Annotated in this window: 94 protein-coding genes and 2 pseudogenes (1 of these 96 running past the window's edge); 49 read left to right on the top strand and 47 right to left on the bottom strand. The window is 75.9% G+C overall.

The window, feature by feature from the left end:
- The 3 genes in view from ACI79R_RS14235 to ACI79R_RS14225 are tightly spaced (each overlapping or abutting the next) and all read left to right on the top strand, a layout consistent with a single transcriptional unit that may run on beyond the window.
- Positions 1–535 carry the 3' portion of an NADP-dependent oxidoreductase gene (locus tag ACI79R_RS14235; RefSeq protein WP_456574287.1) on the top strand. Its footprint begins 389 nt before the window's first position, so the window shows 535 of its 924 coding nt (coding positions 390–924); its start codon lies beyond the left edge, outside the window; it ends in the stop codon at positions 533–535.
- On the top strand, positions 532–1,425 hold the full coding sequence (locus ACI79R_RS14230) for an amidohydrolase family protein (RefSeq protein WP_456574286.1): 894 nt from the start codon (positions 532–534) through the stop codon (positions 1,423–1,425). The genes ACI79R_RS14235 and ACI79R_RS14230 overlap by 4 nt, the downstream gene beginning before the upstream one ends.
- Positions 1,422–1,802, top strand: coding sequence for a VOC family protein (locus ACI79R_RS14225; RefSeq protein ID WP_456574285.1), 381 nt, complete (start codon positions 1,422–1,424; stop codon positions 1,800–1,802). The genes ACI79R_RS14230 and ACI79R_RS14225 overlap by 4 nt, the downstream gene beginning before the upstream one ends.
- A 4-nt stretch (positions 1,803–1,806) precedes the next feature.
- On the opposite strand, the gene ACI79R_RS14220 is transcribed toward ACI79R_RS14225, so the two are convergent.
- The gene (locus tag ACI79R_RS14220; protein ID WP_456574284.1) at positions 1,807–3,111 is read right to left on the bottom strand and encodes an alpha-amylase family glycosyl hydrolase; all 1,305 of its coding nucleotides are present in this window, start codon (positions 3,109–3,111) and stop codon (positions 1,807–1,809) included.
- A gap of 71 nt (positions 3,112–3,182) precedes the next feature.
- On the opposite strand from ACI79R_RS14220, the gene ACI79R_RS14215 reads away from it, so the two are divergent.
- The 4 genes and pseudogenes from ACI79R_RS14215 to ACI79R_RS14200 all read left to right on the top strand — a co-directional run.
- Complete coding sequence (locus tag ACI79R_RS14215; protein ID WP_456574283.1) at positions 3,183–4,058, top strand: SCO6745 family protein; 876 nt, start codon at positions 3,183–3,185, stop codon at positions 4,056–4,058.
- Positions 4,055–4,594, top strand: coding sequence for a carboxymuconolactone decarboxylase family protein (locus ACI79R_RS14210; protein ID WP_456574282.1), 540 nt, complete (start codon positions 4,055–4,057; stop codon positions 4,592–4,594). Before ACI79R_RS14215 ends, ACI79R_RS14210 begins: the two co-directional genes overlap by 4 nt.
- Before the next feature lie 289 nt (positions 4,595–4,883).
- Complete coding sequence (locus ACI79R_RS14205; protein WP_456574281.1) at positions 4,884–6,032, top strand: magnesium and cobalt transport protein CorA; 1,149 nt, start codon at positions 4,884–4,886, stop codon at positions 6,030–6,032.
- Positions 5,942–7,177: pseudogene (locus ACI79R_RS14200) on the top strand (exodeoxyribonuclease V subunit gamma); the annotation flags it as partial. The gene ACI79R_RS14205 and the pseudogene ACI79R_RS14200, both read left to right, overlap by 91 nt.
- A 1,056-nt stretch (positions 7,178–8,233) precedes the next feature.
- Here the strand turns inward: ACI79R_RS14200 and ACI79R_RS14195 are convergent.
- Positions 8,234–8,971, bottom strand: a pseudogene (locus tag ACI79R_RS14195) (dihydroxyacetone kinase subunit DhaK); the annotation flags it as partial.
- A gap of 176 nt (positions 8,972–9,147) precedes the next feature.
- Here ACI79R_RS14195 and ACI79R_RS14190 point away from each other — a divergent pair.
- Both ACI79R_RS14190 and ACI79R_RS14185 read left to right on the top strand, forming a co-directional pair.
- Complete coding sequence (locus ACI79R_RS14190; protein WP_456574280.1) at positions 9,148–11,151, top strand: hypothetical protein; 2,004 nt, start codon at positions 9,148–9,150, stop codon at positions 11,149–11,151.
- Positions 11,148–12,698 (top strand): hypothetical protein, encoded by a 1,551-nt coding sequence (locus ACI79R_RS14185; protein ID WP_456574279.1) that lies wholly within the window; start codon positions 11,148–11,150, stop codon positions 12,696–12,698. Before ACI79R_RS14190 ends, ACI79R_RS14185 begins: the two co-directional genes overlap by 4 nt.
- Here ACI79R_RS14185 and ACI79R_RS14180 read toward each other — a convergent pair.
- The 7 genes from ACI79R_RS14180 to ACI79R_RS14150 form a co-directional block, all read right to left on the bottom strand.
- Positions 12,680–13,621, bottom strand: a complete 942-nt coding sequence (locus tag ACI79R_RS14180; RefSeq protein WP_456574278.1) for a patatin-like phospholipase family protein — start codon at positions 13,619–13,621, stop codon at positions 12,680–12,682. The two genes, ACI79R_RS14185 and ACI79R_RS14180, sit on opposite strands and share 19 nt — an antisense overlap.
- Before the next feature lie 179 nt (positions 13,622–13,800).
- Entirely contained in the window at positions 13,801–14,844 is a 1,044-nt protein-coding gene (locus tag ACI79R_RS14175; protein ID WP_456574277.1) for an ABC transporter ATP-binding protein, read from the bottom strand.
- Complete coding sequence (locus ACI79R_RS14170) at positions 14,841–15,851, bottom strand: ABC transporter ATP-binding protein (RefSeq protein ID WP_456574276.1); 1,011 nt, start codon at positions 15,849–15,851, stop codon at positions 14,841–14,843. The genes ACI79R_RS14175 and ACI79R_RS14170 overlap by 4 nt, the downstream gene beginning before the upstream one ends.
- 74 nt (positions 15,852–15,925) lie before the next feature.
- Entirely contained in the window at positions 15,926–16,879 is a 954-nt protein-coding gene (locus ACI79R_RS14165; protein ID WP_456574275.1) for an ABC transporter permease, read from the bottom strand.
- Positions 16,876–17,808: an ABC transporter permease gene (locus ACI79R_RS14160; protein WP_456574321.1), complete on the bottom strand. Its 933-nt coding sequence runs from the start codon at positions 17,806–17,808 to the stop codon at positions 16,876–16,878. Before ACI79R_RS14160 ends, ACI79R_RS14165 begins: the two co-directional genes overlap by 4 nt.
- Positions 17,809–17,816: 8 nt before the next feature.
- Positions 17,817–19,343 carry an ABC transporter substrate-binding protein gene (locus tag ACI79R_RS14155; protein WP_456574274.1) on the bottom strand — a complete coding sequence of 509 codons (1,527 nt, stop codon included), beginning with the start codon at positions 19,341–19,343 and terminating at the stop codon, positions 17,817–17,819.
- Positions 19,344–19,452: 109 nt separating this feature from the next.
- The gene (locus ACI79R_RS14150; RefSeq protein ID WP_456574273.1) at positions 19,453–20,529 is read right to left on the bottom strand and encodes an ABC transporter ATP-binding protein; all 1,077 of its coding nucleotides are present in this window, start codon (positions 20,527–20,529) and stop codon (positions 19,453–19,455) included.
- A gap of 252 nt (positions 20,530–20,781) precedes the next feature.
- Here ACI79R_RS14150 and ACI79R_RS14145 point away from each other — a divergent pair, with 252 nt between their 5' ends.
- Positions 20,782–22,257: a glycoside hydrolase family 3 protein gene (locus tag ACI79R_RS14145; RefSeq protein ID WP_456574272.1), complete on the top strand. Its 1,476-nt coding sequence runs from the start codon at positions 20,782–20,784 to the stop codon at positions 22,255–22,257.
- A complete protein-coding gene (gene nagA / locus ACI79R_RS14140; RefSeq protein WP_456574271.1) occupies positions 22,254–23,402 on the top strand; it encodes an N-acetylglucosamine-6-phosphate deacetylase in 1,149 nt (382 codons plus the stop codon). Before ACI79R_RS14145 ends, nagA begins: the two co-directional genes overlap by 4 nt.
- Here nagA and nagB read toward each other — a convergent pair.
- The 11 genes from nagB to ACI79R_RS14085 form a co-directional block, all read right to left on the bottom strand.
- On the bottom strand, positions 23,399–24,181 hold the full coding sequence (gene nagB, locus ACI79R_RS14135; RefSeq protein ID WP_456574270.1) for a glucosamine-6-phosphate deaminase: 783 nt from the start codon (positions 24,179–24,181) through the stop codon (positions 23,399–23,401). The genes nagA and nagB overlap by 4 nt on opposite strands.
- Positions 24,182–24,195: 14 nt before the next feature.
- Positions 24,196–25,167, bottom strand: coding sequence for an ROK family protein (locus tag ACI79R_RS14130; protein WP_456574269.1), 972 nt, complete (start codon positions 25,165–25,167; stop codon positions 24,196–24,198).
- Positions 25,164–26,090 carry a carbohydrate ABC transporter permease gene (locus ACI79R_RS14125; RefSeq protein ID WP_456574268.1) on the bottom strand — a complete coding sequence of 309 codons (927 nt, stop codon included), beginning with the start codon at positions 26,088–26,090 and terminating at the stop codon, positions 25,164–25,166. Before ACI79R_RS14125 ends, ACI79R_RS14130 begins: the two co-directional genes overlap by 4 nt.
- Positions 26,087–27,073 (bottom strand): carbohydrate ABC transporter permease, encoded by a 987-nt coding sequence (locus ACI79R_RS14120; RefSeq protein ID WP_456574267.1) that lies wholly within the window; start codon positions 27,071–27,073, stop codon positions 26,087–26,089. Before ACI79R_RS14120 ends, ACI79R_RS14125 begins: the two co-directional genes overlap by 4 nt.
- 74 nt (positions 27,074–27,147) lie before the next feature.
- On the bottom strand, positions 27,148–28,476 hold the full coding sequence (locus tag ACI79R_RS14115; protein WP_456574266.1) for an extracellular solute-binding protein: 1,329 nt from the start codon (positions 28,474–28,476) through the stop codon (positions 27,148–27,150).
- Positions 28,477–28,568: 92 nt separating this feature from the next.
- Positions 28,569–29,747, bottom strand: a complete 1,179-nt coding sequence (locus ACI79R_RS14110) for an ROK family transcriptional regulator (RefSeq protein ID WP_456574265.1) — start codon at positions 29,745–29,747, stop codon at positions 28,569–28,571.
- A 145-nt stretch (positions 29,748–29,892) separates the two neighbouring features.
- Positions 29,893–31,611 carry a hypothetical protein gene (locus ACI79R_RS14105; protein WP_456574264.1) on the bottom strand — a complete coding sequence of 573 codons (1,719 nt, stop codon included), beginning with the start codon at positions 31,609–31,611 and terminating at the stop codon, positions 29,893–29,895.
- Between the two features lie 284 nt (positions 31,612–31,895).
- On the bottom strand, positions 31,896–33,674 hold the full coding sequence (locus ACI79R_RS14100) for a hypothetical protein (protein ID WP_456574263.1): 1,779 nt from the start codon (positions 33,672–33,674) through the stop codon (positions 31,896–31,898).
- A 302-nt stretch (positions 33,675–33,976) separates the two neighbouring features.
- Positions 33,977–34,846, bottom strand: a complete 870-nt coding sequence (locus ACI79R_RS14095; RefSeq protein ID WP_456574320.1) for a MaoC family dehydratase — start codon at positions 34,844–34,846, stop codon at positions 33,977–33,979.
- Entirely contained in the window at positions 34,846–36,201 is a 1,356-nt protein-coding gene (locus ACI79R_RS14090) for a 3-oxoacyl-ACP reductase (protein ID WP_456574262.1), read from the bottom strand. Before ACI79R_RS14090 ends, ACI79R_RS14095 begins: the two co-directional genes overlap by 1 nt.
- Before the next feature lie 85 nt (positions 36,202–36,286).
- Entirely contained in the window at positions 36,287–37,594 is a 1,308-nt protein-coding gene (locus tag ACI79R_RS14085; protein WP_456574261.1) for an acetyl-CoA C-acetyltransferase, read from the bottom strand.
- 61 nt (positions 37,595–37,655) lie between these two features.
- On the opposite strand from ACI79R_RS14085, the gene ACI79R_RS14080 reads away from it, so the two are divergent.
- The 4 genes from ACI79R_RS14080 to ACI79R_RS14065 all read left to right on the top strand — a co-directional run bounded on the left by ACI79R_RS14080 (position 37,656) and on the right by ACI79R_RS14065 (position 42,629).
- Positions 37,656–38,501 carry a TetR family transcriptional regulator gene (locus ACI79R_RS14080; RefSeq protein ID WP_456574260.1) on the top strand — a complete coding sequence of 282 codons (846 nt, stop codon included), beginning with the start codon at positions 37,656–37,658 and terminating at the stop codon, positions 38,499–38,501.
- Positions 38,498–40,549 (top strand): acyl-CoA dehydrogenase family protein, encoded by a 2,052-nt coding sequence (locus tag ACI79R_RS14075; protein ID WP_456574259.1) that lies wholly within the window; start codon positions 38,498–38,500, stop codon positions 40,547–40,549. The genes ACI79R_RS14080 and ACI79R_RS14075 overlap by 4 nt, the downstream gene beginning before the upstream one ends.
- 74 nt (positions 40,550–40,623) lie before the next feature.
- Positions 40,624–41,355: a trimeric intracellular cation channel family protein gene (locus tag ACI79R_RS14070; protein ID WP_456574258.1), complete on the top strand. Its 732-nt coding sequence runs from the start codon at positions 40,624–40,626 to the stop codon at positions 41,353–41,355.
- Positions 41,356–41,399: 44 nt separating this feature from the next.
- Positions 41,400–42,629, top strand: a complete 1,230-nt coding sequence (locus tag ACI79R_RS14065) for a saccharopine dehydrogenase family protein (protein WP_456574257.1) — start codon at positions 41,400–41,402, stop codon at positions 42,627–42,629.
- 4 nt (positions 42,630–42,633) lie between these two features.
- Here the strand turns inward: ACI79R_RS14065 and ACI79R_RS14060 are convergent, their stop codons facing one another.
- Positions 42,634–45,486, bottom strand: coding sequence for a SpoIIE family protein phosphatase (locus ACI79R_RS14060; protein WP_456574256.1), 2,853 nt, complete (start codon positions 45,484–45,486; stop codon positions 42,634–42,636).
- Positions 45,487–45,652: 166 nt separating this feature from the next.
- Between ACI79R_RS14060 and ACI79R_RS14055 the strand changes: the two genes are divergently transcribed.
- Together ACI79R_RS14055 and ACI79R_RS14050 are read left to right on the top strand one after the other, a co-directional pair.
- A complete protein-coding gene (locus ACI79R_RS14055) occupies positions 45,653–46,747 on the top strand; it encodes an EAL domain-containing protein (protein ID WP_456574255.1) in 1,095 nt (364 codons plus the stop codon).
- Positions 46,748–46,803: 56 nt separating this feature from the next.
- The gene (locus tag ACI79R_RS14050; protein ID WP_456574254.1) at positions 46,804–46,977 is read left to right on the top strand and encodes a DUF1059 domain-containing protein; all 174 of its coding nucleotides are present in this window, start codon (positions 46,804–46,806) and stop codon (positions 46,975–46,977) included.
- A gap of 32 nt (positions 46,978–47,009) precedes the next feature.
- Here ACI79R_RS14050 and ACI79R_RS14045 read toward each other — a convergent pair whose 3' ends face one another.
- Positions 47,010–47,933, bottom strand: a complete 924-nt coding sequence (locus ACI79R_RS14045; protein ID WP_456574253.1) for an aldo/keto reductase — start codon at positions 47,931–47,933, stop codon at positions 47,010–47,012.
- 250 nt (positions 47,934–48,183) lie between these two features.
- Between ACI79R_RS14045 and ACI79R_RS14040 the strand changes: the two genes are divergently transcribed.
- Both ACI79R_RS14040 and ACI79R_RS14035 read left to right on the top strand, forming a co-directional pair.
- Positions 48,184–48,468, top strand: a complete 285-nt coding sequence (locus ACI79R_RS14040) for an HU family DNA-binding protein (protein ID WP_456574252.1) — start codon at positions 48,184–48,186, stop codon at positions 48,466–48,468.
- A 117-nt stretch (positions 48,469–48,585) separates the two neighbouring features.
- Positions 48,586–49,839 (top strand): serine hydrolase domain-containing protein, encoded by a 1,254-nt coding sequence (locus tag ACI79R_RS14035; RefSeq protein ID WP_456574251.1) that lies wholly within the window; start codon positions 48,586–48,588, stop codon positions 49,837–49,839.
- Positions 49,840–49,906: 67 nt separating this feature from the next.
- Here ACI79R_RS14035 and ACI79R_RS14030 read toward each other — a convergent pair whose 3' ends face one another.
- Complete coding sequence (locus tag ACI79R_RS14030) at positions 49,907–50,368, bottom strand: MaoC family dehydratase (protein ID WP_456574250.1); 462 nt, start codon at positions 50,366–50,368, stop codon at positions 49,907–49,909.
- Positions 50,369–50,456: 88 nt separating this feature from the next.
- On the opposite strand from ACI79R_RS14030, the gene folP reads away from it, so the two are divergent.
- From folP to ACI79R_RS14015, 3 genes are all read left to right on the top strand, one after another.
- Positions 50,457–51,317 carry a dihydropteroate synthase gene (gene folP / locus ACI79R_RS14025; RefSeq protein ID WP_456574249.1) on the top strand — a complete coding sequence of 287 codons (861 nt, stop codon included), beginning with the start codon at positions 50,457–50,459 and terminating at the stop codon, positions 51,315–51,317.
- A 143-nt stretch (positions 51,318–51,460) separates the two neighbouring features.
- On the top strand, positions 51,461–51,886 hold the full coding sequence (locus ACI79R_RS14020) for a PaaI family thioesterase (protein WP_456574248.1): 426 nt from the start codon (positions 51,461–51,463) through the stop codon (positions 51,884–51,886).
- Positions 51,887–51,964: 78 nt separating this feature from the next.
- Positions 51,965–53,560 (top strand): 4-coumarate--CoA ligase family protein, encoded by a 1,596-nt coding sequence (locus tag ACI79R_RS14015; RefSeq protein ID WP_456574247.1) that lies wholly within the window; start codon positions 51,965–51,967, stop codon positions 53,558–53,560.
- A gap of 43 nt (positions 53,561–53,603) precedes the next feature.
- Here ACI79R_RS14015 and ACI79R_RS14010 read toward each other — a convergent pair whose 3' ends face one another.
- Entirely contained in the window at positions 53,604–54,230 is a 627-nt protein-coding gene (locus ACI79R_RS14010) for a hypothetical protein (protein WP_456574246.1), read from the bottom strand.
- 108 nt (positions 54,231–54,338) lie between these two features.
- Between ACI79R_RS14010 and ACI79R_RS14005 the strand changes: the two genes are divergently transcribed.
- The gene (locus ACI79R_RS14005) at positions 54,339–57,653 is read left to right on the top strand and encodes a BTAD domain-containing putative transcriptional regulator (RefSeq protein WP_456574245.1); all 3,315 of its coding nucleotides are present in this window, start codon (positions 54,339–54,341) and stop codon (positions 57,651–57,653) included.
- Positions 57,654–57,659: 6 nt separating this feature from the next.
- On the opposite strand, the gene ACI79R_RS14000 is transcribed toward ACI79R_RS14005, so the two are convergent.
- Positions 57,660–58,361, bottom strand: a complete 702-nt coding sequence (locus tag ACI79R_RS14000) for a hemerythrin domain-containing protein (RefSeq protein WP_456574244.1) — start codon at positions 58,359–58,361, stop codon at positions 57,660–57,662.
- A 100-nt stretch (positions 58,362–58,461) separates the two neighbouring features.
- On the opposite strand from ACI79R_RS14000, the gene ACI79R_RS13995 reads away from it, so the two are divergent.
- The 3 genes from ACI79R_RS13995 (at position 58,462) to ACI79R_RS13985 (ending at position 60,964) form a co-directional block, all read left to right on the top strand.
- Entirely contained in the window at positions 58,462–59,454 is a 993-nt protein-coding gene (locus ACI79R_RS13995; RefSeq protein WP_456574243.1) for an NAD(P)H-quinone oxidoreductase, read from the top strand.
- Positions 59,455–59,468: 14 nt separating this feature from the next.
- Positions 59,469–60,098 (top strand): TetR/AcrR family transcriptional regulator, encoded by a 630-nt coding sequence (locus tag ACI79R_RS13990; protein ID WP_456574242.1) that lies wholly within the window; start codon positions 59,469–59,471, stop codon positions 60,096–60,098.
- A gap of 71 nt (positions 60,099–60,169) precedes the next feature.
- On the top strand, positions 60,170–60,964 hold the full coding sequence (locus ACI79R_RS13985; RefSeq protein WP_456574241.1) for a class II aldolase/adducin family protein: 795 nt from the start codon (positions 60,170–60,172) through the stop codon (positions 60,962–60,964).
- 46 nt (positions 60,965–61,010) lie between these two features.
- On the opposite strand, the gene ACI79R_RS13980 is transcribed toward ACI79R_RS13985, so the two are convergent.
- The gene (locus tag ACI79R_RS13980) at positions 61,011–62,183 is read right to left on the bottom strand and encodes an aromatic ring-hydroxylating oxygenase subunit alpha (RefSeq protein WP_456574240.1); all 1,173 of its coding nucleotides are present in this window, start codon (positions 62,181–62,183) and stop codon (positions 61,011–61,013) included.
- Between the two features lie 108 nt (positions 62,184–62,291).
- Between ACI79R_RS13980 and ACI79R_RS13975 the strand changes: the two genes are divergently transcribed.
- Positions 62,292–63,152, top strand: a complete 861-nt coding sequence (locus ACI79R_RS13975; protein WP_456574239.1) for a sugar phosphate isomerase/epimerase family protein — start codon at positions 62,292–62,294, stop codon at positions 63,150–63,152.
- Here ACI79R_RS13975 and ACI79R_RS13970 read toward each other — a convergent pair.
- The 6 genes from ACI79R_RS13970 to ACI79R_RS13945 are packed head-to-tail and all read right to left on the bottom strand — an operon-like array spanning position 63,143 to position 68,905.
- Positions 63,143–64,081: an NAD(P)-dependent oxidoreductase gene (locus ACI79R_RS13970; protein WP_456574238.1), complete on the bottom strand. Its 939-nt coding sequence runs from the start codon at positions 64,079–64,081 to the stop codon at positions 63,143–63,145. The genes ACI79R_RS13975 and ACI79R_RS13970 overlap by 10 nt on opposite strands.
- Before the next feature lie 10 nt (positions 64,082–64,091).
- Positions 64,092–65,042 (bottom strand): agmatinase, encoded by a 951-nt coding sequence (gene speB, locus ACI79R_RS13965; protein WP_456574237.1) that lies wholly within the window; start codon positions 65,040–65,042, stop codon positions 64,092–64,094.
- On the bottom strand, positions 65,039–66,094 hold the full coding sequence (locus tag ACI79R_RS13960) for an ABC transporter ATP-binding protein (RefSeq protein WP_456574236.1): 1,056 nt from the start codon (positions 66,092–66,094) through the stop codon (positions 65,039–65,041). Before ACI79R_RS13960 ends, speB begins: the two co-directional genes overlap by 4 nt.
- Positions 66,091–66,900, bottom strand: coding sequence for an ABC transporter permease (locus ACI79R_RS13955; protein WP_456574235.1), 810 nt, complete (start codon positions 66,898–66,900; stop codon positions 66,091–66,093). The genes ACI79R_RS13960 and ACI79R_RS13955 overlap by 4 nt, the downstream gene beginning before the upstream one ends.
- Entirely contained in the window at positions 66,900–67,784 is an 885-nt protein-coding gene (locus tag ACI79R_RS13950) for an ABC transporter permease (RefSeq protein WP_456574234.1), read from the bottom strand. Before ACI79R_RS13950 ends, ACI79R_RS13955 begins: the two co-directional genes overlap by 1 nt.
- A complete protein-coding gene (locus ACI79R_RS13945; protein WP_456574233.1) occupies positions 67,781–68,905 on the bottom strand; it encodes an extracellular solute-binding protein in 1,125 nt (374 codons plus the stop codon). The genes ACI79R_RS13950 and ACI79R_RS13945 overlap by 4 nt, the downstream gene beginning before the upstream one ends.
- A 152-nt stretch (positions 68,906–69,057) precedes the next feature.
- Here ACI79R_RS13945 and ACI79R_RS13940 point away from each other — a divergent pair, with 152 nt between their 5' ends.
- Complete coding sequence (locus tag ACI79R_RS13940) at positions 69,058–70,014, top strand: Lrp/AsnC family transcriptional regulator (protein ID WP_456574232.1); 957 nt, start codon at positions 69,058–69,060, stop codon at positions 70,012–70,014.
- Between the two features lie 9 nt (positions 70,015–70,023).
- Here ACI79R_RS13940 and ACI79R_RS13935 read toward each other — a convergent pair whose 3' ends face one another.
- On the bottom strand, positions 70,024–71,247 hold the full coding sequence (locus ACI79R_RS13935; protein ID WP_456574231.1) for a cysteine desulfurase-like protein: 1,224 nt from the start codon (positions 71,245–71,247) through the stop codon (positions 70,024–70,026).
- Positions 71,248–71,347: 100 nt separating this feature from the next.
- Between ACI79R_RS13935 and ACI79R_RS13930 the strand changes: the two genes are divergently transcribed.
- Together ACI79R_RS13930 and ACI79R_RS13925 are read left to right on the top strand one after the other, a co-directional pair.
- Entirely contained in the window at positions 71,348–71,893 is a 546-nt protein-coding gene (locus ACI79R_RS13930) for a bacterial proteasome activator family protein (protein WP_456574230.1), read from the top strand.
- Positions 71,894–72,010: 117 nt separating this feature from the next.
- Entirely contained in the window at positions 72,011–72,283 is a 273-nt protein-coding gene (locus ACI79R_RS13925; protein WP_456574229.1) for a DUF4190 domain-containing protein, read from the top strand.
- Between the two features lie 69 nt (positions 72,284–72,352).
- On the opposite strand, the gene ACI79R_RS13920 is transcribed toward ACI79R_RS13925, so the two are convergent.
- From ACI79R_RS13920 to serS, 4 genes are all read right to left on the bottom strand, one after another.
- Positions 72,353–73,996: a methyl-accepting chemotaxis protein gene (locus ACI79R_RS13920; protein ID WP_456574228.1), complete on the bottom strand. Its 1,644-nt coding sequence runs from the start codon at positions 73,994–73,996 to the stop codon at positions 72,353–72,355.
- Positions 73,997–74,078: 82 nt separating this feature from the next.
- The gene (locus ACI79R_RS13915; protein WP_456574227.1) at positions 74,079–74,882 is read right to left on the bottom strand and encodes a Cof-type HAD-IIB family hydrolase; all 804 of its coding nucleotides are present in this window, start codon (positions 74,880–74,882) and stop codon (positions 74,079–74,081) included.
- The gene (locus ACI79R_RS13910; RefSeq protein ID WP_456574226.1) at positions 74,875–75,786 is read right to left on the bottom strand and encodes an HAD family hydrolase; all 912 of its coding nucleotides are present in this window, start codon (positions 75,784–75,786) and stop codon (positions 74,875–74,877) included. Before ACI79R_RS13910 ends, ACI79R_RS13915 begins: the two co-directional genes overlap by 8 nt.
- On the bottom strand, positions 75,783–77,084 hold the full coding sequence (gene serS, locus ACI79R_RS13905) for a serine--tRNA ligase (RefSeq protein ID WP_456574225.1): 1,302 nt from the start codon (positions 77,082–77,084) through the stop codon (positions 75,783–75,785). The genes ACI79R_RS13910 and serS overlap by 4 nt, the downstream gene beginning before the upstream one ends.
- A 96-nt stretch (positions 77,085–77,180) precedes the next feature.
- Between serS and ACI79R_RS13900 the strand changes: the two genes are divergently transcribed.
- The 3 genes from ACI79R_RS13900 to ACI79R_RS13890 all read left to right on the top strand — a co-directional run bounded on the left by ACI79R_RS13900 (position 77,181) and on the right by ACI79R_RS13890 (position 79,524).
- Positions 77,181–78,611, top strand: coding sequence for a GuaB1 family IMP dehydrogenase-related protein (locus ACI79R_RS13900; RefSeq protein WP_456574224.1), 1,431 nt, complete (start codon positions 77,181–77,183; stop codon positions 78,609–78,611).
- Complete coding sequence (locus ACI79R_RS13895; RefSeq protein ID WP_456574223.1) at positions 78,608–78,955, top strand: metallopeptidase family protein; 348 nt, start codon at positions 78,608–78,610, stop codon at positions 78,953–78,955. Before ACI79R_RS13900 ends, ACI79R_RS13895 begins: the two co-directional genes overlap by 4 nt.
- A 236-nt stretch (positions 78,956–79,191) precedes the next feature.
- On the top strand, positions 79,192–79,524 hold the full coding sequence (locus tag ACI79R_RS13890; protein ID WP_456574222.1) for a GroES family chaperonin: 333 nt from the start codon (positions 79,192–79,194) through the stop codon (positions 79,522–79,524).
- A 10-nt stretch (positions 79,525–79,534) separates the two neighbouring features.
- Here ACI79R_RS13890 and ACI79R_RS13885 read toward each other — a convergent pair whose 3' ends face one another.
- A complete protein-coding gene (locus tag ACI79R_RS13885) occupies positions 79,535–79,999 on the bottom strand; it encodes a MarR family winged helix-turn-helix transcriptional regulator (protein ID WP_456574221.1) in 465 nt (154 codons plus the stop codon).
- A gap of 85 nt (positions 80,000–80,084) precedes the next feature.
- Between ACI79R_RS13885 and ACI79R_RS13880 the strand changes: the two genes are divergently transcribed.
- Positions 80,085–82,226: an MMPL family transporter gene (locus ACI79R_RS13880; protein ID WP_456574220.1), complete on the top strand. Its 2,142-nt coding sequence runs from the start codon at positions 80,085–80,087 to the stop codon at positions 82,224–82,226.
- Here ACI79R_RS13880 and pheA read toward each other — a convergent pair.
- Positions 82,223–83,164: a prephenate dehydratase gene (gene pheA, locus ACI79R_RS13875; protein WP_456574319.1), complete on the bottom strand. Its 942-nt coding sequence runs from the start codon at positions 83,162–83,164 to the stop codon at positions 82,223–82,225. The genes ACI79R_RS13880 and pheA overlap by 4 nt on opposite strands.
- A gap of 119 nt (positions 83,165–83,283) precedes the next feature.
- Here pheA and ACI79R_RS13870 point away from each other — a divergent pair, with 119 nt between their 5' ends.
- On the top strand, positions 83,284–84,936 hold the full coding sequence (locus ACI79R_RS13870; protein WP_456574219.1) for a diguanylate cyclase: 1,653 nt from the start codon (positions 83,284–83,286) through the stop codon (positions 84,934–84,936).
- Between the two features lie 107 nt (positions 84,937–85,043).
- Complete coding sequence (locus ACI79R_RS13865) at positions 85,044–87,752, top strand: diguanylate cyclase domain-containing protein (protein ID WP_456574218.1); 2,709 nt, start codon at positions 85,044–85,046, stop codon at positions 87,750–87,752.
- On the opposite strand, the gene ACI79R_RS13860 is transcribed toward ACI79R_RS13865, so the two are convergent.
- A complete protein-coding gene (locus ACI79R_RS13860) occupies positions 87,749–88,837 on the bottom strand; it encodes an MFS transporter (protein WP_456574217.1) in 1,089 nt (362 codons plus the stop codon). The two genes, ACI79R_RS13865 and ACI79R_RS13860, sit on opposite strands and share 4 nt — an antisense overlap.
- A 343-nt stretch (positions 88,838–89,180) precedes the next feature.
- Here ACI79R_RS13860 and ACI79R_RS13855 point away from each other — a divergent pair, with 343 nt between their 5' ends.
- The 3 genes from ACI79R_RS13855 to ACI79R_RS13845 all read left to right on the top strand — a co-directional run bounded on the left by ACI79R_RS13855 (position 89,181) and on the right by ACI79R_RS13845 (position 92,926).
- Positions 89,181–89,780: a TMEM165/GDT1 family protein gene (locus ACI79R_RS13855; RefSeq protein WP_456574216.1), complete on the top strand. Its 600-nt coding sequence runs from the start codon at positions 89,181–89,183 to the stop codon at positions 89,778–89,780.
- 117 nt (positions 89,781–89,897) lie between these two features.
- On the top strand, positions 89,898–91,364 hold the full coding sequence (locus ACI79R_RS13850) for a diguanylate cyclase domain-containing protein (RefSeq protein WP_456574215.1): 1,467 nt from the start codon (positions 89,898–89,900) through the stop codon (positions 91,362–91,364).
- Between the two features lie 98 nt (positions 91,365–91,462).
- Positions 91,463–92,926, top strand: a complete 1,464-nt coding sequence (locus ACI79R_RS13845; protein WP_456574214.1) for a diguanylate cyclase domain-containing protein — start codon at positions 91,463–91,465, stop codon at positions 92,924–92,926.
- Here the strand turns inward: ACI79R_RS13845 and ACI79R_RS13840 are convergent.
- Positions 92,907–93,473: a TetR/AcrR family transcriptional regulator gene (locus ACI79R_RS13840; RefSeq protein WP_456574213.1), complete on the bottom strand. Its 567-nt coding sequence runs from the start codon at positions 93,471–93,473 to the stop codon at positions 92,907–92,909. The two genes, ACI79R_RS13845 and ACI79R_RS13840, sit on opposite strands and share 20 nt — an antisense overlap.
- Positions 93,474–93,539: 66 nt before the next feature.
- Here ACI79R_RS13840 and ACI79R_RS13835 point away from each other — a divergent pair, with 66 nt between their 5' ends.
- Positions 93,540–93,917, top strand: coding sequence for an antibiotic biosynthesis monooxygenase family protein (locus ACI79R_RS13835; protein ID WP_456574212.1), 378 nt, complete (start codon positions 93,540–93,542; stop codon positions 93,915–93,917).
- Positions 93,918–93,923: 6 nt separating this feature from the next.
- Here ACI79R_RS13835 and ACI79R_RS13830 read toward each other — a convergent pair whose 3' ends face one another.
- Positions 93,924–94,811, bottom strand: coding sequence for a haloalkane dehalogenase (locus tag ACI79R_RS13830; protein ID WP_456574211.1), 888 nt, complete (start codon positions 94,809–94,811; stop codon positions 93,924–93,926).
- A gap of 105 nt (positions 94,812–94,916) precedes the next feature.
- Between ACI79R_RS13830 and ACI79R_RS13825 the strand changes: the two genes are divergently transcribed.
- Entirely contained in the window at positions 94,917–95,672 is a 756-nt protein-coding gene (locus ACI79R_RS13825) for a MerR family transcriptional regulator (RefSeq protein WP_456574210.1), read from the top strand.
- Between the two features lie 67 nt (positions 95,673–95,739).
- Here the strand turns inward: ACI79R_RS13825 and ACI79R_RS13820 are convergent, their stop codons facing one another.
- Positions 95,740–96,540, bottom strand: a complete 801-nt coding sequence (locus tag ACI79R_RS13820) for a methyltransferase domain-containing protein (RefSeq protein ID WP_456574209.1) — start codon at positions 96,538–96,540, stop codon at positions 95,740–95,742.
- 57 nt (positions 96,541–96,597) lie between these two features.
- Positions 96,598–98,124, bottom strand: coding sequence for a glycerol-3-phosphate dehydrogenase/oxidase (locus tag ACI79R_RS13815; protein WP_456574208.1), 1,527 nt, complete (start codon positions 98,122–98,124; stop codon positions 96,598–96,600).
- Positions 98,125–98,139: 15 nt separating this feature from the next.
- Here ACI79R_RS13815 and ACI79R_RS13810 point away from each other — a divergent pair, with 15 nt between their 5' ends.
- The gene (locus ACI79R_RS13810) at positions 98,140–99,840 is read left to right on the top strand and encodes an FAD-binding oxidoreductase (RefSeq protein WP_456574207.1); all 1,701 of its coding nucleotides are present in this window, start codon (positions 98,140–98,142) and stop codon (positions 99,838–99,840) included.
- Positions 99,841–99,904: 64 nt separating this feature from the next.
- Positions 99,905–101,239: an amidohydrolase family protein gene (locus ACI79R_RS13805; RefSeq protein ID WP_456574206.1), complete on the top strand. Its 1,335-nt coding sequence runs from the start codon at positions 99,905–99,907 to the stop codon at positions 101,237–101,239.
- A 65-nt stretch (positions 101,240–101,304) separates the two neighbouring features.
- Here the strand turns inward: ACI79R_RS13805 and ACI79R_RS13800 are convergent, their stop codons facing one another.
- Complete coding sequence (locus ACI79R_RS13800) at positions 101,305–102,756, bottom strand: FAD-binding oxidoreductase (protein WP_456574205.1); 1,452 nt, start codon at positions 102,754–102,756, stop codon at positions 101,305–101,307.
- A 173-nt stretch (positions 102,757–102,929) separates the two neighbouring features.
- Here ACI79R_RS13800 and ACI79R_RS13795 point away from each other — a divergent pair, with 173 nt between their 5' ends.
- Both ACI79R_RS13795 and ACI79R_RS13790 read left to right on the top strand, forming a co-directional pair.
- Positions 102,930–106,331, top strand: coding sequence for a BTAD domain-containing putative transcriptional regulator (locus ACI79R_RS13795; protein ID WP_456574204.1), 3,402 nt, complete (start codon positions 102,930–102,932; stop codon positions 106,329–106,331).
- A 151-nt stretch (positions 106,332–106,482) separates the two neighbouring features.
- Entirely contained in the window at positions 106,483–107,700 is a 1,218-nt protein-coding gene (locus ACI79R_RS13790; protein ID WP_456574203.1) for an arginine deiminase, read from the top strand.
- A 6-nt stretch (positions 107,701–107,706) separates the two neighbouring features.
- Here ACI79R_RS13790 and ACI79R_RS13785 read toward each other — a convergent pair whose 3' ends face one another.
- Positions 107,707–108,345 carry a hypothetical protein gene (locus tag ACI79R_RS13785; RefSeq protein ID WP_456574202.1) on the bottom strand — a complete coding sequence of 213 codons (639 nt, stop codon included), beginning with the start codon at positions 108,343–108,345 and terminating at the stop codon, positions 107,707–107,709.
- Positions 108,346–108,453: 108 nt separating this feature from the next.
- Here ACI79R_RS13785 and ACI79R_RS13780 point away from each other — a divergent pair, with 108 nt between their 5' ends.
- On the top strand, positions 108,454–109,956 hold the full coding sequence (locus ACI79R_RS13780; RefSeq protein ID WP_456574201.1) for an MFS transporter: 1,503 nt from the start codon (positions 108,454–108,456) through the stop codon (positions 109,954–109,956).
- On the top strand, positions 109,953–111,392 hold the full coding sequence (locus ACI79R_RS13775) for a M20/M25/M40 family metallo-hydrolase (RefSeq protein WP_456574200.1): 1,440 nt from the start codon (positions 109,953–109,955) through the stop codon (positions 111,390–111,392). The genes ACI79R_RS13780 and ACI79R_RS13775 overlap by 4 nt, the downstream gene beginning before the upstream one ends.
- A 48-nt stretch (positions 111,393–111,440) precedes the next feature.
- On the opposite strand, the gene ACI79R_RS13770 is transcribed toward ACI79R_RS13775, so the two are convergent.
- Positions 111,441–112,379 carry a DUF5926 family protein gene (locus tag ACI79R_RS13770; protein ID WP_456574199.1) on the bottom strand — a complete coding sequence of 313 codons (939 nt, stop codon included), beginning with the start codon at positions 112,377–112,379 and terminating at the stop codon, positions 111,441–111,443.
- Between the two features lie 49 nt (positions 112,380–112,428).
- Between ACI79R_RS13770 and ACI79R_RS13765 the strand changes: the two genes are divergently transcribed.
- Complete coding sequence (locus tag ACI79R_RS13765; RefSeq protein WP_456574198.1) at positions 112,429–113,625, top strand: cytochrome P450; 1,197 nt, start codon at positions 112,429–112,431, stop codon at positions 113,623–113,625.
- A gap of 52 nt (positions 113,626–113,677) precedes the next feature.
- Positions 113,678–115,294: a long-chain fatty acid--CoA ligase gene (locus ACI79R_RS13760; RefSeq protein ID WP_456574197.1), complete on the top strand. Its 1,617-nt coding sequence runs from the start codon at positions 113,678–113,680 to the stop codon at positions 115,292–115,294.
- The last annotated feature ends 49 nt before the right edge of the window (positions 115,295–115,343 follow it).

Below are 115,343 nucleotides of genomic sequence, written 5' to 3'. Positions count from 1 at the left end.
GGCCGGGCTGACCGCCTACCAGGCGCTGACCGAGGCGCTGGAGGTCTCCGAGGGCGACCGGGTGCTCGTGCACCGCGCCGCCGGCGGCGTCGGGTTCAACGCCGTCCAGATCGCCGTCGCGCTCGGCGCGCACGTCATCGGCACGGCCAGCCCCCGGAACCACGGCTTCCTGCGCGAGGCCGGGGTCGCCGAGGTCATCGACTACGGCGCCGGGCCGATCAGCGGGCAGCTGTCCGAGCCGGTCGACGCCGTCCTCGACCTGATCGGCGGCGACGCGCTCGCCGACGCCCCGCAGCAGGTGCGCGACGTCGCCCGGATCGCCTCGGTGGTCGACCCCGCGGTCAACGAGATGGGCGGCCGCTACGTGTTCGTCCGGCCCGAGCCGCACGACCTCGAGGAGCTCGCGCGCATGGCCGACGCCGGCCAGCTGCGGGTGCCGATCGCCAAGGCGTTCCCGCTGGAGCAGGTGGCCGACGCCCAGCGGCTGGTCGCCGAGGGGCACGTGCGGGGCAAGGTCGTGGTGCAGGTCAGGTGACCGTGCACCCGCCGGCCGACGACGAGGACGTCCCGCGCTTCTGGCGGGAGCTGGGCCTCCCCGGCCTGGTCGACGTGCACGTGCACTTCCTGCCCGACCGGGTGCAGGCCAAGGTGTGGCGCTACTTCGCCGAGGCCGAGACGCACTACGGCGCGGCCTGGCCGGTCACCTACGCGCTGCCGGTCGCCGACCGGCTGGCGCTGCTCGAGGGGCTCGGCGTCCGCGCCTTTCCCACGCTGCCCTACCCGCACAAGCCGGGCATGGCCGCCTGGCTCAACGACTGGTCGGCGGAGTTCGCGGCGCAGCATCCCCGCGTGCTGCAGTCGGCCACCTTCTTCCCCGAGCCGGAGGCGCCGGCCTGCGTCGCCGAGGCGCTCGACCGCGGTGCCCGGGTGTTCAAGGTGCACGTGCAGGTCGGCGCGTTCGACCCGCGCGATCCGCTGCTCGACCCGGTGTGGGGCCGGCTGGCCGACGAGGGGACACCGGTGGTCATCCACTGCGGCTCCGGGCCGCTGGCCGGCCGGCACACCGGGCCCGAGCCGATGGCCGGGCTGCTCGACCGGCATCCGCGGCTGCGGCTGGTGATCGCCCACCTCGGGATGCCCGAGTACCGCGAGTTCCTCGACCTCGCCGAGCGCTTCGACGGCGTTCACCTGGACACCACGATGTTCGCCACCGACTTCACCGAGCGGCTGATGCCCTTCGACCGCGCCGACCTGCCGCGGCTGGCCGCGCTGGGCGACAAGGTGCTGCTCGGCACGGACTTCCCGGCGATCCCGTACCCCTACGCCCACCAGCTCGAGGCGCTGGCCCGCCTCGACCTCGGGGACGACTGGCTGCGCGCCGTCCTGTGGCACAACGGGGCCCGGCTGTTCACGATCGGGGCGTGACCCCGAGCATCCGGCCGGCCTCCACCGTCCTCGGCACCCCCGATCCGCACGGGCTGGCGCTGTTCTACCAGCGGCTGCTGGGCTGGCCCCTGCGCGACGACGAGCCCGCGTGGGTGACGCTGCGCCCGGACGGCGGCGGCCCGGGGCTGTCCTTCCAGCTCGAGCGCGACCACGTGCCGCCGGTGTGGCCCCCGGAGCCGGGCACCCAGCAGATGCAGCTGCACCTGGACTTCCAGGTCGACGACCTCGACGCGGCCTGCGCGCTGGCCGAGGAGGCCGGCGCCCGGCGGATCGGCGGCTACGACGACCCGCACGAGCAGGTGCGGATCTACGCCGACCCCGCGGGTCACCCGTTCTGCCTGTTCACCAGCGACTGAGGCCTCAGCCGGCCAGCACCGCCCAGCCGTGCGCGGGCAGCCGCACCCGGTCCCCGGCGACCGTCGCCTGCCCGGCCAGCAGCGCGCCGGCGCCGGGCGCGGGCACCTCGACGGCGGCGTCGGCGAGGTTGAGCGCGACCACCAGCCGGCCGACGTCCCCGCGGCTCTCGTAGGCGAACTGCTCGTTGGCCAGGTGCAGCGTCCGGGTGCGCGCCCGGTGCAGCCAGCGGTGCCGGCGGCGCAGGCCGATCAGCTCCTGGTGCAGCCGGAACGTGGTCTCGCCGAAGGGCGCCAGCTCCGCCGGGGTGGCGGGGAAGGGCGGGCGGACGGCGTCGTCCCCACCGGCCCGGTCCTCCTTGACCCCGCGGAAGGCCTGCTCGTCACCGGAGTACAGCGACGGCGTGCCGGCCACCGTCATCAGCACGGTCAGCGCGTGCGCCACGTGCCGCTCGTCGGTCAGCCGGCTGGCCAGCCGGGTGACGTCGTGGTTGCCCAGGAAGGTCATCGGCACGAACGTGCCGAGCAGCCCGTCGTGCCGCTGCAGCGCGTGCGCGAGCTCGAAGAGGTTGCCGTCGTTGAGCGCGCTCCAGACCGCCTTCCACAGCTCGTACTGGGTGACCGCGTCCATGCCCGACGCGCGCACGATGCCGGCGTAGTCGCCGTGGATCACCTCCCCGACGACGTAGGCGTCGGGGTGCGCGGCGCGCACCCGGGGCAGCACCCGGGCCCAGAACGCCGGCGGGACGGCGTAGGCCGCGTCGAGCCGCCACCCGTCGGCGCCGCGGTCCAGCCAGTGCGTCATCACCTCCGCCACCAGGTCCTCGACGGCGGGGGAGGAGTGGTCGAGGGCGACCAGCTGCGCGTGGCCCTCGAAGACGTCGACGGCGGGCTCGGTGCCCGGCTGCCACCGGTCCTGGCGCAGCCGGAACCAGGACGCCGTCGGCGCGGACGGGCCCTGCTCGGCCAGCGCCCGGAAGGCCGGGTGGCCACGCCCGACGTGGTTGAAGACGCCGTCGAGCAGCACCCGCAGGCCGCGGGCGTGCGCGGCGTCGACCAGGGCGCGGAAGTCGTCCTCGTCGCCGAGGCGCGGATCGATGCGGCGGTGGTCGACGGTGTCGTAGCCGTGCGTCTGGCTGGCGAACACCGGGCCGAGCAGCAGGCCGTTGGCCCCGAGCTCCAGCACGTAGTCCAGCCACGCCTCGAGCCGGCCGAGCCGGTGCGTGACCGCCTCGACCGCCTCCTTCTCCGCCTCCACGAACCCGAGCGGGTAGACGTGCCACCAGATCGCGTCCTGCACCCAGTCGGGCATCCACCCCTCCTCGTCCGGCCGCGCCCACCGTCGCACGGGGCCGGGGTGCCCGCCCGCATAGGGTGCGGCCCATGGTCAGCGCCGATCAGCCCCTCCCGCCCGGCACCGTCGCCCGCGCGCACCGCGCCATCGAGCCGCTGCACAACCACCTGTACTTCGCTCCCGAGCACGACCAGCACCTCGCCGCGGCCGGGCTGCGGCCGGGGCGGATGTGCTACTTCGCCGGCCGGGCGGCGGCCATGGGGCCGGTCGGCCCCGGCGTGGTGACGGCGACCTTCTACAACTTCTCCCCGGCGATCGTCGCCCGGCACCTGCCGCGGGCCTGGACCCTCGCCGCGCCGGAGCAGGTGCTGGCGGCCCGGCTCGACGCCGCCCGCGCCTCCCTGGCCCGGCTGCTCGGCGAGGCCGCGGAGTCGCCCGAGGTGGCCGAGCTCGCCGGCCTGCTGCGCGAGGCGTGCACCGCGCTGACCCCCGACGGCCGCCCGCTCTACGCCGGGCACGCCGACCAGCCCTGGCCCGAGGAGCCGCTGCTGCAGGTCTTCTGGGGTGCGACCCTGCTGCGCGAGCACCGCGGCGACGGCCACCTGGCGGTGCTGCTGCGGCACGGGCTGTCGGGCATCGAGGCGCTGCAGACGCACGTGGCCACCGGGCGGGCGTTCACCGCGGAGGCGGCGCAGGCGCTGCGCGGCTGGACCGACGAGGAGTGGGCCGCCGCGGGAGCGGCGCTGGCCGACCGCGGGCTGGTCGCCGACGGCGCGCTCACCGAGGCCGGCACCGCACTGCGTGCGCAGATCGAGGCCGACACCGACGCGCTGGCCGAGGCGCCGTGGCGGCACCTCGGCGCCGAGCGCACCGCGCGGGTGACCGAGGTCGGCCGGGCGCTGTCCGGCCGGCTGGTCGCGGCCGGCGCCTATCCGGCCGGCGTCTTCGCCACCCCGGCCCGATGACCGCCGGCCCGCGGCTGCCCCTGGCCGCCGGCGAGGGGCCGGTCGCCGACCTCGTCCGCGCCCGGCGCGGGGGCACGCTCAGCACGCTCGATCGGCTGCTGCTGCACAGCCCGCCGGTGGCCGAGGGCTGGAACGCGCTGCTCGGCGCGCTGCGCTCGGGCACCACGCTGGCGGCCGACCTGCGCGAGCTGGTGGTGCTGCGGGTCGCCGTCCTCAACGACGCGGCGTTCGAGTGGGCGGCGCACGAACCCATCGCCCGCCGCGCCGGGCTCACCGACCTGCACCTGCGGGTGCTGCGCCGTCCCGACGCGGCGGAGCAGGGCGTGTGGTCGCCGGTCCAGGCCGCCGTCCTGGCCTGGACCGACGCCTCCACGCGCGACGTCGTCGTCCCTGACGCGGTGGTGGCCGCCGCCCGTGCCCACCTCGACGACCGGCAGGTCGTCGAGCTCGCCGCGCTGGCCGCCGGCTACGCGATGGTCAGCCGCTTCCTCGTGGCGCTGGAGGTGCCGCCACCCGACGGCGAGGTGGCCGGCTGACCACGTCCGGGGGAACACCGCGCGATCGCGGTGTCTGAGTGGTCACGTATCGGCGGCGCGGGCGCCCCGGCGTGTCACGATGGACGACGGCCCGCGCGACGGACGCCGGCCACCGACCCGGGAGGAGGGACGCCATGCGCAGCGAGCCGCCCAGTCCCAGTCCCGGGGTCCTCGCCGGGTAGCGCCCCCCGTCCTCCGCCTTTCGCGCGCGAATGGCGGGATCCGGGCCGGCCGGCCGGGCGAGGACCTCCTCCGCTGCGTCCCCACCAGCGTCCTCCGGGAGTCCGTCATGGCCGATCGCCGCCTCGCGCCCCTCTCCGCCCTGCCCACCCTCCGCCGCCGTCCACGGCCGGAGGTCGTCCGCGCGCCGCAGGCGGTGCCGGCCGAGCCCGCGGTCGCCGACCCCGGCCGGCAGTCGCCGCTGGTCGACAACGCCGTCTACGCCGGCGGCCGCCGGGTGGCGACGCCGTCCTCTCCCGAGGAGAGCCGCGAGTGGCTGGACGAGGGCTTCGAGGAGCGCATGGTGTGGCTGGGCCTGTACCGGCCCGAGCCCGCCGAGCTCGGTGAGCTGGCCGAGCAGTACGACCTGCCCGAGCTCGCCGTCGAGGACGCGATCAAGGCCCACCAGCGGCCGAAGTTCGAGCGCTACGGCGACACGCTGTTCGTCGTCCTCAAGGCGGCGCGGTACCTCGACGCGGCCGAGGAGGTGGAGTTCGGCGAGCTGCACCTGTTCCTCGGCCGCGACTTCGCGATCACCGTGCGGCACAGCGAGTCGCCCGACCTCGCGCGGGTGCGCCGCCGGCTGGAGAGCGATCCGGAGCTGCTGGCCAAGGGCAGCGAGGCGGTGCTCTACGCGATCCTCGACGCCGTCGTCGACGGCTACTCGCCGGTGGTCGCGGGCCTGGCCAACGACATCGACGAGATCGAGACCGAGGTCTTCCGCGGCGACCCCGGCGTCTCCCGGCGCATCTACGAGCTCTCCCAGGAGGTGCTCGAGTTCCAGCGTGCCGCCCAGCCGCTGCACGGCATCCTCGCCGCGATCACCGCCGGGTTCGACAAGTACGGCGTCGACGAGGACCTCCGCAGCTACCTGCGCGACGTCGCCGACCACGTCACCCAGGTCAACGAGCGGGTCGAGGGCTTCCGGCTGCAGCTGCGCGACATCCTCACCGTCAACGCGACGCTGGTCGCCCAGCGGCAGAACGAGGAGATCCGCGAGCTCACCGAGGCCTCGATCGCCCAGGGCGAGGAGGTCAAGAAGATCTCCGCGTGGGCCGCGATCCTGTTCGCGCCGACCCTGGTGGGCACCGTCTACGGGATGAACTTCGAGGACATCCCGGAGCTGTCGTGGCACCTGGGCTACCCGTTCGCGCTGGTGCTGATGATCGGGGTCAGCGGAACGCTGTACGCGGTGTTCAAGCGCCGGAACTGGATCTGAGGGCCCCGCTGCCCCCACCGCTCGCTGCGCTCGCGGCGGGACCCTGCAGCGGGGCCGGTCGCGGCCCGATCGCTCGCGGCGCTCGCGGCGGGACCTGCGACGAGAGCGAGGGTCCCGAGACCTGTCGGTTCCCTGACCTAGGGTCGGCGGGCCGTCGTCGGTCGAGCACGGGGAGCTGGTCAGTGGGGCTGCACGTCCACCGGTCGGAGAGCGCCGGGGCGCTGGTGGCGGCACTGGCCGAGGTGCTCGCCGTCCCGCCGGCCGACCCGTTCGAGCGCGACCTGGTCGCCGTGCCGGCCCGCGGGGTCGAGCGGTGGATCACCCAGCAGCTGTCCGGCCGGCTGGGCGCCGGGAACCGGGCCGACGGCATCTGCGCGCGCGTGGAGTTCCCGCGGCCGGACGACGTGCTCGCCACGGCGGTGGCCGCGGTCAGCCCGGGCGCCGCTGCGGCGGTCGAGGCGTGGCGGCCCGAGCGCGCGGCGTGGCCGCTGCTCGACGTCCTCGACGACCTGCTCTGCGGCCCCGACGAGCCGTGGTGCGCCGCGCTCCGGCGGCACCTCGGCCCGGGCGACGACGGCACGCCCAGCAGCCGCCGGCTGGGGGTGGCCCGCCACCTCGCCGAGCTCTTCGCCGCCTACGGCGGCGCCCGCCCGCAGCTGCTGCGCGACTGGGCCGCCGGCCACGACGACGCCGTTCCCGCCGACCTGCGCTGGCAGGCCGAGTTGTGGCGCCGGCTGCGCGCGCGGCTCGGCACGCCGGCACCGGCCGAGCTGCTCGACGACGCCTGCGCCGCGCTGGTCGACCGCCCCGGCGCCGTCGACCTCCCGGCCCGGCTGGGCGTCTTCGGCGTCAGCCGGCTCGACGCCGCCCAGCTGCAGGTGCTCGGCGCTCTGGCCGCCGGCCGCGAGGTGCACCTGTGGCTGCACTCGGCCAGCCCCGCGCTGTGGGAGGCCGTCGCGGCGGCCGGGCCGGCCGGTCCGCGGCGGGCCGACGTCACCCTGCCGGTCCGCCACCCGCTGCTGGCCTCGCTGTCGCGTGACGTGCGGGAGCTGCAGGTGCGGCTGGCCGCGCTCGGCCCGGCGTCCGACACCCACCACCCCCCGGCCGTGCCCGGCCGGCCGCGCACCCTGCTGGCGCAGCTGCAGGACGACCTGCGCGCCGACCGCGCGCCGCAGCCGGGGTTCCGGCTCGACCCGGGCGACCGGTCGGTGCAGGTGCACGCCTGCCACGGCCGCGCCCGCCAGGTCGAGGTGCTGCGCGAGGTGCTGGTCGGCCTGATGGCCGACGACCCGACGCTCGAGCCGCGTGACGTGCTGGTCATGTGCCCCGACGTCGAGGCCTACGCCCCGCTGGTGACCGCCGTCTTCGGCGCCGACGACCATCCCGGTGGCCGGCTGCGGGTGTCGCTGGCCGACCGGTCGCCGCGGCGCACCAACCCGCTGCTCGACACCGCCGCCACCCTGCTCGACCTCGCCGCCGGCCGGGTCGCCGCCACGGAGGTGCTCGACCTGGCCGGCACCGAGCCGGTGCGGCTGCGCTTCGGCCTGGACGACGACGACCTCGCCCGGCTGCGCGGCTGGACGGTCGCGGCCGGCGTGCGCTGGGGGCTGTCGGCCGAGCACCGCGCCGGCTGGCGGCTGGCCGGCATCGAGCAGGGCACCTGGCGGGCCGGCATGGACCGGCTGCTGGCCGGGGTCGCGCTCGAGCAGGACGACGCGCTGCTCGGCGACGCGCTGCCGGTCGACGAGGTCGACTCCAGCGCCATCGGGCTGGCCGGCCGGTTCGCCGAGCTCGTCGACCGCCTGGACGCCGCGCTCACCGCTCTGGCCGGCCGGTATCCGGTGGCCGGCTGGCTGGACCTGCTCGAGGAGTGGGTGACCGCGCTGGCCGACGTCCCCGCCGACGGGCAGTGGCAGCTCACCGCGCTGCGCGCCGAGCTCGCCGAGGTGCGCGCCGCGGCGGGGGGGGGGGGGGGGGCGGGGGGGGGGGGGGGGGGGTGCGCGCTGGGATGCGCGAGGCGGGGCGGGGGGGCCGCGAACCCCCCCGCGCGCACCGCCCCCCCCCCCCGCCCCCACCCCGGCGGCCCACCCCCCCCCCCCCCCCCCCCCCCCCGCCACCCCCCCCCCGCCCCCCCCCCGCGCCCGGACGGCGCTGCGCGCGACGATCGCCAGCTCCATCGGCGGGGTGCCGCCCAGGCCGTTGACCAGCAGCGCCACCCGGCTGCCGGCCGCGACGCCCCGGTCGGCGGTGATCCGCTCGAGCAGCCGGGCGACCACCGCGTCGGCCGGCTGCGCGGCGGTGCGCTCCACGCCCGGCTCGCCGTGGATGCCCAGGCCCCACTCGATCTCGTCGTCGCCGAGCTCGAACGACGGCTGCCCGGCCTCCGGCACGGTGCACGCCGACAGCGCCACGCCCATGGTGCCGATCGCCTCGGCCACCGCCCGCGCGGCCGCGGCCACCTCGGCCAGCGGGAGGCCCTCCTCGGCCGCCGCGCCGGCGACCTTGTGCACCAGCACGGTGCCGGCCAGCCCGCGGCGCCCGGCGTTGTCGCCGTCGGCGGCCAGCGCGACGTCGTCGGCCACGACGACGACCTCCACCGGGATGCCCTCGGTCCGGGCGATCTCGGCCGCCAGCCCGAAGTTCAGCCGGTCGCCGGTGTAGTTCTTCACCACCAGCAGCACCCCGGCCGGGCCGCCGACGGCCCGGATCGCGGTGAGGACGGCGTCGGTGGACGGCGAGGTGAAGACGTCGCCCACGACCGCGCCGGACAGCATCCCCGCCCCGACGTACCCGGCGTGCGCGGGCTCGTGCCCGGCGCCCCCGCCGGAGAGCACCGCCACCCGGCCGCGCTCCCGCTGCCGGCCGGCGTCCCTGCGGACGACGACCTGCCCCGGCAGCAGGGCCAGGCCGGGGTCGGTGAGCACCGTGCCCCGCAGCATCTCGGGGACGACCGCGGCCGCGTCGTTGACCAGCTTCTTCACGGGATCGATCCTGCCGAGCGCGGCCCGCGCGCGCCGCCCGGGAGCCGATCCGGTGTGCCGCGGGCGCGCCCCTTGTCCGCGGCCGTTCCCGACCGGGATGCTGAGGCACCGCCCGCGAACCAGTGAGGAGCCCCGTGGCCACCCCCTACGCCGGCGTCGGCGGTGTCGACGAGGACCTCGCGTCGCACGCCGACGAGGTGACCCGCAGCCGCCTGCCCCTCCTGCCGACGGTCGAGGGCGTGCGCTTCTGGCTCGACGTCGACGCCAGCGGGGCACTGCTCGGGGTCACCGCACCGGAGGACGGCGCCGCGCCGACCGCCGTCCCCGGGTACTGGGGCTCCGCCGTGACGCCGGTCGTCTGCCGCGACCTGGTCGTCGACCCGGAGAACTTCTGGCGTTCCCGGCTGGTCGCCGAGGTCGTCGTGCCCGGCGCGCCGCAGCCCGGCCCCGCCGTGGTGGCCGCGCCGGTCGACCTCGCGCACGCCGGCCCCGGCGGCTACCGGCGCGACTCCGCTGCCCGGCTGCGGCTGTCGCTGGCCGCCGGCGAGCTCACCGTGCACCCCGACGGGGAGGGCCCGGAGCCGGGGCTGGACTGCCCGGGCGACCGGGCCGACGCGGTGCTCACCGGCCGGGTCGCCCGCGCCGCGCGGCGCACCTCCGCGCGCACCGGCCGGGAGTTCGCCGTCCTCACCGTCGAGACCGCCGGGCTGGTGCTCGACGTCGTCACCGACGCCGCCGAGGTGCCCGAGCCGGGCACGACGGTCACCGCGACCGGCCGGCTCGGCGCCGTCTTCGCCGGGCCGGTGGCCGGTCTCGCCGACACCCCCGGCGCCCCCTCGCTGGTCACCACCGCCCGCCCGAAGCCCGTCCGCCGGGCCCCGGTGCGGCTGCAGCAGCTGCCCGGCGCGACCGACTGGCCGGCGACCACCCCGCTGCTGGAGCTGGCCGAGGACGCGCAGGTGCTCGCGCCGGTGGTCAGCTCGGCCGGCGGCACCGACCGCGGCGTGATCGCCTGCTGCGCCGACTGGGACGGCCGCTGGCAGCTGCGCCGGTTCCCGCCCGGCGCGACCGCTCCCGACGCGGCGGTCGACCTGCCCGGCCACCCCGCCGCCCTCGCCGTGCACCGCGGCGGCGTCGCCGCGGTCATCGGCCGCGACCTGCTGGTCCTGGACGCCGACCTGCGAATCCTGCACCGCTCGGCGCTGCCGCCGCAGGGCCGGATCGACGTCGTCGCCTCCCCCGCGGCGGTGCACGTGCTGCTCACCGACGCCGCCGGCGGCGACGCCCCCGACGAGGCCGGTCGCCGAGCGCTGGCCGCCGGCGCCGCGGTCTACCGCTACCGCCTGCACCGGCTCGACCTCGCCCGCCTGGCCGCCGGCGCTCCCGACGCCTGGCTGTCCACCGACCTGCCGGTCAGCGGCATCGCGGCGCGGGCGCCGGGCACCGAGCCGATCTGGGTCGATCCCGGGCCGGCCGACGCCACCGGCGGGGGATTCTGGCTGGCGGTGCCCGGCGGCGATCCGTGGGGCCGCCCGGCCCAGCACCACCTCGTCGTCCGCGCCGACGGCAGCCTGGGCCTCACCACCGAGGTCACCGGCCCGCCGTGGACCGAGGCGCGGCTGGAGCACGGCGGGGCGGTGCTCACCGTCGACGAGCGCGGCCCGGCCGTGGACGGCGAGCCGGTGCCGCAGCCGGCACCCTCGCACGTCCGGCTGCTCACCGGTGCGGTGCCCGGCGCCGCGGCGTCCCGGTTCGACGGGCAGGGCGCGCAGGTCTACGAGCTGCGCGGCGACGGCCGGCCGCGGCTGGACCTGGTGGCCGCCGCACCCGAGTCCGGGCACGTGACCCGCGCGGTCGACCCCGGTACCGGCGACCGCTGGTACGCGCTCTCCGGCGCGCGGGAGCCCGGCGTGCTCGGCGTGGTGCGCGGGGACGGCGTGCTGCAGCCGGTGCTGCAGGCCGCGGAGCAGTTCTCGGTGGTCGCGCACGCCGCCGACTCCGCCGTCCTCACCACGACGATGGCGTCGTCCCCGCTGCTCGACGAGCGGACCGGCGCGCTGCTGCCACCCGGGCAGTACGAACAGGGCTCCTACCGCGTGCTCGCCACGCTGGTGCAGGTCGCGACGGTGACCCGGTGACCGCCCCGGAGGCGCCCCGCTGGACGGCGGAGCAGGTGCGCGCCCAGGTGCCCGCGGGCTGGCTGGCCAAGCAGTCGGTCACCCTCGTGGCGCCCGACGGCCAGGCCAACGTGATCGTCTCCAGCGAGCCGCTGGACCGCGCGGTGACCACCGACGAGTACGCGCACACCCAGGGCGAGCTGCTGCGACGGGACTTCCCCGGCTACGCCGAGTCGGTGTTCACCGTGCTGCCGCTCAGCACCGGACCGGCGTACCTGCGGCTGTTCTCGTGGTCGCCGCCCAACGGCGTGCCGGTCGTGCAGCAGCAGGTCTACCTCGCCCGCGGCGGCACCGGGTACACCGCGACCGCCACCGCCCCGGCCACCACCGCCGCCGCGCTGGCGGAGGTGTTCGACCAGGTGTTCGCCACGCTGGTTCTCGACGTCGCCGCCGCTCCGGCCGAGGCGGAGGCCGGTCCCGAGCCGGCGCCGCTGCCCTGGACTCCCCCGGCGCCGCCGGAGCCGGAGCCGGTTCCCGCCGCGCCGGCATCCGGGGGTGCCACCGTGCTGGCCCAGCTGCCGTCGCTGGCCGACCTGCGGCCGCCGGTGCCGCCCCGCACGACGCCCCCGCCCGCACCGGTCACCCCTCCGGCGGAGGCGCCTCCCGTCGACCCCGACGAGGCGGACGTGACCGTCGCCCGGGTCGGCGGGGCCGGCCGGGTGCCCCTGGTGACGACCGAGCGGGCCGTGGCGCCGGAGCCCGCGCCCGACCCGGTGCCGGAGCCGGAGCCGGAGCCGGTCGCCCCGCAGGCCGAGGCACCTCCGCCCCCCGCCGAGCGCGACCGGCACCTCGACGCCGCCGTCGACCGGGTGCTGGTGGCCGCTGTCGACCTGCTCGCCGGCGACCCCGGCGCGCTGGGCCCGCACGACCCCGCGCCCGCCGCCGAGGCGGTGGAGCGCGACGTCGCCGCCGTCCGCACCGCCCTCACGGCCCTGCTCGACCGCACCTCGCTGATGGCCCGCGTGCTGCCGTGGAACGGCCGCGAGGACACCGAGCAGCTGGTGCGCCGGCGGCTGGGCGGCTGGCTGGCCGGCGTCGGCCGGCCCGAGTCCGCCGACGGCGCCCTCGAGGACGCCGTCTGGGCCGCCGCCCGCGCCGTGGCCGAGGTGGCCCGCGAGGAGCGCGGCGCCGGTCGGGCCCGCCCGCCCGGGCTGGCGACCACGCTGGCCACGGCGACCGCGCAGCTGCCGGACCCGGCCGCGGCGTGGGACGAGTCGCTGCGCACCGTCTCCGTCGCCCGGCCGCAGCGCTACCGGCTGCGGCTGGCGCTCGACCCGTCGTCGGGCGCGCTGCTGCACCCCGACGACGACGCGAGCGCGGCCCGCTGGGGCGGTGAGGTCTCGCCGTACGACCTCCCCGTGCCCGCCGACCTGGCCGACGAGCTGCGCGCGCTGCTGCAGCGGCACCTGCGCCAGGAGGCCCCGGACGACGAGCTGCCGGCCGCCCTCCCGGGTCTGGCCGACCGGCTGCGCCGGGCGCTCGGGCCGGCCTACGTCATCGTGGGCTGACCCGACCAGAACTCGTCCAGCCGCCCGGCCAGGGCCCGCCCCTGGTCGCGACCGGCGCGCCCGGCGGCCGGGCGCGCCGTCGGATCCATCATGTTGTCGCCGAAGGCTCGGCGGGAGGCCTCGTCTGGGAGGACGGTCTCGACGGCGGTGCCGCGGGCGCGCAGGTCCTCGACCTGCGCGGCGAGGTGCGTGCCCCAGTCCGGCGGCGTGTGCGACCGGCCGCCCAGCGGCGCCAGCACCAGCACCCACCCGCACCCGGCCGCCAGGTCGGCGTTCTCGATCGACCGGTAGCCGCCGTCGACGTACCGGCGGTCGCCGATCCGGTACGGGAGGCCGCCGCCGGCACAGCTCGCGGCGACGGCGTCGACCACGTCGACGCCGCTGTGCCGGTCGAGGAGCACGGGGTTCCCGGTGCGGGCGTCGACGGCCACGACCAGCACCCGGGGCACCGGCCAGCGTCGTCCGGGCAGCCGCGCGGCGACGGTCTCTCGCCACCGGGTCGACCAGGTGCCGTCCGACGCCGCATCGGCCTCGAGGGTCAGCGCCCCCATCCGGCGGCGCATGTCCGCGGGACCGTCCGCCGCGGCGATGACCCGGCGCATCGCCGCGAGGTGGTCCGCCGCCGGTCCGCGCCCGCCGGCGGGCCGGAGGCTGCCGGTCCGGGGTGCGGGCGCCTCGGTGAGGACGCCGGCGAGCAGGGCGGCCGGATCGCCGTCGGCCACCTGGACGGCGACCGTCGAGCCGGCCGACGTCCCGATGATCAGGTCGGCGCCGGTCACGTCCCGCCCGCCCTCGAGCAGGCCGGCGAGGACGCCGATCGACCACGCGTGACCGGCCGATCCGCCACCACCGAGGACCAGCGCCCGCCGGTCGGGGGACGCCGTCGCGCCGACGGGACCGTGCGCAGGGGAGTTCACGTTCATGGGAGTCGCCTCTCGCGGTGCCTGGTGGGCGCTCCCGGGAGGCGACTACCCCGGTCGCCTCGTCGCGGACTGCGGGGGAGCACCCGCTGCGGACGTCGTGGGCACGGGTCTCACCTCCTGCGGTCCGGGTCGGAGATCGCGAGGACCATGGCAGCCGGCGACGCCTCGGGCAAGCGAGTTCAGGCGGGCGGCCGCGCGCCGGCCCCGGCATCCACCTCGACCGGGGTCCCCACGACCCCGTGCAGGTGGCAGGCGGCCACGTGCCCCGGCGCCGAGCCGACCGGCTGCAGCGCCGGATCGACGTCGGGGCACGGCTCGAAGGCGTACGGGCAGCGGGTGCGGAACCGGCAGCCGCTGGGCACCGCCGACGGGGACGGGACGTCGCCGCGCAGCACGATCCGCTGCCGCGACCGCTCCAGCTCCGGATGCGGCACCGGCACCGCCGACAGCAGCGCCTGCGTGTAGGGCATCTGCGGCTCGCTGCCCACCGCCGCGGCCGGGCCGATCTCGACGACCCGGCCCAGGTACATCACCGCGATGCGGTCGGCGAGATGCCGGACGGCGGACAGGTCGTGCGAGATGAACAGCAGGGTCAGCCCGAGCTGCCGCTGCAGCCGGCGCAGGAGGTTGAGCACCTGGGCCTGCACGCTGACGTCGAGGGAGGCGATCGCCTCGTCGCAGACCAGGAAGTCCGGCTCGCCGGCCAGCGCCCGCGCGATGCCGACCCGCTGGCGCTGCCCGCCGGAGAACTCGTGCGGATAGCGGCCGGCCACCGCGGGGTCCAGCCCGACCAGCTCCAGCAGCTCGCCGACCCGGGCGGCGATCTCGCTGCGGCCGGTGCGCAGCCGGTGCACCTCCAGCGGCTCGGCGACGGTTTGGGCGACGGTGCGCCGCGGGTCGAGCGAGGCGAACGGGTCCTGGAACACCATGCCGGCACGGCGGCGCAGGTCGCGCAGCTCCCGGCGGCCCAGCGCCGTGACGTCGATGCCGTCGAAGGTCACCGTGCCGCCGGTTGGCTGCACCAGCCGCAGCAGCGCGTTGCCCAGCGTCGACTTGCCGCAGCCGGACTCCCCCACCAGGCCCAGCGTCTCGCCGCGGCGGATGTCCAGGTCGACGCCGTCCACCGCGCGCAGCGCGCCGGTCGCCCGGCGGAACGGCGTGCCGGAGCGGATCGGGAAGTGCACCTCCAGCCCCCGCGCGGAGACCAGGACGTCGTCGCTCACGAGGCCTCCTCGCACCACGTCGCGGCCCGGTGCACCAGCCCGCCGTCCGCGCGCGAACGGCGGACGGGCACCAGGGGTGGCTGCTCGGTCTCGCACCGGGCGTCGCCGCGCACCGGGCAGCGCGGCCAGAACACGCACCCGGGCGGCAGGTCGGTCGGCGGCGGCGGAACGCCGGGGATCGTCGCCAGGTCGGGCAGTGTGCCGTCGGGCAGCGGCGCGGCCAGATCGGGCAGCGCGCCGAGCAGGCCGCGCGTGTAGGGGTGCGCCGGGCGCTCCAGGACGTCGTCCACCGTGCCGTCCTCGACGCACCGGCCGCCGTACATGACCAGCACCCGGTCGGCGATGCCGGCGACCACCCCGAGGTCGTGGGTGATCCAGATGACCCCGGTGCCGCGCTCGGCCTGCAGCCGCGCGACCAGGTCGAGGATCTGGGCCTGCACGGTCACGTCGAGCGCCGTGGTCGCCTCGTCGGCGATCAGCAGCGCCGGGGAATTGCTCAGCGCGATCGCGATCATCACCCGCTGCCGCATGCCGCCGGAGAGCTCGTGCGGATACCGGTCCACCGCCTTGGCCGGGTCGGGCAGGCCCACCTCGGCCAGCGCGTCGACGGCCCGCTGCCGCGCCGCGGCCTTCGACAGCTGCTCGTGCGCGCGGATGCCCTCGGCCAGCTGCCGGCCGACGGTCAGCACGGGGTTCAGCGACGTCATCGGGTCCTGGAACACCATGCCGACGCCGGGCCCGCGCACCTGGCGCAGCCGGTCCGGCGACATGGTCAGCAGGTCCTCGCCCTGCAGCAGCGCCCGGCCGGTGACCGTCGCGGTCCGCTCCGGGAGCAGGCCCATCAGCGCCAGCACCGAGACGCTCTTGCCGCTGCCGGACTCACCGACGACGGCGACGGTCTCCCCCGGACCGACGGTGTAGTCCAGCCCGTTGACGACCTCGGCCGGGCCGCGCGGCGTGCGCAGCCGCACCCGGAGGTCCGCGACCTCCAGCACGGGTCCGCTCACCGTCACCTGTTCGCTCCCGCGGGGCGCTCCGCTCCTCGCTCGTTCCTCGCTGCGATGCTCACGCCCCTGTCCGCTCACCGGCCACCGCCCGCCATCAGCGTCCGCTGCCGCGGGTCCAGCACGTCGCGCAGCCCGTCCCCGAGCAGGTTGAAGCACAGGACGGTGACCACGATCGCGATGCCGGGGAAGAACGCCAGCCACCAGGCCTGCTCGATGTACCCGCGGCCGTCGGCGAGCATCAGCCCCCACGAGGGGTTGGGCCGCTTGGGCCCCAGCCCGAGGAAGGACAGCGCCGCCTCGGCCAGGACGGCGAAGGCCAGGCTGATCGAGGTCTGCACGATGATCGGCGGCGCGGCGTTGGGCAGCACGTGCCGGGTGAGCAGCCGCAGGTCCGAGGCGCCGACGGAGCGCGAGGCCCGCACGTACACCTCCTCCCGCACGCCGAGCACGCTGGCGCGGGTCACCCGGGCGAAGATCGGCACGTAGACGATGCCGATCGCGATGATCGCGTTGCCCGGGCCGGCGCCGCGGATGGCGACGATCGCGATCGCCAGCAGCACCGCCGGGAAGGCGAAGAGCATGTCCATCAGCCGCATGAGGACGTCGTCCACCCACCGGCCGTAGAAGCCGGCCAGCAGGCCGATCAGCGTGCCCACCACCAGCGCGAGCGCGACGGCGAGGAACCCGACGCGCAGCGAGGTGGCCGCGCCGAGCACCACCCGGCTGAGCACGTCGCGGCCGTACTCGTCGGTGCCGAACCAGTGGCTGCCGCTGGGCGGCTGCAGCCGGTTGGCGATGTCCTGCTCGTTGGGCCCCTGCGGCGCGATCGTCTCGTCGAACACGGCCATGAGCAGGAGCAGCACCAGCACCGTCGCGGAGATCGCCGCGGTCGGATTGCGGGCGAGCAGGCCGAGGGTCTCCCGCCAGCGCGGGCGGGCCGCCCCGAGCGTGGGGAGCGGCTCGGACCGCGGCGGCTCCGACCGTGGCGGCTCGGCCGGGGTGGCCCCGGGCTTGGACAGGGAGGTCATCGGCGGGAGATCCTCGGGTCGATCCGGCTGTAGAGCAGGTCCACGAGCAGGTTGATGACGAGGAAGACGAGCGCGAAGAGCAGCACCGCGCCCTGCAGCACCGGGTAGTCGCGGTCGCGGACGGCCTGGAAGGCCAGCTGGCCCAGCCCCGGCCAGGAGAAGACGATCTCCACGACCACCACGCCGGAGAGCAGGTAGGCCAGCTGCACGCCGGTCACCGTGACCAGCGGCAGCAGGGCGTTGCGCAGCACGTGCCAGCTGAGCACCTGCCGGGTGGGCAGCCCCTTGGCCTGCGCCGTCCGCACGTGCTCGGAGCCCAGCGCCTCGAGCATGCTCGACCGCACGAACCGGGTGATCACCGAGCCGGAGACGACACCGGTCGCGATCGCCGGCAGCACCAGGCGCTCGAGCCAGCCCAGCGGGTCCTCGGTCAGGGGCACGTAGCCGCCCGAGGGCAGCCAGCCCAGCGTGCCGGCGAAGACCAGGATCAGGATGATCGACAGCCAGAAGTCGGGCACCGAGATGCCGATCTGGCTGATCACCGTGGCCGCCCGGTCGACGAACGTCCGCGGGTGCAGCGCCGAGAGCATCCCCAGCGGCAGCGCGATCAGCAACGCCACCACCAGCGAGGCCAGCGCCAGCGTCAGCGTGGCCGGCAGCCGCTCGGCGATCATGCTGGTCACGGTGTCGCCGTACTTGAAGCTGACCCCCAGGTCACCGGTGAGCGCGTGGCCGGCCCACCGGAAGTACTGCTCGACCAGGGGCAGGTCCAGGCCGCTGCGCTCCCTCAGCGCGTCGTAGGTCTCCTGCGAGTACCGCGGCCCGAGGGCGATCTTGACGGGGTCGCCCTTGACCAGGTGGATCAGCGCGAAGACGACGAGGCTGACCCCGACCAGGACGACGGCGGCCTGGCCGACCCGCCGGAGCAGGTAGCCGGTCAGGGCAGTACCACGGTCTCGAAGTTGATCGCCCGGTCGGCGCGGACGGTGTACCCGGTCAGCCCCGGCACCCAGGCCTGCACGACGTCGGGGTTGTACAGGTACAGGTAGGAGACGTCGTCGACGATCAGCGTGGCGGCCTGGTCGTAGAGGCTCTTGCGGGTGGCCGGGTCGACCTCGGTGGCGGCCTGGGTGAGCAGCTGGTCGACCTGCGGGTTGCTGTAGCCCTGGTAGTTGTTGACGCCGTCGGACAGGTGCTGCTGCTCGTAGAAGTCCGCCGGGTCGATGTTGCCCAGCCAGCTGAGCATGAAGGCGTCGAAGTCACCCTCGGCCTCGCGGTCCAGCCAGGTGCCGAAGTCCTCCTCCTGGATGTCGACCTCGATGCCGATCGGCTCCAGCTGGGCGGCGATGACCTGGGCGGCGGCCACCGACTCGGGGTACTCGCTGGTGACCATCAGGCCCATCGTGATCGGGGTCTGCACGCCGGCCTGCTCCAGCAGCTGCCGGGCGGCGTCCTGGTCGGCGGTGAACGGCGCGTAGTCCAGGTAGTAGGGGCTGCTCTCGGGGATCGCCGTCTGATTCGGGCGGGCCGCGGCGAACCGGGCGGCCTCGGCGATCTCCTCGCGGTCGAGGGCGGTGGCGATCGCGCGGCGGACGTCCCGGTTGTCGAACGGCGGGACGTCGTAGTTCATCGACATGTACCAGTACTCGACGCCGACGGCGGTGCCGAGCTCGACGGCGTCGTCGTCGCCCAGGCTCTCGACGTCCTGCGGCGGGACGTTGTCGGTCCACTGCACCTCGCCGTTGCGCAGCGCGGTGAGCGCCGCCGTGGGCTCGCTGATGTAGCGGAACTCGACGCCGGTGATGCTCGGCGCGCCGCCCCAGTAGTCGTCGAAGCGGGTCAGCACGGTGGCGTTGGCGTCGGAGCTCTCCAGCGCGAAGGGGCCGGTGCCGTTGGCCTCGGAGGAGAGGTCGAACTCGTCGCCGGCGTTCTCCGACACGATCGCCATGCCCTTGAAGGCGCCGATGAGCTCCAGCAGGTTGGGCGTGGGCTGCGACAGCGTGAGGACGACGGTCTGCGGATCGGGCGCGGTGACGTCGGTGACCGTGGCGAACCGGTAGGAGTTCGACAGCTCCTCGTCGATGATCCGCCGGTAGGAGTAGACGACGTCGGCGGAGTCGAAGGTGCTGCCGTCGTGGAACGTGACGTCGTCGCGGAGCGTGAACGTCCAGCTCAGGTTGTCCGGGCTGGTCTCCCACGACTCGGCGAGGCTGGGCTCCATCTCCAGCGTCTCGGCGTTGGGCACCACGAGGGTGTCGTAGACGTTCTCGAGCACCTGGAAGCTGGCGTAGGCCGTCGTGGTGTGCGGGTCGAGGTCGTTGGGCTGGGCGCTGACCGCCGCGACGAGCGCGGCGTCCCCGGCACCCTCGCCGCCGCCGCCGGTGTCGACGCTCTCCCCGCCCCCGCATGCCGTGAGCACGAGCGCTGCGGCGGCGGCCAGGGTCAGGAGTCGGTTCGTGCGCACGGGGACCTCCGGGTGGTTCGGCGGCGTCGTCCGTCCCCGACCCTGCTCCTGGTGCCCGGTTCCCGCAGGTCGGGACGGCGATCGCAACCGCCCCGTTACACCCGGCCGGTCAGCCGGCCAGGCGCTCCCCGCTGCCCGCGGCGAACAGGTGCACCTGCCCGCGCCGCGGTGTCACGCGGACCACGTCGCCCTTCGTCGGCGGCCGCCGGCCGTCGACGCGCGCGGTGACCGGCAGCGTGCGGTCGCCGAGCCGGAGCTGCCCGTAGACGTAGGCGTCGGCACCCAGCTCCTCGACCACGTCGATCTCCAGGGGCGCGCCGGTCGCACCGACGGCGAGATCCTCCGGGCGGACGCCGAGCACGACCTCCGCGTCGCCGGCCCGGTCGAGCAGCGACCGCTCCACCGGGTACAGCTCGTCGCCGAAGCAGACGCCGCCGTCGGTGACCGGCAGGGTGAACAGGTTCATCGCCGGGGAGCCGATGAACCCCGCGACGAAGACGTTGCGCGGCCGGTCGTAGAGCTCCCGCGGGGTGCCGACCTGCATGAGCAGGCCGTCCTTGAGCACCGCCACCCGGTCGCCCATGGTCATCGCCTCGACCTGGTCGTGGGTCACGTACACCGTGGTGACGCCGAGCCGGCGCTGCAGCGAGGCGATCTGGGTGCGGGTCTGCACTCGCAGCTTGGCGTCGAGGTTGGACAGCGGCTCGTCCATCAGGAAGACCTGCGGACGGCGGACGATGGCCCGCCCCATCGCCACCCGCTGCCGCTGGCCGCCCGACAGCGCCTTGGGCCGGCGCTCCAGGTACTCCTCGAGGTCCAGCAGCCGGGCCGCCTCGACCACCCGCTCCCGGATCTCGGCCCGGCCCACCCCGGCGATCTTGAGCGCGAAGCCCATGTTGTCCGCGACGGTCATGTGGGGGTAGAGCGCGTAGTTCTGGAACACCATCGCGATGTCGCGGTCCTTGGGCGGGGCGTCGGTGACGTCGCGGTCGCCGATGAGGATGCGCCCCTCGTCGACGTGCTCGAGGCCGGCCAGCATCCGCAGCGACGTGGACTTGCCGCAGCCCGACGGCCCCACGAGGACGAGGAACTCGCCGTCGTCCACCCGGAGGTCGAGCGCGTCGACCGCCAGCCGGTCGGCGCCGGCGTAGGAGCACGTCGCGCGGTCGTAGGTCACGGTCGCCATCGCGGCGCCTCCGGGCAGTCGTGGGCCGAGCACCGCCACCATTTCCCGGCGGACCGGAATGGCCGGGAGGGACCCCGGGTGCGACGCCCAATCTAGCGCCGCACCCCCTCCCCGGAAAGGGCTCCCCGGCCGCTTTCCGCCGATCTCCGGAACAGCCTCGGCGGAACCGGCCCGGATTTCCCGGAACGGCGCTACGATCCGCAGCGCGCCATTTCCCGGCGCACCATTCCCCGACTCCCGGACGGCAGGGCCATGGGCACAGTGGAACGGCTGGTGGACGCCTGCCTGATGCCCGGCTTCGCCGGCGCGCGGCTGCCCCGGTGGGTCGGGCAGGCCCTCGAGGAGGGCATGGCCGGCGTCTGCCTGTACGGGGCCAACCTGGTGCCGGTCGACGGGCCGCCGGAGACCGGTGCCGCCCGCGTGCGGGCCCTCGCCGGCGCGGTGCACGCGGTCGCGCCCGACGCGCTGGTGGCCCTCGACGAGGAGGGCGGCGACGTCACGCGCCTGGAGTACCTGGTGGGCAGCAGCTACCCGGGCAACCTCGCCCTCGGCGTGGTCGACGACGAGGCGCTGACCACCGCGGTGGCCGCCGCGATCGGGGCCGACCTGCGCCGCGCCGGGGTCGACGTCGACCTTGCCCCCTCCGTCGACGTCAACAGCGACCCCCGCAACCCGGTGATCGGCGTGCGCTCCTTCGGGGCCGATCCCGACCTGGTCGCCCGACACGGAGCGGCGTACGTGCGCGGGCTGCAGGCGGCCGGGGTGGCGGCCTGCGCCAAGCACTTCCCCGGCCACGGGGCCACCACCGTCGACTCCCACCTGGGCCTGCCGGTCGTCGACGCCGACGCCGGCACCGTCCGCCGGCGGGAGCTGCCGCCGTTCGGGGCGGCCGTACGGGCCGGCGCCGAGCTGGTCATGACCTCCCACGTCGTCTTCCCCGCGTTCGACGACGTGCCGGCCACGCTGAGCCGCCGACTGCTGGGCGACGTCCTCCGCGGGGAGCTGGGCTTCTCCGGCGTCGTCGTCACCGACGCCCTCGACATGGCCGGCGTCCGGGCCGCCCACGGCATCGCCGGTGCCGGCGCCCTCTCCCTGGCCGCCGGTGCCGACCTGCTGCTGCTCGGTGCCGAGGACGGCGAGGAGCACCGCGCCGCGCTGCACCGCGAGGTGGCGCGGGCGCTGCGCGCCGGCGAGCTGACCGAGCAGCGCCTGGCGGAGGCGGCCGGGCGCGTGGCCGTGCTGCGCGCCCGGCGGCGGGACGCCCGGACGGCGGCAGACCTGCCGGTCGCCGACGGCGTGGGGCTCACGGCGGCCCGCGCGGCGCTGCGGCTGCGCGAGGTCTCCCCGCTGACCGCGCCGGCGGTGGTCGTGGAGCTGCGCGCGCCGGCCAACATGGCCGTCGGCGACGCGCCGTGGAGCGTGGCCGGGCCGCTGCGCGACCGGGGCCTGCTGCGCGGGTCGGTGAGCGGGGCGGCCGGGGAGCTGCCGGTGCCGGAGGTGCTCGGGCGGGCCGCGGGCGCGCCGCTGGTGGTCGCCGTCCGCGACGCCTACCGCGACCCCGACCAGGTCGCCTGGCTGCGGGAACTCACCGCCGGCCGGCCCGACGCGGTGCTGGCCGCCCTGGGCATGCCCGACGACACCGACCTCACCACCGGCCCGGCGATCGCCGCCCACGGCGCGGCCCGGGTGAGCACGCAGGCGGTCGCCGAGGCGCTGAGCGGCCGGTGACCACCTCCCGGCGCACGCTCCTCACCGGCGCGCGGAAGGTCGACGCCGACGGCGTCGTCGACGGCGCGTGGGTGCTCTTCGAGGGGCCCACCGTCGCCGCCACGGGCACCGGCCCGCTCCCCCCGGCCGACGAGCTGGTCGACCTCGCCGGCGCGTGGCTGGCGCCGGGCTTCCTCGACCTGCACGTGCACGGCGGCGGGGGCGCCGCCGTCGACGACGGGCCGGCGGCCGCCCTCACCGCGCTCGACCTGCACCGCGCGCACGGCACCACCCGGTCGGTGATCAGCCTGGTCAGCGCGCCGGTGGCGGTGCTGGAGGCCCGGCTGGCCGCCGCCGCGGAGCTGACCGCGGCCGACCCCCTCGTGCTCGGCGCGCACCTGGAGGGCCCGTTCCTGGCCGCGGCCCGGTGCGGCGCGCACGACCCGGCCGCCCTGCGCGCCCCGGCCCCGGACGACGTCGCGCGGCTGCTCGACGCCGCGGCCGGCACGCTGCGCCAGGTCACCGTCGCTCCCGAGCTGCCCGGCGCGACCGCCGCGATCGCGTCCCTCGCCGCCGCCGGGGTGACCGTGGCCGTGGGCCACACCGAGGCCGACCTCGCCGGCGCCGTGCGGGCCTTCGACGCCGGGGCGCGGCTGCTCACGCACGCCTTCAACGCGATGCCCGGGCTGCACCACCGCGCACCCGGGCCGGTGGGCGCGGCGGTCGCCGATCCGCGCGTGACCCTGGAGCTCGTGCTCGACGGCGTGCACGTGCACCCCGCGGCGGCGGGCCTCCTGCTGCGCGCGGCGCCGGGCCGGGTCGCGCTGGTCACCGACGCGATGGCCGCGGCCGGCGCCGGCGACGGCGACTACCGGCTCGGCGACCGGGCGGTCACCGTGACCGGCGGGGTCGCCCGCCTGGCCGGCACGGACACCGTCGCGGGCTCGACGCTCACCCTCGACGCCGCGCTCCGGACGGCGGTCGAGGTCGTCGGGCTCGACCCGGTCGCCGCGGTGGCCGCGGTCACCGCCGTGCCGGCCGCCGCCCTGGGGCTGGGCGACCGGCTGGGCCGGCTGGCGCCGGGGTACGCCGCGGACGCCGTCGTCCTCGGGGCGGACTGGTCCGTCACGCAGGTCTGGGCGGACGGCCGCCGCCTCCACGGCTAGGGCCGCTGCCACTCCGGCTTGCCGGCGTGGGTGTGCCGGTAGTAGTCGACCAGCCGCAGCCGGGACGCCGCGGCCTCGTCGACGACGACGCCGGCGCGGGGGTGCAGCTGCAGCGCCGACGCCGGGCAGACGGCGGCCAGCGGGCCCTCCACCGCGGCGGCGACCGCCTCGGCCTTGGCCTCCCCCTGGGCGACCAGCAGCAGCTCGCGGGCCTCGAGGATCGTGCCGAGCCCCTGGGTCAGGCAGTGGGTGGGCACCTCGTCGGGGGAGTCGAAGAAGCGGGCGTTGTCCGCACGGGTGCGCGGCGCCAGGGTCTTGATCCGGGTGCGCGAGGCGAACGACGACGTCGGCTCGTTGAAGCCGATGTGGCCGTTGGCGCCGATCCCCAGCAGCTGCAGGTCGATGCCGCCGGCCGCGGCGATCGCCCGGTCGTAGGCCGGACCGGCCGCCGCGAGGTCGTCGGCCCGGCCGTCGGGCACGTGCACCCGGCGGGGGTCGAGCCCGAGCGGGCCGGTCACCTGCGCCGCGATCACCGCCGCGTAGCTCTGCGGATGACCGGCGGGGATGCCGACGTACTCGTCCAGCGCGAACCCGGTGACCCGGGAGCAGTCCAGCCGCCCGTCCGCCACCCGCCGCGCCAGCTCGGCGTAGATGCCGGTCGGCGAGGACCCGGTGGCCAGGCCGAGCACCGCGGCCGGCCGCCGGGTGACGACCGCGGCCACCCGCTCGGCACCGAAGCGGGCCACCTCGTCGGCGTCGGCGAGGACGACGACCTCCACGGCGCACCGCCTCCTCAGGAGGGGACCGACGGCACCAGCGCCGCGGCCCACTCCCGGGCGGTCAGCGCCGCCCCGATCGGCGCGAGCGGCACCTCGCGGGGCACGACCTGCACCCGGTCGGCGATGGCCAGGCTGGTGAGGAAGGGCGAGCCCGCCGCCTGGCGCCGCAGCTCGCCCCGGACGGCGTCCAGCAGCGACCCACCGAGCTCGGCCACCCCGCCCCCGAGCACCACGTGCTCGACGTCGCAGGTGAGGACCAGCAGCCGGACGGCGGCGGCCACCGCGGCGACGAAGCCGTCGCGCACCCGCACCGCCCCCGGGTCGCCCGCGGCCGCCCGCGCGAACACCTCCGCGGCCGCCGGCCGGCGCCCGCCGGTGGGCCAGGCGACGTCCAGCGCCGAGCCCGAGGCGTAGAGCTCCAGGCAGCCGCGCTGGCCGCACGGGCACAGCGGCCCGGCGAGGTCGTAGGGGATGTGCCCGATCTCGCCGGCCCCGCCCCCGTGCCCGCGGCGCAGCTCGCCGCCGAGCAGCAGGCCGGCGGCCACGCCCGTGCCCAGACCCAGGAGGGCCAGGTCGCCGTCCAGGCCGAGCACCCGGGCGGCGCCGACCGCGCCGACGTTCAGGTCGTTCTCCACGGCGACCGGCACGCCGGCCAGGCGGTCGGCGAGCAGCGGCGCCAGCTCCACCGGCCGCTCGTCGATGTCGAGGTTCACCGCGTGGGACACCGCGCCCGTGACCGGGTCGACCAGGCCGGGCACCCCGACGCCGACGCCGGCCAGCTCGGCCACCGCGGGGCCGCCGGCGGCGCAGAGCTCCTCGACCACCCGGGCCGCGGCGCCGACGACCGCGTCGGTGCCGCGCGGGGTGGGCACCCGGACCGACGCCCGGACGGTGCCCTCGCCGTCCAGCAGGACGCCGAGCACCTTGGTGCCGCCGATGTCCAGGCCGGCCGACCAGCCCGCCCCCGGGGTCGGTGCGCCGCTCACCCCTTCACCGCCCCGGCCACCAGGCCGGCGCTCATGCGCTTCTGCACCAGGAGGAAGAAGACGATCACCGGCACGGCGATGAGCGTGGCGCCGGCCATGACCACCCCCCAGTCGGTCGCCCGGTTGGCCTCGACGAGGCCCTGCAGCCACAGCGGCAGGGTGCGCTCCTCGGGGTCGGTCATGACCACCAGGGCCAGCGTGTACTCGTTCCACGCCTGCAGGAACCCGTAGACGCCGGAGGCGACGAGGCCCGGTGCCAGCAGCGGGAAGGTGATCCGGAAGAAGGCCCGGGTGCGGGACAGCCCGTCGACCATCGCCGCCTCCTCGAGTTCGAGCGGAACGCCGTTCACGAATCCCCGCAGCATCCAGACGGTGAACGGGAGAATGGCGGCGACGTAGACGACCGTGAGGCCCAGGACGGCATTCACCAGGCCCCATTCGTCGAGCATGGCGTACTGCGAGATGAACAATCCCTCCGCGGGGATCATCTGCACCACGAGAATGGTCACGATGAACGATTTCCGGCCCCGGAAACGGAATCGGCTCAACGCGACCGCGGCGAGGAACGCGAACAGCAGCGCGACGGCCAGGGTGAGGCCGGTGACGGCCAGGGAGACCTTGAACGACGCGTAGAACGACGGGTCGGTGAAGACCGCCCGGAAGTTGGCCAGCGTCCCGTCGGCCGGGAAGAAGGTCGGCTCCGGGCTGCGCAGCCGGTTGGTGGGCAGGAAGGCGCTGCTGACCATCCAGTAGATCGGGAAGGCCCACACCACCGCGACGACGACGGCGAGGGTGCCCAGCAGCCAGCGGACGACCCGGCGCCGCGGCGGCGTGCGCCGGGGACGGGACCGCCGGGCCCCGGCCGCGGCGGCGCTGCCGCCGGGGACCGGTACCGCGGTCGCGGGCGGGACGGCGGCGCTCACGCGTCCTCCTCGCGCAGCATCCGGCGGATGTAGAACCCGGTGAGGCCCAGCGTGAGGAGCAGCATGACCGTGGCCATGGCGCCGGCCATGGAGAACTCCCTCGACAGCGAGTAGATGTAGGTGCCGAGCAGGTGGGTGTCGCGGGTGGGGGCACCGGCGCGCTGCAGCACGTAGATCTGGGTGAAGACCTTGAGGTCCCAGATCACCTGCAGCAGCCCGACGACGAACAGCACCGGCTTGACCAGCGGCAGCGCCAGGTGACGGAACCGCTGCCAGGCGTTGGCGCCGTCGATCTGGGCGGCCTCGACGCACTCGGCCGGCACCTGGAGCAGCGCCGCGTACACCGAGAAGACGACGAACGGCACGCTCATCCAGACCACGATCACCGTGGCGAGCAGGTAGAACGACGCCGGCTCGACCAGCCAGGAGTGGCCGCGCCACTCCGCCATCCCCAGCGGCTCGGCGAGGAGCCAGTTGACGACGCCGTACTGGGAGTCGAACAGCCACTGCCAGACGGTGAGCGTGGCCAGCACGGGGGTGCCCCAGGCCAGCAGCATCGCGATCTGCAGCGTGGTCCGCGCGGCCCGGCCGACCTTGGTCATCAGCACCGCCAGGCCGACGCCGATGCCCATGGTCAGCCCGGCGTTGACCAGGCAGAAGGCCACCGACCGGCCGATGACGCCCCACACGTAGGGGTCGCCCAGCAGGTCGGTGTAGTTGCGCAGCCCCACCCACTCGGCCGGCCGGCCGAACTGCTGGGCCAGCCCGTACTCCTGGAAGGAGAGGACGAACTGGCGGACCAGCGGGTAGCCGAGGCCGACGACGACCGGGACCAGCGCCGGGACCACGAGCGCGTAGGGCCCCAGCCGGGACCGCAGCGGGCGGCGCCGGCGGCGGTCCGGATCGGTGGCGCCGGAACGGGCCGGCGGACCGGCCGGGACCGGCGGCGCCTCGGCCGCCGACGGCAGCGGTGGTGCGGACATGGACACTCCCGCGGAGCGGGACCGGAGCGGGTGCGCGAGCCCGGGGGCAGCGCGCCCCCGCTCCGGTCGGGCGGTCAGTTGAGCGTCTCCTCGAGGAGCCGGTCGGCCTCGGCCGCCGCCTCGGCGACGTCGGCCCCGCTGGCGATCTGCTGGAAGAAGTCCTCCATGATCCGGGCACCCTCGACGTCGGCCCAGCGCTCGGCCGCGGGCGTCAGCCGGGCGTCGACCGCGGCGGCCAGCGCGGCCTGCGCGTAGACGTCGTTCCCCAGGCTGTCGGCGTACTCGCTGTTGCCGGGGATCAGCCCGTTCTCGGCGAGCATCGTCTGGTACTCCTCGCTGAAGATGATCCGCAGCAGGTCGCGGGCGAGCTCCTGGTTCTGCGACATCGCGGGGATGGCGATGTTCGACCCACCGGCGAACACGGTGGCCGGCTCCCCGGCGGTCTCGCCGGGCAGCGGGAAGATGCCCGTCAGCTCCTCGTTGCAGGCCTGCTGCTCGGCCAGCAGGGCCTCGGCCTCCGGCGAGTCGTCGTCGGGGTCGACGCCCTTGTTGCACTGGGGCAGGTCGATGCTCCAGCGGGCCCACGTGGGGGCGGAGAACATGGCCGCCTCGCCGTTGTTGAACGGCACCCACGGCTCGTTGGAGTCGGCGTCGCGCGGCGCGCTGGTGGCCGTGGCGAACAGCTGCTGGACCTCGGTCAGCGCCGCCTGCGACTCCGGGCTGGAGAGGGCGCCGGTCCACTGGTCGCCGTCCTGGACGGCGATGTCGCCGCCGCGGGTGAACAGCCAGGCGATGCCGTTGTACCAGTCCTGGCCGGGGAACCAGAAGCCGGAGAAGTTGGGCGTCCCGGCCGGGTTGGCCTGCTGCAGCGCGACCGCCGCGTCACCGAACTCGTCGAGCGTCGTCGGCACCTGGACGCCGGCGGCCTGGAAGAGGTCCTTGCGGTAGAAGACCGCGCGGGCACCGGAGTAGTAGGGCACCGCGTAGAGGGTGTCCTCGACCGTGCCGGCCTCCACGAAGCCCGGCAGCAGCGAGTCGCCACCCAGCTCCTCGTAGAGATCGCTGATGTCGGAGAAGGCGCCGGCGTAGGTGAACGTCGGGCTCTGCGTGTTGCCGATCTCCACGAGGTCCGGGGTCTGGTCCTCGCTGGCCAGCGACGTCTGCAGCCGCGGCACCAGGCCGTTCCAGTCCTGCTCCTCGATCACCAGGGTGGTGCCGGGGTGGTCGGCCTCGAAGGTCTCCACGAGGTAGTCCCGCAGCTCCTGCGGGGTGTCGGTGCCGTTCAGCCAGAGGCGGACCTCGGTGGCCTCGTCGCTGTCGGCCTCCGCGCCGCCGCCGCACGCGGACACGGCGAACAGCGCGACCAGGGCGGCGGCCAGCCCACCCGTGCGTACGCTTCTCATGTTGGGGTTCCTTCCGATGGACGCGGACGGTGCCGGGCAGCGCCGCCTCAGGGGATCGGTTCTCCGACGTGCACCGAGCCGGCTCGGGGTGGTCACGACACCCCGAGCTGGCCGGAGAGCACGAGCACGGCGGCCCCGGCCAGGGCACCGTCCTCGCCGAGCGAGGTCATCCGCAGCTGCACGTTGCCGCTGATGACCGGCATGGTCCGCTCCCGCAGCGCGGCGAGCGCCGCCTCCCGGAGAGGGCCGTCCAACAGCTCCCGGGGGCCGCTGAACACGACCTCGGAGAGGTTCAGGGCGCTGACCACCGGGGCCAGCACGATGCCCAGCCGCCGGCCCACCGCCGCCAGCGCGGCGGCCGCGGCGTCGGGCGCCAGACCCTCGACGCGCCGGCGCAGGGCCGGCACGGAGAGCACGGTCTCCAGGCAGCCGCGGCGGCCGCAGGCGCAGTCCTGCGGGCGGCCGAGCGGAGCGCCGTCGAGGTCGTCGCGCTCGTCGACGGCAGTGACGTGGCCGAGCTCGCCGGCCGCGTGCTGGCCGCCCTGCACCAGCGCGCCGTCGACGACGATGCCGGCACCCACACCGCCGCCGACGGTGAGGACCATCAGGCCGCTGCCGGAGGCGCCGCCGTAGGTGAACTCCCCCAGCGCGGCGGTGTTGGCGTCGTTGGCCACGTGCACCGGCACCTGCAGGGCCGCACCGAGCTCGGCGGCCAGCGGCAGGTCGTACCAGCCGCGGTTGGGCGCCTGGACCACCGTGCCGCTGGGGTCGATGACGCCGGGCGAGCCGACGCCGGCACCGAGGACGGGCAGGGTGGCGAGGTCGGCCAGCTCCCGGCAGAGCCCGAGCAGCGACTCGTACGCGGCCGAGCCGGTCAGCCCGCGGACGGTGGCCGTGCGGCGCTCCTGCACGCGGCCGGCCAGGTCGAGGACGGCGCCGTGCATCCGCTCGTCGTCGGCGAGGTCGACGGCCAGGACGCAGAAGGCGTCGGTCCGCAGCCCGACGAGCCGGCCGGGCTTGCCGACCTTGCCCTCGGTGCGCAGACCGAGCTCGGAGACCAGCCCCTCCTCCAGCAGCGAGCCCACGAGGTCGGAGACGGTCACCCGGGTCAACCCGGTCACGCGGGCCAGCTCCGCGCGCGACCGGGGACCGGTGTGGAACAGGTGCTGGAGCACCATCGAGCGGTTGTGCGCGCGAGCGTCCTCGGGCAGGACCTTGGCCGTGGGCCGGAGCAGCCGGCGCTGGCCTGGCGGGATGTCCGTGGTCGTCACATTTGTTAGGACACCGTCCTTACTTATCCCGTGTCAAGGGTCACAGTCGGCCGTGACCTCTCCGTGACCTGTCGGGACGGGCCCCGGAACGCCGACGGCCGCCGTCCCCGCGCGGGGGACGGCGGCCGCCGTGGTGGGGCCGGGCCTACTCGGCCGCCGGGCGGCGGCGCCGGCCGGCGAGCACCAGCCCGCCACCGACGACCAGGGCGGCGAGGCCGCCGATGGCCGGCACGGCGATGTCGGCACCGGTGGAGGCCAGACCGCCGGAGACCCCCGGCCCGGTGGCCGAGGTGGCCGTCGCCGTGGGAGCGCCGCCCGAGGCGGTGACGGTCACCCCGCTGGTCAGGTGGTACGGGTTGCCCGCGGGGTCCACCCCGGAGGCGACCAGCGTGTGCGCGCCGGCCGGCAGCCCGGCCGGCAGCGTGACCGTGGTGGTGAACGCGCCGGCGCCGTCGGTGGTGACCGTGCCCAGGACGGTCGGCGTCGAGTAGACGACCAGGGTCACGGTGGAGTTGGGCAGGAAGCCCGAGCCGGTGAGGGTCACCTCGGCGCCCGCGGGCACCGGGTCGGCCGTCGCCGGCCCCGCGTCCAGGGGGCCGGAGGCGGCGGGGACCGTCGCCGGCACCTGCAGCGACGGCACCACCGCGGTGGTGACGGGGGTCGGGAACTGCTGGTGGAAGGTGCGGTTGGCACCGAAGGCGGCGACGGTCACCCGGTAGGCGAACCCGGGGGTCACGCCCAGCAGGCAACTGGTGTCGGCGGCGGCGGCGAGGCAGCGCACGGCGTCGGGCCAGGCACCCTCGTGGTCGGCGCCGACCTGGGGCGTGGCCTCCACGACGTAGCCGGTGATGCCGGTCCGGTCGGCGGGGTGCGCCCAGCCGACCTCGAGCGAGGAGGTGCCGACGGTCGTGGTGACCGCCGTCGGCGTGCCGAGCACGCGCAGCACGTCCTGCGTCACCACCGGGCTGGCGGGGCCGGCGCCGACGCCGCTGGTCGCACGGACCGCGACGCGCTGGGTGCCGTAGGAGGCGGTGCGCACGCCCTGGAGGCGGCCGCCACCGGCGTCGATGGTGGACAGCGCCGCCCAGGTGGCTCCGCCGTCGAGGCTGAGCTCGTAGCCGGTGGCCGGGGCCTGACCCGCGGTCTGCGCGGCCGGCGCGAAGCGCACGGTGAGCGTCGTGCCGTCCACGAAGACGTTGGCCACCGTCGGCGCCCCCGGCGCGGTGCACGGCTTCACGGTCGCGGTGATGAGGCCCCACGGCCCGGTGAAGGCCGAGCCCCCCGGCGCGTCGGTCGTGCCGTCGAAGCCGACGGTCGCGCCCGCGCCCCCGGTGACGTTGATGCCCGCGGCGCCGCCCGTGCCGCCGGTCGCGCCGCCACCGCCGCCGCCGTGGGCGACGAGGAGGTCGGGGCCGCCGACTACCCGGACCACCGACGCGCCGCCACCGCCGCCGCCGAGGCCGCCGTCGCCGTCGTCCCCGCCGTCGGCTCCGCGGTAGCCGTCGTAGGCGTTCGAGCCGCCGGTACCGGGCACCGAGCTCGCGTCGCCTCCCTCGAGGCCGATGCGGAGGGTGAGGATCTGCCCCGCGGTGACCGGGGTGGTCGCCCGCACCTCACCACCGGGGGCGCCGGCCTCGCCCCCGCTGCCGGCACCGCCGCGGGCACCGATGACCACCCAGTCGGCGGAGCAGTAGCCCGCGGGCACGACGACGTCTGCCTGGCCCTCCGCCGTGCTGTAGGTGAGCGGGGCGGGCGCGGTCTCGGCGGCGGCGACGCCGCCGGGAGCGAGGACCGTGCTGGACAGGGCGAGGACGCCTGCGGCCGCCAGGCCGAGCGCTCGCCGGGACGGTGGAGCGAGGTGCACGCCGACTCCCGGTACTCCGCCCGGGGGGCGCCGGGCACGCGCGTCCGCTGCCGGACGGGCAGAACAGGACCACGACGTGCCGGTACGACGCCGTTCCGCCGGGCAGATGCCACGGTCCGTGACCGTTTCGTGACTATAAGCGTGTTCCCGCAGGTCGGTGGCGGGCGCACATCCACGAGGAGTCGACCGGCCGGCTGTGCGGACCCGCCAGGACCGCCCGGGAACGGCACGGCGGCCGCCGTCCCGGAGGGGACGACGGCCGCCGTGGTGGAGCCGGGTGGGGATTACTCGGCCGCGGTGCGGCGGCGCTTGCCGGCGAGCACGAGCCCGCCACCGATGGCCAGGGCGGCGAGGCCGCCGAAGGCCGGCACGGCGATGTCGGCACCGGTGTAGGCCAGCCCGCCGGAGCCCGTGACGCCACCGGTGACGGTGATCGGCACGGTCACGAAGCGGGTGTTGCCGGCGCTGTCGACGCCCGAGGCGACCAGCGTGTGCGAACCGGACGCCAGGCCCGCGGGCACGGTCACCTCGACCTCGAAGTGGCCGTTGGCGTCGGCGACGGTGTAGCCGAGCACCTGCGGGGACGAGTAGGCGATCAGGGTGACCGTCGACCCGGGCAGGTAGCCGTCGCCGCTGAGGACGATCTTCGAGCCCGCGGCGATGGTGCTGCTCTGGCCGGCCGGCAGCTGCAGCGGGCCGTTCGAGGCCGGCACCGACGACGGGACGGCCGGGTCGGCCGGCGCGCCCACCGGGTACCAGGTGGAGTCGTCGCCCACGTGGCCGTGCACGTCGACCGTGGTCACGACGACCTGGTAGGTGTAGCCCGCCTGGGTGTCCAGGCCGACGACGCAGCTGAAGACGTCGAGCGCGGGGGCGCACACGTCCTGCTCGCGGCCACCCATCTCACCGCCGGACCAGATCAGGTCCACCGCGTAGTGGTCGATGGCGTAGCTGCCCGGGGTGGTGACCGGCGCCCAGCCGACCTTCACCGAGGCGACGCCCGGGGTGACGGTCACGCCGGTCGGGGCACTGGCCGGGGCGTAGGGGCGGCCCGTGACGACCGCGCTCGCGGCGCCGGGACCGTCGGTGTCGCTGACGCCGCGCACCTGGATGTCGTAGGCGGTGCCGTTGGTCAGCCCGTCGGCGACGAAGGTCAGCGGATAGGCGCTCGTGTCCACGTCGGCCGTGGTCCACGCGCCGCCGTTGAGGCGGTACTCCCACTCGTCGGCAGCGGCGACCTCGTCGTCCCACGCCTCGGCGAAGGTGACCTCGACCTCGCCGACGCCGTCCACGACCGTGACGCCGGTCGGGGCCAGCGGCGGGTGCAGCACCGCGCAGGGCTCGACGTAGCCCTCGATGATGCCGTCGCGGTCGCTGCCGTAGTCGTTGACGCCGTTGGTGACCACCTCCCAGCCGGGGGCGTTCACGACGTTCTGGCCCGGGGTGGTGCCGACGACCGCACCGGCGCCGCCGGCCTCGCCGCCGCCGCCGTCGCCGCCGAAGGCCTTGAGGAGGAAGCCGTCCGGACCGCTGACGACCGAGCCGGCGCCACCGCCGCCGCCACCACCGACGACGGTGGTCGCACCGGCGAGGGCCGGCGGGAGCGGGTCGGGCTCCTCTTCCTCGATCGGGACGCCGGGCTGGCCGGGCACCGGCGGGGTCGCGGTGCTGGTGCCGCCGGCGCCGCCCTCGGTCTCGGTGCCGGGCTCACCGGCGGTGCCGCCGCTCAGGTGGTAGGTCTGCCCGGCGGTGACGGGGGTGCGCCCCTCCAGGATGCCGCCGGAGGCACCGGACGACTCGGCCGGCCACTGGCTGTAGCCGCCGTTGCCGCCGAGGACGAACCAGTCGACGGAGCAGTAGCCCGCCGGCACGGTGAAGCCGGAGCCGCCGATCAGCTGGAGGTCGTTCTCGGTCGCGCGGTCGGCGTCGGTGGTGAAGCCGAAGGCCTGGGGCTCGGCCGGGAGCGCGGAGGCGACGCCGCTCACGCTCAGCACCGCTGTGGACATGGCGATCGCGCCGACGGCCGCGAGGCCGAGGGCACGACGGGATGGTGCCTGGAACACGCCAACTCCTCGGAGAGGGCCCGGATCGCGCCGGGCTCGCTGGTCCGGGGAGAGCCGGACGGGCAGCACGGGACCACGGCGGACGGAGCCCTCCCGGCACGCCGCGCGGAGCCGGACGGGTGGGGCGTGCCGTGACCGGATCGTTATCTGCGGTGCGTCCGCGCAGGTGGCAGCGGCGCCCGATTCCGCCCAGAGCGGGACACCCGCGTTGTGCGGAACCGTTCAGTCCGATCGCATTCCGGTACCCGGGACGGCGAGAGGCCGGCTCCGCACGCGGGGAGCCGGCCTCCGGGCCGCTCGGGTCAGCGCGGGCGGACGGCGCCCAGCAGGTGCTCGGTGCCGCTGCCGGCGTTGCGGACGGCGAGGTCCCAGCCGCCGCCGGCGGGGGCGGTGGCCAGCGCGACCGTCGAGGGCAGGAACAGCGGCTTGCGGAACGCGACGTCGACCGTCAGCGCCTCGGGCAGCCGCCCGGACAGCGCCGCCAGCGCCCGTGCCTTCACCCACATGCCGTGCGCGATCGCCCGCTTGAAGCCGAACGCCTTGGCGGTCAGCCCGGACAGGTGGATCGGGTTCACGTCGCCGGAGACCTTGGCGTAGCGGCGCCCGGCGTCGTCGGGCACCCGCCAGCGGATGGTGCCCGGCGGCAGGTCGCCGACGGCCACCTCGACGTCGGCCTCCGGCGCCCCCTCGGGGGTCCGCGCTCCGCGGGCCAGGTACGTGGAGCGGCCGCGCCAGACCTCGGCGCCACCGGCGGTGACCGACGCGCAGAGGTCGACGGTCGCGCCGCGTGGATGCCGGGCGAACCGCTCGGCCCACACCTCGAGGTCGACCTGCTCGTCGAGGCGGACCGGCCGCAGCACGTCGATGCGGTTGCGGACGTGCACCAGGCCCGGCAGGGCCAGCGGGAACGCCCGGTCGCTCATCAGCGCGACCTGCAGCGGGAACGCCAGCACGTGCAGGTACGTGGCCGGCAGCGTGTCGCCGAACGGAAAGCGGCAGACCCGCGCGTAGGCGGCGACCTCCCCCGCATCCAGCGGCACGCCGCGGCGGGCCAGCCGGGTGGCGGGCAGGTCGCCGCCGCGGCCCCACGTGGTGAGCGCGGCCCGGGCGAACAGCGCCCCCATGGAGGGCGCCGACTCCAGGACGGTCGGGGTCGTGGCGGGGGGAGCCATCACGCCCCCAGCATCGACTGGCCGCACACCCGCACGACCTGGCCGTTGACCCCGGCGCTGCCCGGCTGGGACAGCCAGGCGATGGTCTCGGCGACGTCGACGGGCAGCCCGCCCTGCTGCAGCGAGTTGATCCGCGATCCGACCTCACGGGTGCCGAACGGCATCTTCGCGGTCATCTCGGTGACGATGAACCCGGGCGCGACGGCGTTGATCGTGGCGCCGCGGGCGGCGAACTCCGGCGCCCAGGCACGCACCATGCCGATGATCCCGGCCTTGCTGGCCGCGTAGTTGGTCTGTCCGCGGTTGCCGGCGATGCCCGACTGGGAGCTCACGCAGACGATCCGCGCGTCGGGGCGCAGCACGCCGTCGGCGTCCAGCAGCGCCTGCGTGATGTCGAGCTGGGCCTGCAGGTTCACCGCCATGACCGAGTTCCAGCGGGCGGCGTCCATGTTGACCAGCAGCTTGTCGCGGGTGATGCCGGCGTTGTGCACGACGACGTCGACCCCGCCGTGCCGCTCGCGCAGGTGCTCGACCAGGCGGGCGGGCGCGTCGGCGGCGGTGATGTCGAGCTGGAACGCCGTCCCGCCGATCTCGTTGGCGACCTCGGCCAGCTGCTGCCCGGCGGCCGGGATGTCGACGGCGACGACGTGCGCGCCGTCCCGCGCCATGACCCGGGCGATCGCCGCGCCGATGCCGCGCGCGGCCCCGGTGACGACGGCGACCTCGCCCGCCAGGGGCCGCTGCTCGTCCTCGCCGGCCGGCACGTCGGCGGCCGAGAGCGTGACCACCTGCCCGTCGACGTAGGCCGAGCGGCCGGAGAGGAAGAAGCGCAGGGGCGAGGCGAGACCGGCCTCGGCGCCCTCGGGCACGTACAGCAGGTTCGCCGTCGACCCGTTCAGCAGCTCCTTGCCGATCGACCGGACCAGCCCGTCCAGCGCCTGGCGCGCGGCGGCCTGCGCCGGGCCGTCGGCGGCGGCCGGCGGGTCGGCGAGCAGCAGCACCCGCCCGGAGGGGCGCAGCCGCTTGATCGCCGGGGCCAGGAAGTCGTGCGCCGCGGCCAGCTGGCCCGGGGTCGTGACGCCGGTGGCGTCGAGCACGACCGCGGCGGGCTTCTCCCCGTCGGTGCTGCCGTCGGCCACGACCGGGCTGAGCACGGTGACCCCGGCGTCCTTGAGGACGGCGGTCACCGTGTCGCGCAGCCGGCCCTCACCCGCCGAGCCGATGACCGCCGGCCCCGGCAGCAGCGGCTGCCCGGGCTCGTAGCGGCGCAGCACGGCCGGCCGGGGCAGGCCGAGCCGCTTGGTGAGGGTGGCGCCGACGCCGGAGTTGGCGAAGTCGCGGTACCAGTCGCTCACAGGTTCTCCTCACGGATGTGCCTCTCGCGCACGAGAGGCGAGGAAGGACGAGAAGGGGCGCCTTTCGCGCGCGAAAGGCGGCGGATCAGGACTCGAGGATCGCGACGACGCCCTGGCCGCCGGCCGCGCAGATGGAGATCAGGCCGCGCTTGCCCGGGCCGGCCTCGTGCAGCATCTTCGCCAGCGAGGCGACGATCCGGCCGCCGGTCGCGGCGAACGGGTGCCCGGCCGCCAGCGACGAGCCGTACACGTTGAGCTTCGACCGGTCGATCGAGCCGAGCGGGGCGTCGAGGCCGAGCTTCTCCTTGCAGTAGGCCGGGTCCTCCCAGGCCTTCATCGTGGCGAGCACCGTGGAGGCGAAGGCCTCGTGGATCTCGTAGAAGTCGAAGTCCTGCAGCGTGAGGCCGTTGCGCGCCAGGAGGACCGGCACCGCGTAGACCGGCGCCATCAGCAGGCCCTCTCCGCCGTGCACGTAGTCGACCGCCGCGGTCTGCGCGTCGACCAGGTGGGCGAGCACCGGCAGGCCCTTCTCGGCCGCCCACTCGTCGGAGGCCAGCAGCACGGTCGAGGCGCCGTCGGTGAGCGGCGTCGAGTTGCCCGCCGTCATCGTGGCCGCGGGGTCGCCCTTGCCGAAGACCGGCTTGAGCTTGGCGAGCTTCTCCACCGAGGAGTCCGGCCGGAGGTTGTTGTCGCGGGTGAGGCCCAGGTACGGCGTCACCAGGTCGTCGAAGAAGCCGCGCTCGTAGGCGGCGGCCATGTTGCGGTGCGAGCGGACGGCGAGCTCGTCCTGCTCCTCGCGGCCGATCTCCCACTCCTTGGCGGTGATCGCCGCGTGGTCGCCCATCGCCAGGCCGGTGCGCGGCTCGGCGTTGCGGGGGATCTCGGGGGCGATCATGCCCGGCCGGATCCGCCCGAGGGCCTTGAGCCGCTCGCCCACGGTCTTGGCGTTGTTCAGCGAGATGAGCACCCGGCGCAAATCGTCACCGACGGCCAGCGGGGCGTCGGAGGTGGTGTCCACGCCGCCGGCGATGCCGGACTCGATCTGGCCGAGGGCGATCTTGTTGGCGACCAGGACGGCGGCCTCCAGGCCGGTGCCGCAGGCCTGCTGGACGTCGTAGGCGGGGGTGGCCGGCGAGAGCTTCGAGCCCAGCACCGCCTCGCGGGTGAGGTTGAAGTCGCGCGCGTGCTTGAGGACGGCGCCGGCGACGACCTCCCCGACCTGCTGGCCCTGCAGGCCGAAGCGGGCCACCAGCCCGTCGATCGTCGCGGTCAGCATGTCCTGGTTCGACGCCTGGGCGTAGGCGGTGTTGGACCGGGCGAAGGGGATCCGGTTGCCGCCGACGATCGCGGCCCTGCGAGCGGCGGGGCGACCGGTGGGACGAGTCGTAGCCATGAGGACCTCCGAGGGTCAGGTGGAGTGGCCGGTACCCAGAGTATCAGGTACCGTCTGTCACATGAAAGCCGAGGCGGTGCGGCGTGCGTCGCAGGACAAGGTCGCCCACGGCGGCGAGCGCCGCGAGTCGGAGCGCGTGGTGGCCAGCGGCGAGCGCCGCGAGTCGAAGCGCGTGGCCAGCGGCGAGCGCCGCGAGTCGAAGCGCGTGGTGGCCAGCGGCGAGCGCCGCGGGTCCGAGCGCGTGGCCAGCGGCGCGGAGCCGGCCCGCGACCGCCGCGACTCCCGGTGGGACGAGCACCGCCGCGCCCGCCGGGCGGAGCTGGTGGAGGCGACCGTCCGCGCGGTCGGCAAGCACGGCGCCGGCGTCGGCATGGAGGAGATCGCCGCGGAGGCCGGCACCAGCAAGACCGTCGTCTACCGGCACTTCGCCGACCGCAGCGAGCTGTACGTCGCCGTCTGCACGCGGGTCGCCGCGCAGCTGGGCGAGGCGCTGCAGACCGCCATGGCGAGCAACAGCGAGCCCCGCCAGATGGTCACCGCCCTCGTCGAGACCTACCTGGCGTTCCTCGAGGCGGATCCGGAGCTGTACCGGTTCGTCGTCGCCCACCCGCTGCTCGACCGGCCGGTCGACGCCGATCCGGTGAGCACCCTCTCCGACCTCGTCGGGGAGCAGGCGGCCGCGCTGGTGGCGACCGCCCTCGAGCAGGCCGGGCGCGACCCGGCCGCCGCCGCGCCCTGGGGCCACGGCCTCGTCGGGCTGGTCCGCTCGGCCGCCGACTGGTGGCTGCGCACCGACCGCCCCATGCTGCGGCAGCACCTCGCCGAACACCTCACCGAACTCGCCTGGGCCGGCCTCTCCGGCGTCCTGGCCAGCACGAACGCACGTCCGACCGAGGAGGAACAGTGACGACCAGCCTGCCCCGCACCGTCGACCCGGCGCGGCTCCAGGAGGTGCTCGACGGGCGCTGGGCCCACGTGCGCCGCGACGCCCGCGAGCAGCTCGGCGACCCGGAGTACGCGCCGGTGTACGGCGAGACGATGCAGGAGGCGCGCGAGCGGATCACCCGGCTGGCCGCCAAGCTGGCCGCCACCGGGCGGGTGGGTCTGGGCTTCCCCAAGGAGTACGGCGGCGAGGCCGACGCCGGCGGCTCGGTCACCTCGATCGAGATGCTCGCGTTCGGCGACCTGTCGCTGATGGTCAAGGCCGGCGTCCAGTGGGGGCTGTTCGGCGGGGCCGTGCAGTTGCTCGGCACCAAGCGGCACCACGACGCCTACCTGCGCGACATCATGAACTTCGACCTGCCCGGCTGCTTCGCCATGACCGAGACCGGGCACGGCTCCGACGTCCAGCAGCTGCGGACGACGTGCACCTATGACCCCGAGACGCAGACGTTCGACCTGCACACCCCGCACCAGGCCGCCCGCAAGGACTACATCGGCAACGCCGCCAAGGACGGCCGCATGGCCGTCGTCTTCGCGCAGCTGGTCACCCGGGGCGAGAACCACGGGGTGCACGCCTGGCTGGTGCCGATCCGCGACGAGCAGGGCAACCCCTGCCCGGGCGTCACCATCGGCGACGACGGCCCCAAGGCCGGGCTGCTCGGCGTCGACAACGGCCGGCTGACCTTCGACCACGTGCGGGTTCCGCGCGACATGCTGCTGGACCGCTACGGCCAGGTCGCCGCCGACGGCACCTACACCAGCTCGATCGAGAACGAGACCCGCCGCTTCTTCACCATGCTGGGCACGCTGGTCCGCGGGCGGGTGAGCGTCGGGGGCTCGGCCGGGTCGGCCACCAAGATGGCCCTCGACATCGCCGTCCGCTACGGCGACGTCCGCCGCCAGTTCGCCGCGCCCGGCCGCGACCGGGAGATCGTCATCAACGACTACCTGGTGCACCAGCGCAAGCTGCTGCCGGCACTGGCCACCTCCTACGCGCTGCACTTCGCGCAGGAGGAGCTCGTCAGCACCATGCACGACGTCCAGACGGCGGTGCACGAGCACGGCCAGGAGATCGACGAGGCCGCGCAGCGGGAGCTGGAGAGCCGGGCCGCCGGGCTCAAGGTGGCCAACACCTGGCACGCCACCCGCACCATCCAGATGTGCCGCGAGGCCTGCGGTGGCGCCGGCTACCTGCAGGAGAACCGGCTGCCCTCGCTCAAGGCCGACACCGACGTCTTCTCGACGTTCGAGGGCGACAACACCGTCCTGCTGCAGCTGGTCGCCAAGGGCCTGCTCACCGGGTACCGCGACGCCTTCGGCTCGCTGGAGGGCTGGCACAAGGTCGCCTTCATCGCCGACATGGTCCGCGAGACGGTGCTGGAGCGGACGGCGGCCCGCGGGCTGATCGCGCGGCTGATCGACGCCGTCCCCGGCCGGGACGACGAGGCGCCGATGCTCGACCGCGGCTGGCAGCTGAAGATGTTCGAGTTCCGCGAGAAGCACACCCTCGAGGGCGCCATCAAGCGGCTGCGCAAGAACGCGTCGACCGAGGGCATGGAGCCCTTCGACATGTTCAACGACGTGCAGGACCACGTGCTGCGCACCGCGCAGACGCACATCGACCGCGTTGTCCTGGAGGCGTTCGTCGCCGGCATCGACCGGGCCACCGACCCCGACGCCAAGGCGCTGCTGGCCAGCGTCTGCGACCTGTACGCGCTGAGCACGATCGAGGCGGACAAGGGCTGGTTCCTCGAGCACGGCCAGCTCACCCCGGCCCGGTCCAAGCTGCTGACCAGCACGGTCAACCAGCTTCTCAAGGACCTGCGGCCGCACATGGCCACGCTGGTCGACGGGTTCGCCATCCCGCACGCGTGGAAGAACGCCGCGATCCTCGAGGAGGAGGCCGGCCGCCAGGAGGCCATGGCCGCCCGCGACGCGGAGCTGCGCGCGCGGACCGGCGCGCAGGCCCCCGGCGACACGGCGACCTCGGTGGACGTCCCGCCCGGCCAGTAGGAGGACCCTCCTGCCCCCCACCCCTCGCGAGCCTCGGGACGGGGCCACCGGAGCGGGACCGGGAGGATCCTCCCGTGAGCACCCTCGCTGCGGCGGCGGCCGACACGTTGCGCGTGCCGGCCGCCGTCGACCTGGCCGCCATCGTCGTCGGCGCCCTCACCGGCGGCCTGCTCGCCGCGAGGGAGGGGTTCGCCATCTCCGGGGTGCTGCTGCTGGCGGTCAGCGGCGGCCTGGGCGGCGGGCTGATCCGCGACGTCCTGCTGGCCCAGGGGCCGCCGGTCGCGCTGACCAACGAGGCCTACCTGCCCACCGTGGCCATCGCCGCCGCGGTGACCTTCTACTTCTCCGGCTGGCTGTCCCGGCTCACGGGGCTGCTCGTCGTCCTCGACGCCGTCACGCTCGGCTTCTTCACCGTCATCGGCGCGCAGAAGGCCCAGCTCGCCGGGCTGCCCAGCGCGTCGGTCGTCTTCATCGGCACGCTCACCGCCGTCGGCGGCGCCGTCATCCGCGACGTCCTGCTGGCCCAGCGCGCCGACATCGTGCAGCCGGGGCCGTACAACGCCGTGGCCGCGCTGATCGGCGCCACCGCCCTCACCGTGCTGGCCGGGCCGCTCGGGCTGCCCCCGCTCCCGGTCGCCGCGGTGGTCATCGTGCTCGTCGCCGCCCTGCGGGTGCTGTCGGTCTGGCGCGGCTGGGAGGCGCCGGTCGCCGTCGACCTGCCCGGCCGGGCGCGCTCCCGACTGCTCGCCCGGCGGGAGCAGCCGCGCCGCTCGCGTCGGTACCGCCTGCGGATCCGCCGGCGCTGATCCGCGCGCGGGCGGGACCGGCGGTCACCCACGAGGATGGGCCGATGACCGACCGCTCCCGCGACCACGACGTCGTCCTCTACGGGGCCAGCGGCTTCGTCGGCACCCTGCTGGCCGCCTACCTCGCCGAGGCCACCCCGCTGGGCATCCGGATCGCCCTCGCCGGACGCAACCGCGAGCGGGTGGAGGCCGTCCGGCAGCAGCTGCCGCCGGCCGGGCGGGACTGGCCGGTGCTCACCGCCGACACCCGGGACGCCGGTGCGCTCGCCGAGCTGGCCGCCTCCACCCGGGTGCTCGTCACCACCGTCGGGCCCTACGCCCGCTACGGGCTACCGGTGGTCGAGGCCTGCGCCCGTGCCGGCACCCACTACGCCGACCTCACCGGCGAGGTGCTCTTCGTCCGTGAGGCGATCGACCGCTACGACGCCCTGGCCCGCGAGAACGGCGCCCGCATCGTGCACGCCTGCGGCTACGACTCCATCCCGTCGGACCTCGCGGTGTACCTCACCGCCCAGCAGGCCCGGGCCGACGGCGCTGGCGGGCTGACCGAGGTGCGCACCGTCGCCACCGCCCGCGGCGGCTTCAGCGGCGGCACCATCGACTCGATGCGCGCCCAGCTGGAGGCGGTCGGGCAGGACCGGTCGCTGCGCCGCGTCGTCGGCGACCCGTTCGCGCTCAGCCCCGACCGCGCCGCCGAGCCCGACACCCGCCAGCCCCCGGACGCCGCTCCCCCGGCCCGCTCCCGCGACGGCCGGTGGACCGCGCCGTTCGTCATGGCCTCCTACAACACCCGGATCGTGCGGCGCAGCAACGCCCTGCAGGACTGGGCCTACGGGCGCGGGCTGCGCTACGGCGAGGCGATGGGCACCGGCCGCGGCCCGGTGGGCGCGGCCACGGCGATGGCCATGACCGGCGGCCTGGCCGCGCTGATGGGCGCGATGAGCTTCGGCCCGACCCGCGGCCTGCTCGACCGGGTGCTGCCGGCCCCGGGCACCGGCCCGGGCGAGGCCGCCCGCGAGCGGGGCTGGTTCCGGATGTCGGTCGACGCCACCACCGAGGACGGCCGCCGCTACCGCACCACCGCCGCCGGCCAGGGCGATCCCGGCTACAAGGCGACCGCGGTGATGCTGGGCGAGAGCGCGCTGGCGCTGGCGCTCGACACCGACCGGCTGCCCGACCGGGCCGGCTCGCTCACCCCGGCCACCGCGCTGGGCGACGTGCTGGTCGAGCGGCTGCGCGCGGCCGGGCACACCTACGAGGTGACCCCCGCCTGACCGGTCACCGGCCCGGCAGGTCCGCGCCCGCCTCCGGCTGCACTGCCGGGGCGGGCGCGATGCCCGGCGGCACGTGCTGGGCACCGGCCTCCGGCGGCCGCAGCCGGTCCTGCGGGTGCAGCCGGACGGCGAGCAGCGCGACGTCGTCCTCGGCGTCGGGCAGGAAGAGCCGGGCGAGCACCTGGTCGCACAGCTCCTGCAGCGGCAGGCCGGCGCAGTCGCGCAGCACGGTGAGCAGCGCGTCCGTGCCGGCGTCGAGGTCGCGGTCGCGGCGCTCCACGAGGCCGTCGGTGTAGAGCAGCACGGTGCTGCCGACGGCGAGGTCCTCGACGTGGTCGGTGCGGCGCACCCCCGCGTCGACGCCGAGCAGCAGGTCGGCCGGGAGCGCCGGGAGCACCCGCACGTCGCCGTCCGGGCCGATCACCACCGGCGGCGGGTGCCCCGCGCTGGACCACCGGAGCCGGGCGCGGTCCAGCCGCAGGTCGGTGTGGTCCTGCTCGAGCCGCGCCACCAGCGCCGTGGCCATGGTGTCCAGGGCCAGTCCGGCGATCGCGCGGTCCAGCTGGCTGAGCACCTGCGCCGGGGGTGCCCCGCTGGAGTAGCTGATGCCCCGCAGCAGGCCGCGCACCTGCCCCATCGACGCCGCGGCGTGCCGGTCGTGGCCGACGACGTCGCCGATGGCCAGCACCGTGGCGCCGCCGGCCTCGAGGAAGGCGTCGTACCAGTCGCCGCCGATCTCGGCTCCCGCGGCGGCCGGCACGTAGCGCACCACGATCTGGCAGTGGTCGGGCTCCGGCGGCGCGGTGAGCATGCTGTGCTGCAGGGCGTCGGCGAGGTCGCGCTGCTGCTCGTAGAGCCGGGCGTGGTGCACCGCGAGGCCGGCCCGCCGGCCGACCTCGACCGCGGTCGCCACCTCCGCCTCGGTGTGCCGGCCACGGGCCGCGCCGTTGAACAGGCCGAGCGCGCCCAGGGTCTGCCCGCGGGCGACCAGCGGGACGATCGCCCCCGAGGCGAGGTCCAGGTGGGCCAGCACGTCGCGGGTAGCCGGATCGGGGATCGCCCGCCGGATCACGGCCTCGTCGATGTCGGGGAGCACCAGCGGACGGCCGGTGCGGGTGACCACCTTGGCGCTGGCCTCGTCGGTCATGACGGCGACCATCGCGTGCACGTACTCCGCCAGCACCTTCCGGCGCGCGGGATCGTGGTGCGCCGAGGCCAGCTCGTGCAGCCGGCCCTGCTCGTCGGTGACCACCAGCCAGCACCAGTCGGCGAGGTCGGGGACGACGAGCCGGGCCAGCTGGTTGATCTGCTGGGTGATGTCGAGGCTGCCCGACAGCACCCGGCCGACCTCGGCCAGCAGCTGCAGCCGCTGGTTGGCCCGGGCCATGGCGGTGACCGCGCCGGCGCGCTCGGCGTCGGCCTGCACCCGGGAGACGCTGAGGGCGATCTGCGCGGTCAGCGCCTCGAGCACCTCGACGTCGCTCTCGGTGAAGGCGTGGTCGGTGTCCCAGAGGACGACGTAGGAGCCCAGCAGCCGGCCCTCGACCCGCAGGGGCAGGGCCGCCAGCGCCCGGATCCCGAGCAGCGGGGCCACCTCGGCCATCGCCGGGAAGCGCGCGGCCGCCTCCTCCGCCGTGGCGAACAGCAGCCGCTCGCCGTGCCGGGCGACGTACTGGGTGGGCAGGGTGTCGTCGAGCGGGACGGGGACCCCCTCCGCGGGGAGCTCGACCTCGGGGGCCTCGTGGGCGACGGCCTCGGCCAGCCGCCGGGTCAGGTGCACCCGCAGCTCGCTCCCGTCGGGCGTCAGCAGCGCCAGCCCGCTGGACGCCGCCCCGAGCACCCCTGCCCCGCTCAGCGCCACCTCGGCCAGCTCGACGGAGCCGGTGGCGTTGGCCAGCCGGGCGGCGACCTCGGCGATCGCCGCGGCCCGCTGCACGGCCGCCATCCGCCGTCCGGCCTGCTCGCGGGCGTCGGAGACGTCCAGCAGCGTGCCGAGGACGCGGACCGGCTCGCCCCGGCCGTCGCGGAGCACCCGGCCGCGGGCCACCACCCAGCGCACCGTGCCGTCCAGGTGCAGGATGCGGCACTCGACGGCGTAGCGGCCCGTCCGGTCGACGGCCTCGGCCATCGCCCGGCGGATCAGCTCGTGATCGTCGGGATGCACGTGCCGGGTCAGGACGACGTCCAGGTCGGGCATCTCGATCCCGCCGTCCAGGCCGAAGACCGCGGCGCACCGGTCGTCCCAGACGACCGCCCCGGTGCGCAGGTCCTGCTCCCAGATGCCGATCGAGCCGGCCTCGAGGGCCACCTCCAGCCGGGCCCGGGAGGCACCGACGGCCGACCGGGTCGCGGACAGCTCGAGCTCGGCGACGACGGAGGCGGCCAGCTGCTCCAGCAGCGCGGCGTCGTCGTCGGTCCAGTCGCGCGACCGCTCGTCGTAGGCCGCCAGCGCCCCGACCACCAGCCCGGAGGCGGAGACCAGCGGCGCGCCCAGGTAGGCCGTCACCTGCCCGCTGGTGACGGCCGGCAGCCCGGCGGTGCGCTCGTCGGCGCGCGCGTCGGGGAGCACCAGCGCCCGGCCCCGGGCCACGACGATCGCCGAGAGGGCCCCGGTGAGCAGCGCCGGTCCGCCGACGACGCCCGGCGGCAGGCCGTGCCCGCCCACGACGGTGTCCTGGTCGGTGAAGAGGGTGACCTTGGCGTGGCCGACGCCGAGCAGCCGCGCCGCCAGCCCGGAGAGCCGGTCGAAGGCGGCCGGCCCGGGCACTTCCAGCAGCAGCCGACGGGCGGCGGCGATGCGGTGCGCGTCGCCCAGCCCGTCCGGCTCGCCGGGCACCGGCACGGCGGGGACGGCCACGACCCCTCCTCGCTACGACGCCCGGCCCCGGTGGCTGAGTCGCCCCATGCTGTCACGACGCTGCAGCGGAACTGCTCGGTTCGCGCAACGGGTCGTGCTCCCCCTGAGGGGTGGAGGCGGGTTCTCCCAGGTCAAGGGCGGCGGCCGGCGCGCCGTTGGGGACACCATGTCGGCGACCCGCCTCACCCACCTGCCGGACTGCCGTCCGCTGCTGGCCGATCCCGACGACCTCACGCTCGTGTTCCAGCCGATCGTGGACCTCGCCGCCGCCCGGGTGGCCGGCTACGAGGCGCTCTCCCGCTTCCCGGGCACCGCCGGACCGGAGGTGTGGTTCGCCGCCGCCGCCGACGCCGGGGTCGCCCCGGAGCTGGAGGCGCTGGCGGTGCACAAGGCGCTGGCCGCCCTGCCCGGACTGCCGGACAACACCTTCCTGACCGTCAACATCAGCCCGCACCTGCTCGGCACCGCGCCGGTGCAGGAGGCCTTCGCCACCCGTCCCCACCTGGGCCGGCTGGTCGTCGAGCTGACCGAGCACGCCGCCGTCCCCGACACCGACGAGCTGCGCCGGCACACCGAGGCGCTGCGCGCCCGCGGCGCGCTCATCGCCCTGGACGACGCCGGCTCGGGCTACTCCGGCCTCCAGCAGCTGGCCACCATCCGGCCGCAACTGGTCAAGCTGGACCGCGCGCTGGTCACCGACGTCGACACCGACCCGGTGCGCATGGCGCTGGCGGAGATGGTCGGCGAGTTCGCCGGCCGGATCGACGCCTGGCTGCTCGCCGAGGGCATCGAGACCCCCGGTGAGCTGGCCGCCTTCACCCGGCTCGGGGTGCCGCTGGCCCAGGGCTGGCTGCTGGGCCGGCCGTCCCCCGGGTTCGCCGACCTGCCGCCGGAGACCGTCCGGCTGGTGCGCGCGCACGCCGCCCGCGCCCGGCTGAGCGAGACGGTGGCGAGCCTGGTGCGGCCGCTGCGCCAGGTCGCGGCCGGCGAGCCCACGCCGGGCGTGCCGCCGGTCGCGTTCGTCGGCCCGCGCGGCGAGCCGCTGGCACTGCGGCTGGCCGATCCGCGCACCGCCGAGGTCTACACCGCGCCGGTCTCGCTGCGCGTGCCGCCGGACGCCGAGGTCGCCGCCACGCTCTCCCGTGCGCTGACCCGCCCACCGGCGCAGCGGTTCGACCCGGTCCTCGTGACCGACCCCACCGGCGCCGTCCTCGGCCTGCTGCGGGTCGAGGACCTCGCCGCGGCCGGCGTCCGCCGCTGACCCAGACCCCGACCGCCCGCCCGGGCGCGCCGGCCCCCCACCCCGAGGAGAGATCAGTGAAGACCTTCGCCTGCGGCGACATCATCCCCGGCTGCGACGCGACGTTCACCGCCGCGGACGAGGCCGGCATCCTGGCCCAGACCCGCCGGCACGCCGTCGAGGCGCACGGCGCGCCCGAGCCCGGCTCGAGCTCCGACGCCGCGGTCGTCCCGCAGATCCGCACCGTCTGAGCCCGTGGCCCGGCTCGCGCCGGGCCTCCTCGTCACGACGACGCGGCGTCCAGCAGTGCGCGCTCGTCGTCGGTCAGGACGAGGTCCTGCATCGGCAGCAGCTCGGCGAGCTGCTCCACCGAACGGCCGCTGGCGATCGGCGCGGTCACCGTCGGCTGGTCGGCCAGCCAGCGCAGTGCCACGGCCGCCGGCCGCACGCCGTGCGCCGCCGCCACCTGCTCCAGCGCGTCGAGGACGCGGTCGCCCTGCTCCCCCACGTACTGCGCCGCGCCCTTCGCCCGCGGGGAGTCCACCCGCTCGCCGCTGCGGTACTTGCCGGTGAGGAAGCCCCTGGCCAGCCCGAAGTACGGGAACGTGCCGAGCCCGGCCCCGGTGACGACGTCGCGCAGCTCGCCCTCGTAGGCCGGCCGCTCCACCAGGTTGTAGTGCTGCTGCAGCGCCACGTACCCCCGGACGCCGAGCCGCCCGGCGGTCTCCAGCGCCTCGGTGAGCCGCTCGGCCGAGTAGTTCGAGGCGGCCGCGTACCGGACCTTGCCCGCCTGCACCAGCTCGTCGAAGGCCTGCAGCGTCTCCTCGAGCGGCGTCGTCCCGTCGTCGTAGTGGGCGTAGTAGAGGTCGATCCGGTCGGTCTGCAGGTTGCGCAGCGACCGTTCGGCCGCGGCGCGGATCTCCGGCGCCGACAGCGGGTGCTCCTTGCGCCCGGGCGAGGCCTTGGTGGCCACCACCATCCGGTCGCGCAGGCCGCGGGCGGCCATCCACGCCCCGAGGATCTGCTCCGAGCGCCCCTCGCCGTACATCTCCGCGGTGTCGACCATCGGGGCCAGCGCGCCCGGCACGGCGTCGACGAAGCGGTCGAGCAGCGCACCGGAGGTCGGCTCGTCGGCCGTCCAGCCGAACACGTTGCCGCCGAGGCAGAGGTCGCTGACGACGAGGTCGGTCCCGGGGAGCTGCGCCATGCCGCCCACGCTAGGTGGGGTCCGCGGGCCCCGCCGTCCGGGCGCGGGACCGGTGTGACGTGAGGGACCCGTCCACCCCCCTCCCTGGCGCAGCCGCAGGTCGGCATGGCAGCGTGCCCCACGGTCCGGCCCTCCGGACCCGCCCGACCGGCGCACCGCGCCCGAGGGCGTGCCCCCGTCCGGCGAACCGGGCGGGCCGCCGCCGGCTGGTGCCGAGACCGGGCCCAGCCGACCACCCGAGAGGATCCCCGTGAACAAGGCCGAACTCGTCTCCGCCATCGCCAAGCGCGCCGACGTGCCCGCCAGCACCGTCGACTCCGTGCTCGCCGGCCTCCAGGAGGAGCTCGTCGACGCCATCACCCGCGGCGAGAAGGTCGCCGTCTCCGGCCTGCTGACCGTCGAGCGCACGCAGCGCTCCGCGCGGACCGGCCGCAACCCGCAGACTGGCGAGTCGATCGAGATCCCCGCCGCCAACACCGTCAAGGTGACCGCCGGCTCGAACCTGAAGAAGGCCGCCAGCAACGTGCCGGTCTGATCCGCGCGTGCCGCCGGGCCGGCGTCGGCCCCGCGTGACGCGGCCCACAGCGACGTGGGCCAGGATGCGGGGCGGACGCCGGCCGAGCGGCCGGCGCGGGAACGGACGGAGCTCCGCGTGACGGCACTCGCGCTGCACACCGACCCGGCCGAGGTCGGCCTCGACCCGGCCCGGCTGGCCCGGCTCGACCGGCGACTGGCCCGCTGGGTGGACGACGGGCAGCTGCCCGGCTTCCTGGTGACCGTCGCGCGGCACGGCCGGCTGGTGCACGTCGGCCGGTACGGCTCCCGGGACGTCGAGAACGGCCGCCCGGTCGAGGAGGACACCCGCTGGCGGATCTTCTCGATGACCAAGCCGGTGACCTCGGTGGCGGCGATGATGCTGTACGAGGAGGGGGCCTTCCAGCTCACCGACCCGATCAGCCGCTGGCTCCCGGAGTTCGCCGAGACCCGCGTCTACGTCGCCGGGTCGGCGCAGAAGCCGGTCACCGCGCCGCTCATGGAGCCCATCCGGGTGTGGCACCTGCTTACCCACACCGCCGGGCTCACGTACGGCTTCCACCACGCCCACCCCGTCGACGCCATGTACCGCGCCGCCGGTCACGAGTGGGGCACTCCCCCGGGCGCCGACTCCGCCGAGGTCTGCCGGCAGTGGGCGGCGATCCCGCTGGTCTTCCAGCCGGGCAGCGAGTGGAACTACGGCGTCTCCACCGACGTCCTCGGCCGCCTCGTCGAGGTCGTCTCCGGGCAGCCGCTCGACGTGTTCTTCGAGCAGCGGGTCTTCGCGCCGCTGGGCATGACCGACACCTCCTTCGGCCTGCGCCCGGACGACGACGTCGACTCGCTGGCCCGCCTCTACGCCGCCGTCCCCGGCCGGCCGGGCGGCGCCCCCACCGGCTACGCCCCGCTCGACACCATGGGCGCCGCTGCGCACGCCAAGCCGGCGTTCCTCTCCGGCGGCGGAGGGCTGGTCTCGACCGCCGGTGACTACCTGCGGTTCGTCGAGATGCTCCGCCGCGGCGGCTCCTACGACGGCGGCCGGCTGCTCGGCCCGCGCACGCTGGCGCACATGGTGCGCAACCACCTGCCGGGCGACCAGGACCTCGAGACCTTCGGCCGGCCGCTGTTCGCCGAGACCCCGCTGCGCGGCGTCGGCTTCGGGCTCGGTTTCTCGATGGTCATCGACCCCGCCCGCTACGGCGTGGTGGCCAGCGTCGGCGACTACAGCTGGGGCGGGGCGGCGTCCACGGCGTTCTACGTCGACCCGGTGGAGGACGTGACCGTCACCTTCTACACGCAGCTGCTGCCGTCGAGCACGCTGCCGATCCGCAACCACCTGCGGCAGCTGGTGAACCAGGCGATCGCCGATTGAAGGAGCCGGGCATAGGAGGCTTCACCCACGTTCTCCGGCCCGAGACGTGCGTAAAGCCTCCTATGCCTCACAGGTAGCGGCGGTAGACGACGGTCGCCACCATCGCCGGCTTGCTGCCGCCCTCGACCTCGATCGTCACGCCCATGTTCAGCGTGATGCCGCCGTCGAAGGGGGTCGCCGACTCGAGCGTCGCCGTGGCGCGCACGCGGGAGCCCACGGGCACCGGAGCCGGGAAGCGCACCTTCTCGGTGCCGTAGTTGACGCCCATGCGGAAGCCGGTGATGTCGACGATCTGCGGCAGCAGCGCGGGGATCAGCGACAGCGTCAGGTAGCCGTGCGCGATCGGCCCGCCGAACGGGCTCTCGGCCCTGGCGCGCTCGACGTCGACGTGGATCCACTGGTGGTCACCGGTGGCCTCGGCGAACTGGTTCACCTGCTCCTGGGTGATCTCCACCCACTCGCTGGAGCCCAGCTGCTGGCCGACCAGCCCCTGCACACCCTCGATGCCGTCGACGGTCGTCTTCGCCATGGCACGGTCCCCTTCCGATCCGGCGGAGTCTGTCTGGTTGGCTGACTCCACCACACGGGCGACGGCGGGTGCGACGGGGAGGTCCGGGGTGCTGCGACTGGGGGCCCTCGACGTGCCCGACGGGCGGTTCGTGGTCATGGCCATCGTCAACCGGACGCCGGACTCGTTCTACGACCGCGGCGCCACCTACGAGCTGGACCGGGCCGTCGAGCGGGTGGACCGGGTGGTGGCCGAGGGCGCCGACATGGTGGACGTCGGCGGCGTCAAGGCCGCGCCCGGCGAGGAGGTCGACGCCGCGGAGGAGATCCGCCGCACCGTCGACCTGGTCGCCGCGATCCGGGCGGCGCACCCCACGCTGCCCATCTCGATCGACACCTGGCGGGCCGAGGTCGCGCGCGAGGTGCTGGCCGCCGGCGCCGACGTCGTGAACGACGCCTGGGGCGGCGTGGACCCCGAGCTCGCGGCGGTCGCGGCCGAGGCCGGCGCGGGCATCGTCTGCACGCATGCCGGCGGGCTGCCGCCGCGCACCCGGCCGCACCGGGTGACCTACGACGACGTGGTCGCCGACGTCGTCCGGAGGACCACGGCCCTCGCCGAGGCCGCGGTCGCGGTCGGCGTCGACCCCGAGCGGGTGCTGGTCGACCCCGGCCACGACTTCGGCAAGAACACCCGGCACTCGCTGGAGGCCACCCGCCGGCTCGGCGAGCTGGTCGGCACCGGCTGGCCGGTGCTGGTGGCGCTGTCGAACAAGGACTTCGTCGGCGAGACCCTCGACGTGCCGCTCGAGGAGCGGCTCACCGGCACCCTCGCGGCCACCGCGGTGAGCGCGTGGCTCGGCGCCCGGGTGTTCCGCGCGCACGACGTCGCGCCCACGCGGCAGACGCTGGACATGGTGGCCTCGATCCAGGGCACCCGGCCGCCGGCGCGGACGGTCCGCGGCCTCGCCTGAGCCGCTGCTCCACACGATCAGGGTCCCTGGTCGTACGGCGTCCTCCCCGGCCGCGCACCGTCGGGGAGGACCTCACGGGATCAGGGACCCTGATCATGTGCCGGCCCACGCGCCCCGCCGGGGCCCTCGCTAGCGTCCCCCGCATGGCCGCCACGGGTTTCCACACCGCCGACGAGCTGAACGCCCTGCTCCCGGGCACGCTGCCGGGTCTGCTCGGCCTCACGATCACCGCGCACGAGCCGGGTCGCCTCGAGGCCGCGCTCGACGTCCGTCCCGAGCTCCTGGCGCCCAACGGCTACCTGCACGCCGCGACCGTCGTCGGCCTGGCCGACACCTCCTGCGGCCTGGCCACCCGCGCGCTGCTGCCCGAGGGGTCGGTCGGGTTCACCACGATCGAGCTCAAGTCCAACTTCCTCGGCACGCTGCGTGAGGGCCGGCTGACCGCGGTCGCGACCAACGCGCACGCCGGCCGCAGCACCCAGGTGTGGGACGCCGTCGTCCGCGACGCCGCGACCGACAAGGCCCTCGCGCTGTTCCGGTGCACCCAGTCGGTGCTCTGGCCGCGGTGAGCCGCCGGGCGACCCTCTGGTGACGTGCGTCTCGCGGAATGTGAGACTGGCGCCACACCAGCCCCGAGGAGGAGCACCGTGGCTCTGGCCAGCCGCTATCCCGACGTCGAGATCCCGAACGTCTCCGTACCGCAGTTCGTCCTCTCGGCCGGGAGGGACCGGCCCGACGCCCCCGCGCTGATCGACGGCCTGAAGGGCGACACGATCACGCACGGCCAGCTGGCCGGTTACGTCGACCGGGTGGCCGCCGCCCTGGCCGCGCGCGGCCTGGTCAAGGGCGACGTCGTCGCCGTCTTCTGCCCGAACACCCCGTGGTTCCCGGTCGTGTTCCACGGCATCGCGGCCGCCGGCTGCGTCATGTCGCCGATCAACTCGCTGTACACGCCGCACGAGATCGCCTTCCAGCTGAAGGACTCCGGCGCGAAGGTGCTGATCACCGTCTCGCCGTTCCTCGACCGCGCGCTGGCCGCCGTGCAGGAGACGCCGGTCGACGAGGTCATCGTCATGGACGGCGCCGAGGGGCACGCCTCGCTGCTGGACCTGCTGACCAGCGACGCCCCGTCGGTGCAGGTCGACATTGACCCGGCCGAGGACCTGGTCACGCTGCCCTACTCCAGCGGCACGACCGGCCTGCCCAAGGGCGTGATGCTCACGCACCGCAACCTCGTGGCCAACGTCGCGCAGTGCCGGCCGCTGATCCGGCTGGGCGAGGACGAGCGGATCATCGCCGTCCTGCCGTTCTTCCACATCTACGGCCTGACCGTGCTGATGAACCAGGGCCTGGCCTGGGGCGGCGCCGTGGTCACCCTCCCGCGGTTCGACCTGGAGGACTTCCTCCGCACCATCCAGGACCACAAGATCACCCGGGCCTTCGTCGCTCCGCCGATCCTGCTGGCCCTGGCCAAGCACCCGCTGGTCGACCAGTACGACCTGTCCTCGCTGACCTCGATCCTCTCCGGCGCCGCCCCGCTCGACGAGCAGCTGGCCCAGGCCGCGCAGCAGCGGCTGCGCAAGGGCGCCGACAGCGGCGTCACGGTCGCGCAGGGCTACGGGATGACCGAGCTGTCGCCGGTCTCGCACACCACCCCCGACGAGGGCGCCGAGCCGCCGGGCGCGCAGAGCCCGGTGCCGAAGGGCTCGGTCGGCTACGCGGTGCCCAACACCGAGTGCCGGCTGATCGACCCCGGGACCGGGGAGGACGCCGCGGCCGGCGAGCGCGGTGAGCTGTGGGTGCGCGGGCCGCAGGTGATGAAGGGCTACCTCAACAACGAGGAGGCCACCCGCAACACCCTGGACGCCGACGGCTGGCTGCACACCGGTGACGTCGCCGTCGTCGACGACGAGGGCCGCTTCACCGTGGTCGACCGCGTCAAGGAGCTGATCAAGTACAAGGGCTACCAGGTGGCCCCGGCCGAGCTCGAGGCCGTGCTCCTGGGCCACCCGGAGATCGCCGACGCCGCGGTGATCGGCGTGCCGGACAAGGAGAGCGGCGAGGAGCTGCCCAAGGCCTTCGTCGTCCGCTCGCCGGGCTCGGAGATCACCGAGGATGCGGTCATGGCGTTCATGGCCGAGCGGGTGGCGCCGCACAAGAAGATCCGGTTCGTCGAGTTCATCGAGCAGGTGCCGAAGTCGGCGGCCGGGAAGATCCTGCGCAAGGACCTCAAGAACCGCTGAGACGGAGGCCGGGAGTGCAGCTTTCCTGCGCTCCCGGCCTCCATCAGCCGCGGACGGCGTCGCGCAGGCGCAGCCACCGGTCCTCCCCGAGCCGCAGCAGCCACCGCAGCCGGCGGGGCGCGGTGCCGATGAGCAGCACCCGCTCGGCCGGCGAGGCCGCGTCCAGGAACCACGGGACGCCGAAGAGCGCGGACCCGGCGGCGGACCGGAACCGCCGCTCGCAGTCGACCAGCGACACTCGGTGCCCGTGCTCGTGCCCGGTTCCGGCCACCGCGGCGCGCGCGTCGAGCAGGTCGGCGAGGTCGGCCAGCGCCCGCGCCAGATGGGGGGCGCCGGCGGAGACGTCGGCGCCGAACAGCGGCAGCGCCTCGGCGGCGCGGACCGCGGCGGTGTGCACCGGGACGTCGTCGTGCCGGTCGGCGCTGCCGCGGACGGCGGCCAGCACGCCCTGGGCGAAGGCCTCCACCGCCTGCTGGCGCGCCGGGCAGCAGGGTGCGTCGAAGACGATGCCGGTGACCGCGTCGGCCAGCGTGCGCACCTCGCCGCGCAGCGCCCGCAGCTCGACCGGGCAGGCGTCGGCGACCGTCGTGGTCACCGGCGGGCGGGCAGCCGGCAGGGTCAGGGCCGGGCTGCGGTGGGCGGGACGGGCGGCAGTCGTCGTGGAGGTCATGGGCACAGGCTCGCCACCACCGCTGGTACGGGGCTTGCACCGCACTGGTGCCGCACCGGGCGGGACGCTGGCCGAGCGTCGCCGGCGTGGCCTACCCTCGCGCCCGCCATGGCTGCCGGTGTCGAGTTCGGGGTGCTGGGCGGCGTCTGGGCACGCCGCGCCGGCAGTGACGACGCCGTCGACCTCGGCGGGCACCGGCAGCGCTCGGTGGTGGCCCGGCTGCTGGTCGCCCGCGGGGGCGTCGTCCCGGCCGACCTGCTGGTCGCCGACCTCTGGCACGCCGAGACCCCGCCGCGCGCGCTGGCCGCGCTGCAGGCCCACGTCAGCCACCTGCGCCGGGCGCTGGAGCCCGACCGGCCGCCGCGCACCCCCGCCCGCCTGCTGGTCACCGTGCCGCCCGGCTACGCCCTGCGCCCGGCGGGGGACGACGTGGACGCCCTACACGCCGGGCGGCTGCTCGGCGAGGGCGACCGGCTGCTCGAGGCCGAGCCCGCCGCGGCGCGGGACCGGTACGCCGCCGCACTGGAGCTGTGGCGCGGTCCGGCGTATGCCGAGTACGCCGACGAGCCGTGGGCCCAGCCGGAGGCCGCCCGCCTGGAGGAGCTGCGGCTGACCGCGGTGGAGCGGTGGGCCGCGGCGTCGCTCGCAGCCGCCGGCGGGCCGGATCCGCTGGCCCGGCTGCAGGCGCACGTGGCCGAGCACCCGCTGCGCGAGGAGGGCTGGCGGCTGCTGGCGCTCGGTCTCTACCGCGCCGGCCGGCAGGCCGACGCGCTGGCGGCGCTGCGCCGGGTGCGCACGCTGCTGGCCGAGGAGCTCGGCGTCGAGCCCGGCCCGGCGCTGCGCGCGCTGGCCGACGACGTCCTGGCGCAGGCGCCGCACCTGATGCCCGCCGCCGCACCGGTCCGGGTGGCGCCGCCGGCCGCGCCCGCCCCCGAGCCGGCGCCTGCTCCCCGGCCGGGGCTGGTCGGCCGCGACACCGAGCTGGCCGCGCTGCGGGAGGCGGCGGCGCGCGCCGCCGCGGGGCACGGCGCGGTCGCCGTCGTCACCGGCGAGGCCGGCAGCGGCAAGTCCGCGCTGGTCGAGGGGCTCGCGGCCGAGCTGGCCGGCGCCGGCTGGCGGACGGTGCTGGCCCGCTGCCCCGAGACGGCCGGGGCACCCGCGGGCTGGCCCTGGGCCGAGGCGCTGGGCCGGCTGGCCCGCAGCGCGCCGCCGCCGGAGCCCGAGCGGCTGGCGCCGCTGCTGGACGAGGACGCCGCCACGACCGGCGGGGACGCCGCGGCCGGCCGCTTCCGGCTGCACCGGGCGGTCGGTGACTGGCTGGGCGGGCTGGCCCGCCGCGCGCCGCTGCTCGTCGTCCTCGACGACCTGCACCGGGCCGACGGCGAGACCGCCGGCCTGCTGCTCGACGTCGTCGCCGCGCTGGCCGGCGCGCCCGCGCTGGTCGTCGTCGCCACCCGGCCCGAGCCGTTGCCGCGCCTGGACGAGGTGCTGGCCGCGCTCGCCCGCCGCTCCCCCACCCGCCTGGCGCTGACGGGCCTGGACGACGACGCGGTGGGCCGGCTGGTCGACGAGGTCGTCCCCACGCCCGTCGACGCCGCCGTGCGGGCGGCCATCGCCGAGCGCACCGGCGGCAACCCGTTCCTCGTCCGGGAGCTGGCGCGGCTGGTCTCCACCGGCGCCGACGTGCGGGCGGTGCCCGGTGGCGTGCGCGACGTCGTCCGCTCCCGGCTGGCGGCCCTGCCGGCGCAGACCGCCAGCCTGCTGCGGGTGGCCGCGGTGATGGGGCGTGACGTGGACGTCGAGGTGCTGCTCACCGCCGCCCAGGTCCAGCGGGGGGACGACGAGGCGGTGGTCGACGCACTGGAGTCCGCACTGGTCAGCGGGCTGCTGGTGGAGCCGGGGCCCGGGCGGCTGCGCTTCGTGCACGCCCTCGTCCGCGACACCCTCTACGACGACCTCTCCTCGCTGCGGGCCACCCGGCTGCACGGGCGGGTCGCGCAGGCGCTGGAGGAGCTGCGCCCGCACGACGTCACGGCACTGGCCCACCACTCGGAGGCGGCCGGCCCGGCGCACGCGGCGGCGACCGCGCGATGGGCGGCCGCCGCGGCCGAGCTGGCCGAGCGGCGGTTCTCCTTCGTCGAGGCCGCGGGCTGGTGGCAGCGGGCGGAGGCGGCCGCGACCCTCGCCGCGCCGGAGGACTCCGTGGCCGGACTGCGGCTGCTCGCCCGGGCGGCGCGTGCAGCCACGCTCTCGGGCGACATGCCCTCCGGCTGGGCGCTGCGCACCCGCGGGCTGGCCGCGGCCCGCGCCGCCGCCCCGGAACTGGCCGCGGAGCTGCTGGTCGCCTGCGACGTCCCGTCGCTGTGGGCACCGCGGGCCACCGCCCCCGACGCCGCGCTGATCGAGGCCGTGGAGGCGACCGCCGCGGCGCTGCCCCACCGGCCGGACCTGCGGTCGCGGCTGCTGGGCGTCCTCGCCTTCGAGCTGGCCGGGCATCCCGACGACGACCGGGGGTACCGGGCGAGCCTGGAGGCGGTGGCCCTGGCGCGGGAGACCGGCGACCCGCTCGTGCTGGCCTCCGCGCTCAACGCCCGGTACCTCAACACCTACCGGCACGGCGGCCTGGACGAGCGCCTGGCGCTGGGCCGGGAGCTGCTCGACCTCGCCCGCCGCGAGCAGTTCGGCGTGTACGAGGCGACCGCCCGGCTGGTGCTGCTGCAGCACAGCTGCGGCGTCCTGGACCTGGCGACCGCCGACGAGCACGCCGCCGAGGCCGAGCGGCTGGCCGCCACCTACGGGCTGCAGCTGCTGCACGCGATCGCGCTCTGGTACCGCGGGCTGCGGCACGCCGTCGCCGGCGACCTGCCGGCGGCCGAGGAGGCCTACGGCGCGGCCGACGCCGCGGTGGGCTCGAGCGGCTTCTGGGCCGACCAGGCGCACGGGCTGTGGTGGATGAGCGTGTTCTGCCTGCGGGTGGCGGCGGGGCGGCACGAGGGGCTGGTGGCGGCCACGCGGGCGATCCACGCGGTCGCGCCCGTCGAGCTGCACGAGATGTACTGCCTCGCCCTGCTGCTGGAGGGCCACGAGGAGGAGGCACGCCGGCTGGCCGCCACCCGCAACGCGATCGCCCCGGACTGGTTCACGCCGATGTACCTCGGGCACCGGGCGCTGCTCGGGCTCGGTCTCGGCGACCGCGCACGGATCGACGAGGCCTACGCCGGGCTGCTCCCGCACGAGGACGCCGTCTGCGCGGCCTGGACGGCGACGGTCGCCCTGGGACCGACCGCCACCCTGCTGGCCCGGCTGGCCGCCGCCCGGGGCGACCGCGCCGCCGCCGAGGCCCACCGGCACCGGGCCGTCGAGGTCGCCGGGCGGACCGGCAACCCGTACTGGATCGCCGCCGCCCGGACCGCCCTCGACTGACTCCCCTCAGGCGCCGACGAGCAGCGCGCGGCGGCGCTGCCAGCGCGGCTCGGCCACCTTGAGCAGCAGGCGCAGGGGCGGGCCGGCCACCTCCAGCAACGCCGCCCGCTCCTCCGCGGAGCACTGCGCGGCGACCCAGGGCAGGACGAAGAGCATGTGTCCCAGGCTGCTGCCCTTGCGGAACCGGGCCTCGCAGGTGGCGAAGTCACCCGCGGAGACGTGCGTGCGGATGACGGGGAAGACCTCGGCCTCCTCCTCGGTGATGTGCTCGTCCAGGAGGTCGGCGACCTGCGTCATCACCCGGCCGAGGACGGCGGCCGAGGCGGCGGAGCCGTCGCGGGTGAAGACGGCGAGCGCGTCCTCGGCGCGGGCGAGGACGCCGTGCAGCACGGTGTGGTCGTCGGTGAGGGGCTCGAGGTCCACGACCGGCCCGGCGGAGGCGGCGATGACCGGCCAGAGGACGTCGTCCTCCCGGCTGTGGTGCACCTCGATCTCGTGGAGCACCTCGGTCGCGTACTCGACCACCGCGCGCCGCCGGGACGGCGGGCAGGGGGCGCCGGCGCCGATCGCGGTGGCGGCGACGGCGACGTCGCGGGCGCCGGCCCGCAGGGCGCGGTGGATCAGCCCGAACATCGTCAGGTCGGCCTCGGGGTCGCCGGGGCGGCGGGGGGTCACGGGGAACGGGAGCGGAGGGGTCTGCGTCGTCATGGCGGCAGCCTCGGCCGCAGCACTTACCGGCCACTTGCCGCTCACTTCGCCGGCGGGATGCTGGGCGGGCCCTGCGAAGGGGGCCTCCTAAGGTCGGGGCATGCGCGCGGTGACCCTCGACGGATCCGGTGGCCCCGAGGTGCTCGGCTGGGGGGAGGCGCCCGATCCCGTGGCCGGTCCCGGCGAGGTGGTGGTCGACGTCGTCGCCACCGCCGTCAACCGGGCCGACCTGCTGCAGCGGGCCGGCCACTACCCGCCGCCGCCGGGCGCGAGCGAGATCCTCGGCCTGGAGTGCAGCGGGGTGATCAGCGAGGTCGGCGCGGACGTGACCGGCTGGTCGGTGGGTGACGAGGTGTGCGCGCTGCTGGCCGGCGGCGGCTACGCCGAGCGGGTCGCCGTGCCGGCCGGGCAGCTGCTGCCCCGCCCCGCCGGCGTGGAGCTGGCCACGGCCGCCGCGCTGCCCGAGGTGGTGTGCACGGTGTGGTCGAACGTCTTCATGCGCGCCCAGTTGCGCCGCGGCGAGTCCTTCCTCGTGCACGGCGGCGCCAGCGGCATCGGCACCATGGCCATCCAGCTGGCCGCGCGCGCCGGCGCACGGGTGTTCACGACCGCCGGCTCCGCGGCCAAGCTGGCCACCTGCCGCGAGCTCGGGGCCGACGTGGCGATCAACTACCGCGACGAGGACTTCGTCGAGCGGGTGCGCGAGGAGACCGGCGGCGCGGGGGTCGACGTCGTCCTGGACAACATGGGCGCCAAGTACCTGGCGCGCAACGTCGCCGCCCTCGCCACCGGGGGCCGGCTGGTGTGCATCGGCATGCAGGGCGGCACGAAGGCCGAGCTCGACCTCGGCCGGCTCATGGCCAAGCGCGCCTCGGTGCACGCCACCACGCTGCGGTCCCGGCCCACCGACGGCCCCGGCGGCAAGGCCGAGATCGTCGCGGCGGTCCGGCACGACGTGTGGCCGGACGTCGAGCGCGGGGTGGTGCGGCCGATCGTCGACCGGCGGCTGCCGATGTCGCGGGCCGCGGAGGCCCACCGCGTGGTGGAGGCCAGCGAGCACGTCGGCAAGGTGCTGCTGCTGAGCGACTCGTGACCGCCGGACCCCCGATGGCCGAACGCATCCTCGCCGTCGCGGGGGAGCTCTTCGCGCGCCAGGGGTACCACGGGACGTCGACCCGGGACATCGCGGCAGGCGTGGGGGTGCGCCAGCCGTCCCTGTTCCACCACTTCGGCTCGAAGGCGGCGATCCTGGGCGCGCTGCTGCGCCACAGCTACGGGCCCACCAGCGCCGTCGCGGCCCGGCTGGTGGCCTCGCCGGGCTCACCCACCGCCCGGCTGCACGCCTACCTGCTGTGGGACCTCCGCTACGTCTACCGGTCGCAGTTCGTGCTGCAGGGCCTCCACCAGGAGGACCTCCTCGACGACCCCGCCCTCGCCGACGTCCGGGGTCTCGCCGAGCTCCTGCACGGGAGCATCCGGCGGCTGCTCGCCGAGGCGGTCGCCGCCGGCGAGGTCGAGCCGGTCGACACCGCGACCGTCCGGGAGCTGCTGACCGGCATCACGCTCACGCACATCCGGCTGCACGCCGAGGAGACCATGTCCGGTGCCGGGGCCGCCGACCCCGAGCACCGGGCGGCCGAGACCGTCCGGCTGGTGGTCCGGGGGCTGCTCGTCGACCCCTCCCGGTACCCCGCGGTGGCGGAGGAGAGCGCCGTCCTGCTCCGCGACCTCCCCTGACCTGCCTGTCGGCCGATAGGCTGGCACCGTCCCGGGCAGCGGCGCCCACGCACTCGTCGAGAGGCCTTCCCGTGACCACCACCGCGCCCTCGCCCGACCGGACCGCCGCGGCACCCGGGCCCGCGGCCGAGGAGGCCCGGCTGCGCCGGGAGCTGGCCGCGGTCTACCGGCTGGTCGACCACTTCGGGATGACCGATCTGGTCTTCACGCACATCTCGGTGCGGCTGCCCGGCCCGGACCACCACTTCCTGATCAACCCCTACGGGCTGCTGTTCGAGGAGGTCACCGCCTCGTCGCTGGTGAAGATCGGGCTGGACGGCGCGCCGGTCGAGCCGACGCCGTACCCGGTGAACCCCGCCGGTTTCGTGATCCACAGCGCGATCCACGCCGCCCGCGAGGACGCGCAGTGCGTGCTGCACACCCACACCCGGGCCGGCTGCGCGGTGGCCGCGCTCGCCGACGGGCTGCTGCCGGTCAACCAGATGTCGATGGAGTTCACCGGCCGCGTCGGCTACCACGACTACGAGGGCGTCGCCCTCAACGAGGCCGAGCAGGCCCGGCTGGTGGCCGACCTCGGGAGCCATCCGGTGATGGTGCTGCGCAACCACGGGCTGCTGACCGTGGGGGCGACGCCCGCGCAGGCGTTCCTGCGCATGTTCTACCTGGAGCGCGCGTGCCAGATCCAGGTCACCGCCCAGGCCGCCGGCCCGCTGGTCCTGCCGCCCGACCACGTGGTCGCCCACGCCGGCCGGCAGCTCAACGGGGAGCCGACCGGCGACGACCTGACCGACGACGTCGGCCTGGATCTCGCGTGGGCCGCCCTGCTGCGGCTGGTGGAGCGGCGCTACCCCGACTTCGCCGACTGACGCCGGCGCCCCGGGAACCGCGGGTCGCGGTCCCCGGGGCGCCGGATCAGCGGAGGGTGTCGGCGACCAGCCGCTGGAAGACCGCCGTCACCTGGTCCCACGAGGGCACCAGGTGGTTCCGGTCGGCGGCCGGGGAGCGCCGCGCGGACTGCAGGCGGGCGAGGATCGGCATGTCCTGGTCGTTGACCTCGAACAGCACCGAGCACAGCGCCTCGCGCTCCGGGGCGTACTCCGGGCCGGCCGCCGAGGAGTCGACGAACACGGCCATGTGCTCGACGGTGCGGTCGGGGGCCTCCGGGGAGAACGCGATGACCTGGAACCAGTCGGCCTCCAGGAACACCAGGGCGTTCGGGAAGACGCAGAAGATGTCCTGCGCGGCGTGCAGGTGCTCGGGCACCTCACCGAGCAGCGGCAGGGACTTCTCCGTCTTCTTCGCCTTGCCGGCGGCACCCCGGGGGTAGCTGCCGCCCATCACCCGCTCGGCCAGCACGACGTCGTCGATGTCGAGCGCGGCGGCGGCCGGTCCGACCTGCGGGTGGACGAAGGGCAGGTGGTAGAAGTCGAGGAAGTTCTCGACCACCAGCTTCCAGTTCGCCGGCACCTCGTAGGTGCGCTCCTCGGCCAGCGAGATGCGGGTCAGGTCGATCGGGGCCCAGCGCTGCAGCAACGGCTCGAGGAGCGTCTCCAGCGGCTCGACGTCGTCGCGGAAGGCCACGAAGACCATGCCGGCCCACTCGGTGTGCCGCACGGGCAGGAGCCCGAGCTGGGCGCGGACCTCTTCCTCCGGGCCGCCGGCGGCCTGGCCGCCGTCGCGGTTCCAGAAGGGTGCGGAGCACAGCGCGCCGTCGTGCCCGTAGTTCCACGCGTGGTACGGGCAGCGGATCCGGCGAGTGACGGTCGGCTCCTCGACGAGGAGCATGCCGCGGTGCCGGCAGGCGTTGTGGAACACGTGCAGCTCGCCGGAGCGGTCCCGGCTGAGCAGCAGCGGCCGCCCGGCGACCTCGATCGGGTGCACGGCGCCGGGCTCGGCCGCCCAGTGCGTGAAGCCGGCCCAGCTCCAGCCGCCGGCGAAGACGGCCTCGCGCTCGCGGGCGAAGTACTCCGGGTCGGTGTAGGCGGCCGCGGGCAGGATCGACCGGCCCACCGAGCGGTCGGTCAGCGGACCGGGGTGGATGCGGGTGGAGGTCTCGGTCAGGGGGCGTTCCGGAGCGACGGTCATGGCAGCACCTCGGGCGGAGTGGTCACGGACACCGGGCCGGCTCGTCGTCGAGCGTGCCTATCGGCTGATAGGTTGACGCTAGCGCATGACGGCCCCGGGGAGGAAGACGTGACGACGACCGGTCAGCGGCTGGTGGTGTCCCAGTCCCTCTGGGCGATGGAGGACCTGCCGCTCGGGGGCCCGCAGTGGACGCTGCCGGAGCGCGTGGCGGCGATCGCCGACGCCGGCTTCGACGGCCTGGCCGTCGACCTCGGCGCCCGCCAGGCACCCGCGGCCGCCGACCTGCGCCCTCTGGCCGAGGACGCCGGCCTGCGGGTGCAGGTCTTCGCCTTCGTCAGCGAGCAGCGCCCGCTGGCCGAGGCCCTCGCCTACGCCGCCGACGTCGGTGCCCGCTCCATGGTCCTGTGCGGCCAGGTCTTCCCTGCGGGGGTGGCGGAGGCCGCCGCCACCGTGCGCGGCTGGCTGGCGGAGTCGTCGGCCGCCGGCATGCCGGTGGAGCTCGAGACGCACCGGTTCACGCTGACCAACGACCTGCACGCCACGGTCGCCCTGCTGGACGCGGTGCCCGAGCTGCCGCTGGCGGTCGACCTGTCGCACTACGTCGTCGGCAACGAGCTGCCCGACGGCCCGGACCCGCGCATCGATCCGCTCCTGGACCGGGTGCTGGAGCGCGGCACCTCCTTCCAGGGCCGGATCGCCACCCGGGGGCAGGTGCAGGTCGGCCCGCGGTTCCCGCAGCACGCGGGGGCCGTGGCTCGCTTCCGCGGGTGGTGGGCGCAGGGCTTCGCCGCGTGGCGGGCCCGCAACACCGCGGACGCCGAGCTGTCGTTCGTCTGCGAGCTCGGCACCACGCCCTACGCCATCACCGGGCCGGACGGCGCCGAGATCAGCGACCGGTGGGCCGACGCCCTGCTGCTCGCGGACTGGGCGCGGGAGCTGTTCGCGGCTGCGGCGCCCGCTCAGGACTGACCCGGCCGCACGACGGCGCCGTCGGGTTCCCGGCCGCCGAGCACCGCGGCCACCGCGGCGCCGGCGAGCCGGGCCGGGCGCCGGGCGGCCTCCGCCGAGTACCAGGCCGCGTGCGGGGTGACCAGCAGGTTCGGTGCCGAGAGCAGCGGCTCGCCGGGTGCGGGCGGCTCCACCGGGAGCACGTCGACGGCCGCGCCGGAGAGGTGGCCCGAGCGCAGTGCCGCGGCCAGTGCGGCCGAGTCGACCACCGCACCGCGCGAGACGTTGACCAGCGCGGAGCCCGGCCGCATGGCCGCGAGCGCCGCGGCGTCCACCATCCCCTCGGTGTCCGGGGTCAGCGGCACGTGCAGGCTGACCACGTCGGCCGTGGCCAGGAGCTCGGCGGGCGGCACCCGTCGGACGCCGAGGGCCACGAGCTCCCGGGGCTCGCTGCGGGCCGCCACCACGACCGCCATGCCCAGCGCGCGGGCACGGACGGCCACGGCCCGCGCGATCGGACCGGACCCGAACAGGCCCAGCACCGAGCCCGCCACCCGGCGCGGGGGCGCGGCGGACACGTCCCAGCGGCCGGCCCGCACGCTGGCGTCCAACGCCGGCACGGACCGCAGCAGGGCGAGCACCAGCGCGAGGGTGTGCTCGGCGACCTCCTCCGTGCAGTACTCGCGCACCCGCGTCACCCAGATCCCGCGGGCGGCGGCCTCGGCGAGCGGCAGGTGGTCGCACCCGGTCGAGGTCGCGGCGAGCACCCGCAGGGCCGGCAGCCCGGCCAGCGCGGCGGCCGGCACGGGGGTCTCCGGACCGGCGAGCACGGCGAGGACGTCGGCGCCTGCGGGAACGGCGGTCGCCGCGGTCACCGGCAGCGGCAGCCCCGCATCCGCGAGGACAGCGGCCACCTCGGCGGGGTCGGCGAGCGGGTCGAGCACCACCACCCGGCCGCGGTCAGCGCGCAGGGGCCATCACCGACAGCAGCTCGTAGGCGACGTGCGAGGCAGCCACACCGGTCAGCTGGGCGTGGTCGTAGGCCGGGGCCACCTCGACGACGTCGGCCGAGACGACCTGCCTGCCCCGCAGCGCCCGCAGCATCGCCAGCAGCTCCCGGCTGGTCAGCCCGCCGGCCTCCGGCGTGCCCGTACCTGGCGCGTGTGCCGGATCCAGCACGTCGATGTCGATGCTCACGTACACGGGCCGGTCCCCGAGCCGGGCCAGCATCCGCTCGATCGTCGCGGCCAGGCCGTCGATCTGGACGTGGTCGGCGGTGATGGCCGTGAAGCCGAGCGCGGCGTCGTCGGTGAGGTCCGACGGCGCGTACAGCGGCCCGCGGATGCCGACGTGCAGGCTGCCCTCCCGGTCGATCAGGCCCTCCTCGGAAGCCCGCCGGAACGGCGTGCCGTGCGAGTACTCGGCCCCGAAGTAGGTGTCCCACGTGTCCAGGTGCGCGTCGAAGTGCAGGACCGCGACCGGTCCGTGCCGCCGGGCGACCGCACGCAGCAACGGCAGGGCGATCGTGTGGTCCCCGCCGATGGTGAGCAGCCTGGTCCCCTCGCCCAGCAGCTCGTCGGCGCCGCGCTCGACCTGGCCGACCGCCTCGTCGATCGACAGCGGGTTGGCCGAGATGTCCCCGGCGTCGACCACCTGGGCGTGCGCGAACGGCTCGACGTCCTGCGCCGGGTTGTACGGCCGCAGCAGCCGCGAGCTCTCCCGCACGTGCGCCGGGCCGAACCGGGCGCCCGGGCGGTAGCTGACCCCGCTGTCGAAGGGGACGCCCACCACCGCGGTGTCGTAGCGCGTGACGTCCTCGCGCCGGGGCAGCCGGGCGAAGGTGGCGATCCCGGCGAACCGGGGCACGCGGCTGGAGTCCACCGGCCCCACCGGGTCGGGAAGGGCGCTCACGCCGCCACCTCCAGCCCGGTGACGGCCGGCGCCGCCGGCAGCACGTGCAGCGGTCCCGGGGGCACGACCAGGTGCAACCGGTCCCCGGGCGCGGGCCGGACCGCGCCCTCCCCCGCCGGGAGCGTGACCACCACCGGCGCGGCGACCCCGGCCAGGTCCAGCTCCACGCGCAGCCGAGTCCCCTGGTACGTGACCGTCCGGACGACGACCTCCGGGCCCGGTCCGGTCGCGGCGAGAGCGAGGTCCTCGGGGCGGATCACGGCCAGCCCGTCGGCGACCTGCCCACCGGCGTCGCGGCCGAGTGCGGGAACGGCACCGCCGACGACGGGGAAGAGGTCGGCCTCGCCGAGGAAGCGGGCCACGAACTCCGTGGCCGGACGCCGGTAGACCTCCTCCGGCGTGCCCACCTGCTCGATCCGGCCGGCGTCCATCACGGCCACCAGGTCCGACATCGACAGCGCCTCCACCTGGTCGTGGGTGACCGCGACGGTCGTCGTCCCGGTCTCCCGCTGGATGCGCTTGAGCTCGAGCTGCATGGTCTCCCGCAGCTGCTTGTCCAGGGCGGCCAGCGGTTCGTCGAGCAGCAGCAGCCCCGGCCCGAACACCAGCGCGCGGGCGAGCGCGATCCGCTGCCGCTGCCCACCCGACAGCGAGCGCACCGCCCGCGGACCCGCGTCGGGCAGGTGCACCAACCGCAGCGCCTCGGCGACCAGGTCCGCGCGCCGCTTCGCCGGCACCCGGCGCGCCCGCAGCGGGAACTCGACGTTGGCCGCGACGCTCATGTGCGGGAACAGCGCGTAGTCCTGGAAGACGAAGCCGACGTTGCGCCGCCGGGGCGGCAGCCGGTCCAGGCGCTCGCCGTCGGCGAGCACCTCCCCGGCGGAGGCCGGCAGGAAGCCGGCGAGGACGTTGAGCGTCGTGGTCTTCCCGCTCCCGCTCGGTCCCAGCAGGCTCACGAACGAGCCGGCGGGAACGGCGAGGTCGACGCCGTCCAGGATCCGCCGCCCGCCCAGGTCGACCGCCAGCCCGGCGATCGTCAGCGACGTGCTCATGACCTCTCCCCCTTCCTGCGGGTGCCCAGCACGAGGACCAGCAGCCCGATCAGCACGACGGCGAAGCCCATGACCAGCGCGCTCACCGCGGCGATCTCCGGGGAGACGCTCTGGCTCGCCGAACTCCAGAGGTGGCTGGGCAGCGTCGGATCCCCGGCCGGGGCCAGGTAGTAGCTCAGGACCGACTCGTCGAAGCACAGTCCGAAGGCCAGCAGCGCGGCGCCGATGACGCTGCGGGCCACCAGCGGCAGCTCCACCCGCAGCACCGTCGACCACCACGGGTGACCCAGGCTCTCGGCGGCGCGGGACAGCGCCGGGTCCACCGCGCGCAGCCCGGCCGCCACCGTCACGTACACCAGCGGCACCGCCAGCACCGCCTGGCCGACCACGAGCGTGCCCAGCCCCGCCGAGCCACCGACCTCCCGGACGCCGACGTAGAGGCCGAGGGCCAGGACCAGCTGCGGGATGACCATGGGCGACAGCAGCGCCGCCTGCGCCAGCCGCCCCGGCCGGGCGCGGCGGCGCAGGGCGAGGGCGGCCGCGGTGCCGGCGACCACGGCGAGCAGCGTGGCGACCAGGGCGGTCCGCAGCGAGACGCCGGCCGCGGCCTGCCAGCCCGGATCGCTCCACACCTCGGTGAACCACCGGGTGCTGAACTCCCGCGGCGGGAAGGTGAGGAACCGGCTGTCCGACAGGGACATCGGCAGGATGACCAGCAGCGGTGCCAGGAGGAACAGCGCCACGACGACGCCCAGACCGGTCAGCAGCCACCGCGACCGCGGCAGCGCCAGGCGCAGCTCGTCCATCAGACCCCGCCCCACTTGTCGGAGATGCGGAAGAAGCGGTCGGCCACCGCGTACAGCGCGAGGACGACGACCAGCAGCAGCACGCCCATCGCCGCGGCGCCGGAGAGGTCCTGCAGCCGGCCGAACTGGGTGCCGACGACCGTGCTGACCAGCTGGTCCTGGGGACCGCCGAGGAAGGCCGGGGTCACGTAGAAGCCCAGGCAGAGGACGAAGACGATGACCGCCCCGGCCGCACCGCCCGAGCCCAGCGCGGGCAGCACGATGCGGCGCAGCACGAGCGCGTCACCGGCGCCCAGCGACCGGGCCGCCCGCACGGTCGAGGGATCGATGCCCGACAGCGCCGCCGAGACCGGCAGCACGACGTAGGGCAGCATGATGTGCACCATCGCCAGCAGCAGCCCGGGCATGGTCTGGAAGAGGTCGAGCCCCTCGTCGAGTCCCAACCGCTGCGCCACGGTGTCCAGCGCGCCCGCCGGCTGGAGGGTGAGCACCCAGCCGTAGGTGCGCACCAGCAGCGAGATCCAGAAGGTCAGGAACAGGATCCCGACCAGCACCCGGGACAGCCAGCGCGGCGCCAGGGCGATGGCCAGTGCGTAGACCACGCCGACGACGAGGGTCACGACCGTGCACAGCGCCGACAGCCACAGCGTGCGCCCGACGGCGTCCCGGAACGTCGCCGAGGACAGCGGGGTGAACAGCCCGCCGACCCCGTCGTCGCCCGTCACGGCCAGCCACAGCACGGCCAGCGTCGGCAGGGCCATGCCCACCCCGAGCAGCAGCAACGGGGGGAGGGCCAGCCACCGGGCCCCGCTCCCGGAGATCGACGACCGCAGCGGCGCGGACGCCGGCTGCGCGATCCCGGCGCCGCTCGGGGCGGCGGTCACTCCCCGACCCAGGCGAAGAAGCGCTCGACGTACTCCACGTCCTGGGAGGCCACGGTGGCGGTGTCGACCACGAGCTGCTTGGTGACGTTGCCCGGAGCGCTCGGCAGCAGGGCCTGCTCCTCGCTGGACAGGCTGTCGAACGCCGCGCTCTGCGTCGGGCCGAGGTAGGTCCGCCTCGCGAGCTCGGCCTGTACCTCGGGCACCGACATGTAGTCGACCAGGGCGTTGGCGGCGTCCATGTGGGCGGCGTTCTGGGTGATCGGGAAGCCGCCCCACGGGTAGAGGACCGCGTCGGTGAACGTGTAGTCCACCGGCTGGCCGTCGTCCTTGAGCAGCTGCATCCGGCTGTTGGCCGTCGCGATCATGACCGTGCTGCCCTGGGCCATGTACTGCTGGCCCTGCGCGTAGGAGTCGTAGAAGACCAGGTCGTCCTTGATCGTGTCGAGCTTGGCGAAGGCCCGGTCGAAGTCGAGCGGGTACATGTCCTCCTTGGCCACGCCGTCGGCCAGCAGCGCGATCTCCACCGTGCCGGCGTAGATGGACTTGGGGAACGCCCGCTTGCCGGGGAAGCGCTCGGTGTCGAAGAAGTCGGCCCAGGACGACGGCGTCTCCTCGAGCTGGGTCGACCACCCGAGGACGACGCTGTAGGCGTAGCTGCCCGCGGCGTAGTCCTGGAACTCCGGGTCGACCAGGTCGCAGCGCCGGACCCAGTCGGCCAGCCGCGCCGGGGGCGTCCCGCCCTGGACGAGGGCGGCGACCGAGTAGCCGTCGAAGTCGATCATGTCCCACTCGGGCGACGCGGCGGCGACCTCCTCGAGGTACTTGCCGTAGTCCCAGCTCGCCTGCGTCACCGCCGCCCCCGAGAGCTCGGTGAACTGGTCGAACATGATCTCCTGGCGGATCTCGTAGGTCTCGCCACCGAAGCCGGCCAGCACGACCGACGTCGACGTGATCTCGGGCCAGTCGGCGTCGACACCCGACGGGGCGGCCGGCGAACCACCGTTGCCGCCACCGGAGGAAGAACCGCACGCCGAGAGCAGCGCCGGGCCGAACAACGCCCCGCCCGCCAGCAGGCCCATGCGGCCGAGCAGCCGGCGGCGGGAGAGCTCGAGTTCGGTCATGGACCCTCCAGATGTTCCGCTCCCACCATCAGCGGGAGACGCCTGCGAGCAGCACTTCCGGAAGGAAGCTATGTCGTCGCTTTCGAAAGAGGAGCCAGAACGGCGAAATGACAACAGAAAGTAACGAGCGGGAAACACGGTAGGGTCCGCTCATGTCGCCGCCGGCCGCCGGGCCCCGACGCCCGCTCGACGTCCCTTCGCCCAGCGAACTCGACGCGCTCGACCGCGCGCTGGTGCGCGCGCTGCAGGTCGACGGGCGGGCCACCTACGAGGCCCTGGCGCTGCAGCTGGGCGTCTCCCGCCCCGCGGTCCGCACGCGTCTGCTGCGGCTGACCGAGAGCGGAGCGGTCCGGGTGACCGGCGTCGTCCACCCGTCGGTGTTCGGCCTGCACGCCTACGCCCACCTCGGGATCACCGTCGACGGCCCGGTGCTGCCCGTCGCCGCGGCGCTGGAGCAGCTGCCCGAGGCACCGTTCGTCAGCGTGGTGACCGGGCCGTTCGACCTGGCGGTCGAGCTGCGCTGCGCCGACCAGGCGAGCCTCGCCGCGCAGGTGCACCGGATCGGCTGCCTCCCGGGGGTGCGGGCGGTCGACACCGCCGTCTACACCCAGATCGTCAAGGACGCCTACCACCCCGCCCGGCCACTGTCGGCGGTCTCCCTCGACGACGTCGACCGGCAGCTTCTGGGGCTGCTCCAGGCCGACGGCCGGGCGTCGTTCGCCTCCCTCGGCCAGTCCGTCGGGCTGTCCACCGGCGCCGCCCGCAGCCGGGTCCTGCGCCTTCTGGACGCCGGCGTGGTCAGCGTCGGGGCGCGCAGCCACCCCAGCTCGCTGGGCATGGCGCACTTCTCCGGTTTCGGCCTGCGGTCGACCAGCCCGCTCGAGGACCGGCTGGCCGAGCTGCGCGAGATGCCCGAGGTGCAGTACCTCGCCGGCGCCATCGGCCGTTCCGACGTCGTCGGTACCGCGATCGGCGAGACCCAGGGGCGGTTGCTGGAGGTGCTGGAGCGGATCCGGGCGCTGCCCGGCGTCCACTCCCTGGCGTGCTGGACGCACCTGTCGTTCGTCAAGGAGTCCTACGACCACGCCGCCTGGCCGGCTGCCGGCTGAGCCGCCGGGTCAGCGCGGGCGCAGCTCGGCCACCGAGTCGATGAGGTAGCCGACCTCCTCGGCGGTGTTGTAGTGCATCAGGCCGAGGCGCACCGCGCCGCCGGACTCGTTCACCCCGATCGCGTCGAACAGCTCGCGGGCGTAGAAGTCGCCGTCCCAGGCGCAGATGCCGCGGCGGGCCAGCGCCGCCGTCACCTGCCGCGGCCGCAGGCCGTGCACGGTGAACGACAGCGTCGGGGTGGTGTCCCCCGCCGAGCCCAGCACCTGCACGTGCCGCATCGCCCGCAGCGCCTGGTCCAGCCAGCCGAACAGCTCGCCCTCGTAGTGGGCGACCGCCGCCATCGAGGCGCGCAGCCGCTCCCGGCGGCTGCCCGAGGCCTCCCCGCACAGGCCGGCGAGGTGGTCGACCGCCGCGGTGACGCCGGCGAACAGCTCGAACGGCGGCGTCCCCGTCTCGAACCGGTCGGGCACGCGGTCCGCCGCGGGCACGAGCTTCTCCGGCGACAGACCCTCGAGCAGCGCCGGGTCGGCCACCACCGCGCCCACGTGCGGGCCGCACCACTTGTAGGCCGAGACGGCGACGAAGTCCGCGCCCAGCGTGCGCATGTCCACGAGCCCGTGCGGAGCGGCGTGGACGGCGTCGACGTAGACCAGCGCGCCGACGCCGTGCGCGCGGGCGGCGATCGAGGCGACGTCCGGGCGGGTGCCGATGGCGTTGCTGGCCGCGGTGACCGCGACCAGCCGGGTGCGCGGGGTGAGCAGCTCGTCGTACTGCCAGTCGGGCAGCTCGCCGGTCTCGATGTCCACCTCGGCCCACCGGACCAGCACGCCGGCCTCCTCGGCCACCTGCACCCAGGGCCGGATGTTGGCGTCGTGGTCGAGCCGGCTGACGACGATCTCGTCGCCGGGGCGCCAGGTGCGGGCCAGCGCGCGGGCGAACCGGTAGGTCAGCGTGGTCGCGTTCGCCCCGAGGACGACGCCCGACGAGGTGCCGCCGACGAGGTCGGCGACGGCGGCGCGGGCCCCGGCGACCAGCGCCTCGGCGCGGGCCGACGCCGGGAAGACGCCACCCCGGTTGGCGACCGGCACCCGCATGGCCTGGGTGACCGCGTGCACCACGTTCTCCGGCAGCAGCGTGCCGGCCGGCCCGTCGGCGTGCACCAGCCCGTCGGACAGCCCGGGGAACTGGCCGCGGACGCGCGCGACGTCCAGCTTCCGCTCCCCCGGACCCATGCGCGCGACCCTAGACGCTGCGCCTGGGGCGGGCCGGAGCCCGGTACCGGCGCCCTGGCCACCCCCGGCCCCACGGGCGGGGAGGGGGCAGGATGGGGGCATGACCACACCCGGCAACGGCAGTGCAGGCCCCCAGCAGGTCGTCGTCGTCGGACCGGACGGACGGCCGGTCGGCGCGATGCCCCTCGCCCAGGGCGAGGCGGACGGCGACGGCGCGGGAGGCGTCGGCGACATGGTCGAGCAGCCGGCCAAGGTCATGCGGATCGGCACGATGATCAAGCAGCTGCTGGAGGAGGTGCGCGCCGCTCCTCTCGACGACGCCAGCCGCAACCGGCTGCGGGACATCCACGCCTCGTCGATCCGCGAGCTCGAGCAGGGCCTGGCCCCCGAGCTGCGGGAGGAGCTGGCCCGCATCACGCTGCCGTTCACCGAGGGCGAGACGCCCTCGGACGCCGAGCTGCGGATCGCCCAGGCCCAGCTGGTCGGCTGGCTGGAGGGCGTGTTCCACGGCATCCAGACGGCCCTGTTCGCCCAGCAGATGGCCGCCCGCGCGCAGCTGGAGGAGATGCGCCGGCGCGCGCTGCCCGGTGGCCAGGCCGGCCCGGCGCAGGCGGACTTCCGCCCCGGCGGAGGCCAGTACCTCTGACGGGTTACGGCGGTCGCCCGATCGGGTGACCGCGGACCCGGTTCCGAGTACGGAGCGTTCCCCCGGTCACCTCCAGGCCCGGACACCGGAGTACCGGTGCTGACCCCTGGAGGAACAGTGACCACAGAGCACTCGACCGCCCCGGCCACCCGGACCGGCACCAACGGGCTCGCCGTCGCGGCACTCGTGACCGGCATCGTCGGTGCCGTGTTCGCCTGGCTCTTCGCGATCATCGGCCTGGCGCTCGGCGTGATCGCCATCGCGCTCGGTGCGGTGGCCCGCCGCAACGGCAACGCCACCGGCCAGGCGACGGCCGGGCTGGTGCTGGGCATCGCCGCCGTCGTGATGGCGATCATCAACATGGTGATCGCCTACAACATGCTCACCTGACCGGCCGCAGGACGACGACGGCGGGTGGCCCCGGATCCCGGGGCCACCCGCCGTCGTGCGTGTGCGGGGTCAGACGGTGAACCGGCTGACCGCCTCCTGCAGCTCGCCGCTCATCCGGGCCAGCTCCGCCGCCGCCCGCTGGGCGTCCTCCACCCGCGAGTTGGTCTCCTGCGTGCCCGCCGCCAGACCGCTGATCGCCGAGGCGATGTCCCGCGACCCACCCGCGGCCTCGGCCACGTTCCGGTTCATCTCGTTGGTCGTGGCGGTCTGCTCCTCCACCGCCGCGGCGATCGTGGCCTGGAAGTCGTTGATCTCCCCGATCACCGCACTGATCCGGCCGATCGCCTCCACCGCACCGGCGGTGTCGGCCTGGATCGCCTCCACCCGCCGCGAGATGTCCTCGGTGGCGCGGGCGGTCTCCTGCGCCAGCTCCTTGACCTCGCTGGCCACCACCGCGAACCCCTTGCCCGCCTCACCGGCCCGGGCCGCCTCGATCGTGGCGTTCAGCGCCAGCAGGTTCGTCTGCTCGGCGATCCCGTTGATCAGCTTCACCACCGTGGCTATCTCCTCCGAGGAGTCGCCCAGCTTCCCGACCGTGCGGGTGGTGTTCTCCGCGACCGAGACCGCCTGACCGGCCACCCGCGCCGCAGCCGTCGCGTTCTGCGCGATCTCGCGGATGGCCGTCTCCATCTGCGCCGAACCCGTCGCCACCGTGTCCACGCTCGCGGCCACCTCACCGGCCGAGGAGACGACCACGTCGGCCTGGCCGGCGGCGGTGCGGGCGTTCTGCGCGATGCCCTCCGCGGCGCCGTTCAGCTTCTCCGAGGCGTCGGCCAGGCGGTGCGCGGAGTCGCCGACCAGGTGCAGCACCGACCCGAGGGAGTCCAGGGTGTGGTCGAGGGAGCGGGCGACCTCGCCCAGCTCGCCGCCGCCGGTCTCGCCGGCACGCACCCGCAGGTCACCACCGGCCACCTGCGCCAGCACCTCGCGGATCCGCGCCACCGGCCGCATGACGCCACGGGCGACCGCGGTGGCCAGCCCCAGGCCGAGCGCCAGGCCCAGCACGATGATCGCGACGGTCCAGGTCCGGGCGGACGTGTAGGCGTCCTGCGCCTCCTGGGTGGTGGCGACGGCGTGTGCCGCGGCCGACTCGGTCGCGGTCGTCAGCGCCTCCTCGATCAGCACCTCGTTCGTGTCCATGGTCTGCAGCAGCGGGCCGACGACCGCCGGCGGAGCCGTGAGCGCCACGGCCTTCAGCTGCTCCAGCGCGGTCAGGTACGCCTCGACGGCGGCCTGGAAGTCGGCGAAGGCAGCGGCCGCCTCGGGCGCCAGGTCCAGCTCGGCCACCGCGGCGGTGTCCTCGGCGAGCTTCTCCGCGGTGGCCGCCACGCTCTGCTGCGCCTCGGCGATCGTGGCCGGCGGGAGGGTCGGGATGGCCGCGCGGGCGTTGTACGCCGACAGCTGCCACCAGTCCACCTGCAGCGCGCGCAGGGCGTCCAGCGGCTCGGCGCCCTGGCTGTAGACCTGCTCGGCCTTGTCGTTCAGCGTGGACATGCGGGCGATGCCGAACCCGCCCACACCCAGCGTGGTGACCGCGACGACGCAGATGGCGCCGAACAGCCGGGGCCGCAGACCGAGCCCGGTCCCCGGGTCGCGGCCGCCGGGGTCGACCGGCCCACCGGTCTCGACTGCTCCGTGCTGCCGAACATCCATGTCCGCCGTCCTCCGTGGATCGGATCGCTGTGGTCGATCCACTCTTCGGACGGGCCGGACCCGATCTTGAGCCGGACGCGGCTCAGAGCGCGGCGAGGAAGGCGGCCACCCCGTCGTCGTCGTTGCCACCGGTGACGTCGGTCGCCGCGGCGAGCAGGTCGGGGTGCGCGTGCGCCATCGCCACCGCGCGGCCGCCGGCCTCGCGCACCCAGTCGAAGGCGGCGATGTCGTTGGGCATGTCGCCGAAGACGACGACGTCCTCGGGCCCGACGCCGTGCCGGGCGGCGACGCGGGCCAGCCCGCTGGCCTTGGTGACGCCGGGCGCGGAGATCTCGGCCAGCGCCGAGGCCGAGGAGCAGGTGACCGTGGCCCGGCCGCCGACGACGTCCTCCACCAGGGCGACGAACTCGTCGCGCGGCAGGCTCTCGTGCCGGGCGAGCAGCTTGGCCACCGGCGCGGCGACCATCTCCTCGAGCGTCGCCTCGGCGACGCCGGGCGCGTCGATGTCCCAGCGGGGCTGGTACACCGGCTCGTGCCGGAACTCGAAGCCGTACTCGACGGCGAACCAGGTACCGGGCTGGTGCTCCCGCAGCCGGCCGGTGAGGTCCTGGAGCACCTCGGGCGCGAGGGCCTCCTCGTCGAGGATCTCGAAGCTCTCCAGGTCGAGCAGCACCGCGCCGTTGCAGCAGACCGCGGTGCCGTGCCGCAGCACCTGCCGGATCCGGTGCATCCAGCGCGGCGGCCGGCCGGTGGCCAGCACGACCGGGACGCCGTCGGCCCGCCAGCGCTCCAGCTCGTCGACGGTGGCCGCGCTGACCGTGTCGTCGGAGCGCAGCAGCGTGCCGTCCATGTCGCTGGCGATCAGCCGCGGCCGCCAGTCACCCACCGGCCAGCACCGCCTCGAGGTAGCGCGCGACGCCGTCCGCCGCGTGGCCGCTGGTGCGGCCGGAGGCGGCGGCCCGGACGGCGGGATGGGCGTTGGCGACGGCGACCGAGCGGCCGCCGGCCTCGGTGACCGCGGTGATCATGGGCAGGTCGTTGGGCATGTCGCCGAAGACGAGCACCTCGCCCATGTCGACGCCGTGGTGCGCCAGCGCCACGGCCAGGCCGGTGGCCTTGGTGACGCCGGGCGGGAGCACCTCGATGAAGCCCAGGCCGGCGTGCGTCACCTCGGCCTCGGCCGGGTCCACGACGCGGCGGGCGCGGGCCAGCAGCTCGTCCTGCCCCAGCGACGAGGAACGCAGGAAGACCTTGAGCACCGCGCCGGCGGGCAGCACCTGGTGCCGCGGCAGCAGGTGGGCGGGCTCGGGATAGGGCCACTCGAAGCCGTGCTGCACCCGCAGCGGCCCGCGGGCCTCGGCCTGCTCGGCGGCGTCCTCCACGGCGACGATCAGCTCGCCCGCGACCTCCTCGATCCGCTCGATGACCCGGGTGGCCTGGTCGCGGGGCAGGCCGACGGCGCGCAGCACCTCGTCGCGCTCGAGGTCGACGACGTAGCCGCCCTGCGCGAGCACCGCGATCCCCCGCCCGGCCAGCGCGGCGCGCACGCTGTCGAGCAGCCGGGGGCCGCGCCCGGTCACGCCGACCACCGGGATGCCGGCGGCCCAGCAGGCCTCCAGCGCGGCACGGGTGCGCGGGGAGACCTCGCCGTCGGCGTCCAGGAGCGTGCCGTCGAGATCGGTGGCGACCAGCCGCGGGCGCCAGGTGCCGAGGTCGCCCAGGTCGACCACCTCCTCGGCGCCGGGCAGCACCCCGTGCGGCCGGAGGACGCCGGGGGCCTCCCCGGTCACGGGGTGGGCACCGGCACCGGCGCGGCCAGCGACATGCCGGGGGTGAGCACCTCGTGCCCACCCAGCCAGGGGCGCAGCGCGGCCGGCACGTGCACCGAGCCGTCGGCGCGCTGGTGCACCTCCAGCAGGCAGGCGATCGTGCGGGCGATCGCGCAGAGCGTGCCGTTGAGGGTAGCCGCGACCTGCGGCTTGCCGTCGGCGTCGCGGTAGCGGATCGCCAGCCGGCGGGCCTGGAACGTGGTGCAGTCCGACGTGCTGGTCAGCTCGCGGTAGGTGCCCTGGCTGGGGAACCACGCCTCGATGTCGTACTTGCGGGCGGCGCTGGTGCCCAGGTCGCCGGCGGCGATGTCGACCACCCGGTAGGGCAGCTCGAGGGCCTGGAGGAACTCCTCCTCCCAGGCCAGCAGCCGGCGGTGCTCCTCGGCGGCCTCCTCAGGCCGGCAGAAGCTGAACATCTCGACCTTGTCGAACCAGTGCACGCGGATGATGCCGCGGGTGTCCTTGCCGTAGGAGCCGGCCTCGCGGCGGAAGCAGGACGACCAGCCGGCGTACCGGCGCGGGCCGGCCGCGAGGTCGAGCACCTCGCTGGAGTGCATGCCGGCCAGCGCCACCTCGGAGGTGCCGACGAGGTACAGGTCGTCGCGCTCGACCCGGTACACCTCCTCGTCGTGCTCGCCGAGGAAGCCGGTGCCCTCCATCGCCTCGGGGCGCACCAGCGCCGGGGCGATCACCGGCGTGAAGCCGGCGGCGACCGCGCGGGTGATGGCCAGCTGGGCCAGCGCGAACTCCAGGAGCGCGCCGGGGCCGGTGAGGAAGTAGAAGCGCGCGCCGGAGACCTTGGCGCCGCGTTCCATGTCGATCGCGCCGAGCGCCTCGCCGATCTCGAGGTGGTCGCGGACCGGGAAGTCGTACTCCGGCACCTCGCCGACGGTGCGCAGGGTCACCGCGTCGTCCTCGCCGCCGGGCGGGACGTCGTCGTGGACGACGTTCGCGATCCGCAGGTGCGCCTCGCGCAGCGCGGCGTCGGCCGCCCGCTGGGCCTCCTCGGCCTCCTTGACCTCGGCGGCCAGGGCGCGCGCCCGCTCCAGCACGGCGGGACGCTCCTCGGCGGAGGCCTTCTTCACCGCCTGCGAGGCGCTCTTCTGCTCGGCGCGCAGGTCGTCGGCCCGCTTCACCGCCTCGCGGCGGGCGGCGTCGGCGGCCAGGAGGGCGTCGACGGCGGACTCGTCGGCCCCCCGGGCGCGCTGGCTGGCACGGACGACGTCGGGGTGCTCGCGCACCAGTCGCAGGTCGATCACCCGTCGATCGTACGGAGCCGCGCGGGAAGGGCCCGCCGACCGCGGGCACGTGAGGCTGTGCCCCGGCGCATGCGCCGACTGCGGGACACTGGGGGCATGCGTTTCCTCGACGGCAGCCGGCCGGCGTACGACCTCACCTACGCCGACGTGTTCATGGTGCCCAACCACTCGACGGTGGGGTCGCGCCTCGAGGTGGACCTCACCACCCCCGACCGGGTGGGCACGACGATCCCGGTCGTCGTCGCCAACATGACGGCGATCTCCGGTCGCCGGATGGCCGAGACCATCGCCCGCCGCGGCGGCCTGGCGGTGTTGCCGCAGGACATCCCGGTCGACGTCGTCGGCGAGGTGCTCACCTGGGTGCGCGGCCGGCACCCGGTCTACGACACCGCGATCACCCTCGGCCCGACCTCGACGGTCGCCGAGGCGCTGTCGCTGCTCACCAAGCGCGCGCACGGCATCGTCGTGGTGGTCGAGGACGGCGTGCCGGTCGGCGTGGTCACCGACGGCGCCTGCCAGGGCGTGGACCGGTTCACCCAACTCGCCCAGGTCATGTCGCGGGACCCGCTGACCATCCCGGCCGGCACCGACCTGCCCAAGATCTTCGACGTGCTCTCCGAGGCGCGGGTCAACGCCGCCCCCGTGGTGGAGGGCGACCGCCTGGTCGGCGTGATCACCCGCAAGGGCGCGCTGCGGTCGGCGCTCTACCAGCCCGCGGTCAACGCGAACGGCCAGCTGCTCACCAGCGCGGCGGTCGGCATCAACGGCGACGTGCGCGGCAAGGCCGAGGCGCTGCTCTCGCACGGTGTCGACGTGCTCGTCGTCGACACCGCGCACGGCCACCAGGAGAAGGCCGTGGAGGCGGTGCGGACGGTGCGCTCGGTGGCCGGTGCCACGCCGGTGGTGGCCGGCAACGTCGTCACCGCCGACGGCACCAAGGACCTCATCGAGGCCGGGGCCGACGTCGTCAAGGTCGGCGTCGGACCGGGCGCCATGTGCACCACCCGGATGATGACCGGCGTCGGCCGGCCGCAGTTCTCCGCGGTCGAGGAGTGCGCCGCCGCCGCCCGGGCGCTGGGCAAGCACATCTGGGCCGACGGTGGCGTGCGGCACCCGCGGGACATAGCCCTCGCCCTGGCCGCCGGCGCGGCCAACGTGATGGTCGGGTCGTGGTTCGCGGGCACGTACGAGAGCGCCGGGGACATGCAGAACGACGGCAGCCGGCTCTACAAGGAGTCGTTCGGCATGGCCTCGGCGCGGGCGGTCAAGGCCCGGACGTCGTCCCAGGGGGCGTTCGAGCGGGCGCGTGCCGGGCTGTTCGAGGAGGGCATCAGCTCCTCGCGGATGTACCTCGACCCGGAGCGCCCGGGCGTGGAGGACCTCGTCGACGGCATCGTCGCGGGCGTGCGGTCGGCCTGCACCTACGCCGGGGCCCGCACCGTCGACCAGCTGCACGAGCGCGCCGTCCTGGGGGTGCAGAGCGCGGCCGGTTACGAGGAGGGCCGGCCGCTGCCGACCAGCTGGTGAAGGCGCTCCCGCCCCAGCAGTTCGAGGAGCTCGTCGCCGACGCCCTCGACGAGGTGCCGGCCGAGCTCATGGCGCTGCTGGACAACGTCGTCGTCCTGGTCGAGGACCGCAACGCCGAGGAGCCCGAGCTGCTGGGGCTCTACGAGGGGTTCGCGCTCACCGAACGCGGCTGGGACTACGGCGGCTCGCTGCCGGACCGGATCATGATCTACCGCCTGGCGATCTGCGACATCTGCGAGACCGAGGACGACGTGGTCGAGGAGGTCATGGTCACCGTCGTCCACGAGATCGCGCACCACTTCGGGATCAGCGAGGAGCGGCTGCACGAGCTGGGCTGGGGCTGAGGGCCGGCCGCGGCGGCGATGAGTTCGGCAAGCTGGGCGGTGAGGTGCACGTCGAGTGACGACCTGCCGCTGCTTCGCCGGGGTCCGACACCGCCACAGGTCGCCGCTCGAGGTGGCGAACAGGCGTGCTCGCGAGCGAGGGTGAGCGCAGCGCTGGCCGTCCACGGATGGGCCCGGCAGCGGCGACGTCACCGCCCGTCGGAGGGCCCCGCGACCCGCCCGCGTACCGTGATCACGTGGCCGAGGAACGGGCCGGCGGACTGCCGATCAAGATGCTGCACGACCGCGTGCTTGTGTCCCTGCGACGCGAGGACGGCGAGCGGCGTTCGACCGGCGGCATCCTGATCCCCGCGACCGCGCAGGTGGCCAAGCGCCTGGTGTGGGGCGAGGCCCGCGGCATCGGCGGCAGCGTCCGCCACGTCAAGGTCGGCGACCAGGTGCTCTTCTCCCCCGAGGACCAGCACGAGGTCGAGGTGCACGGCGAGGAACTGGTCATCCTCCGGGAGCGCGACGTGCACGCCGTGGCCGCACAGCGGGTCGAGGACTCCAACACCGGCCTCTACCTCTGACTCCGGGAGGTCAGCCCTCCTCCCGCGCGTGCCGCGCGGCGACGTCGATCATGTCGTCGAGGAACCGCTGGACCAGCGCGATCTCCTCGTCGCTGTAGCCCTCCATGGCTGCGACCATGTCGCGCGCGAGCCCGCCGAAGTGCGCCGAGCCGGCCTCGCGCGCGGCGTCCGACATCGCCAGCGACACCCGCCGCCGGTCATGCGGATCCCGCACCCGCTGCACGTGCCCGACCCGCTCCAGCCGGTCCAGCAGCGCGGTGACCGACGCCGAGCGCAGCTCCACGGCCGCACCGAGCGCCCCAGCGGTCAGCGCCTCACCTCGCCGGGCGGCGTCCATGATCGCCACCAGCGCCCGCACGTCGGTGCGGTTGAGCTGGTGCGCCTCCGCGAACCGCTGGCCGACCGCGTCCAGCTCCACGGTGAGCCGGCGCAGCGCGAGCGCGATCTCCCGCCGCGCCTCAGCAGCGTCCGTCACGACCCACCCCTCCCCGTTTGCCAGGAGTCTGACACCGTCCTAACGTCTCGATCGTCGAGATTTTCGCCGATCGAGGGAACCGCTGATGTCGCGCAGGACCTCCGTGTGGCGCTGGCTCCTCCCGGCGCTCGTCGTCCTCGCCTGGCTGGCCCTGTCCGCGCCCCTCGGCTCGTTCAGCGGCAGGCTCGGCGACGTCCAGACCAACGACAGCGCGGCCTTCCTGCCCGACAGCGCGGAGTCCACCCGGGTCAGCGAGCTCCAGCGCGGGTTCGACACCGAGCGCTCGCTCCCGGTGATCCTGCTCTGGGAGAGCGAGGACGACGCCCTCGACCAGGCCACCGTCACCGAGATCGGCACCCGCGTCGACGACGCCGTCGCCGCCGCCGACGAGGCCGGCGCGCTCAACGGCGACGCCTCGCCAGCGATCACCAGCGAGGACGGCGCCGCGGTCCAGGCCGTCCTGCCGTTCAGCCCCGACCTCGGCGACGCCCTCCAGGACGTCGTCGACGAGCTGCGCGCGTTGCCCGAGGTCGAGGGCACCCAGGCCTACGTCACCGGCCCCGGCGGCCTGTTCGCCGACTTCGCCAACGGCTTCTCCGGCATCGACGGCCTGCTGCTGCTCGCCGCCTTCGGCGTCGTCCTCGTGATCCTGCTGGTCGTCTACCGCAGCCCGCTGCTGCCACTCGTCGTCATCGGCACCGCCGGCCTCGCGCTGGTCGCCGCCCTCGCCGTGGCCTACCTGCTGGCCGGCCGGGGCTGGATCGAGGTCAACGGGCAGAGCCAGGGCATCGCCTCGATCCTCGTCGTCGGCGCCGCCACCGACTACGGGCTGCTGCTCGTCGCCCGCTACCGCGAGGAGCTGCGGCGCGAGCAGTCGCCGGCCGCCGCCATGCGGGTCGCGCTCGCCCAGTCGTGGGAGCCGATCGTGGCCAGCGGCGCGACCGTCGTCCTCGGCGTCCTGTGCCTGCTCTTCTCCGACCTCGGCAGCAACCGCGGCCTCGGCCCGATCTCCGCGGTCGGCATCGCGCTGGCGGTCGTCGCCGCCCTGACCTTCCTGCCCGCCGTCCTCGTGCTCCTGGGGCGCGCCGCCTTCTGGCCGTTCCGGCCGCGGTACGGCAGCGAGCACCCGCACGGCAGGGGCTGGGAGCGGATCGCCGGCGTCGTCGGCCGCCGCCCCGGCCGGGCACTGCTCGGCAGTGCCGCCCTGCTCGTCGTGCTCGCCGCGTTCGTACCGAGCTTCGACGCCGAGGGCATCGCACTGTCGGAATCGGTGCGCGGCGGCTCCCCGTCGGCCAGCGGCCAGGAGGCCCTGGAGCGGCACTTCGACGCCGGCGGCGGCAGCCCCGCCGTGATCATCACGCCCGCCGACGGCTGGCAGGAGGTCGCCGAGGCCGCCGGGCAGGTGGACGGCGTGGCGTCGGTCGCGCCCTACACCGGCACGCCGGCCGGCCCGCCCGACCCGCAGGCCCAGCCGGTCGAGGTGGACGGACTGGTCCGTCTCGACGCCACCCTGGACGACGCCCCCGACAGCGCCGCGGCCCAGCAGGACGTCGCCGACCTGCGGACGGCGGTGCGCGACGTCGACCCGGACGCGCTGGTCGGCGGTTCCACCGCGCAGGACCTCGACACCCAGGACACCGCCACCCGCGACCTCCAGGTCATCGTGCCGCTGGTGCTGCTGGTGATCACCGTCGTGCTGGCCCTGCTGCTGCGGGCGCTGGTCGCCCCGCTGGTGCTGATCGCCACCGTCGCGCTGAGCGTGCTCGCCACCGTCGGGGTCAGCGGCCTGGTGTTCGAGCACCTCTTCGGGTTCCCGGGCAGCGATCCGCAGGTGCTGCTGATCGGCTTCGTGTTCCTCGTCGCCCTGGGGATCGACTACAACATCTTCCTCATGACCCGGGCCCGCGAGGAGTCCGCGCGGCACGGCACCCGCTCGGGGGTGCTGCGCGCCCTCGCGGTCACCGGCGGGGTCATCACCAGCGCGGGGCTCGTGCTGGCCGCGACCTTCGGCGCGCTGACCGTGCTGCCGCTGGTGATCCTCACCCAGCTGGGCTTCCTGGTCGGCTTCGGCGTGCTGCTGGACACCTTCGTCGTCCGCACGCTGATGGTGCCGGCCGCCGTCCGGCTGATCGGCGACCGCTCGTGGTGGCCGGGCCGGCTCGCGCGGGGTGCGACCGAGCCCGGCGACGAGCGCCGGGCCGAGCCGGTCGGGTCCCGCCAGGGCTAGGCGGGGTGCCCGCCGCGGACCCGGTCCAGCCAGCCGCCGGCCTCGGTGAACGCGGCGTCCGCCGCCTCCTCGGGCACCGGCCGGTTCTGCCGCCCGTCGGCCCGCGGATAGGACCCGAGGAAGCGGACGTCGTCGCAGACCCGGTGCAGCGCGGCCAGCGCCTCCCCCACCCGGGCGTCGGCGACGTGCCCCTCGCAGTCCAGGGAGAAGGAGTAGGCCCCCAGCCGCTCCCGGGTGGGCCGCGACTCGATGCGGGTCAGGCTGATGCCGCGCACGGCGAACTCGCCGAGCAGCGAGAGCAGCGCGCCGGTGCGGTCGCCGACCACCACCACCAGCGAGGTCTTGTCGTTGCCGGTCGGCGCGGGCAGCGGCCCGGGCGGGGTGACCAGCACGAACCGGGTCACCGCGCCCTCGTGGTCGGCGACGTCGTCGGCCAGCGCGGCCAGGCCGTAGCGCTGCGCGGCGATCGAGGCGCACACCGCGGCGTCGTACTCCCCCTCGGCCACCGCCCGCGCCGCGGCGGCGGTCGACCCGGTCGGCACCGTCGGGACACCGGGCAGCCGGTCGGCCAGCCACCGGGCGGTCTGCGCCAGGGCGTGCGGGTGGCTGGCCACGGTGCGGACGTCGGCCAGCGCGGTGCCCGGTCGGGCGGCCAGGGTGAAGGCGACGGTCCGGAACACCTCGCGGGTGATCAGCAGCGGCGCGCCATCGGCCAGCCCGTCCATCGTGGGAGGCACCGAGCCCTCGATCGAGTTCTCGAACGGCACCAGCCCGGCGTCGGCGTTCCCGGCGCGGACGGCGGCGAGGACGGCCGCCACGGTCGGCTCCGGCTGCGCGACCGCGCCCTCCAGTGGGACGGCCCCGCGGAGGGCGGCCTCGGCGAAGGTACCCTCGGGCCCCAGGTAGGCGAACCGCGTCGGTGTCGTGGGCTGAGGCATTCCGGGCACCGGACGAGGGTAGTGCGGCTGGGACGGCCCGTCGGAGCGGCGGCTGTCCCGGGGGAGTCGCCCCACGCCCGGCCAGGACGGCCGGGGAAGACAGCCGAGTGGAGGGACGCGTGACCCCCGGCGCCACCCGTGTGACTCAGGGTGATCTCGACGCTGCGCTCTGGCGTCTGCTCGCGGCCAGCGACCGGGAGGACCCCACCGCGTTCGTCGTCGAGCACGACGCCGCCGCCGGCGCGCTGGCGGCCAGCACCGAGCCGCAGTGGATCGCCTGGCGGCACGCGCTCGACGCCCGCCGCGCGCTGGTCGACACCGAGCCCGGAGCCGCCGCCGACGCCGTGGCCGCGGCGCGCGAGGCCCTGCGGGAGTGCCCGCCCTCGGCGATGACCGCCCTCACCCTCGCCCACCTCGCCCACGTCGAGGTCACCGCCGACCACGTCGACGCCGCGATGCTGCTCGCCGTCGACGCCAGCCTGCTGGCCGAGGGCCCGGCCGCCGGCGAGCCGTGCCGCCCGCTGCACCAGGCCCACCTGTGGCTGTCGCTCACCCTGGCCGCCCTCGACCTCGAGGAGCTCGCCGCCGCGCAGGCGTTGCAGGGGCACCGCGTCGCCGCCGCGCTGCCGCACCTCCCCGACCAGTGGCAGCTGCTCCGGCTGGCCGCCCAGCAGCACGTCGAGCTGGCCCAGACGGTCTGCCGCCGCGGCCTCGAGGAGCGCTCGCGTGCCCTGGCCGAGGTGGCGCTGCGCTGCGCCACCGAGGCCCGCGCGCTGGGCTGGGAGCCCGACCCGGCCGACCAGGACCTGCTCGACGTCGTCCAGTCCTGGGCCATGGCCTGCGCCGGCGAGGTGGCCGAGGCGCTGGGCCCCATGCGGCGGGCGCACCGCCGCGTGCACCGCGACGGCGGCACCTGGCTGCGCGGCTACGCCGACCTGGTGCTGGCCCGGCTGCTCACCCGCCTGGCCCGCGAGCGCAGCGGCGGCGGGCACGGCGACGAGGCCACCGACCTGCTGGTCGACGCCGCCGGCGCGTTCGCCGCCAGCGGCGACCGCCGCCGCTACCGGCAGTGCCTGCTGGAGCTCGGCCAGAGCACCGCGGCCGCCGGCCGGCCGGCCGAGGCGCTGCACTGGCTGGACGCCTACCGCGCCGACACCGGCCGGGCGCACGCCCGCGGCCGGGAGCTGTGGGCGGAGATGTTCGTCCGCCGCAGCCGGCTGCGCGAGGCCGAGCGGCAGGCCGCCGTGCTGCGCACCTATGCCCTGGAGGACCCCCTCACCGGGCTCGGCAACCGGCGCAGCGCCGAGCGCCGGCTGGGCAGCATCCGGCTGGGCGAGGAGCCGGTGTCGCTGGCGGTGGTCGACGTCGACCGGTTCAAGGAGGTCAACGACGACACCTCCCACTCGCACGGCGACGAGGTGCTGCGCCGGGTCGCCGACCTGCTGCGCGAGCACTGCCGCACCGGCGACGAGGTGTACCGCTGGGCCGGCGACGAGTTCGTCGTCGTCCTGCCGACGGCGACCGAGAGCCAGGCGCTGGTGGCCATGGAGCGGCTGCGCGCCGCCGTCGCGGAGGCCGACTGGGGCGACCTGCCGATGCCGATCACGGTCAGCATCGGCGTGGCCACCGCCCCGGCGCGCGCGGACGACGACACCGGCCCCACCGCCTGGCGCTCGCTGTTCGACACCGCCGACCTGCACCTGTTCTCCGCCAAGCGCGGCGGTCGCAACCGGGTGCGCGCCCGGTCCCTCCCGAGCGGGGAGACCCCGTGACCGCCGCGTGGGACGCCTGTGACGAAACGGACGACCGGGCCGGAACGGGTCGGCGCGCCCCCCGGCCGGTGCGTGACACCGGCGGGGACGCCGTGCACAGTGCGCTCGTGCCACCGGGGACGCTGCACCACCGGGTGACCGCGGCCCTGTCCAACTGGCGCCTCGACGACGCCGAGGAGCTCCTCGCCGACGTCGACACCGACGCCTCGCCCTACGCCGCGGTCGCCGGCCCCGACGTGCCCGACGCCCCGTCCCTGGGCCGGGCGTGGGCCGACACCCTCCGCGCCGAGCTGCTCGTCCGGCGGCTGCGCGCGGCCGGGTTCACCGTGGTCGGCGACCCCGTCGAGCCCGGGCACGACGCCCCGCTGGACCTGCACGCCGGCGTCGCCGGGCTCATCGACGGCGCCGGCGCGCCGGCCTCCCCCGGCGCCGATCCGCACGCCGAGCAGGCCTCGCGCGCGGCCCTGGCGATCGCGCTGGTGCGCTCCGCCAAGGCCGCCTTCGACGCCACCGACGACGACCTCCAGCGCGCCGCCGGCCTGGCCCGGCACGCCCGCATCGAGCTGCTCTCCCGCCGGATCGACGCCGCCATGGACGAGGCGGTCGAGGCGGCCAGCCTGCTGGACCCCGCGCTGCCGCCCGGCGCCCTGCTGGTCGACACCCTGGCCACGCTGGCCGGCGTGCTCGCCGACCTCGAGCTGATGCCGCTGGCGCTGGACTACCAGCGCCGGGCGCACGAGACCGCGCTGGCCGCCAGCGCCACCGAGGGCGCGCTCGACCCCGGCGACGGCGATCCCGACGTGCTGGTGGCCCGCGCCGCCACCCGGCTCGGCGAGCTCTGCGCCGAGCTCGGCGAGGGCCTGCTGGACGACGGCGTGCCCGAGTCGGCCGCTCCGCACTTCGCCGAGGCCCGCCGGCTGGCCGAGGACGCCCTCGCCCAGCTGCCGCCGGAGGCCGCGGACGCCGTCGTGGCCGCCCAGGTCGTGCACGGCTGGGCGCTGGTCGGCCTCGGCGAGCTCGCCGCCGCCACCGGCCCGCTGCGCGCCGCCGTCCGGATCACCAGCGCCACGGGCGACCGCGCGCTGCTGGCCGCCGCGCTGCTGGCCCTGGGCCGGGCGCTGCGCCGGCAGGGCGACGGCCGCGGCGCCGACGAGCAGCTGGCCCGCGCGCTCGCGCTGGCGACCGAGCACGGCCTGCCCCGGCTGCGCCGCGCCGCCCTGCGCGAGCTGTGCACGCTGCACGCCGAGCTGGACGACGCCGGCCGGGCGCTGCCCTACCTGCAGGCCTACCTCGCCGACGAGCTGGACCGGGTCGACGAGCGGCGCACCCGCTGGGTGGAGCTGTTCGGCCGGCGCAAGAGCCTGCTGGAGACCGAGCGCGCCGCCGGTCAGCTGCGCCGCCAGGCCTACGAGGACCCCCTCACCCACCTGCCCAACCGGCGCTACGCCGAGGCCCGCCTGGACGGGCTCCTGTCGGCCGGCGACGTGCCCGCGCTGGCCGTCGTCGACGTCGACCACTTCAAGTCGATCAACGACGCGATCGGCCACCCCGGCGGGGACGCGGTGCTGCGCACGGTGGCCGAGCTGCTGCTGGACGGCTGCCGCGACACCGACGAGGTGTGCCGCTGGGCCGGCGACGAGTTCGTCGTCCTGCTGCCCGACACCACCGCCGAGCAGGCCGAGCGCGCCCTGGAGCGGATCCGCCGCGCGGTGGCCGCGCACGACTGGTCGGCCATCGGGCTGACCGTGCCGGTCACCATCAGCGTGGGCATCGCCTCGGCCACCCGCGGCGACGACCGGCGCACCCTGTTCGCCGCCGCCGACGGCGTGCTGTACGACGCCAAGCGCAGCGGCCGCGACCGGGTCGTCCGGCTGTCGGCGGTCACCCAGACCCGGGCCGGCGGCAGCCCCCTGGACGCGCTCTTCGGCCCGGCGCCCGGTGCGCGGGCCGAGGGCGACACGACGGCCGCCGACGTCCCGGAGGCACCGGACGCAGCGGCTAGCGTCGCGGCCGTGCCGCCTCCCCCGCCGGCCGATCCCACCGGGACCGGCGGCTTCGCCCCGCTCCTGCTCGAGACCCCGCCGCACGTTCCGCTGGGCCCCGGCAGCCCGGCCGAGCCGCCGCTGGCGCCGCAGCCGGCCGCGGCCCGCCCGGAGCCGGCCCCCGAGCCGCCTCCGGCCGCGCCGTTCCGGGGCCCGGCCGAGCCCGAGGTCATCTGGGGCACCGGGCGCAGCACCGAGCAGGTGCTCGCGCTGGTGCGCGAGGCCCGGGCGCGGTTCCCCGACCGCCCGGCGGTCGTGGTGCGGGCGGCCGCGGAGACGCTCGTCGCGCTGGCCGGCGAGCACGACGCCTACACGACGATGGACGCCGCGGCGATGTCGGCGGCGGTCGGCCCGCTGCCCGAGCCGCTGGGCCGGATCGGTGTCCTCTGCGCCAGCAGCGGCGACCTGCCGGTGGCCGCGGAGGCCGCCTTCGTCGCCCGGGTGACCGGCACCGAGGTGGTCCGCATCGACGAGGTCGGCGGCAGCCGGCTGCACCCGCTGCTGGCCGACCCCGCGCTGCTCGAGGACGTCGACTGCCTGGTGGTCGTCGCCGGCCTCGACGCCTCGCTGGCCGCGGTGGTCGGCTCGCTCACCGACGTCCCGATCGTGGCGGTGCCCACCTCGACCGGGCAGCCGGGCTCCTTCGGCGGCTTCGGCGCACTGCTGACGATGCTGAACTCGGCCACCCCCGGCGTCGTGGTGAGCAACATCGACAACGGCTCCGCGGCCGGCGTCTTCGCCGCGCGGGTCGCCCGGCGGGCCGCGCGCCGCTAGCGCCGGTCGGGGCCCAGCGCCCGGCCGACCAGCGGCAGCGTCGCCAGCACGAGGACGGCGGCGCCCGCCAGCCCGCCGGCGGCCCAGGCCGCGAAGACCGCCAGCGACGCCAGCTCGACGCCCAGCCCGGCCACCGAGGTGACCGTCGCCCGGTTCGGGCCGGGGATCCGCTCCTGCAGCCGGGCCTCGGCGACCACGAGCACCGCCAGGTAGAGGCCGTACCCGAGCGCCACCAGCCCGAGCGCCGCCGGGCGCGCCCACAGCGCGGCGATGCCGAGCGCCAGCGCGGCGGCGCCCAGCAGCCCCAGCAGCCGGGACGACGGCAGCCGGTCGGCGCGCCCGCCCAGCCAGGCGCCGAGCGCGCCGGCCAGCGCCACGGCGAGGACGGCGAGCGGCACCGCGGCCGTGGACACGCCCCACTCCCCCGCGAGCACCGGGAAGTACTCCTCCACGGCGTCGAGGCCGCCGAGCACCGCCACGGCCAGCACCACCAGCCGCAGGGCCGGGCGGCGCAGCGCCGTCCGGACGCCGGCGCGCAGCACCGCCAGGACGTCGGAGCCGGCCCGCTCGCGGGGCGGCTCGGGGAACCGCAGGGCCAGGGCGGCGTAGGCCAGGCAGACCGCCACGCTGACCCAGCCGACGAGCGGGTGGCCGCCGGCGGTGAACAGCAGCGTCGCCGCGACCGCCGTCGGCACCTGCACCAGCAGCTCGGCCGCGGTCATCGCGCCGTTGACGCGGGCGAAGGCGCCCGCCGCTCCGCAGGCGGCCAGCCCGTCGACGACCAGGGCCTCCACCGTGCCGGAGACCAGCGCGCCGGCGACGCCCCACAGCACGAACCCGGCGGCGAAGGCCGGCCCGGAGGGCGCGACCGTCCAGATCGCGAAGCAGCCGGCCTCGAGCACGCCCGCGACGACGAGCACGCCCCGCCGGGACCAGCGGTCGGCCAGCGCACCGGCCGGCACCTCGGCGAGCAGCGCGGTGCCCGACCACAGCGCGAACAGCGCCGACACCTGCCCGCCGGTCAGCCCCGTCTCGGCGAACAGCAGGGCGTACAGGGGATACACCGGCGAGAGGCCGGCCAGCACCGTCCAGCCCACCGCGAGCCGGGCCAGCGAGCGGGCGGCCGGCGGCAGGGGCTCGGTGACAGGGGCGGCGGTGCGTCAACGGAAGGGCACGGCGGCACCGTAGCGCCGCCGGTGACCGGTCGCACACCGGTTCCGGGCGCCGGCTGGACTACGCTGGCTCCCCGAGAAGGGGAGTAGCCCCCCGACCGCTGGTCGACATGCTGGCGCCGCCACCACGGGGTGCCCGGTCAGCGGGCCCACGCACCGACGTGGGTGGGCGAGACCTTCGACTGAGCAGTCGTGCGTGCTGCCGGTCGGAGGCTGCCCGCACCCGCCCGGCCGTGCCGAGCGGAAGAGAGATCCTGTGCTGGTCCTGTCGGTCATCGCGACCGCGTTCGTCCTCGTCCTGCCGGTGGAGCTGCCGGACAAGACGCTGTTCGCCAGCCTCGTGCTGGCCACCCGCTTCGCGCCCCTGCCGGTGTTCGTCGGCGTCGGGACGGCGTTCGGCCTGCAGGTCGCCATCGCCGTGACCGCCGGCTCGCTGCTCTCGCTGCTGCCCGAGGCGCTGGTCAGCGGGGTGGTGGCGGCGCTGTTCCTGGTCGGCGCGGTCGTCCTGTGGCGCAGCGCGAGCAGCGGCGTGGAGGAGGACGAGGCGGCCGACACCCGGGAGCGCACCTCGTTCCTGCGCGCGGCGGCGATCTCCTTCGGCGTGCTGTTCGCCGCGGAGTGGGGCGACCTCTCGCAGCTGGCCACCGCAGGTCTGGCCGCCCGCTACGACGCCCCGGTCTCGGTGTTCATCGGCGCCTGGGCGGCCCTGCTCGTCGTCTCCGGCCTGGCGGTGTTCCTCGGCAAGAAGCTGGCCGACCGCCTGCCGGTCGCGCTCATCCGCCGGGTCGCCGCGGTGCTGTTCCTGGTGTTCGCCGTCCTCGCCGTCGTCGAGACCGTGCGCACCCTGACCGGCTGAGGCCGCCCACCCCTCGGAGGGAGACCGGGACCAACGTCCTCAACCGGTTCCGGATCGTTGTCGTACCGGAGCATGGGTGACACGCTCGTCATCCGCAGGGAGAGGACGTCGACGGGGATGACGGGTACGACCGCACCAGCAGCGCTGCCGTGCGCGGAGACGGGGCTGCTGCAGTCGCTGGGCGTCTTCGGGATGACCAGCGACTCCGAGCTCGAGGGCGTGGTCCGGGTCGCCGCCACGGTGGCCGGCACGTCGTCGGCCTGCGTCAACCTCTTCGACGGCGCGCTGCAGCGCCAGCTGTCGCCGCACGGCTTCCGCGGCACCACCTCGCTGCGCGCGGACTCCCTCTGCGCGGCCTTCGCCGCCGCCTCCCGCCCGGTGACCACCGTGCCCGACCTCGCCGCCGACCCGGGTCTGGCCGGCAACCCCTGGGTCGACGGCCGGCTGGCCCGGGCCCGCGGCTACGCGAGCGCCCCGATCGTCGTGGACGGCACCCCGATCGGGGCGCTGTGCGTCTTCGACGCCCGGCCCCGCCGGCTGGACGACGCGCAGGCGGCCCGGCTGGTCGACCTCGCCACCGTCATCGTCGCGCTGCTGCAGCGCCGCCGGCAGGCCGCCGAGCTCGCCGACCTGGCCGCGGCCAGCGAGGTCGCCCGGCTGGAGACCGCCGCCGCGCACGAGCGCCTGGCCCGCAGCACCGCGTTCACCGCCGCCCTGCTCGACGCCCTGCCGGTGGGCGTGGTCGCCGCCGACGCCGAGGCCCGGGTCAACCTGTTCAACCGGGTGAGCCGTGAATGGCACGGCCTGGACACCAACCCCGACGTCCCCCTGCCCGACGCGCCGTCCCGGTTCGCGCTCACCGACGGCGAGGGCACGCCGATCGACGTCGACCAGGTGCCGCTCATGCGGGTCTTCCGCGAGGGCCGGATCACCGACGCCGAGATGGGCATCCGCTCCCCCGAGGGCGACGTGCGCCTGGTGTCGGTCTCCGGCGGGCCGGTGCACGACGCGGACGGCCGGCTGCTCGGCGCGGTCGTCGCCATGGCCGACGTCACCGGGCAGCGGGCACTCGAGGACGCCCTGCGCGCCGCCGCCCTGCACGATCCCCTGACCGGGGTGCCCAACCGGACGCTGCTGCTGGACCGCCTGGACCAGCTGCTGACCGCCACCGGCCGCAGCGAGGAGCCGCTGGCCGTCCTCTACTGCGACCTCGACGGGTTCAAGCCGGTCAACGACACCGCCGGGCACGCCGCCGGCGACGACGTCCTCGTCGATGCGGTGGCCCGGCTGCGCGCCGCCGTCCGCCCCGGCGACACCGTGGCCCGCGTGGGCGGGGACGAGTTCGTGCTGCTGTGCCCCGGCGTGCTCGACGAGGGCGCGGCCACCGACATCGCCGACCGCGTCACCCGCGCCTTCGACGTCCCCCTGCGCACCTCCACCGGCACCGAGCACCGGGTCGGCATCAGCGTCGGGGTCGCCCTGTGCGCGCCCGGCGACGGGCCCGACGAGGTGCTGCGCCGGGCCGACGCCGCCATGTACCGCGTGAAGGCCCGCCGGCGGCGGACGCGCGCCCGGGCGCGCTGACCGCTCTCACCCGACCGGGTGGACGGGGCTCCAGCCCACGCCGCGGCCGGCCGTTGTCCCCGACGAGGGTCCCGCCGGGACCCGCGAGGAGGATCAGCGTGCCGACGACCATCGCGTACCGGCCGGACACCGACGACCGCGCGCTGGCCGAGCGGCAGGGCGCGCTGCTGCGCGAGCTCGGGGTGCTGGACCGGCCGGTGCAGGCCGAGCTGCGCGCCGTCCTGCGGCTCGCCGTCGCCGTCACCGGCGCCCGGCACGCCGCACTGAACCTCCTCGACACCGAGCAGCAGGTGACGATCGCCGCTGTCGGCGCCGAGCGCGGATGCCATGCACGGGTCGAGTCGCTGTGCGCGCGCACCTCGCGCCGTCCCGGCGTCTTCTGGTCCCGCGACCTGCGGACCGATCCCGACTACGCCGGCAATCCCTTCGTCGACGGCCGCATCGGCCGGCTGCGCTTCTACGGCAGCGCGCCGATGCGCGCGGACGGCGGCCTGGCCATCGGCACGGTGTGCGTCTGGGACGAGGAGCCCCTCGACCTCCGGCCCGAGCAGGTGGCCCACCTCGCCGACCTGGCCGACGTCGCGCTGGGCCTGATCCAGCGCGACCGCGCCGTGCAGCAGGCCGCCGAGCTCACCGCCGACGCCGACCGCGCGCGGGCCGCCGCGGAGCGCTCCTGCGCCCGGGCCGAGCAGGTCAGCGCCGATCTCGCCCGCGCCCGCGCACTGGACAGCGCGCTCTTCGACGCCCTGTCGGTGGGCGTCGTCGTCTCCGACCTCACCGGCATGCCGACGCGCGCGAACCGGGTGGCGAGCCGGTGGTCCGGCGAGCGCTGGGGCGAGGAGCGCCTCGACCGGGACCGGCTGATCGAGCACCTCTACCACGCCGACGGCACCACCCCCATGACGCACGAGGACGGCCCGCTCGCGCGGGTGCTGCGGGGCGAGGAGGTCCGGGACCTCGAGCTGGTGGCCGGCCACCCGGACGGCCCGCGCCGGGTGAGCCTCGCCTCGGCCGAGCCGATCCGCGACGAGCACGGCGGCGTGATCGGCGCGGTCGCCACCATCACCGACATCACCGCCCAGCGCGACCTCGAGCGCCGGCTGCGGGAGGCCGCGCTGCACGACCCGCTCACCGGGCTGCCCAACCGCGCGCTGCTGCTCGACCGCCTGGGCCAGGCGCTGGCGGCGCAGGCCCGGGCGCACACCCCCTCGGCCGTCGTCTACTGCGACCTCGACGGCTTCAAGGCGGTCAACGACTCCCTCGGGCACGACGCCGGCGACGCCGCGCTGCTCGGCACCGCGGCGGCCCTGCGCTCGGTGGTGCGCCCGGAGGACACCGTGGCCCGGATCGGCGGCGACGAGTTCGTCGTCCTCTGCCCCGGCATGGGGACGGCGGAGGACGCGCGCCGGCTGATCGACCGGATCGGCGCGGCGATCGAGGCCTCGGCCACCGGGGTGGGCGCGAGCTGCGGCTTCGCCCTCTCCCGGCCCGGCGACTCCGCGGACTCGCTGCTGCGGCGGGCCGACACGGCGATGTACGCGGTCAAGCGCTCGCGCCGCTGACCCCACCGTCCACCAGCGCCAGCCGGCGCACCAGGGTGGCGACCCGCTCGTCCAGCGCCGGCCAGGGCAGGTCGCCGGCCGCGGCCTGCAGCGTGACCACGCCGTGCAGCGCCGTCCACAGCAGGGCGGCGTCGGCGGCCGGGTCCCGGCTGGCCGAGCGGCCGGCCGCCGCGCAGGCGGCGACCCCGTCGACCAGGACGCCGAACGCGGCCGCGCCGAGGGTGCGCCGCGGACCGAACATCGTGCGGTACCGCGCCGGGGCGGCCAGCCCCTCGGTGACGTAGGCGCGGCAGCCGGCCAGCAGCCGGTCGACCGGGTCCTCCCGGCCGGCGGTCGCGGCGGCCACCGCCGCCCGCAGCTGGGCGAAGCCCTCGTCGACGACGGCGTCGAGCAGCGCGTCCAGGTCGGCGAAGTGGCCGTAGACCGCCGGCGCCGACACCCCCGCCTCGCGGGCGACTGCCCGCAGGCTCACCGCGTCGGCGGTGCCGGACCGCTCCAGCACCGCGCCCGCGGCGGCGACCAGGCGGGCGCGGAGCGGAGTCGTCACAGATGTCACTTTACAGCCGTTAAGCGTCCGGCCTAGCCTGGCTTTACACCTGTAAAGGAGGCTGCCGTGCCGATCATCCCCGACCTGCCATGGACCGCCGACCAGCTTGGAGAGGGCCCCGGGGTCGTGCTCGTGACCCGGCTGCGACTGCGCCGGCTGCGCGACGTGCCGGCGTTCCTCGCCACCTCGCTGGCCATCCGCCGGCAGACCGCCGCCAGCCCGGGCGCCCGCTCGCTGCACCTGCGCGCCCAGCCGCTGGCCCGCACCTTCACCACCGTCTCCTGGTGGGACGACGACGCCGCGGTGCGCGCCTTCGTGCGCAGCGAGCCGCACCGCGGCGCGATGCGGCGCTGGGGCGGCCGGCTGGCCGGCTTCCACAACGCCACCCTCCCGGGCACGCCGGGCGTCGTGCCGACAGTGGACTCGGTGCCGGCGCCGGCCTGAGACCGGTCAGCGCAGCGTCGGGATCCAGTCGGCCAGCGCCCGGCCGATCTCGTCCGGCGCGTCCTCGGGCACGAAGTGGTGCCCCGGCACCCGCACCTCGGTCAGCGCCGGCCACTTCCGCACCAGGGCGCGGGACCGGCCGGTGAGCAGGAAGCCGGGGTCGGCGTCGACGAACAGCTTGGGCACCTCGCTGGTGCGCAGCCAGGTGGAGTACCGGGCGACGACGTCGTGCACCAGCGGCGGCACGTTCTCGATGGGCAGCTGGCGCGGCCACTCCAGGGTCGGCCAGCGGCTCCCGGGGGTGCGGAAGGGGGCCCGGTAGCGCTCGTGCGCCTCCGGGCTCAGCCCGCGGGCCACCGACGCCGGCAGGATCCGCTCGACGAACGCGTTCTTCTCCAGCACCGCCGCCTCGCCGTCCCGGCTGCGCATGGTGCGGAAGATGCCGCGCCCCTCCCTCGGCCAGTCCGCCCAGGTCAGCGGCGTGACCAGGGCCTCCATGAAGGCGATGCCCCGCACGGCCGCGCGGTGCCGCTCGGCCCAGTCGAAGCCCAGCGCCGAGCCCCAGTCGTGCAGCACGAGGGTGACCCGCTCGGTCGCGCCGACCGCGGCGAGGAACTCCTCCAGGTACGCGGCGTGGGTGGCGAGGGAGTAGGTGCCCGGGCCGGGGACGGGCAGCGGATCGGACTCCCCCATGCCCACCAGGTCCGGCGCGAGGCAGCGGCCCAGGTGCTGCACGTGCGGGACGACGTTGCGCCAGAGGTAGGACGACGTCGGGTTGCCGTGCAGGAAGACGATCGGATCCCCCTCCCCGACGTCCACGTACGCCATCTCCAGGTCGCGCACCCGCACGCGCGAGCGGGGGAACGGGTCGTCGGGCGGCACGGGGGCGGGCATGCCGCCGATCCTCACACCGGGGCCGGGTCGTCGCCGTCCGGAGATCGCGCTTGACCCTGACGCGACGTCAGGCTGTGGAGTGGTCCCCGTCAGAGAGGAGGAGCCGTGAACGTGGGAGAGGTGGCCGCCCTGGCCGGGGTCACGGTGCGCACGCTGCACCACTACGACCGGATCGGGCTGCTGTCGCCGTCCGGGCGGACGGCGGCCGGGTACCGCCGGTACGCGCCGGCCGACCTGGACCGGCTGCACCAGGTGCTGCTCTACCGCGAGCTCGGCTTCCCCCTCGAGGAGGTCGCGGCCCTGCTGGACGACCCGTCCACCGACCCCGCCGAGCACCTGCGCCGGCAGCACCGGCTGCTGCGGGACCGGCTGGACCGGACGCAGGCGATGGTCGCGGCCGTCGAGAAGGAGATGGAGGCGAGGAACATGGGGATCTCCCTGACCCCCGAGGAGCGGTTCGAGGTGTTCGGCGAGCACGACCCGGCGCAGTACGAGGCCGAGGTCGAGGAGCGCTGGGGCGACACGGACGCCTACGCGCAGTCCAAGCGGCGGACCGCCGCCTACGGCAAGGACGACTGGCTCCGGATCAAGGCCGAGGGCGAGGACCTGATGCGGCGGATGGCCGACGCGCTGCGCACCGGCGTCGCGCCGGACGCCCCGGAGGCGATGGACCTGGCCGAGGAGCACCGGCAGCAGATCACCCGCAACTTCTACGACTGCCCGCCGGAGATGCACGCGGGCCTCGGCCGCATGTACGTCGAGGACGAGCGGTTCACCGCCACGTACGAGCAGGTGGCGCCCGGGCTGGCGCAGTGGGTGAGCACCGCCGTCCAAGCCAACGCCGCCCGCCAGGGCGGCTGAGCCCCCTCGGCACAGGAGGCTATGCGCACGTTCCGGAGCCCGATCCGTGTGCATAGCCTCCTATGCCTCAGTCGGGCACGCGGACCAGCAGCTCCCCGTGCGTCATCGACAGCCACCCGTCGTCGGCCGCGGCCCAGCGCAGCCAGGCGTCGGCGATCTCGCGGAGCTCCGCCTCGGTCGCCAGCCCGTAGGCCAGCGCCTGCTCGGCGAACGACGACGCGGTCGCCCGGCCGGCCCAGGACGGGCCCCACCACTCCCGCTCGGCCGGGGAGGAGTAGCACCAGGACGACGTCGTGGCGACGACGTCGCGCAGGCCCGCCGCGTGCGCCCAGGACAGCAGCCGGCGGCCGGCGTCGGGCTCGGCGGCGTTGGCGCGGGCGACTCCGTAGTAGACCTCCAGCCAGCGGTCCAGGCCGGCGTCGAGCGGGAACCAGACGAAGGTCGCGTAGTCGACGTCGCGCACGGCGACCAGCCCGCCGGGCCGGCACACCCGGGCCATCTCCCGCAGCGCGGCGACCGGGTCGGTCAGGTGCTGCAGCACCTGGTGGGCGTGCACGACGTCGAAGGAGTCGTCGGGGAGGTCGAGGGCGTAGCCGTCGCCGACGGCGAACTCGACGGCGACGCCGGCCCGCGCGGCCGCCTCCCGGGCCTCGACCAGCGGCGCCTCGGCGGCGTCGACGCCGAGCACCCGGCCGGGGGCCACGCGGGCGGCGAGGTCGACGGTGATCGTGCCCGGCCCGCAGCCCACGTCGAGCAGGTCGAGCCCCGGGCGCAGGTGCGGCAGGAGGTAACCGGCCGAGTTCTCCGCCGTGCGCCAGCGGTGCGACTGCAGCACCGGTTCCGCGTGCCCGTGCGTGTAGGTGTCCACGAGCGGATCATGCTCCGCGGTGTCCACGATGTGGAACACCCTTCCCACATCGTGAGATCAGCTCTCCTCGGCGAGCACCCGTTCCGCGACCGGTTCGGCCGCCGCGCGGTCGGCCGGCACCAGCCCGATCCGGGTCCGCCGGTCGAGCAGGTCGCCGACGCTGCGCGCCCCCTCCGCCCGGACGGCGAACCGCAGCTCCCCCACCGTCTCCGGCCGCCCCTCGACCACCGGCTCAAGCCCCAGCGCGGCCACGGCGGGCGCCTCGGTGCCGTAGCGGGCGACCAGCCGGGGCGGTGCCTCGACCCGGGCCAGCGACAGCCGCGGCGCCGCGCCGGCCAGCGGCAGGCGGGCGGTGATCGAGCGGCCGGCCCCGCGGCCCAGCCGCCGGACGACGGCATCCGCCGCCTCCTCGGCCATCGCCCGGTAGGTGGTGAGCTTCCCGCCGACGACGGAGAGGACCGGCCCGTCCCACCGCAGCAGGTGCTTGCGGGAGAGGTCGGCGGTGGCACCGCCCGGCCCCCTGCCGGCCGACTCCGGGAGCACCAGCGGGCGCAGCCCGGCGTAGCTGCCGACGACGTCCGCCCTGGTCAGCGGCTCCTCGAGCACCCGGTTGACCGTCTCGAGCAGCTGGTCGACCTCGGCGTCGCCCGGCCGCGGGTCGTCGTCGGGCACCGGGCCGTCGACCGGCTCGTCGGTCAGCCCCAGGTACACCGGGCCGCCCGGCTGCGGCAGGGCGAACACGTAGCGCGACCGCGAGCCCGGCAGCGGCACCGTCAGCGCCGCGGTCGGGTTGCCCAGCCGCTCCGCGGGGACGACGAGGTGCGAGCCGCGCGAGGGCACCAGCCGGATGCCCGGCGCCAGCCGCTGCGCCCAGACCCCCGCGGCGTTCACCACCGCCCCGGCACGCACGGTCAGGGCACCGCCGTCCGCGAGCGACACGTGCACGTCGGCGCCGTCGACCGCGGTCACCTCCGCACCGGTCAGCACCCGCGCGCCGGCCGCCGCGGCGGTGCGGGCGATCGCCACCACCAGCCGCGCGTCGTCGGTGAGCTGGCCGTCCCAGAACGCGACGCCGCCGCGCCCGCGGCGCACCGCCGGCGTCCAGCGGGCCACCTGCGCCGAGCCCACGCGGCGGGTGCCCGGCAGCGAGCGCACCCCGCCGGGCACCGACCGGCGCACCGCGTCGCCCAGCCGGCCACCGGCGCCGGCCAGCGCGGTGACGTCCCGGCCGGCGACGTCGGGCACCAGGAACGGCAGCGGCCGGACCAGGTGCGGCGCGGTGGCGCCCATGAGGACGGCACGCTCGCGGGCGGACTCGCGGGCCAGCCCGATCTCGCCGTGCGCCAGGTAGCGCAGCCCGCCGTGCACCAGCTTGGACGACCAGCGGCTGGTGCCCTGGGCGAGGTCCCCCCGCTCGAACAGCGCCACCGACAGCCCGCGGGTGGCCGCGTCCAGCGCCACGCCGGCGCCGGTCACCCCGCCGCCGACGACCACCACGTCGACCGATCCACCGTCGAGCACGGCCAGGTCCGCGGCGCGCCGGGCGGCCGACAGCGCCGCCCCCGCCGTCCCCGTCAGGAGCACCGGCAGACTGTAGCCGTGCCCGAGCAGCCGGAACTGACGATCCAGGGATGGGGCCCGGGGCGCTCGCGCGTCGCCACGGTCACCGACGGCGACGGCGACGAGGGCCGCCTCGACCTCGGCACCGATCCCGACCTGTCCACCGCGCTCAACCGCGCCGCGCGCAAGCACCTGGCGCGCGAGCTGGGCTGGACGCCGCGCCCGACGCCCGCCGTCCCGGTCAAGGAGATCCGGCTGGCGCCCAGCCGGCTGTCCGAGGAGGCGCTGGCCTCCCTGACCGGCCTGCTGGGCGAGGAGAACGTCACCACGGACCGCGAGTCGCGGCTGCGGCACGCCGGCGGCAAGAGCTACCTGGACCTGCTGCGCCGCCGCGAGGGCGACGCCTCCGACGCGCCCGACGCCGTCGTCCGGCCGGGCACCACCGAGGAGACCGCGGCGCTGCTGGCGCTGTGCAGCCGGCTCGCGGTCGTCGTCGTGCCGTTCGGCGGCGGCACCAGCGTGGTCGGCGGGCTCTCGGGCATGGACCCCGACGACCGCCCGTCGATCTCGGTCGACCTGGGGCGGATGGCCGGCCTGCAGGCCGTCGACGTGCCCTCCTCCCTGGTCACCGTGGGGCCCGGCATGCGCGGCCCGGCGCTGGAGGCGGCGCTGGAGAAGCAGGGGCTCACCCTCGGCCACCTGCCGCAGAGCTGGGAGTACGCCACCCTGGGCGGCTACGCGGCGACCCGCTCGGCCGGCCAGGCCTCGACCGGCGTCGGGCGGTTCGACGACCTGGTCGCCGGGGTCACCCTGGCCACCCCCACGGGGGTGCTGGAGGTCGGCTCCCCGCCCGCCTCGGCCGCCGGGCCGGACCTGCTCGGCCTGGCGCTCGGCTCCGAGGGAGCGCTGGGGATCATCACCGAACTGCGGCTGCGGGTGCGCCCCCGGCCGCAGACGACGTCCTACGAGGGCTGGTCGTTCCGGTCCTGGGCCGCGGGGCTGGCCGGGCTGCAGCGGCTGGCCCGGCACGACCTGCTGCCCGACGTCGTCCGGCTGTCCGACCCCGACGAGACCCGCGCCAACCTGCTCATGGCGAGCGGGCCGGGGGCGAAGGCGCTGCGCGCCTCGCTGCGCACCCGCCGGCACGGCGAGGGCTGCCTGCTCGTGGTCGGCTGGGAGGGCCTGCCGACGATCGTCCGTGCCCGGATGCGCGCCGCCGCCTCGGTGCTCAAGGACGGCGGCGCGATCCGCGTCGGCACGCGGGTCGGCGAGTCCTGGCGCAAGCACCGGTTCGAGGCGCCCTACCTGCGCGACCGGCTCCTGGACGCCGGGCTGCTGGTCGAGACCCTGGAGACCGCCGCCACCTGGACCGCCCTGCCCACCGTGTACGACGCCGTCCGCGCCGCGCTGACCCGGTCACTGGCGCGCGACGGTCGCCGCCCGCTGGTGATGAGCCACGTCTCCCACGGCTACGCCACCGGTGCCTCGCTGTACGTCACCGTCCTCGCCGACCGGGACGACGACCTGCCGCTGCAGCAGTGGCTCACCGCCAAGCGGGCCGCGACCGACGCGCTGCTGGCCGCGGGCGGCACCCTCACCCACCACCACGCCGTGGGCGCCGACCACCGCCCCTGGCTGGAGCGGGAGATCGGGCCGCTGGGGGTCGACGTGCTGCGCGCGGTCAAGCAGCGGCTGGACCCGCAGGGCATCTGCAACCCGGGCGTGCTGCTCCCCGACTGACCGGCGTCGTTGACACGGCACGGACGGCCGGGCCAGGGTCGGGCCACCCGACGAGGGAGACGCCGTGCCGACACTCGCCATCCGAGCGCGCTGGATCGTCACCGGGCAGGAGGACCAGCCCTGGATCGACGACGGGCACGTCGTCGTCGCCGACGGCGTCATCCGGTCCGTCGGGCGTGGCAGCGTGACCGAGCAGGTCGACGAGACCATCGACGCCGGGGAGATGATCCTCGCGCCCGGGTTCGTGAACGGTCACACGCACCTGTGCATGTCGCTGGGCAGGTCGATGGGGTCGGACTCCTCGCTGCTGGGCTGGCTGACCGAGGCCCAGCTCCCCCTGATGGGCGCCTTCGAGCCGGAGGACTACGCGCTGGCGGTGACGCTCGGCGCGCTCGAGAACCTCAAGGCCGGCAACACGACCGTGTGCGAGGTGTTCTTCTCCAACCGGCTCGCCGACGGGGCGGACCAGCTGGCCGCAGCAGCACTGGACCAGATCGGGCTGCGCAGCATCCTCTTCCGGTGCTCGAACGACCTGCCGTTCGCTCCGGGTTTCGTCGAGGACCTGGACGACATCGCCCGCCGCTCCCGCGAGCTGGCCGACCGGTGGGCGGGCAGCGAGCTGACCCGGATCGGCGGGGGGCCGCTGGTCCCCTGGTCGGCGACCGCGGAGTACTGGCAGCAGACCAAGGAGTTCCTCGACGACGGCTGGCGGATGCACCTCCACACCGCCGAGACCACCGACTACAACGACCTCGTCCGCCAGCAGACCGGGCTCTCGAACGTGGAGTTGCTGGCCCGCGCCGGCGTTCTCGGCCCGTCGACGATGCTCAACCACTGCGTGCACCTGAGCGAGACCGACATCGGGTTGATCGCCGAGCACGGTTCGCCGGTGGTGCACGACCCCACGTCGAACATGCTCCTGGCCTCCGGTGTGGCGCCGGTCCGCGCGCTGCGGGAGGCCGGCGTCACCGTGGGCCTCGCCTGCGACGGGCCGGCCTGCAACAACACCCAGGACATGTTCGAGGTCATGAAGGACGCGTCACTGCTCCAGAAGGTCGTCACCGGGGACGCCACGGCGCTCACCGCCCGCGACGTCTTCACCATGGCGACGTCCGGAGGCGCCGAGGCCGCCGGGCTCGGCGCCGTCACCGGCCGGCTGGCCGAGGGGTACGCGGCCGACCTGGTCCTCGTCGACACCCACGCCGTCCACCTGCGGCCGGTCCACGATCCGCTCGCCACCCTCGTGTACTCGGCGCGGGCCTCGGACGTGCACACGGTCCTCGTCGGAGGCCAGGTCGTGCTGCGGGACCGCCAGGTGCCGGGGTTCGACGAGCGCGAGTTCCTCGCGCGGGTGCAGGAACGGGCGACCGAGCTGCGGGAGCGGGCCGGGGAGAACTGAGAGGAAGGACCCCCTCCTCCCCGCCCCGCGCGCCGCGCGGGGCGGGACCCGGGAGGGGGCCGACCTCAGGCACCGCGCACGGGGAGCGCGTAGCCGGTGGAGAAGATCCCGGCCGGGTCCACCGCCCGCTTGACGGCCAGCAGCCGCTCGGCGGTCTCCGGGTCGTAGGCGGCGAGCACCTCGTCGGGGCCGTCGACGGCGCCCAGGAAGTTGATCATCCCGCCCGGCGCGGCCCAGGGGCGCAGCGCGGCCAGCACCCCGCGGCCCACGTGCGGGAGCACCTCGGCCAGCTCGGGCACCATGGGGCCGATCACCAGCACCGACCAGGCACCCGTGCGCCCCGCGACCGCGTTGGGCACGGCCGCCGGCCGGGCCAGCGCGCCGCCCATCTGGCGGATCTCGGCCATGATCAGCGGCACCTCGACCTGCGGGCCGGCCGCGGCGAGGAAGGCGTCCACCGTCTCCTCGGTCAGCTCGGCGAGCAGCATGCCCTTCTCCCAGCCGGGCATCGGGTCCTTGGGGTCCATGTGGATGCCGTCCATCTCCGTGGGAAGCATCGGGCCGATGAAGCCGAGCAGCACCCGCCCGATGGACTGCATCGGCAGCACCAGCCGCTCGCCCTCGAGCGGGTCGTCGCCGCAGTAGGCGTAGCGCAGGTGGACGACGGTCCGGCCGCGCAGCGGCGGGGGCAGCTCCTCCATCGGGGGCAGGCGGAGGACGGCGATCGAGGTGGTGACCTCCTCGGGCAGCGTCGGCGCCCACTCGCGGAAGGCGTGCAGCACCGCGGCGGCGTCCTCGGCGGCGAAGAAGATGCCCCCGCCGATCACCGAGGTCACCGGGAACAGGCCGATCTCGAGGGCGGTGACGATGCCGAAGTTGCCCTTGCCGCCGCGGACGGCCCAGAACAGCTCGGGCTCCTCGGTGGCGCTGATCCGCCGCAGCGCGCCGTCGGCGGTCACGATCTCGACGGCGTGCACGTGGTCGGCGGCGAAGCCGAAGCGGCGGCCCAGGGAGCCCATGCCGCCGCCGAGGGTGTAGCCGACGACGCCGACGTCGGAGGTGGAGCCGCACAGGCCGGTCAGCCCGTGCTCGGCGGCGGCCTCGAGCACCGCCTCCCACTTGACGCCGGCCTGGACGCGGGCGATCCGCCGGTCGGGGTCGACGACGACGCCCTGCATGCGGCGGGTGGTGACGAAGACGGTGCCGGCGGTGTTGGCGACGGGTCCGTGGCCGGTGGCCTGGACGGCGACCCGCAGGCCGTGGCGGGCGGCCCAGGAGACGGCGGCGGCGACGTCGGCGGCGCAGGTGGCGCCGACCGCGACGGCGGGGGTGTGCTGCACGGCGACGTTCCAGGCGACGACCTCGGCGGCCATCCCGTCGTCGCCGGCGGCGTAGACCGGGCCGTGCACGCGGCTGCGCAGGTCGTCGACGTCGGCGGCCGGGACGGCCGGGGCCAGCGCGTCGAGGGCGGCGGCGTCGAGCAGGTCGGTGGTCTGGGGGTCCTCGGTGAGGCTCATGGGAGGTCTTCCTCGCGGGTTCGTGGGGATCGTGCTGGTGACGGGGACGACCCTCGCGGTGGCGCCTTGGCCGGTACTTGCGGAGCACTTGCGGGAACTTGCGGTCCGCCGACGGCCGGATCCGCTGCGCGAGGGCTCCCCAAGCGGCGCCGGACCTGGGAGGATCCCGCGTCGTGCGTTACCGCGTCCTCGGACCGCTCGAGGTCACGGGCCCCGACGGCCGACCGCTCGACGTGGGCGGCGCCAAGCCCAAGGCCCTGCTCGCGCTGCTGCTGGCCGAGGCCGGCCGGGCCGTGGCCATCGACCGGATCATCGCCGCGCTGTGGGGCGACGAGCCCCCGCCCACGGTCACCGGCACGCTGCAGGCCTACGTCTCCCACCTGCGCCGGGTGCTCGAGCCCGAGCGCGGGCCGCGGGAGGCACCGAAGGTGCTGCTCACCCGCACGCCGGGCTACGCCCTCGCCGTCGAGACCGCCGACCTGGACAGCCTGCGCTTCGCCCAGCTGATCGAGGACGGCGACCGCGCCGTCGAGGCCGGCGACCCCGCCCGCGGCGTGACGCTGCTGGAGCGGGCGCTGGAGCTGTGGCGCGGGGAGCCGCTGCCCGAGCTCGGCGACCTGCCCAGCGCCGCCACCGACCGGCTGCGGCTCACCGAGCTGCGGGTGCGCGCCCGGGAACGCCGCTGCGACGCGCTGCTGGCCGTCGGCCGGCCCGACGCCGCGGTGACCGACCTGCAGGACCTCGTGGCGGAGCACCCGCTCCGCGAGCGGCTGTGGGCCCGGCTGGTCACCGCCCTCTACGCCGCCGACCGCCAGGCCGACGCCCTCGACGCGCTGCGCCGCTGCGGCGACCTGCTCCGCGACGAGCTCGGCATCGACCCCGGCCCGGAGCTGCGCGACCTCGAGCAGGCGGTGCTGCGGCAGGACCCCCGCCTCACCGAGCGGCTGCCCCGGCCGGTGCTGCCGGTGGCTCCCACGCCGGCGCCGCTGCCGCTGGCCGCCCCGGGCGCCGAGCCGCTGGTCGGCCGGGAGACCGAGCTGGCCCGGCTGCGCGGGCTGGCCGAGCAGGCGGCCGGCGGGCGCCCCGGCGTCGTCGTCCTCGGCGGGGAGGCGGGGATCGGCAAGACGCGGCTGGCCGAGGCGGTCGCCGACACGGCGCGGGCCGCCGGCTGGTCGGTGGCCTGGAGCCGGTGCGCCGACGACGCCGGCGCGCCGCCGCTGTGGCCGTGGACGCAGGCGCTGGAGCAGCTCGGCCAGGAGCGGCTCTCCCCCGCCGCCGCCGGGGACGACGCCGACGCCGCCCGGTTCCGGCTGTTCGAGGACCTCCGCGCCCGGCTGACCGCCGCGGCGATCCGGCCGGTGCTCGTCGTCCTCGACGACCTGCAGGGCGCCGACGCCACCTCCGTGCAGCTGCTGTCGCTGCTGGCCCGGCACCTGCCCCGGGTGCCGCTGCTCGTGCTGGTCACCGTCCGCACGGTCGGCGAGGAGCTGCCCGAGGCGGTTGCCGACTGCCTGGCCCGGCTGGCCCGCGAACCCGCCGCCACCCGGCTGGTCCTGGAGGGGCTGGACACCGACGAGGTCGGCTCGCTGCTGGCCGGCCAGCTCGGCGGGGCGGCCGGCGACCCCGCGCTGGCCGCGCAGGTGCACGACCGGACGGCGGGCAACCCCTTCTTCGTCGTCGAGCTCTCCCGCTGGATGGTCGGCGCGCAGGACCTCCACCTGGACCGCGTGCCGGTGCCGCCGTCGGTGGGCGAGGTGCTGCGCACCCGGCTGGAGCGGCTGCCGGCCGGCACCCGCGAGGTGCTGGAGCTGGCCGCCCTCGCCGGCCGGGAGGTGACCCTCGACCTGCTCGAGGGCGCCGGCACTCCGGCCGAGGAGGCGCTGGCCGCGCTGGACTCGGCGCTGGCCGTCGGGCTGCTGGTGCCCGGCGCGACGTCGTGGAGCTGGCGGTTCGCGCACGCGCTGGTGCGGGAGGTGCTGGCCGGAGACCTCGGCGCGCTGCGGCGGGCCCGGCTGCACGCCCGGCTGGGCGCGGCGCTGGAGAAGCGCGCCGCGGCCGGTGCGGCCGAGGAGTCGCTGGTCGAGCAGCTGGCCCACCACTTCGCCGAGGCGGTGCCGGTGGCCGGGCCCGGGCCGGCCCGGCGGTACGCCACGGCCGCCGCGCAGGCCGCCCGCGAGCGGCTGGCGCACGGCGAGGCCGCCGAGCACACCCGGCGGGCGCTGCGGCTGGTCGACCCGGCCGAGCCCGACGCCGCCCGCACCCGGCACGACCTGCTGACCGCGCTGGGCAACGACCTGCTGCGCAACGGCTCGCGCACCGAGGCCCGCGAGGTGCTGGCCGAGGCGATGGCCGTGGCCCGCGAGATGGGCGACCGGCGCTGCCTGCTGGAGTCGGCGTCGGTGTGGGGCTCGCCGACGCTGTGGACGTGGCGGCCGCACGGCGTCGTCGACCACGAGATGGTCGCGCTGCTGGAGGACCTCCTGGAGCACCGGGAGGAGATCGCGCCGGACGCCTCGCCCGAGGAGGCCGACCGGCTCACCGCGCGGCTGCTGGGCACCCTCGCCATCGAGCTGGCCTACAGCGAGGACCTCCAGCGAGGCCCCCGGCACGCCGAGCAGGCGGTGGCCGTGGCCCGCCGCACCGGCGACCCCGAGGTGCTCGGCCGGGCGCTGAACAACCAGGCGGTGGCCGTGTGGGGCCGGCCCGGCGCCGCGGAGATCCGGCTGGCCGCCACCGACGAGGCGCTGGCGCTGGCCGGGCACGGGCTGCCGCGGCGCACCGAGTTCTACGCCCGGCTGCACCGGGCGGCGATCCGGCTGCACCTGGCCGACCGGCGCGGGTTCGAGGCCGACCTGGACGCCGGCCGCCGGCTGGCCGCCTCCCTCGCCGGACCCGAGGTGCGCCCGCACGTGCTGTGGCAGCAGGCCGGCCTGGCCTGGCTCAGCGGCGACGCCGCCCGGGCCGAGGAGCTCACCACCGAGGCCTACGAGCTGTACCGGCGGGTCACCCCGCACGCCCGCGACGCCTTCGCCGCCCACCAGTTCACCCTCCGCCGGGGCGACGGGCGGCTGGCCGAGGCGGTCGACCTGCTGGTCGAGGTCGGCGACGAGGGCAAGCCGCTGCTCCAGCTGATGGCGGTGCTGGCCGCCGCCGAGTCCGGCGACCTCGCCGAGGCGCGGCGGCTGCGCAAGCGGTGGGGCCGCACCCAGGTCCGGGACTGGGCCAGCGACGTCGCGCTGATGCTGGAGGCCGAGACCGCGCTGCTGCTCGGCGACGAGCCGGAGATCGAGATGGCCACGGTGCAGCTGCACCCGTTCCGCGGCCGGCAGGCGGTGCTCGGGACGCCGGCGTTCAGCCTCGGCGCCTACGACGAGCTGCTCGGCCGGATCGCCGAGTGGCAGGGCGACACCGTCGCCGCCCGCGAGTGGTGGCGCGCCGCCCGCCGGCAGGGGCAGCTGGTGGGCTCGCCGCACCAGGTGGCGCTGGCCGACGCGCACCTGGCGCGGGTGCCGGAGGACGAGGCACGCCGGCCGCGGCGCCGCCGTCCCCCTGCCGAGGCGCCCCGCTCGGCGTAGCCGGACCGCGCGCGGACGACGTCCTCCCCGACCGCGGGACGTCCTCCCCGACCTCGCGGGGTCCTCCCCGGCCGCGCACCGCCCGGGAGGAGCCCACGGGATCAGGGACCCTGATCCCGTGGGCACCCCCCGGGTGTGCCAGCCTCGCCCCGTGACCGCTCCCGCTCTCGGCGCGACCAGCGAGGTCGGCCGGCTGCGCACCGTCGTCCTGCACCGGCCCGGCGACGAGTTGCGCCGGCTCACCCCGCGCAACAACGACCAGCTGCTGTTCGACGGCGTCCCGTGGGTGGACCGGGCACGCGAGGAGCACGACGCCTTCGCCCAGGCGCTCACCGACCGCGGGGTCGAGGTGCTGCACCTGGACACGCTGCTGGCCGAGGTGCTCGCCTTCCCCGCCGCCCGCGCCGAGCTGATCGGTGCCGCCGTCGACGACCCCCGGCTGGGCGCCAGCCTGCAGCGGGACACCACCCGGCACCTGGCCTGGCTGGCCCCCGAGGACCTCGCCCGGGCGCTGATCGCCGGCGTCGCCCACGACGAGCTGCGCAGCTCCGGGCTGGCCTACCAGCTCATGGACCGCTCGGACTTCGTCGTCCCCCCGCTGCCGAACCTGCTGTTCACCCGCGACTCGTCGGTGTGGATCGGCGACGAGGTGGCGGTGACCTCGCTGGCCATGCCGGCGCGGCACCGGGAGAGCACGATCACCGCCGCCGTCTACACCCACCACCCGCGCTTCGCCGGCGCCGAGCAGCTCTACGCCGCCGACCTCGAGCACCTGGAGGGCGGCGACGTGCTGCTGCTGGCGCCGGGGGTGGTGGCCGTCGGCGTGGGCGAGCGGACCACCCCGGGCGGGGCCGAGCGGCTGGCCCGGCGGGTGTTCGGCCGCGGGCTGGCGCACACGGTGCTCGTCGTCCCGATCGCCCAGCAGCGGGCGACGATGCACCTGGACACCATCGCCACGATGGTCGACGTCGACGCGATGGTCATGTACGCGGCGGTCGCGGACTCGCTGGTCGCCTGGACCGTCACCGGCGACGTCGGTGCCGCCGACACCGACGAGTCGGTGGAGCTCACCGTGCGCGGCCCGGCGCCGTTCCTGACGGCCGCGGCCGAGGCGATGGGCATCGACCGGCTGCGGGTGATCGACACCGGGCTGGACCCGGTCACCGCCGAGCGCGAGCAGTGGGACGACGGCAACAACACCCTGGCGCTGGCGCCGCGGCTGACCGTGGCCTACGAGCGGAACACCGTCACCAACGCGGCGCTCGAGGCGGCCGGCATCGAGGTGGTGCGGATCGCCGGGTCGGAGCTGGGCAGCGGCCGCGGCGGGCCGCGGTGCATGTCGTGCCCGGTGCTGCGCGACCCGCTGTGACGCCGCTCAGAGGGTGAACAGGTAGACCAGCCCGCCGACCAGCGCGCCCACCACCGCGAGCCGCAGCGTCCACCGCGGCAGCGCCAGCACCCATCCGGGCAGCGGCGGGCGCACGTGCAGCCCCGGCGGCGGCGGGCCGACCACGGGGCCCAGCCAGCGCAGCGCCTTGCCCGCGTTCTCCTCCTCGGACCGGATCTTGTCCGCGTAGGCCCCCAGCGCCGACAGCAGGTAGACCGGCAGCAGGATGATCCCGATGACCGCGCTGATCGGGTCGTCGCCGAGGGTCACGGAGTCCGTGCTGTCGGACTTCGCGGTCGACCGGCCGCGCAGCCGGAACACCCGGTCGCCGTGCCACAGGTGCAGCCCGCGCCCGCCCCGCGAGGGCGCCACGCTGTGGAACTCCCGCACCGGCGCCGAGACCACGATCCGCTCGGCGCTCATCAGCGGCGTGCGGACGACGGTCAGCCACCCCTCGGACATCTGCAGCCGCACCCGCCGGCGGCCCAGGTTGAACGGCGTCAGCCGCCGCACCCAGGACAGCGCCGGCGCCACCGCCTCGGGTCCGTCGTGGGGCGGGAGGGCCTCGGCCTGCCGCTTCGCCGCCCGGCGCCGGGCGCGCGAGGAGAGCTGCTGCGTCTCGGTCACGGCGGGGCAGATTAGGTCACTCCGGCGTCCGGATGGCGTTCCCGCCGCGCGGGAACCGGCGGCTAGCCTCCGTTCCCGGGCCTGCCGAGGCCGGACAGGAGGACGTCGATGACCGGCTTCGGGGGCACCGGCACCACGCCCGCTCCACAGGTGGGGCGGCTGGGGCGGATCGGCGGTGGCCTGGTCGGCTTCCTCGTCTTCGTCGAGTTCACCAGCGGCGTGCTGCAGGGCTACTACGTGCCGCTGCTGACCGACATCGCCCGCTCCCTCGACATCCACGACGCCGACGTCAACTGGCTCGAGGCCGCGCAGCTGATGCTGTCGGCGATCGCGGTGCCGGTGCTGGCCAAGCTCGGCGACCTGCACGGCCACCGCCGGATGCTCCTGGTCTCCGCCGGGGTCACCGCGGTGGCCACCCTGGCCCTCGTCGTCGCGCCGAACTTCGCCGTCTTCCTCGCCGCCTGGGCGCTGCAGGGCTGCTACGTCGCCTGGCTGCCGCTGCAGGTCGCCCTCATCCACTCCCGCGCCCGCGGGCTGCCCGACGCCGCCGCGCAGACCCGCCGGGCCACCGGCGTGATCGTCGCCGCGCTGCAGACCGGCGCGATCGTCGGCGCGCTGGCCGGCGGGCAGCTGGGCACGGCGCTGGCCGGCCGGCTGTGGATCGTGCTGCTCGTGCCGGCGGTGCTGGTGGTCGGCGTCTGCCTGGTCGTGGCGCTCAAGGTGCCCGAGAGCGAGGCGCGCACCGCGGGCACGGTCGACGGCGTCGGCGCGACGCTGCTCAGCCTCGTGCTGCTGGTGATCACCGGCGGGCTGACCTTCGTCCGGCTCAACGGCGCCGACCAGGCCTGGCCGTGGCTGGTGACCGCCGCCGGCCTGGCGCTGGTCGTGCCCTTCGTGCGCTACGAGCTGCGCCGGCCCGATCCGCTGGTCGACGTCCGGATGCTGCGCAGCCCCGCCATGTGGCCGGTGCAGCTGACCGCCGCCCTGTTCGGGGTGAGCGTGCTGGGCGCCCAGGGCCCGCTGTCCACCTTCGCCCGCACCGACCCCGCCGTGTACGGCTACGGCCTCGGGCTGACCACCAGCACCGTCTCCCTCGTGATCGGCGGCTACGTGGTGTCGATGCTGGTCGGGGCCAGCCAGTTCTCCCGCGTCTCGGCCCGCACCTCACCGCGGACGACGCTCATCGGCGCCGCCACCCTGACCGGGGCCGGCTACCTGCTGCTGGTGCCCTTCCACGGCTCGCTGGCCCAGGTGCTCGGCGCGATGGTGGTCGCGGGCCTGGGCTCGGGCGCCCTGGTCGCGGCCATCCCCGCCGCGGCGGCCGCCGCCGCACCGGCCGGGCGCACCGCGGTGGCCACCGGCCTGACCAACACCACCAAGGTGCTCGGCGGCACCTTCGCCTCCGCGGCGTTCGCCGTCGCGCTGTCCTCCGGGGCGCCGCGGCTGGCCGACGGCTCGGAGGGCACCGCGGGCTCGATGTCGGGCTACCTCACCGTGTGGACCATCTGCGGGGTCACCGGGCTGCTCGCGGCGGCCGCGCTGCTCGTCGTCCCGAGGCTGGCGTTCTCCGATCCGGCCGTGCCGGCCGTCGCGGAGCAGGAGCGGGCGTGAAGCGGCGGTTGCTGGCCGCGGCCGGGGTGGCCGCCGCGGCGGCGGGCTCGGCCCGCCGGGTCGCAGCCTTCCGGCCGGCCGACGCGCCGGTCCCGCCGGCCGACGCCGCGGGACTGGACGCCGACGCCGCGGCCGGTCGGCTGGCCGAGCTGATCCGCATCCCCACGGTCTCCTCGCGGGCGCCCGCGGAGGTGGACGCCGCGGCGTTCGCCCGGTTCCGCGAGCGGCTGGCCGAGCTGTATCCGCGGACGCACGCGGCGCTGGAGCGCGAGGTGCTCGGAGCCGGCGCCCTGCTCTACCGCTGGCGCGGCAGCAGCGACGAGCCGCCGCTGGTGCTGATGGCCCACTACGACGTCGTCCCGGTGGCCGGGCAGGAGTGGTCGGAGGATCCGTTCTCCGGCCGGATCGCCGACGGGTACGTGCACGGCCGCGGCGCGATCGACGACAAGGGCGCGCTGGTCGCCGTCCTCGAGGCGGTGGAGTCGCTGGTCGGTGCCGGGTTCGTGCCGCGGCGCGACGTCTGGCTGTCCTTCGGGGACGACGAGGAGATCGCCGGCGTCGGCGCCCGGCTGGCCGTCGAGGCGCTGGCCGCGCGCGGGGTGCGGCCGTGGGCGGTGCTCGACGAGGGCGGCGCCGTGGTCAGCGGCATGTTCCCCGGCGTCCCGGTGCCCATGGCCGTGGTCGGGCTGGCCGAGAAGGGCCTGCTCGACGTCGACCTCACCACCAGCGACCCCGGCGGGCACGCCTCGGCACCCACCCCCATGGGCGCCACGGCCCGGCTGGCGCGGGCCATCCTGCGGATCGACCGCTCGCCGTTCCCGGCGCGCGTGTCCGACGTCGTCCTGCAGATGGTGGACGCCGCCGGCCGGGCGGCCGCCCCGCCGTACCGGGCGCTGTTCGCCCACGCCGGGCTGCTCCGTCCGGCGCTGGCCGCGCTGCTGTCACGGGCCGGCCGGGAGGCCAACGCCCTGGTGCGCACCACCGTGGCGATCACCGAACTGGAGGGCAGCCGGGCGGCGAACGTGCTGGCCACCTCGGCGCGGGCGCACGCCAACATCCGGATCGGGCTCGGCGAAACGGTGGCCTCGACCGTCGAGCGGCTGCGCCGGGTGGTCGACGACCCGGAGGTCGGCATCGAGGTGGTCTCCGGCAACGACCCCTCGCCGGTCTCGCGGTCGGACAACGCAGCGTTCGCGACGCTCGCGGCCGCCGTCCGCGCGGTCTACCCGGACGCCGTCGTCGCCCCGTACGTGATGGTGCAGGCCAGCGACGCCCGGCACTTCTGCGCGATCAGCGACAGCGTCTACCGGTTCTCGCCGTTCGACCTCAGCCGCGCGGAACTGGCCACGCTGCACGCCGCCGACGAGCGGATCTCGGTGGCCGCGCTGCACCGCGGCGCGGTGTTCTACCGGCACCTGATCCGCTCGGCCGGCTGAAGGACCCCTCTCCGCCATTCGCGCGCGAACGGCGGAGAGGGGGGACGGTCAGCGGAGGGTGATCTGCCGGGAGAGCAGGCCGGCGCGGGCCCGGCGCTCGTCGGCGGTGAGCGGGTCGGTGACGGTCAGGGCCCGGGCCAGCCGCTCCTGGAAGTCGGTGGCAGCGTCGGTCCAGTCGTCGGCGGGGGTGTCGGCCGGGAGGTCCCACACCGGGACGACGAGGCCGTGGGCGCGGAAGGCACCGGCGTAGCGGGTGCCCTCGCCCAGCAGCAGCTGCTCGGACGCGCCGAGCCGGGCCAGCGCGTCGAGCAGCGGCTCCTCCGGCTCGGGCCGCACCCAGCGCAGGTGCGCGCGCTCGCCACCGGGGCGCACCCAGTAGGCGGCCTCCAGCCCGGGCAGCCGCACCGTGGGCAGCACGGCCTGGTTGGCCTGCTCGAGGCCGGCCAGCGCGGCCGGTGAGGCGTCGGCGCCCTCGAGCCAGAAGGCGAAGTCGTCGTGCACCGTCACCTGCAGCGGCGCCTCGAGGTCGAGCAGCTCCTGCAGCCGCGGCCCGGCCGAGCCGGCGGCCCCGATCGGGCCCGGGTCGACCGGCGCGCCGGCCGGCGCCTCCAGCGCGGCGGCCAGCGCGGTGCCGAGGTCCCGGCTGACGTCGTCGGACGACGTCTGCAGCTGCACGCCGAGCAGGATCTCGCCGTTGGCCCGCACGAGCGCCGGGGCGCCGCCGGGCAGCACGCTGGCCAGGGTGACCTCGCGGCCGTCGGCGGTCTTCAGGGGCGCGGTGGCCGCGGGCACCAGCTCGCGCAGCGCCACCCAGTCGGCCTCGCCGGGCAGGCCCTCGAAGGGACGGGTCACCGGCGGGGCGTAGCCCGAGCCGTGGCAGTGCTTGTAGCGGCGCCCGGAGCCGCAGGGGCACGGCGCCTTGGGGTTGACGCCCTCCTCGGCGGAAGCGGGCGAGCTGGGACGGCGGCGGGTGGCGGAACGAGCCATGGGCACGAGCGTAGGTGGCGTCCCCGGAGGGCCCTTCTAGGCTTCCCGGGTGCCTCCGCTCGACCTGTCGGATCCTGCCGTCGTCGCCGATCCCTACCCCGCCTTCGCCGCCGCCCGCGCGCAGGCACCGGTGCAGTGGCACGAGGGCCTGGGCCTGTGGCTGGCGTTCACCCACGCGGAGAGCAACGCCGTCCTGCGCGACCGGCGGCTGGGCCGGCTGTGGTCGGACAGGACCCCGGCCGAGCGGTTCGAGAGCTTCAACCTCATCCACCGCAACGCCATCCTCGAGATGGAGCCGCCCGACCACACCCGGCTGCGGCGGCTGATCACCAGCGCGTTCGCGCGCGGCCACGTCGAGCGGCTGCGCCCGTGGGTGGAGCAGCTGGCCGGCGAGCTCGTCGACGGGCTGGTCGAGCGCTCCGCCGGCCGCGAGCCGGTCGACGTCCTCTCCGGGATGGCCGAGGAGCTGCCGGTCGCGGTGATCGCCGAGCTGCTCGGCGTGCCCGACGCCGACCGGCCGCTGCTGCGGCCGTGGTCGAACGCGATCGTGAAGATGTACGAGTACGGCCGGACGACGGCCGTCGAGGAGGCCGCCGAGCGGGCTGCCGCCGAGTTCGTCGCCTACCTGCGCGAGATGGCCGCGCAGCGGCGCCGCGCCCCGGGCGAGGACCTGCTGTCGCACCTGGTGTCCGTCCGCGACTCCGACGGCGACCGGCTCACCGAGGACGAGCTGGTCACCACCTGCATCCTGCTGCTCAACGCCGGCCACGAGGCGACGGTCAACGTCTCCGGCAACGGCCTGTTCGCGCTGCTGCGCCACCCCGACCAGCTGGCCCGCCTGCGGGCCGCGCCCGGCCTGCTGCCGACGGCGATCGAGGAGCTGATGCGCTTCGACTCCCCGCTGCAGCTGTTCGAGCGCACCGCCACCGAGGACGTCGCCATCGGCGGCGTCACCGTCGAGCGCGGCCAGAAGATCGCCGCGCTGCTCGGGTCGGCCAACCACGACCCGGCGGTGTTCGCCGACCCGGAGACCCTCGACGTCGGCCGCACCGACAACCCGCACATCTCCTTCGGCGCCGGCGTGCACTTCTGCATCGGCGCGCCGCTGGCCCGTGTGGAGCTGCAGGCCTCGTTCGGGGCGCTGCTGGGCCGCACGTCCGCGCTGGAGCTCGGCGCGGAGGCGCGCCGGCGGCCCGAGTTCGTCATCCGCGGCCTGGCCGAGCTGCCCGTCGTCCTCACGCCCTGACCTGCGGCGCCACCCGTGGTCGGTGAGCCGGATCACTGGCACGATCCGTCCCATGCGCGGCCTGATGCAGGACTACCCCCTCACCATCGACGCGATCTTCCGCCACGTCGAGCAGCACTACGGCGACGGGACGATCGCGACCAACAGCCCGACCGGCGTCACCCGGGTCACCTACGCGGAGTGGGCGCAGCGCACCCGCAAGCTCGGCGGCGTCCTCGACACCCTCGGCATCAGCGCCGACGGGCGGGTGGGCACCTTCGGCTGGAACAGCCAGCGCCACCTGGAGCTGTACTTCGCCGCGCCGTCCACCGGCCGGGTCCTGCACACGCTCAACATCCGGCTGTTCCCCGAGCAGCTGACCTACATCGCCAACCACGCCGAGGACGAGGTCGTCTTCGTCGACCGCAGCGTGCTGCCGCTGTTCTGGCCGCTGGTCGACACCATGAAGACGGTCAAGCACGTCGTGGTCATGGACGACGGCGGCGACGCCGAGATCCCCGACGACCCGCGGGTGGCCGACTACGAGGCGCTGCTGGCCGAGGCCCAGCCGGTGGAGTTCGGCGTCACCGACGAGAACAGCGCCGCCTCGATGTGCTACACGTCGGGCACCACGGGCAACCCCAAGGGCGTCGTCTACTCGCACCGCTCGACGTTCCTGCACACCATGGGCGTGATGCAGCCCAACGCCTTCGGCCTGGGCATCCAGGACGTCGCCATGCCGGTCGTGCCGATGTTCCACGCCAACGCCTGGGGCATCGCCCAGGCCGCGCCGGCCGCCGGGGCCTCGCTGGTCATGCCCGGCCCGATGATGCAGCCGGAGGCGCTGGCCAAGCTGATCGTCGACGAGGGCGTCACCTTCACCGCCGGCGTCCCGACGATCTGGCAGGGCGTGCTCCCGCACCTGGCCGGCAAGCCGCACCGGCTGCGCGACATCGGCTGCGGCGGATCCGCGGTGCCCAAGGCGCTGTCGGAGGCCTACCGCGAGCAGGTGGGCCTGCCGATCCTGCAGGCCTGGGGCATGACCGAGACCCACCCGGTCGCCTCCTCCGGCATCCTGCCGCTGCGCTACGCGGACGCCGACGACGAGACCAAGGCCGCCCAGCGCTCGCGCGCCGGCATCCCGTTCCTCGGCGTGGAGGCGCGCATCGTCGACGCCGAGACGCTCGAGCCGCAGCCGTGGGACGACACCGCCACCGGTGAGCTGCAGGTGCGCGGGCCCTGGTGCGCGAAGGACTACTACAACCCCGACGCCGGCGTGGAGCTGACCACGCCCGACGGCTGGATGCGCACCGGCGACGTCGCCGCCATGGACGCCTACGGCTCGATCCGGATCGCCGACCGCACCAAGGACCTCATCAAGTCCGGCGGCGAGTGGATCAGCTCGGTCGACCTCGAGAACGCGATCATGAGCCACCCGAAGGTCAAGGAGGCCGCCGTCGTCGGCATCCCGCACCCGAAGTGGGACGAGCGGCCGCTGGCCTGCGTCGTCCTCAAGGACGGCGAGACGGCGACCGAGGAGGAGATCCTCGAGCACATCCGGCCGCAGGTGGCCAAGTGGTGGATGCCCGAGGCGGTCGAGTTCATCGACGAGGTGCCCAAGACCAGCGTCGGCAAGTTCTCCAAGAAGGACCTGCGGGCGCGGTTCGCGGAGTACGCGCTGAAGAGCTGAACCGGCTGAGTGGAGTGCCACGGCGCGGAGAACGCGCCCGTGGCACTCC

This window comes from Blastococcus sp. SYSU D00820 (genome assembly GCF_054050695.1).
The sequence above is the reverse complement of the archived record's forward strand: the minus strand, read 5'-3'. Positions and strand labels throughout refer to the sequence as shown.

Excerpts from the sequence above, each read along its gene's own strand:
- ACI79R_RS13900 (WP_456574224.1), top strand. The coding sequence starts at position 77,181 with ATGCGTTTCCTCGACGGCAGCCGGCCGGCGTACGACCTCACCTACGCC.
- ACI79R_RS14115 (WP_456574266.1), bottom strand. The coding sequence starts at position 28,476 with ATGAGAAGCGTACGCACGGGTGGGCTGGCCGCCGCCCTGGTCGCGCTG.
- ACI79R_RS14055 (WP_456574255.1), top strand. The coding sequence starts at position 45,653 with ATGTCGGCGACCCGCCTCACCCACCTGCCGGACTGCCGTCCGCTGCTG.
- ACI79R_RS14165 (WP_456574275.1), bottom strand. The coding sequence starts at position 16,879 with ATGACCTCCCTGTCCAAGCCCGGGGCCACCCCGGCCGAGCCGCCACGG.
- ACI79R_RS14045 (WP_456574253.1), bottom strand. The coding sequence starts at position 47,933 with ATGGCGCAGCTCCCCGGGACCGACCTCGTCGTCAGCGACCTCTGCCTC.
- ACI79R_RS13980 (WP_456574240.1), bottom strand. The coding sequence starts at position 62,183 with ATGACCGTCGCTCCGGAACGCCCCCTGACCGAGACCTCCACCCGCATC.
- ACI79R_RS14120 (WP_456574267.1), bottom strand. The coding sequence starts at position 27,073 with ATGTCCGCACCACCGCTGCCGTCGGCGGCCGAGGCGCCGCCGGTCCCG.
- pheA (WP_456574319.1), bottom strand. The coding sequence starts at position 83,164 with ATGCCTCAGCCCACGACACCGACGCGGTTCGCCTACCTGGGGCCCGAG.
- ACI79R_RS13850 (WP_456574215.1), top strand. The coding sequence starts at position 89,898 with ATGACGGGTACGACCGCACCAGCAGCGCTGCCGTGCGCGGAGACGGGG.
- ACI79R_RS14145 (WP_456574272.1), top strand. The coding sequence starts at position 20,782 with ATGGGCACAGTGGAACGGCTGGTGGACGCCTGCCTGATGCCCGGCTTC.
- ACI79R_RS13780 (WP_456574201.1), top strand. The coding sequence starts at position 108,454 with ATGACCGGCTTCGGGGGCACCGGCACCACGCCCGCTCCACAGGTGGGG.
- ACI79R_RS14215 (WP_456574283.1), top strand. The coding sequence starts at position 3,183 with ATGGTCAGCGCCGATCAGCCCCTCCCGCCCGGCACCGTCGCCCGCGCG.
- ACI79R_RS13940 (WP_456574232.1), top strand. The coding sequence starts at position 69,058 with ATGTCGCCGCCGGCCGCCGGGCCCCGACGCCCGCTCGACGTCCCTTCG.
- ACI79R_RS14020 (WP_456574248.1), top strand. The coding sequence starts at position 51,461 with ATGGCCGCCACGGGTTTCCACACCGCCGACGAGCTGAACGCCCTGCTC.
- ACI79R_RS14005 (WP_456574245.1), top strand. The coding sequence starts at position 54,339 with ATGGCTGCCGGTGTCGAGTTCGGGGTGCTGGGCGGCGTCTGGGCACGC.
- ACI79R_RS13920 (WP_456574228.1), bottom strand. The coding sequence starts at position 73,996 with ATGGATGTTCGGCAGCACGGAGCAGTCGAGACCGGTGGGCCGGTCGAC.
- ACI79R_RS13960 (WP_456574236.1), bottom strand. The coding sequence starts at position 66,094 with ATGAGCACGTCGCTGACGATCGCCGGGCTGGCGGTCGACCTGGGCGGG.
- ACI79R_RS13880 (WP_456574220.1), top strand. The coding sequence starts at position 80,085 with ATGTCGCGCAGGACCTCCGTGTGGCGCTGGCTCCTCCCGGCGCTCGTC.
- ACI79R_RS14205 (WP_456574281.1), top strand. The coding sequence starts at position 4,884 with ATGGCCGATCGCCGCCTCGCGCCCCTCTCCGCCCTGCCCACCCTCCGC.
- ACI79R_RS14085 (WP_456574261.1), bottom strand. The coding sequence starts at position 37,594 with ATGGCTACGACTCGTCCCACCGGTCGCCCCGCCGCTCGCAGGGCCGCG.
- ACI79R_RS14010 (WP_456574246.1), bottom strand. The coding sequence starts at position 54,230 with ATGACCTCCACGACGACTGCCGCCCGTCCCGCCCACCGCAGCCCGGCC.
- ACI79R_RS14000 (WP_456574244.1), bottom strand. The coding sequence starts at position 58,361 with ATGACGACGCAGACCCCTCCGCTCCCGTTCCCCGTGACCCCCCGCCGC.
- ACI79R_RS13930 (WP_456574230.1), top strand. The coding sequence starts at position 71,348 with ATGACCACACCCGGCAACGGCAGTGCAGGCCCCCAGCAGGTCGTCGTC.
- ACI79R_RS14065 (WP_456574257.1), top strand. The coding sequence starts at position 41,400 with ATGACCGACCGCTCCCGCGACCACGACGTCGTCCTCTACGGGGCCAGC.
- ACI79R_RS14150 (WP_456574273.1), bottom strand. The coding sequence starts at position 20,529 with ATGGCGACCGTGACCTACGACCGCGCGACGTGCTCCTACGCCGGCGCC.
- ACI79R_RS14220 (WP_456574284.1), bottom strand. The coding sequence starts at position 3,111 with ATGCCCGACTGGGTGCAGGACGCGATCTGGTGGCACGTCTACCCGCTC.
- ACI79R_RS13830 (WP_456574211.1), bottom strand. The coding sequence starts at position 94,811 with ATGCCCGCCCCCGTGCCGCCCGACGACCCGTTCCCCCGCTCGCGCGTG.
- ACI79R_RS13955 (WP_456574235.1), bottom strand. The coding sequence starts at position 66,900 with ATGGACGAGCTGCGCCTGGCGCTGCCGCGGTCGCGGTGGCTGCTGACC.
- ACI79R_RS13935 (WP_456574231.1), bottom strand. The coding sequence starts at position 71,247 with ATGGGTCCGGGGGAGCGGAAGCTGGACGTCGCGCGCGTCCGCGGCCAG.
- ACI79R_RS13990 (WP_456574242.1), top strand. The coding sequence starts at position 59,469 with ATGGCCGAACGCATCCTCGCCGTCGCGGGGGAGCTCTTCGCGCGCCAG.
- ACI79R_RS14095 (WP_456574320.1), bottom strand. The coding sequence starts at position 34,846 with ATGGCTCCCCCCGCCACGACCCCGACCGTCCTGGAGTCGGCGCCCTCC.
- ACI79R_RS14210 (WP_456574282.1), top strand. The coding sequence starts at position 4,055 with ATGACCGCCGGCCCGCGGCTGCCCCTGGCCGCCGGCGAGGGGCCGGTC.
- ACI79R_RS13800 (WP_456574205.1), bottom strand. The coding sequence starts at position 102,756 with ATGAGCCTCACCGAGGACCCCCAGACCACCGACCTGCTCGACGCCGCC.
- ACI79R_RS13945 (WP_456574233.1), bottom strand. The coding sequence starts at position 68,905 with ATGACCGAACTCGAGCTCTCCCGCCGCCGGCTGCTCGGCCGCATGGGC.
- ACI79R_RS14030 (WP_456574250.1), bottom strand. The coding sequence starts at position 50,368 with ATGGCGAAGACGACCGTCGACGGCATCGAGGGTGTGCAGGGGCTGGTC.
- ACI79R_RS14080 (WP_456574260.1), top strand. The coding sequence starts at position 37,656 with ATGAAAGCCGAGGCGGTGCGGCGTGCGTCGCAGGACAAGGTCGCCCAC.
- ACI79R_RS14180 (WP_456574278.1), bottom strand. The coding sequence starts at position 13,621 with ATGAACGTGAACTCCCCTGCGCACGGTCCCGTCGGCGCGACGGCGTCC.
- ACI79R_RS13760 (WP_456574197.1), top strand. The coding sequence starts at position 113,678 with ATGCGCGGCCTGATGCAGGACTACCCCCTCACCATCGACGCGATCTTC.
- ACI79R_RS13995 (WP_456574243.1), top strand. The coding sequence starts at position 58,462 with ATGCGCGCGGTGACCCTCGACGGATCCGGTGGCCCCGAGGTGCTCGGC.
- ACI79R_RS13770 (WP_456574199.1), bottom strand. The coding sequence starts at position 112,379 with ATGGCTCGTTCCGCCACCCGCCGCCGTCCCAGCTCGCCCGCTTCCGCC.